The sequence below is a fragment of the Shewanella sp. KX20019 genome, from assembly GCF_016757755.1.
In the GTDB taxonomy this organism is placed as follows: Bacteria; Pseudomonadota; Gammaproteobacteria; order Enterobacterales; family Shewanellaceae; genus Shewanella.
Window position 1 is genome coordinate 1 of record NZ_CP068437.1, and the last position, 115,343, is coordinate 115,343.

A 115,343-nucleotide genomic window follows, 5' to 3' on the forward strand; every position below is an offset into this window, starting at 1 on the left:
GTGGCGGTTTCACTTTGGCAACAATGTATCGCAAGGCTGCAAGATGAGCTTTCTGCTCAGCAATTCAGTATGTGGATAAGACCGTTACAGGCAGAGATGGAAGGCGACACGCTTGTCATATATGCACCTAACCGTTTCGTTTTAGATTGGGTTAGAGATAAATACCTTAATATCATCAATCAATTTTTTACCGAACAGATGGGTGCCGATGCACCTAATTTACGTTTTGACATCGGTAGTCGCCCATCCGCCAAGCCAGTTGTGCAAGCAACAGCATCGATGCGAAGTCGACCAGCAGTGAGAAAAACGGTAGAGCGACCGACATTTAATGCCCCTCAGGCAGAACCTGCCATTACCGCCAATCACCGCAGCAATATTAACCCAACTTATCAGTTTGATAACTTCGTAGAGGGTAAGTCAAACCAGTTAGGTAAAGCGGCAGCACTGCAGGTATCTGAAAATCCTGGTGGCGCTTATAACCCACTGTTTCTTTATGGTGGTACAGGTTTGGGTAAAACCCACCTGTTGCACGCCGTGGGTAATGGCATTATTAAGAACAAGCCGGATGCTAAAGTGGTTTACATGCATTCAGAGCGTTTTGTACAGGACATGGTTAAAGCCCTGCAAAACAATGCAATTGAAGAGTTTAAGCGTTACTACCGCAGTGTTGATGCACTCTTTATTGATGATATTCAATTCTTTGCCAACAAGGATCGTTCGCAAGAAGAGTTCTTCCATACCTTTAATGCACTATTAGAGGGTAACCATCAGATCATTCTAACCTCGGATAAATATCCAAAAGAAATCGACGGTGTTGAAGATCGTCTTAAGTCTCGATTTGGTTGGGGTCTGACCGTCGCGATTGAGCCGCCAGAGTTAGAAACTCGTGTGGCGATCTTGATGCGTAAAGCACAAGAGAGCGGCATTAATCTGCCTGATGAAGTGGCCTTCTTTATTGCTAAGCGTTTACGCTCTAATGTTCGTGAGCTTGAAGGCGCACTTAACCGTGTTATCGCCAATGCGAACTTTACCGGTCGTCCTATTACTATCGACTTCGTCCGCGAAGCATTGCGTGACCTGCTTGCGCTGCAAGAAAAGCTGGTCACTATCGATAATATTCAAAAGACCGTTGCTGAGTACTACAAAATTAAAATGGCTGATATGTTGTCGAAGCGTCGTTCACGTAGTGTGGCGCGTCCAAGACAGATGGCTATGGCGTTATCTAAAGAACTTACTAACCAAAGCTTACCTGAAATTGGTGATGCATTTGGTGGTCGTGACCATACGACAGTTTTGCATGCATGTCGTAAAATAGCGCAATTGCGTGAAGAAAGTCATGACATTAAAGAAGATTATGCTAACTTGATACGAACCTTATCTTCTTAATATCAGGGAATTGAAACCAATGAAATTTTCTATTGATAGGGATGCCCTATTAAAGCCACTTCAGTTAGTTAGTGGAGCGGTGGAGAGACGTCACAACTTGCCTATCCTGGCGAACCTTTTAGTAGAAGTAAGTACTCACTCACTTAAGTTGACCGGTACTGATTTAGAAGTTGAATTAGTCGGCGAAGTGCAACTTGAGGGGGAAGTCCTTGAAGGTCGTACAACGGTTCCCGCAAAGAAATTTTTAGATATCGTTAAATCTCTACCCGATCAGGTAGAGCTTAAGATTGAACAGCAAGAAAATCGCTTATTATTACGTTCAGGTCGCAGTCGTTTCACTTTGGCAACTTTGCCAGCTGAAGAGTACCCCAATGTAGAAGCGTTTGAAGCTGATATTGAATTTACCCTCAAGCAAGGCACTATGAAGTCCTTAATTGATGCGACCCAGTTCTCAATGGCAAACCAAGATGTGCGTTACTACCTTAACGGTTTGTTATTAGAGACCGAGGGCAATGTACTGCGTGCTATCGCAACAGATGGCCACCGTTTGGCAATGAGTCATCGTACGATTGAAGCTTCTTTACCTGAAAAGCAGGTGATTGTGCCGCGTAAAGGTGTGTTAGAGCTTATGCGTTCATTCGAAGGTGATGATCTAGATGTCACCATTGCAATCGGCGATAACGCCATTAGAGCAACTACAGCGACTGCTACGTTTACCAGTAAGCTGGTAGATGGACGTTTCCCTGATTATCGTCGTGTGTTGCCTAAAGGCGGCGATAAGATTGTTATTGCTAGCCGTCTGCAGCTTAAGCAAGCCTTGCTACGTGCGTCTATTCTATCGAATGAGAAGTTCCGTGGTGTGCGAGTACAGTTAGAAAACAATCTACTTAAGATCACCGCCAATAACCCCGAACAGGAAGAAGCGGAAGAGATCTTAGATGTTGAATACGAAAACAGCCCACTAGAGATAGGTTTTAACGTTAGTTATCTACTGGATGTATTAAACAACCTACCGTCTGATGATGTGCGTATTACGCTAATTGATGGTAACTCAAGCGCACTTATCGATAATCACGTAGAGCAGAACTCTATGTATGTTGTTATGCCAATGCGCTTATAGCCGAGCGTTTCATTCTGCCGTTTGATACCAGATAAAGTTTCTAAGACACTCAGTCGGCTTTATCTGGTATAACTAACTATTCCACTATATTTACTCCTCCCGTCGTCTTAAAGGGTACTAATGAGCCTTAACCGTCTTCACATTGAAGCTTTCCGTAATATTGCCTCTGCGCAATTGCAGCCAGGTGAAGGGCTCAATTTAATTTATGGCCAAAACGGTAGCGGCAAGACCAGTATTTTAGAAGCTATCTACTTTTTGGGGATGGGACGCTCTTTTCGCAGCCATCTGTCCCAGCGAGTGATAAAGCATGACCAGGATGCACTGACTTTATTTGCCAATATGCTGACAGCAGAAGATGAGAGTAAAATTGGTCTCAGGCGGTTTAGAAGTGGCGAGATTGAAGTTAAAATAAATGGCGATAAAGTGAAACGTTTATCGACATTAGCAGAATCTTTACCGATTCAGGTGATCACTCCAGAAAGCTTTTCTTTGCTTTTTGAGGGGCCAAAATCCAGACGACAGTTTATTGATTGGGGGGCATTTCATTCTGACCCTCGCTTTTATGCTGCTTGGGTAAATGTACGCCGAATATTAAAGCAACGAAATCAATTGCTCAGGGATGAATCGCCTTATAGTTCGATACAGTTTTGGGATAAAGAATTTATTCGTTATGCTGAACTGGTCACTGATATACGAAAGCAATATGTAGACTCGTTAAATGAGCTACTTAAGGGTATAATCGAAGAGTTTTTACCTCAGGTTGATGTAAAGGTTTCTTTTACCCGAGGATGGGATAGTAAAACAGAGTATGCACAGCTGCTCGAGACGCAGTATCCCAGAGATTTAGCCACAGGCTTTACCGTCAGCGGACCTCATAAAGCGGACTTAAGATTGCGGGTAGGAACACTACCAGCACAAGATGCTTTATCCCGTGGACAGTTGAAATTGTTAGTCTGTGCATTGCGTATTGCACAAGGAAAGTTGCTCAAACAACAAATAGATAAAAAAAGTATTTATCTGGTGGATGACCTTCCATCGGAATTGGATGCACAGCATAGAAAACTATTGCTACAGCAGTTAGCTGATACCGGCGCACAAGTTTTTGTCACGGCAATCGAACCAGCAGCAATAGTCGATTCGTTAATCACGCCACCAAGCAAGGTGTTCCATGTGGAACATGGGCGTGTAACGGTAATTGAATAACCGACGAGAGAATAATATGTCAGAGAATAGTTATGATTCTTCGAGTATTAAGGTACTAAAAGGCCTTGATGCGGTACGTAAAAGACCAGGAATGTACATTGGTGATACCGATGATGGCACCGGTCTACATCACATGGTATTCGAAGTAGTCGATAACTCTATCGATGAAGCCTTAGCCGGCTACTGTAGTGACGTTATCATTACAATCCATACTGATGGATCTGTATCGGTAAAAGATGATGGTCGTGGTATTCCTGTTGAGATCCACCCAGAAGAGGGCATCTCTGCAGCTGAAGTTATTATGACGGTACTTCATGCTGGTGGTAAGTTCGATGATAACTCTTATAAAGTATCAGGCGGTTTACATGGTGTTGGTGTTTCTGTTGTAAACGCACTATCTCACAAGCTACAGCTGACAATTCGTCGTGACGGTAAACTCTATGAGCAGTTTTACACTCATGGTGAGCCAGATGAGCCGATCAAAGCTATTGGCGATGCGACAAATACCGGTACTGAAATTCGTTTCTGGCCAAGTGAAGAGACCTTTAGCGACGTATTGTTCCACTTTGATATTTTAGCTAAGCGTGTCCGTGAGCTTTCGTTCCTAAACTCTGGTGTTGGTGTTCGTCTTGTTGACGAGCGTGATGACCGTGATGAGTTTTTTAAGTACGACGGTGGTATCAGTGCTTTTGTTGATTATTTGAACGTTAACAAAACACCGGTAAACAAAGACGTTTTCCATTTTATTCAAGAGCGTGAAGACGGTATTACCGTTGAAGTCGCGATGCAGTGGAACGATGGCTTCCAAGAGAACATCTTCTGTTTTACCAACAACATTCCTCAGCGCGATGGTGGAACTCACTTAGCGGGTTTCCGTGGCGCATTAACGCGTAACTTAAACAACTACATGGAAAAAGAGGGTTATAACAAGAAGGGCAAGACTGCCGCTACGGGTGATGATGCTCGTGAAGGCCTAACTGCTGTTATCTCTGTTAAAGTACCGGATCCTAAGTTTAGCTCACAGACCAAAGATAAATTGGTGTCTAGTGAAGTTAAAACGGCTGTTGAGCAGACAATGGGCGAACAGTTGGGTGATTACCTAGTTGAGCATCCAAATGAAGCTAAGTTGATTGTTGGTAAGATCATCGATGCATCTCGTGCTCGTGAAGCTGCGCGTAAAGCCCGTGAGCTTACACGTCGTAAAGGTGCACTCGATTTAGGTGGTTTGCCAGGTAAGTTGGCCGATTGCCAAGAGAAGGACCCAGGTCTTTCTGAAATCTACATAGTGGAAGGGGACTCTGCTGGCGGATCAGCCAAGCAGGGACGTAACCGTAAGAATCAAGCCATTCTTCCGCTTAAAGGTAAGATCTTAAACGTTGAAAAAGCACGTTTTGATAAGATGTTATCTTCGCAAGAAGTGGTCACACTGATCACTGCACTCGGTTGCGGTATTGGCCGTGATGAATATGATCCAGAAAAAACGCGTTATCACAATATCGTCATCATGACCGATGCCGACGTCGATGGCTCGCACATTCGTACCTTGCTATTGACCTTCTTCTTCCGTCAAATGCCTGAGCTTATTGAACGTGGTTACATCTACATTGCACAGCCACCTTTGTATAAAGTGAAAAAGGGTAAACAAGAGCAGTATCTAAAAGATGATCCAGCACTAACGGAATATCTAACGACTCAAGCACTCGATAACGCCAATATTTATCCTGCGCAAGGTGCACCTGGTATGTCTGGCCAGCCATTAGAGACGTTGGTTAACCAGTATCGTGAAGTGGAAGCGATTATTCAGCGTCTTGAAAAACGTTACCCAACTAACATTGCTGACTTGATGTTGTACCATCCTGAGTTAACTAGCGAAATGTTGAGTGATGAAGCACAAGTTAAAGCTTGGTCTGATGCATTTATTGCTGACTTAGTAGAGAAAGAGTCTGGCGGTATCTTGTACAGTGCTGAGCCAATACTGGATCCAGAGCGCCAAGTATATCTACCAAAGATAACCATTCGCAAACATGGTATTGATGCTAATTACTTGTTTAGTTATGAGTTTTTCCAGTCTACCGATTATCAGCGTATTGTGAAATTAGGTGCTGAAATTGATGGTTTAGTGGAAGAGGGCGGCTATGTTCAACGTGGTGAGCGGACTAAAGATGTCTCTAGCTTTATAGAAGCACTTGATTGGTTGATGAGTGAAGCTAAGCGTGGTCAGTATATCCAGCGTTATAAGGGATTGGGTGAGATGAACCCTGAGCAGTTGTGGGAAACTACAATGGATCCAGAGTCACGTCGTATGCTGCAAGTGACTATTGAAGATGCGATTGGTGCAGATCAACTATTCACCTGTTTGATGGGTGATCATGTTGAGCCTCGTCGTGACTTTATTGAGTCTAATGCCCTTAACGTGGCCAACTTAGACGTATAGTCTGTACTTACTTTGCAAATAGTGAAATCGGCGCATATAGCGCCGATTTTTTGTTGTATTGCATATGAATATCCACTACGGCATAAACTGTGGTAGATATTATTACTCCCGGTCACAGAAAGTGTTCAAGAAAGCGTTTAAAAAACTGTTTAATATCAGAGATAAGGTGATTATTGATAAGCCTAAAAGTTTCGGCGGCGCGGCAGAGTCTTATCAAATAACTTCATCGCCATTAAGCAGTATTCCTCCCCAAGCATCAGTTGATACACCTATCGATATATCGGCACTGTTCTATAGTTTGTTATTTCCTAGTACCCAGCAAAATGGAGTGGCTAACGAGTTAGAAAAGAGTGTATTTAGACGAGTAGAGGCGGCACTGTCTTCTCCTAAAGCCATTGCGGATAGAGTACTGAAGCTACCCACACAAGTCGCGGCGTTAGATAAGCAGTTAGCAGATGAAAGCAGTGACACTAAAGCGTTGTTAACGTTAATAGAAAAAGACCCAGTGCTGAGTGTTGAGGTTCTAAAACTATGTAATGCACCGCTGTTTCGACGCAGTGAAAAAGAGATCACTAGCTTGCAGCAAGCGATTGTACAGCTTGGCCGAGAACAGATGAGGCGCTTTATTACAACGACACTATTACGTGATTGTATTGAGATAAAGCCGATCTACTTTCGCCGTTTTGGCTCACAGATTTGGCGTCACTCTATGCAAGTTGCTTACCTTGCAGGTGAGTTAACCGATGAAGATGCTGACAGCGCATTTTTGTTGGGGTTAATTCATGATGTAGGCAAAATTGCTATCTTTAAGTTGCTATTAGAAGCCTTTAAGCAGGCGGAACCCGGTGAACAACCTTGCTCAAGCTTGTTTAGGCAGGTGATGACGGCTAAATCATTAAGTTTGAGCGCCCTGCTCGCTAAGCATTGGCAGTTACCCGCCATGTTTGAGGCAGAGCTTAGTCATCTTGCAATTGTTGATTCTACGCCTGCTGGTGGCCTAGCAGAAGCTGTGTGGCGAGCAAACTTGATCAGTGAATGTTCTATGTTGCTTGAAGCCGATAAACTGGATGAGTTACAACTTAATCGATTAATACTCGAAGCGGGTATCGACAGAGCGAGTTTTGATGAGCTACATCAAAAGCTGATCTTGTTTTAATTGATATTAGGTTACCTTTCAAAAAGAAAAAGCCTCTAACATTAGAGGCTTTTATACTGTCATTATCTTAAGTGTTTATACTTCCTAAAGCCGAACATCAGCAGCAGAAAAAGACTGAAGTAGCCTAAACTACCGCCGCCACTCGTTGCTGTTTTGGGCTCCGGTATAACCGCTACCGTTTTTACGGATATTGTCACACTTGCTTCCGTCATCCCATCAAAGGAGTCTGTCGCAGTCACCTTAAATTCAAGAGTGGCATCTTGATTCGGGGCTACAAAGGTCAGTTGATTAGTGTCGATTGTTGATAAAACCACCTCAGTTCCAGATGTTTGGCTCCATAAGAAACTGATGGGATCATTATCGGCATCTGTCGCCGTAGCTACTAGAGTGACGGTTTCACCTGCATTTGCTTCTCTATCTTCGCTCACGACGACAACCGGAGCGGTGTTACTTCTATCATCATCGAGTAGCTTAACCGCTAGAGTTGCGGTACCTAGCTCACTGCCATTAACGCTTTGTAGTTCAACCGTGAACAGCTCTGTACCCTCTACAATATCGTCATTTATAGGACTAATGGTGATTGTTTTTGCCTGAGTATCACCCTCTAGCCATACAAGTTGACCATGAGTATCTTCGACATCGGTCCCTATAGTTGCAGTGTCGTCAGTTAGAGAGAATTCAACTTTCAGTTCGCCCGCACTACCGCCATTACGTTGTACTGATACTTTAATTGAAGCATCCGACTCAGTCGCTGTTTGTTCGCTACTAGCAAAACTTATGACGCCTGATTGAGCTGGGAAGTCACCCATTCTCAATGTGTGGTAACTCGGTGATGCTAGCGTGAGGCCACCTTGTGGGTCAAACAGACGCAGAAATAGCTGTAGCTCTTTATTTTGGCCGTTGTCGATGGTGTTGATGACAATCGTTTTGGGAGTATTATCGTTATTTGCCCACGCTAAACGGCCCGACTTAGCCTCAAAGTCAGTAGCAGTTTGAGCTGAAGCCCCTAAGGTTTCGTAGCCGACGCTGACAGCACCTGCGCCTGTTGGACGCATAACCTTAACGGTAATACTGTCACCTGGGAATAATGTTGATTCCGAGTGTTCAAATGCACTACTACCAAAGGTTGCGCTGTGGGTATTATCTTTTAGGACATACAGACCACCACTGATATCGCTCGCGAGGATCAAGCCTGAGGGAAGGTAAGGGTAAATGCCCCAAACGCCGTTAAAAGAAGCGCCATCCGATGCTGGGTAAGTATCAAAGAAACCAGCTTCTTTGGGGTCGGTAGGGTTGCTGATATCTAGCACAGTAATACCGCGTTGATAGTTAGACATGTAGTAACGACTGCCACGCACATAGCCATTGTGGTCAATCGCTTTACTTGGACCTATCCACTCGTTGACTAGCGAAGGGGATTCGAGGCTATCGACATTAAACACCCTGAGAGTGGTGTTCACTCCTAAGTAGCGCTCGTCCAGCTCATCGTGTAGAAATACATAGCGCTTGTCTTCGCTCCACCAGCCAGAGTGCACATATTGAGGGTTAGCGTAGCTTACGTCAGCTAGCAAACTGGGCTGTGATTGTGTCGAAATATCCCAAAGACGCATAGAATGTTCGTTAAAATCTGCTAGCACGTTACACAAACTATTTTGGCAGCTATTTTGAGCGCGGCTATCATCAATGACCACAGAGCTAACGTCATGGGTGTAATCTTCCCGAACAGCTCCGGTATGCAAGTAAAGCGGAGCCAAGTTTTTGGGGTCGGCTAAGCTGTAGGTCTGAAAGGCGCCACCATTATTGTTTTGCCCTACGATGTGTAGCGCTGGAGTTGCGCCATCCAGAACTGTATTTGTGGTGTAATCAAGATTGCTGATAAATACGTTGTGGACTGAATATGCGGCATTATCCACCACCACGGATACCGATGCGGGTAGCTGGCTTAAGTCGACGATTTGTACTCTATCTGCGCCTTCTGAAACGATGTAAGCATTGGCTTGCCATTTTAAGCTGCTGCTGTCGAACCACTGGTAAACCTTAATATCACGCCAGCCTATTATTGATCCTGCTATAAAAGCGACCTCTTCGGGCGCATCAGGTTTGGAAAGGTCGACTATGGCGGTACCGTTTCTTAGCGCGATTAAGGCATACTCTATGCCTGTATTGAGGTCTATGTGGCCCCAAATATCAGTGGCGGACGATGGCGATGATGAGAAGCTATTGAGTGGCATATGTGACACAAGATCGATATTGTTGCACTTGAAGGAGCCAGACATACCGTCTAAACAAGGCTGGTCACTTTGACTTTGCTGTAATGAACTGTGCGCTTCTAGCATATCATCTAGCTGAGAACCATATTGAGCTATGCCGTCATTGATCACCCGAAAACCGCGCTGCTCCAGAGCGTTAGCAAACTCAATAGGGACGCCTGTGAGTATGGTCTTATTCAGTTGAGGGGCCTGTGACTGGTAATGATCAAAGCGATTATAGCCACCCATTACCGGGACTATGTCACTGTTGAGTAAAAATATCTCTTCTAGGTCGGTGATTTTATATTCACCGTCAGCAACCAATACCCTGTCACCCTTATTCGCTTGTTTTACGGCGTAAGCGATTGTCTTACAAGATCTGAGTACTTTATCGCAACGGCCAATATCTTTTCCTTGAGCGCTAACAAATCGAGTTTTATCGTGCTCTGAATGAGCCATTGCAGATTGGCAGGCTAGTGAGTTAACAATCACTAGCAAGGCTGCCACAATTCCCTGATGTTTAAACAAGTTATCCATATGTTTTTCTCAATTATTTTAGTTTTATTACTCTCGGTATTCTGATTGAGCTCTACAGGTATCGACAGCCCCTAGTTCAATCATTAAATTATCGATTTAGCGGATACAATTACTAATGAATATTGTATTCTAAATAAAGGTTAACATATGGTTAACAATAAGGTAACGCCCACCAAGGAGTTTAGGTTCAGTGGATTTATTCAATTTAGGTCGTATAAAACAACTTTTAGTGTTGTTGACGGTGCTAATCGTAACAGCTTGTTCGCCTAAGCCGACCACCATAGATGTTGAGTTGATGTGGCAACAGCAACCCTTGGGTTGCGATCAGTTATTGCCTGAACTGAGGGCGTGGCGATTAGACCAATTTCAGTTTTACCTGAGTAGCTTTAGTAATAACGGTACTGCTATTAACCTAGACTCGGTGGGACAAGCTTACCAGCAACCGCGCGTCGCGCTGATGGGGGGGGATTGCGGATCGCCAGGCAATTGGCAGTTAGTGTTTGAAGGTCAGTTACAAGAGGGTGAACTGTCTTTTGATCTTGGTGTACCGTTTGAGCTTAATCATCTTAACCCGCTTACCGCAGACAGCCCCCTTAACCAGAGCGACATGTTCTGGACTTGGCAGAATGGTCATAAGTTCTTGAGATTAGACTTAACTAAGAAAGCATCACAAAAAATTGAGACATTTACTGTCCAAAACTTACAAACCGGATGGCAATTTCATCTAGGGTCTACGGCATGCCAGTCTGCAAGTGTAATGAGAGCACCCACCGTGCTTTGCGGGTATCCAAATAGGCCTAGAATAAAGCTCGATTACCAAAAGGGGTCAAGGCTAGTGTTAGATCTCGCCCCATTACTCTCTGGCATTATCGACGATGCTGAGCTTGCTAAACATTCATGTATGTCAGATCCAAATACAAGAGTATGTCAGCAGCTTTTCGCTCGTCTGGGCTTTAATGGTGACAGTAAAGTATGGCGTTTGCAGCAATGAACAAATCTATTCTAATATTACGATTTGCAGTTGTTAGCACTGCTATTTTTATGTTATTTGGTTGTGGGCAAAAGCCCGCTGCGGAATATGACTGGCTGATAGGCAATGGCTTACCGCAACCGCAAGTTCTTACTGATAACCCTATGTCAGTAGCAAAGGTGAGTTTAGGGCGTTATCTTTTTTACGACAAAGCCTTGTCAGCCAATAACAGTCAAAGCTGCAGTAGTTGTCACCTGCAATCAATGGCGTTTGCTGAAGCTAAAACTGTGTCGGTTGGTAGCACTGGTCAGTCACATCGGCGCAACTCTCCTGGTCTAATCAATATTGCTTATAACAAGACGCTGACCTGGGCACACGATGGCTTAACCGATATTGAACGGCAGATCATGCTACCAATGTTTGGTGATGAGCCGATAGAGCTAGGGATCAGTGGCCATGAGCAGTTAGTTCTTTCACGATTACAGAAACCACCCTATCCACGTCTATTTTCCAATGCTTTTTCTGACTATGAAGGTACTGCGGACTTTAACCAAGTGAATCAGGCTTTATCGAGCTTTGTACGTAGTCTAATTTCATTAAACTCACCTTTTGACGCCTATGCATATGAAGCTGATGATGATGCTCTAGATGAATTTGAGTTGGCGGGGATGGACCTATTTTTCTCTGAGAGGTTAGAGTGTCACCACTGCCATGGCGGTTTTAACTTTACTCAGTCAACCACCCATCAGAAGCAGCCTTTAGATCGTCGGCCTTTTCATAACACTGGGCTGTATTACACCGAGCGCTCAGGATTGATAGAGCGAGTGCACAAATTGGGTTATCCCGAGGTCGATCGAGGGCTGGCTGAGGTAACGGGCAACGCAGTTGATGATGGTCGTTTCCGTGCTCCTAGCTTGAGGAATGTCGCATTGACTGCGCCTTATATGCATGATGGTAGCGTGGTAACTCTTGCAGAGGTCATTGATATATATGCTGCTGGTGGCCGCAACGTCACAGAAGGGAAGCACTTAGGTGATGGCCGACTCAATCCGCTTAAGAGTCCTTTTGTAAAGGGGTTTACTCTGTCTGCGCAGGAAAAGGCCCACCTACTTGCATTCCTACATAGCTTAACGGATGAAGCGTTTATTAATAATGCAGACTTTGGTGACCCTTGGGCTGAGTGGGCTAACTCAAATTAGTTTATCGTGCTCGTGCAGATACAAAAAAGCCCCTTAGCTAAGGGGCTTTTTTACGCAATAGAGTCAGATATTACTGCAGTAGCGAGATATCAGCGGCATGTAAGAACTGTTCACGTAGGCTAGAAAGTAGCGCTAGGCGGTTATTCTTAAGGGCTTGATCATCAGCCATCACCATCACATCTTCAAAGAAGGTATCTACGCTTTCACGTAGGTTTGCCAGCAGTGCTAGCGCTTCTTGGTAGTTAGCAGCGGCAAATAGTGGTGCTAATTGTGGTTGTAGCTCTGTTAGCTTAGTAGCCAGTGCTTTTTCTGCTGCTTCAACGAGTAGTGCATCGTCGATCGTCGCAGGAAGTTCACCTTCCACTTTAGCCAAAATGTTTGATACACGCTTGTTAGCTGCTGCGAGTGCAGATGCTTGTTCAAGTGTTCTAAAGTGAGCAACAGCTTTAATGCGGCTGTCAAAATCAGCAGGCGCGGTAGGGCGACGAGCCAATACAGCTAGGATCACGTCTACACTGACTCCTTGATCTTGGTACCAAGCACGGAAGCGGCCCATAAAGAACTCGAGTACCTGCTCAGCAACCTTGTCGTTAGTTAACGTTTCACCGTGTAGTTCTTGTGCTTTGGCAATCAAATCAACAAGATCTAATGGTAAGTTGTTTTCTAAACAGATACGTAGCACACCAATTGCAGCACGGCGCAGTGCAAATGGATCTGCCGCCCCTTTTGGTGCTTGGCCAATACCGAAAATACCGACTAAGGTGTCTAGCTTTTCAGCCAAAGCAACACAGACTGAGATCGGTGCCGTTGGGACCGTATCACCAGAGAACTTAGGCTTGTATTGCTCAGCAAGTGCGACGGCAACCGCTTCAGTTTCACCATTTAGACGCGCGTAATGCATGCCCATGGTGCCTTGAAGATCGGTAAACTCCATCACCATGTTAGTCATCAAATCTGACTTAGACAGTAGACCTGCACGGGCTGCTTCGTCGCTGTTCGCATCGATATTACTAGCGATATAAGCTGCCATAGCTGAGATACGTTCCACACGTTGCTTAATCGAGCCTAACTGCTTTTGGAAAATAACGTTTTCTAAGCTAGTAAGACGAGACTCTAGTGTGTCTTTTTTATCTGTTTCGAAGAAGAACTCAGCATCGGCAAGACGTGGGCGAACCACTTTTTCGTTGCCACTAATAATCTGCTGTGGATCTTTAGATTCGATATTGGTGACGAAGATAAAGTTAGGCATTAACTGGCCTGCTTTATCAAATACTGGGAAGTATTTTTGATCACCTTTCATGGTGTAAACCAAGGCTTCAGCTGGTACGTCGAGGAACTTCTCTTCGAAGCTAGCAGTCAATACTACTGGCCATTCAACCAAGGAAACCACCTCTTCAAGTAGGTCGTCTTCAAGGTCGGCTACGCCACCTAGCTTAGTGGCGGCAGCTTCTGCATCGGCTTTAATAATCGCTTTACGCACCTCGTAATCGGCAAGGACTTTGCCTTGCTCTTTAAGTGCTGAAAGGTAGTTGTCGGCATGGTCTAGCTCAAAGCTTGCTTGACCCATAAAGCGATGGCCACGAATAACGCGGTCTGACTTAACCCCTAACAATTCACCTGCGACAATTTCGCTACCAAGTAGCATAGTCACAGTGTGTACTGGGCGAATAAATTGCGTCGTGTTAGTACCCCAGCGCATTGGCTTTGGGATTGGCAATTTGTCTAGAGAGCGTTGCGCCATAGCGGCGATAAGACTTTTAGTTTCAACACCAACCACTTTAGCTTGATGTAGTAACCATTCGCCTTTATCGGTCTTTAAGCGACCCGCTTCTTCAACGGTAATGCCATTGCCACGAGCCCAGCCCATAGCGGCTTTAGTCGGGTTTCCATCGGCATCAAATGCCTGAGCAATAGCAGGGCCACGCTTTTCGACCACCTTGTCTGCTTGAGCAAGAGCAAGTTGGTTAACGCTGATGGCTAAACGGCGAGGGGCTGCATGCCATACCGCAGTTTCAAAGCTCAACTCAGCTTTTTTTAATTCATCAGTAAAGTTGCTAAGAAAAGACTCAGCTAACTTACGTAGCGATTTTGGTGGCAGTTCTTCAGTGCCTACTTCAATGAGTAAGTTTTCAAAATTCATCAGTTATTCCTCTACTTACCGATTGGGAAGCCAAGAGCTTCACGTGCTTGATAGTAAGCTTCAGCTACACCCTTAGCCATGGTACGAACGCGTAAGATATAACGCTGGCGTTCGGTGACCGAAATAGCATGGCGTGCATCAAGCAAGTTAAATGCATGAGAGGCTTTCATCACTTGCTCATAAGCAGGTAGTGGCAGTGGCTTTTCAAGTGTAAGTAAATGCTGGCAGGCTTTCTCGCAGTCATCAAAATTTCTGAATAACACTTCAACATTTGCATGTTCAAAGTTATAAGCTGACTGCTCAACTTCGTTCTGATGGAAAATATCACCATACATAACTTTGCCCATTGGGCCGTCTGTCCACACTAGGTCATAAACGTTATCGACCTCTTGAATGTACATGGCAAGGCGTTCAAGACCATAGGTGATCTCGCCTGTTACAGGCTTACATTCAAGTCCACCAACTTGCTGGAAGTAAGTAAATTGCGATACTTCCATGCCGTTTAGCCAAACTTCCCAACCTAGACCCCAAGCACCTAGAGTCGGTGACTCCCAGTTGTCTTCAACAAAGCGCACGTCATGAATGTTCATGTCGACACCAGCAGCGGCTAAAGAACCAAGATACAGCTCTTGAATATTATCTGGCGACGGCTTTAATACGACCTGGAATTGATAGAAGTGCTGCAGGCGATTTGGATTATCACCGTAACGACCATCTGTCGGGCGTCGACTCGGTTGAACATAAGCACAGCTCATCGGCTCTGGGCCTAATGCGCGTAAGAAGGTCATAGGGTGGAATGTACCCGCACCTACTTCCATGTCCAATGGTTGAACAATTGCGCAACCTTGCTGCGCCCAGTATTCCTGTAGGGTCATAATAAAACCCTGGAATGTTTTTACGTCGTGTTTCGTCGTCATATCCGCTTGTCTACTGCCTGGAAGCCTAAATAGAAAATGGTGTCGATTATACCTTGTAGATTTACGCTTATATAGGTTATTTTTTATCTTACTAACGATAAATCTAGGAATAGGGCTATGGATGTAATACGTTGCGGCTGGGTTGGTAAAGATCCCATCTATCAAGAGTATCATGACAAAGTGTGGGGCCGACCAGTGTACGACAGCCAAGAACTGTTCGCTAAACTCTGCCTTGATGGACAACAAGCTGGTCTGTCGTGGTTAACTATTTTGAAGAAACAACAGAATTATGAGGCGGCTTTTGCTAATTTTGACCCTGCAATTATTGCTACTTTTGATGATGATAAAATAGAAGAACTGCTGCTCAACCCTGGGATTGTTCGCAATCGTCTAAAGGTTAATTCGATTGTTAAAAATGCCAAAGGCTATATGGCATATGTGGAGCAGGGTAATGATTTTTCTCAGTTTTTATGGGGTTTTGTCGGCGGTGAACCCAAAGTTAATCATTTCACTTCGCTCGCGGAAATGCCGGCACAAAGCATTGAATCAGAAGCTATGTCTAAAGCGTTAAAGAAGTTGGGCTTTAATTTTGTTGGCCCGACAATTTGTTATGCGTTCATGCAAGCTGTGGGCATGTTTAACGACCACACAACAGATTGTTTTTGCTATGATTTAGAGGGTGCTAGGAAGGGCTAAGATAGAACTAGGAAAAGCTTAGGTAGATTCGAGGTAGGTCAAAGAGAAAACTTCAAAAATTTATTTTGTGCTTAACGAGTTGTGAGCATTATTTTGCAGAACCTAGAACCTAGAACCTAGAACCTAGAACCTAGAACCTAGAACCTAGAACCTAGAACCTAGAACAAAAAAAAGGATGTTCCACGTGGAACACCCTTTTTGTATTTACAGTTAAAACTGGAGTTTATTGCATTTTTGAATCAAAAATAAATTCTCCTGAAAATAAAAATGCAGAGCTAAGTTATCCAGATCTAAAAATTAAAAACGAATTTTATTTTTCAAAAAAGAATGGTTTTCTCTCTTTTCCGCGATTTTTATTGCCGCCATTCAACTGGTCCATGGTTTCGGCATTGTACAGTTTGCCGTTTACCATGGTGTAAGTGACGCGGTCGGTTACGCGAATATCTTCTAGAGGGTTACCGTCGATAACAATCAAGTCAGCCAATTTACCCTGCTTGATTGAACCAATTTGATGGTCCATTGCAAAGTGCTTGGCTGGATTAATTGTTGCAGTTTTTAGCACTTCAAGATTACTCATTCCGCCTTGAGCAAACATCCACATCTCCCAATGTGCTGCTAAACCTTCTCGCTGGCCATGAGCACCGATGTTTGCTTTAACTCCAATGTCATTCAGTTCATTGGCAACACGGGCAACATTGAAATGGTTGTAATGTTCATCGGGTGCAGTAGGGCGACGCATTGAACGGGCATCCAAAATATCGGATGGCACATACATTGACAGGCGAGGGTGAGCCCAAACATCTGTTTTATCGTACCAGTAGTTTTCACCGGATATGCCGCCATAAGCAACCACCAATGTTGGCGTGTAGCCTACTTCGGTTTGGCTCCAGAACTGTTTAATATCACTATAGATATTTGCCGCAGGTAGTGAGTGTTCAATTCCTGTATGGCCGTCAGCAATCATGGTGAGGTTATGCTGCAGCAAGCTGCCGCCTTCAGGTACCACCATCATTTCAAGTTCGCGTGCTGCTGCAATGACTTGTTGACGTTGATTTCGCCTAGGCTGGTTGTAACTCTTTACGCTAAAAGCACCTACTTTTTTTAGTCGCTCTAGGTGAAATTTAGCATCATCTAACGAGTCGATATGTGATGTGTAGCCAGGCGCATTGGCACCATATAAAATCGTTCCGGTTGAAAAAATACGCGGGCCTGCGATGTTACCTGCTTTTTGTTGCTCTGATGCAGCAAAAATTTCGGTGGTGTCATTAGATGGATCATGAATCGCCGTCACCCCAAGTGACAGATTCGAGTAAAGCTCCCAGTTTTGCTGCGGGATGATTTCACTTTCACCTTGAGCGCCGTGAGCATGAGCGTCAAATAAGCCGGGCATTAGTGTCTTACCCTTGATGTCGATGACAGTTGCATCACTAGGAATATCGATGACAGAGGCTGAACCGACACTAATAATATGGTTATCTTTTACGATAACAGTGCCATTTTCGATCACCTGATCATTTTCCATGGTGATAATATTACCGCCAACAAATGCAATTGTTCCACGTGGAACATCGGCTTTCTTGCTGAAACCCAGATCGGTAATCGTTGGTTCTACTTTGGTGTCTTCAGCTTGTTCACTGTACTGAGTGTCAACTTTAACCTGATATAGCTCCGGGCCAAGTGTCCAATAAAGCTGGTCGTTGCTGTTGTTCCAACTGATACTCTCACCAGCGCGCACGCTTAGCTGAGATACAGGCAGGTTATTCGCCTTAGGGCCTATCTCTACGGTTTCGCCATGCTTAGCAAAAGGGGTAACAAAAACCTTAAAGCGTTCCGCAAAAGCGAGTTGTTTACCGTCAGGTGAAACTCTAAACTCTGTTGCATGCTTGCTGGTGTAGTGAATTCTCTTCTCGAACCCATTTAAGCCAATAGAGGCAAGTTGTGGCGTTTCGCCACTTTCCATAAAGTAGACGCGTGTGTTATCTGCGCCAAATTGGGGCTGGTAACCAGAGGCTGTTATCTTAGTATTTTTATCGCCATCAACATCGATTTGGTACAGACCTGTTTCCTGTGACCATGTTCGAGGAGTGATATATCCGCCCTTGGCTTTACGATAAACAATGGTTTCACCGTCTGGAGAAAAGGTCGGTTCTACGTATTTACCTGGCTCTTTAGTCAGTACTTTTACGCGTTTATTACGGACTTTTGCTAAGCTGACTGTGCCTTGCTCTTGGTCATCCCAAGTGGTGAATACAATTCGTTTTCCATCGCGAGACCATTGCGGGAACAGTTCTCGAAGATCGCTATCGAGCTTGGTTAAACGCTCCATTTTGCCATCAGCTAGGCTCTTGACCCAAATCTTACCCAGAGCTTCGAACGCCACTTTTTTACCGTCAGGCGAGACTTGCGCCATTCGTAGCATCTTCACATCGAAGACATCTTTATCCAGATCTTGTTGGAAGCGAACTGCGGGTTGCACTGCGCGTTCTGACTTAACCGTGAAGGGGATCTGCGCAACGGTCTTAGAATGAACTTCAAGCTTGTTAATTTTACCGTTAGCCCAGAAGACAATTTCTTGATTATCTGCAGTCCAGCTCATGGTTGGATACACACCGTGAATAGCCCAGGTCTCTTGCATATCACGGTCAAGATCACCGTACAGTTTTTCTGTTTTACCTGATTTCAAATCCAATAGATAAAGAGATGACTGGAAACCATCGCGCTTAATGTAAGCAAGCTTCTCTCCATCAGGGCTTGGCGTTGGACGAATTGCGCCGCCAGTGCCTTGAATAAGGACTTCGATATCGCCAGTTTGTGTATCGTAACGTTTGATTTTATAAATGCCTTTCACTGAGTCTTTCGAATAGTGGAAGGTTTTTCCTGGGGTCGCATCTTGGCTAAAGTAGATGTAACGTCCATCGGGTGAGTATGCGGGTTCGCCTAAGTCTTTTTGTTCATTCGGTCTCTTAGTTAACTTTACCCCTTCACCACCTGCAACGTGGTACATCCAGACCTCGCCAGCGCCTAAACTACGGCTACCGGTATAATGTTTACGTGCAACTAGATATTGTCCATCAGGACTCCATGCAGGGCTGTTCAGGAGGCGGAATGTTTCTGTGGTGACTGGGCGAGGGTTGCTACCGTCGGCTTCCATAATCCAGATGTTATCGCCGCCATCTTCATCAGAGGTAAACGCAATATACTTGCCGTCAGGGCTGTAGACTGGTTGCATCTGCCAAGCGATACCCTTGGCTAATGGTTTGGCGTCGCCGCCGTCGACTGATATCTGGTAGATATCGCCGAGCAGGTCAAACACTATATGCTTACCGTTAGGGCTGACACTGACATTCATCCAAGTGCCTTCATTAACATCAATCTTTACTTGTTGAAGAGGCGCATTTGCCGGGGCGTTGACTTGCCATGCTTTTTTGTCTTCTTCTTCCGCTAAAGTGGGAATACTAAAACTAAGTGCGATGGCTGCGTATAGCGGGGTGAGCTTATTCTTTAACATGCTAATCCTATCGTTTTTTTTCTAATTGTTCAGGAGTGACAATATTGGTAACTAATTGAGTGAACTACGGTAACTGTTATCGCATAAATTCGTTAACAGTAAAACAGAAATACTGTTTCAATTAGTTAAAGCGCTGATGGCGTATATCGGAATTAAGTTCGGTAGAAGTTTACTGGGTAAGTAGATTTAAATTGGATGATTTTATTGAACGGTTGAAGAGGGTAAAAGCCGCCTTGCTTCAGCTAAAGCGGATACCTGAAATATCTGTGGTTATAGCCCTTTCTTTATCAAATATTGATAAGGGGTCGCTTCAGTTTGACTCGCTATAAGAGTGTGATCCATGAATTCACAAAAACTCGGAATATCACGCGTTGTCGCGGGATCATCTGCAATAATCAATAATGTTTCACCATCGTTCATGCGTCTAACTGACTTGCGTACCATCATAACGGGTTCCGGACATCTTAATCCTAAAGCGTCAAGTTGGTGTTGTGCAGCATTAAATTGGTCGCTCATATTACCTCAGCAGAACGATTAAACAGAAGAGGCTAATATTACTCCAGCACTGATGTATATCCAAGCTTGTCGCTAGATTTTGTGAACTTGGCTTTGTTTGCTAAAAGCGCAAGGTTCCACGTGGAACACTAATAAAGGCATTACTCTATACCTGCACTTTGAAGTAGAACAGGTATAATTCATTTGCTAGAATCCATTCCATATTTTTTGGGCAACAATCCTGACATAGGGGGTTGCTGCCACACTCTGTGGTTACAGACTGTTGTGCGCAGAGTATATTCCAGTTTTACTATTTAAAGGCAGGCTATGACCGTTCTTCTAATGACTCCACCTATGACCCAGCTGAATACACCGTATCCGGCAACGGCGTATTTAACGGGTTTTTTGCGCTCTAGAGGTTATGAGGCGGTTCAGCGTGATCCTGCTATTGAGCTTTTCTTAGAAATGATGACAGCGCCGGCATTGGAGATTATTCGTCAGCATGTGGAAGAAAACTTTGAGCACTTTGAAGACGACGAGCTGCCTGATGTTATCAGAACCTTTCTGGCTGAGTTTGACCGTTACCACCTGACTGTTGAGACTGCTATTCGCTTCTTGCAGGGTAAAGATCCAAGTCTGGCACTGCGTATCAACTCCCGTCGTTTTTTGCCTGAAGGTCCTGCATTTGACGCTATTGCTCAGATGGAAGCGGTATCTGGCGATGTGTTGCAAGCCGCTTTTGGTAATCTAGGGGTGCAAGATAAAGCCAAGTATTTAGCAACGCTGTTTATTAATGACCTGTCGAACGTCATTACTCAGGGCGTAGATCCCTATTTTGAAGTGAGTCGTTATGGTGAGCAATTAGCCGCGGCCAACCCAAGTTTTGACAACCTATACGATACCTTGATGGATGAGCCTAGTTTTAGCTCAGAAATTTTGGAACAGTTGGTTGAGCTATATTTGGAAGAAACTCAGCCTAGCGTAGTGGCGTTAACCGTACCTTTTCCCGGCAACATGTTAGGAGCCTTACGTATAGCGCAAACTTGTAAAGCCATCAATCCGGAAATTCCCATCGTAATGGGTGGTGGTTTTATCAATACTGAGCTGCGCGCGCTGAAAGACCCGAGAGTATTTGAGTTTGTCGATTTTATCTGTCTGGATGACGGTGAGCGTCCTTTAATAACGCTGCTGGAATACCTTCAAGGCCAACGTGAGGTTGACTCCCTGATGCGAACCTATTTCCTCGCAGAGGATGAAAATGGTGAGCCACACGTACACTTCAATGAGAATAAACAACTCCACGACATCCCGCAAACCGAAGTTGGTGCACCGATATATGATGGCCTGCCATTGGGGGACTATCTGTCTCTATGTGAAATGCTTAACCCCATGCATCGCATCTGGAGCGATGGACGCTGGAATAAACTGACCATAGCTCATGGCTGTTACTGGCGTAAATGCAGCTTTTGCGATGTCAGTCTAGATTATATCGATCGCTACGATGCTGCCGGAGCCGATATTTTGGTGGATAGAATTGAACAAATTATCGAAGAAACTGGAGAGACTGGCTTCCATTTTGTCGATGAAGCGCTGCCACCAAAGGTATTGTTTTCGCTAGCAAAAAGATTAATTGAACGCAACGTAGTGATCAGTTGGTGGGGCAATATTCGCTTTGAGAGGACATTTAGCCATGCGCGTTGCCAGTTGTTGGCTGATTCCGGTTGTATTGCGGTTAGCGGTGGTCTCGAGGTGGCGTCAGATCGCCTATTGAAGCTGATGAAAAAAGGCGTCAGTGTTGAGCGAGTTGCCCACGTAACTAAAGCCTTCAGTGATGCTGGTATACTGGTTCATGCCTATTTGATGTATGGCTTTCCAACGCAAACCGAACAAGAAACCGTTGATTCACTGGAAATGGTGCGTCAGATGATGGAGCAAGGTTGTTTCCAGTCCGCATACTGGCATCGCTTTGTGGCCACGATTCACAGCCCAATTGGTTTGAACCCTGAGAATTTTGGTATCACGCTTGCTGAGCGTCCTGAGATCTTATTCGCTGAAAACGATGTGGACTTCACTGATCCAACCGGAACAGATCATGAAATGCTTGGTGAAGGGCTGCGTAAGGCTATCTACAATTATATGCACGGTATTGGCTTTGATCAGCCGATGAGCTTTTGGTTTAACCAGCCTGTACACACAGAGATGAAAAAAGACCTGGTATTAAATGCGATTAACAATCTAATCGCCAGCAATGAAGAGTGATCTGCAGTTAAGGGGGAGCACTAGAGCAATATTAGCTTCAGGCAAATCATAACAGGTTTAACCTATCAAAAAGGTCACTCTCTTTTGTCGGGAAAGTGGCCTTATATATTTTAGCGATAACAGGTTTAGCGCCTTCAACGAACAATTTGAGCTGCGTTGACCTGCATCTCTTGCGGCCGCTTTGGTCTAGAGCTGCTTTTCCATGACTAGCACATCGATACCATGATAATTGACCTGTTCCACAGGTTGCCAACCAAGCGAGCTATACAGCCCACCAGACATATCTTCAGTTTGTAAGTTGATGCTGATTACCCCTAGCTGCTTGGCTTTTTCAATAACAGCTTCAACAAGGGCCTTGCCGACGCCAACTCCTCTAAAAGCCGGGGCAACATAAACGCCACCTAACCAATGTTCTCTATTAGGATATATATCCATCTCGTGGAAGCGCAGTTGCGCCGCTCCCATCAGTTTACCTTCAGTTTGTGCCAAGATAATCAGTGGCAATTTACTATGATTGAGGTAATCTCCGAGTTTCAACTCAAGTTCTACGGTGCTGCGACCCTCACCAATATAACCCCACTCATCGCTATACCATTGTGCAATTTGAGGTAACGCATGTGGTTTTTCTGCCAGTAAAAAAAGCTGCATTAGCGCATATTTCCTTTAATCATTTATTTTAACATTAATTTAACGGCTGCTTGTTTAGTATTGAATAAAGCATTGGGGGAATATGGTTAAATGTGTTGCCAGTAAGTCAATATACCCGATACCAATAAAATAAAAAGTCCATTTATGGAGGTTATATCTGTTTTTTTATAAGTTGGAGCTGTTGCACAACTTTTCCTAAGTTGTTGTGGTATTGTATCTTTATTGCAATTGGTTAGTGTTTTTAACCATGGGTATTATTTGAAGGAAGATTAAACCAACATGGATAGTTGTGAGCAGCCAATCAAGGTTAGTTTTTGGAGTAAACTGCAAAGTGTCGCCCTGACAGTTGTTGCGGTAATGTTGTCTCTAGGGCAGTGGAATGACACTAAAGATGCACTCAGTTCTGTTTATGAGGCGTTTGTTGCCAACTGGACTCACGATATTGAATATAAGCAAATATCGACCCTACATGTAGGTCAAACTCAAGCCTATGTCACTAGCGTTTTCGGTAATCCTCACGTATCCAAAAAATCTCAGTCAGATAGCGATATTGTTTATTTCTACTATGGAAATAAAAAGTATCAACTGACGTTAGCGATCAAAGATCAACGTTTATCTGGCTATGCCATTGTTGGCCTTGAGGCGGATTTTCAAGTTTCGGTACCTTATACAGCACAGACATTGTTATCGACTCCGTTAGACAGTTATTTTGCTGAAACAGAAACATATTTTTCTGATGCAAATAACATTGAGTATTACGCTGAATCACATGACTTAGGTAAGAAAGTGATGTTCTACAACCTAATACTGGGTTCGGTAAATTACGGCAACTTTAGTGATAGCGACAGCTCAGCTGTAAATCAATTGAATGCTGATTTGGATCGAGGGATTGAAGATGTCAGTAGTGCTTTAGCTGCCAGCAGAAATTTATATCCCAATTATTTTGCCGTAACTGAGCTTGCGCCTAAGGTGATGGTTGAAGGATTACTAACGCATTTTGAATATAAAACACTTTTAAAAATAGATTAATGTCAAGGATGAAAAATGAATCTAAAACTTAGCGCTATATTTTTGGGGCTAACTCTCGTTGCTGCTTGTCAGTCGACAAGTAAGACGCCCGACTGGTACTTAAACCCTATGGTGACAAATGCTGCTGAGTTGGTTGCTGTTGGTCAGGGCGCTTCCCTTCATCAAGCTAAGCAAAAGGTAATGAGTGCGCTGAATCAACAATTGTGGACTGAAGTTAAGTCTAGCGGGTTGAGCCGTAATATTGCTAATGACATTAATGGTCAGGAGCATTATCAGCAGCTGAACGACTTTAGCGTAAATACCAAAACATCAGCCGTGATCCTAAATGGCGTGATTTTTTCAAAAGCGCTGCAAGCGGGCGATACATTTTATGTTGAAGCAAAGGTAGCCAAGGATAATGTTAAGGCTCAGTTGATTGCAGATATCGAAAACTACAATAGTCAGGCTCAATTTGAATTGGGCACATTAGCGCAAACAGACCCACTCGTTTGGTGGTTAAGAAATGTCGATGTGAGTGAGCTTGAAAGCAGCATGGCTAGCAGGTTATCAATGCTATCTGCCTTATCATCAACAAATATTATACCTAACAATCTCATTCCTAAATTGAAGGCTAGGGTGGCTGAAGTACACTCAGGTATTAAAGTTGTTATTGCAGCTACCGCACAAGATCGATGGATGAAAAAGTCTATAACAGCATATTTCACTGAGTACGAAATCCAGGTTGTTGACAGCGACAAAGACAGTTTCAGCCACAAACTTATTCTCGATAGCGATTGGCGTAAAAATTATATCTCCGATATGTACATCTCTACGGTGCAAGTGAACCTCGTACTAAAGAATAATCATAATTTAGTGGTGGCTAGTAATGAGATCATCGCCAATGCAAATTCTGTGACCAGTTTTGAGCGCGCCGATGAGGGTGCTTCACGCCGTTTTTCTGCCGAATTAGAAGAGCAGGATTTTTGGAAAGCTTTAGGGCTTTAGTTTATTTTTTTAATTTAATTTAATATGGATATAGATATGTTAAAAAAAGCTTTTGTTGCACTGGCCGTGTTAACCACTATTACTGGTTGTAAGTCTACTGGCCCCAATGTTTGTTCCGCTTCGACTCGAGTAGAGTTACCTGTCAGTGGTCATGTTGTTAAAGGTACCGCGAGCACTAAGGTGATAGTGTTTGAGCCTGACCTAAAAGTTGATACTAGTAGCACTGCTGAAAGAATCACGGCTTCATTTCACCAATCGTTAAGCAAGCAGGTCAATATGACAGGCTCAAAAATTGTTGACCGAAGTCTAGCGAAGAAACTTAAGTCAGAGCTACAGATTGCAGAAGCGAGTGGGCGGTACAGTTCTGAAGGAGTACCTATCGCGGATTTCGCCATCTTTACTGATATTGGCATCGCAAATTTTTCTCGCGAGTTTAAAGGTGCTCATGAATCTTACGACCCGATAAAAGATAGACGTGTAATGGTCGCTGCAGCATGTAATTTTGAGGCGAAAATCGAGGCTAGTACTCGAGCTGTATCACTGCCTGATATGTTAACTTTGGATCAAATTGAATTTGTGGGTGATAACACCTACTCATATGATACGACAAACTCTCGCTGCCCTATCCCTCAAGATCAAATCAACAGCATGATTGCTAAAGCGGCAAAGAGTGCAGTGACCCGCAGTGATGAGTTGAAAAACTTACTAGCTCCTCGAGCAAGTGTTGTTGAGATGCGTCAATGCGATGCTGGCACCATGGTTCGTATTGATATGGGTAGTCGTCATGGCGTAGAACCTGAGTGGGATGTTGACTTTATTACTCATGAAAAAGTCACTAACTATGCAGGTGAAATGGAGATCGAAACCAGTGGTTATGGTGAAGGTGTAGTGATCAATAATGCCGAACACGGTATTAAACCAAACCATGCTTGGGTTATTATCGATAAGGATATGGCGGGTAAAGTAAAGCGCGGCGATACCGTTAAAGTTAAGTTTGAAGATGCCTGCAACGGTATGTCTATATTCGCAAGTTTATGCCATAAAACATCAGAAACATTATCAGAAACATTTAGTTTTTAAGGGAATAGAATGAAAAAATTATTGATCACTGCCGCTGTACTGGGAATGTTAGGCGGTTGCCAAAGCAATGATACTGTGCAAAATGTGCAGCAAATTGATTGCACTTATCCGGATGCACCAACTGTAACTGCACCGCGCTGGGTGTGTGATGTTATGCCTGAAGGTATTGAAATGGGTGCTGTTGGTTATGCCAAGAAAAGTGTCGCTGGTCTTAGTATTATGCGTGATGTGGCAACTAACGATGCTCGTGCAAGATTGGCGCAGCAGTTCGAGTCGAACGTAAACACCTTGTTTAAGCAGGCGACAACAGCAAACATAGTGTCGACAACTGAAAGTGTGTCAGAAGAGGTGAATGAATACTTTGAGTCTGTAACTAAAAACGTCACTAGTCGAACATTATCTAACAGCCGCGTGATAGTGACTCAGCGTAGCCCTAATGGCGGACTTTATACGTTAGTGGGCATGGATAAAGCGACCTATGATGACAATATTGCCAAGGTTTTGGCTGCAGCGGGTAAGAAAGAGCCTGAGCTATGGAATAAGTTTAATAACAAGAAAGCAGCTGAAGAGTTAGATGCGGTGTTGTCTTCGTTACAAAAGCTTTAACCAGTAGATAAGAGAGGGAAGCGCTAAGCTTCCCTCTTGTTTTGGGTTGTGCCTCTTACTTTTCATCTGGTGACGAAAGGATTCAATAATGAAAACTCGTTTAACAGGTTTAATGACCTGCTTAATATTAAGTATGCCGTCAGTTTTTGCGGCTGACCGCTTTGCAGAGATTGATGCTGTAATTGATAAAGCGAACTTTACTCAAGAGCAAATGGATAAGGAGTATCAGGATTTTGTTTTTGCATATATGGCTGAATATGAGAATTGGCGCGTCGAGTACTTAAAGGAGTTTGATCAATACCGTGCTGAAATCATAGAAAAATGGGGCGTAGGAGATGTATCTGAACGTCACCGGAATGTTGAGTATTCAGCAGATCAAACCGTAAAATCCATCATTGATTATGATAACAATGAGATATCGGTTTCAATACTCGTTGATAGTGATACCTCTGATGAGGATGCCAAGGCTGAGTTAACAAAGCAGATAGAGGTACTTGTTACTACACCTGCATCGAATGTATCGAAAGTGATTAGGTCCATTGAGCCCGAAGCGATAGCGGCAGTTAAAATTACGCAGGTGGCTTTTTCTGCTGAAAATGAGAAACAAGCTAAACAGGTTATTATTGAACAAACAAAAGCACAATTAAGAGAGATAGATAAAGAGTCCGATAAGGCGCAGCTAACGAAAACGGATAACCTATCTATTGAGATGATTGAGCAAGTCTCTATTCAGAAAAAGAAAAAATTACTCGTGGTAGCCAAGGAACGACTGGTCACGGTTGCGAGCGATTATGATAAACAAAGAGCGCAGAAAACGGCAGAATTAACTGAAAAAAAGATTGTCGAGTATAAGGTTAAGTTGCCTAAAAATGGCCTCAGCTCACGTGCGAGTGCTGTTGTTAATTTTGCTCAAACAGAGGCTGAGAGATGGCATATTTCATCAGCACTGATTATGGCGGTTATTCACTCTGAATCGAGCTTTGATCCAAAAGCCACGTCGCCGATCCCCGCTTATGGCCTAATGCAGATTGTGCCTACAACAGCAGGTTATGATGTAAACCAAATCGTCAGAAAAATAAGCGCTCCTATGAGTTCTGGCGACTTGTATGTTCCTGGTGTTAACGTCGAAACGGGCGCAGCCTATTTAAATATTCTGGATAAACGCTATCTTAAGTCTATTGAAAATGATGAAAGTAGACTGTATTGCATGATTGCGGCGTACAACACCGGTGCGGGTAACGTGGCTAAAGCTTTCAATGCTGATGGTGCACGAAATATTAGAAAGGCTGCCAAAGTGATTAACAAGATGGCGCCAGATGAGGTTTATCAGCACCTGTTACATAATCTACCTTATGATGAGACCAAGCATTATCTTAAAAAGGTAAGTAGTCGAATTGAGCTTTATCAGAATAAGATTTGATATTTACGCAATAAAAAAGCCAGCATAAGCTGGCTTTTTTTTATGAAAAATTAACTGTTAAGGGCGCTCGAAAATAGTCGCAATACCTTGCCCTAAACCAATACACATAGTCGCAAGACCATACTTAGCATCTTTGGCTTCCATCAAGTTGATCAGCGTAGTTGAGATACGCGTACCTGAACAACCCAGTGGGTGACCCAATGCAATTGCGCCGCCGTTAAGGTTAACCTTCTCATCTACCACATCCATCAAACCAAGATCTTTAACACAAGGTAATGATTGTGCAGCAAAGGCTTCATTAAGCTCAATAACGTCTAGGTCATCAACGGTAAGGCCGGCACGCTTAAGCGCTTTCTGCGTCGCTGGTACTGGGCCGTAACCCATGATTGCAGCATCACAGCCAGCAATAGCCATTGAACGAATACGTGCTCTAATTGGCAAGCCTAGTGCTTTTGCTTTCTCCTCTTCCATCACCAACATGGCAGATGCACCATCTGAAAGTGCTGAAGAGGTACCTGCGGTGACGGTTCCGTTTGCAGGGTCAAACGCTGGGCGTAATCCTGATAATGACTCCATTGATGTTTCTGGGCGAATTACTTCATCGTGCTCAACTTTAATCAGTGCACCATCAGCATCATGGCCTTCAATCGCGACGATCTCATTGGCGAAGCGGCCTTCAACTGTAGCTGCTTGTGCACGTTGGTGTGAACGTACCGCAAAAGCATCTTGTTGCTCACGAGTGATGCCATGCATTTTACCGAGCATTTCTGCCGTAAGGCCCATCATGCCCGATGCCTTAGCGACGTTATTAGCAAGACCAGGGTGGAAGTCCACGCCATGGTTCATCGGCACATGGCCCATATGCTCAACACCACCAACGATAAAGGTATCGCCTTGGCCAGTCATAATAGCGCGGGCTGCTTGGTGAAGTGCATCCATTGATGAACCGCACAAACGGTTGACGGTAACGGCACCCACTTGCTTAGGAATACCAGCAAGTAGCGCTGCGTTACGCGCAATATTAAAGCCCTGTTCAAGCGTCTGCTGTACACAACCCCACATCACGTCCTCAATGGTGTTTGGGTCAAGCTTAGGGTTACGCTCAAGTAGAGACTTCATTAGTTCTGCAGAGAGAGTTTCTGCGCGTACATTTCTAAATACTCCAGCCTTTGAGCGGCCCATTGGAGTACGAATGCAATCTACAATTACGGCATTTTTCATTGTTCTAATCCTTGCTGCTTAAGCCTGCTGGTAGTAGCTGCCATTGTTGGCGGCGAGTTCACGCATAGCGTCGGTTACTTGATATAGGCCACCTAGGTGAGCATATTTGTCAGCTAATGCGACAAAATTTGCCACACCCATAGTATCTAGGTAACGGAATACACCGCCTCTAAAGGGTGGGAAACCAAGGCCATAAACTAAGCCCATATCCGCTTCAGCAGGCGAAGCGATAATACCTTCTTCAAGACAGCGTACCGTCTCGATGATCATTGGGATCATTGTACGAGCGATGATCTCATCAGATTCGAATGCTTTCTTCTCACCAAACTCAGCTTGCAGTAATTCATAGCTGGTTGGATCCAAATCTTTCTTTGGCTTGCCACGACGATCAACTGAATATTGGTAAAAGCCTTTGCTGTTCTTCTGGCCGAATCGGTCAGCTTCAAACATGACGTCAATTGCATCTTTAGCTGTTTTCCCCATGCGCTCTGGGAAACCTTCTGCCATAACGGCTTGAGCATGGTGACCTGTATCAAGGCCAACCACATCAAGCAAGTAAGCAGGGCCCATAGGCCAGCCAAACTGCTTTTCCATCACCTTATCGATAGCTGCAAAGTCGGCGCCGTCAGCAAGTAAGCCGCTAAAGCCGGCAAAGTATGGGAACAAGACACGGTTAACGAAGAAGCCTGGACAATCGTTGACGACGATAGGGGTTTTACCCATTTTACTTGCGTAAGCGACAACGGAAGCAATCGTTTCTTCAGAGCTGTTCTCACCACGAATAACTTCTACTAATGGCATCTTATGCACTGGATTAAAGAAGTGCATACCGCAGAAACGTTCAGGCTTCTTAAGGCTCTTAGCAAGTAGGTTGATTGAGATAGTTGAAGTGTTTGAAGTGATAATGGCATCTTCAGTAACATGCTGTTCAACTTCTGCAAGCACCATAGATTTTACTTTTGGATGCTCAACCACAGCCTCAACAATAATATCTACTGCTTTCACTGGTGCGTAATCTAGGGCTGGGGTGATGTTGTTTAGTACTGTCGCCATTTTTGCTGGAGTCGAGCGACCGCGCTTAACTTGCGCCGTTAACAGTTTAGATGCTTCGTTAAGGCCTAGCTCTAGCGCCGGTTGTGCGATATCTTTCATCACAATCGGTGTACCCTTGCTAGCACTCTGGTAGGCGATACCGCCACCCATGATCCCAGCGCCTAATACTGCAGCGGAATTAACTTTCTTGGCCAGTTTACCCGCTTTCTTAGCTTTGCCTTTTACCAGTTGATCATTAAGGAAGATGCCAATTAATGATTGAGCAACTTCGGTCTTTGCTAGTTTAACAAAGGCTTGATGCTCAATCTTAAGTGCTTCTGCGCGGGAGCACTTGGCTGCCTGCTCGATAACACTGATTACCGCCATTGGCGCTGGGTAGTGCTTGCCGGCAACCTTAAAGACCATGCCTTTAGCGGTAGCGAAAGACATCATCGCCTCAAGTTTTGGCAGCGTTAGTGGTGCCAGTTTTTTAGCACGGCGCGTCTGCCAATCAAGTTTTTCTGCTACAGCATCTTTCAACATTTTTAGTGCTGCACTTTGCAACTGCTCAGGTGCGACAAGCGCATCGATAGCGCCAATTTTTAATGCAGCGTCAGGTCGTTGATCTTTACCGGAAGTGATCCATTCAAGGGCATTGTCTGCACCAACTACGCGAGGTAAGCGCACTGTGCCGCCAAAACCTGGGATAATCCCTAACTTAGTTTCAGGTAGCCCGATGCGAGCAGTGGTGTCTGCAATACGGAGATCGGTGGCCAGAATGGTTTCACATCCAGCCCCTAGCGCAAAGCCATTAATCGCTGAAATTGTCGGAAACGGCAGATCTTCCAATTTATTGAAAACAACATTAGCTTCTTGCAACCAAGACAATAGTACTGAATCTTCCTCAGCAAAAAGTCCTAAGAATTCTGTGATATCAGCACCAACAATAAATGTTGATTTCGATGACGTCAGCATTAAACCTTTGATATTGTTATTTTGCTTAATGCTGTCGAGTGCAGCATTTAAAGAGTCGATGGTTTCTCTATCGAACTTATTAACCGAACCTTGTGCGTTAAAACACAAATGAGCGATGTTGTCCTCAAGTAACTCAACCTCAATAGTAGGGCTTTGGTAGATCATTGCTTGCTTCCTTATAGCTTAAGTTAACTATCTACTCGTTTTTTTAATGAGTAAATTTAACTCTCTTCTTCACAGCAGCTTCGGCCATCATTTGACCAGTTGTTGCTCAGTGTGCGATGAATAACATTAAATTACAACACCCAATTTAAACGATCGTTTGGTTTTTTCTGGCCTGTTAAATATAGCGCCTATTAATCAACAGCATACCTTTAAAAATCTGTCAGTTCTCCTTAGGTTTTGCTTAGGAAGCATAGTCGTTATACCTGCTTAAAGTGTTTGAAGAGCTAAATTAGTTAACTTAAGTAAACTAGTGTGAGGTTTTCTAACTTGCAAACCACGCTTGTTAAGGTAGTTTGATTAAGGCAACGACTTTTCGATTGACTGCATATCAATTTCAAGCGGATTTCGGTGAAGGGAATTCATTTATTACAGAGGGTATTTTGAAGCCACACGTCTGGATTCGACATGGAGTGTTGATTACCTATGGAGCTGCACTCGATACAGCATTACATCGCCATCATGCTATACAGCTTGTGTGGGCGAAAGGGGATTCTTCATGCCAATGGTCAGATGGTCACGCGAGTGGCAATTTGATTATCGACTCCCAAGTTGAACATAAACTGCAACTCGATGAGGGCTGGATATTGCTGGTCGAACCGCAGTGTGAGCTTGGTATCAATCTAGGTAAGATGATTGCCGACAAGCAGGTGGTTCCCTTTAACCATCTGCTTGGTGCTTACGTGGCAGAAAAGCCTCAGGATAGCCCGAACGAAGTGCTAGCACCATTGCTGAAAGCATTAAACATCTCTTTTGCTAAAGACCCACAATCAACACCGACATTAGATAAGCGGATTCAAGCCCTATTAACTAGGCTCGACCTGTGTTTACAAGGTGCCTGCCAAAAGCCAGCTAGTTGGCGAGCCAGTGAAGTGGCCAGTGAACTGTCCATGTCTGAGAGTCGTTTTAGGCACCTGTTTAGCACTCAGATGGGGATCGCTTGGCGGCCATATCTAAGATGGCGCCGCTTATCCTGTGCTATCACCGCGATGATGTCTGGCCATACCGCGACCGAATCTGCACATTTAACAGGCTTCGCTGATAGCGCTCACTTAAGTCGAACATTCAGGGCTATGTTCGGTATTTCAATTCAGCAGGCTAAAGCACTTTTCGCATCATCGTAATGACATCATTGATGTCGTTAGTTCGTCTTATCTCCATATGACATCCCCCATTTAACTCCTGAAAACGACTACTTTGTATTAAAACAATTACCTGTGGTGGTACAAAGTTAGCCAGTTTGTTCAAGTTTTCCTCGGCCGACAGACAATATACTTAGCGGCATTATTTTACATCAAATTGGTGTGGCACTAGGCACGATGCTTTAAAACGAGTTGCTCACTGACCGTTTTGTGTTGGAGTCATTTCTCCCTTGTTTGGCTACAACACTTTTTTCTTCCTAACTACGACTTGAACACTGACAGTTAAAAATCAACGGTGCTTTATTCCTGATGGGATTTATTGGTTTTTAAAGTGATAAGTAATTATTAATAAAGGCGATTGCAATTAAATGGAATTATATAGAACGTTAGAGCAAGCAGGGCTAGATCCTATCAAGGTAGCCTTGTCTTCTGTTGGACAACTGTACGCTATGAGTGAAGCTGATCTTTTGTCGTTTAAGCATTCATTAGTTGTTGAGTCGTTTGAATTTCATTATCAAAATAACACTTTCTTTCGCAATGCTTGCGAAGCTCGTGGTATCACGTCTGGGCAAATTCTCTGTGCTGATGACTTAATCAAAATCCCTTTATTACCGATCCACCTCTTTAAAGCTAACGACAGTCATAAGTTACTTTCAAAAGGCCTTAACACGATTGAGTTGGAGATGCGTAGTACGGGGACATCCGGGCTCCCAAGTGTGTCACGTCGTTGCAGTGACACGGTGGATAACGCGATATTAGGTATTTACGCCATGTATCGCGAGTTTCTGAAATTATCAAAAGGTGCGGGACTATATCTTTGCCCTTCGACCGAAGAGATCCCTGAAATGGGGATGATCAAGGCGCTGAACTTATTAGCTGGGCTGCTAGATACCCATAAGTTCATGGTAAAAAATGAAACCTTCGCGCCAGAGGATGCCCTCGAGCAGTTGCAAGAGTGGGGCGGGACATTTGACCGCCATATTATTGGTCCCCCTTTCCTTATTAATCGTTTTATCCGCTATTTAAAAGCTACAAATACTCGCCTCAAGTTGGATAAAAATACCTTGGTTATTACGTTAGGGGGTTGGAAACGCTTCAATGGCGAGATGATGTCTAGAGCTGAGTTTAATCAAGAGTGTATCGATTACCTCGGCGTCAGAGAGGAGCAGATCCGAGATATTTATGCCTTAGTTGAATCGAATGTATTAGCGATTGACGATGAGAATGGCGTGAAGCACGTTTCGCCATTTGTGCACTTCTCAGTGCGTGACCCGAAGAACTTAGATAAAGAAGTAAAGGTTGGTGACATTGGTCAGCTGGCTATATTGGACCCTTTATCGCGCTCGACTCCAGGTTTTATTTTGACTGAAGATCTGATCCGTTTATTGCCTAAAACTGACGAGTCTGGTCGTAGCGGACAACGAATGCAGTATGTGATGCGTTTACCTGAATCGAAAGAGTTTGGCTGCTGTGCGGTAAACCTCGATAAGCGTTTGGATGACGTTGAAGCTGAGCATGGCAATGCTTGTCCGATAGTGTCTTAAGCTGCCAGCCATTACCTAAAGAGATTGAGCTATGTATAACGATATTATCATTGATAATTTTAGTAACCCTGAGTTTGTAGGTGATTTAGCGTCAGCTGAACACAAGTTTGAAATCGGAAATCCAGTGTGTGGCGACCGTATTAAAATACAGGTAAACCTAGATGGCGACTCTATCCGCGACAGCCGATTCAGAGCGTGGGGATGTGCTACATCAGTTGCCACAGCTAACGTATTTTGCCGATCAATTATGGGCAGGTCCTTTGCTGAAATATCAGCGCGGCAAACCGCAGAAATTGCTGCGATGCTGGGAGAGCTGGAGCCTTCGCAGCAACATTGCGTCAATATCCTCATTGAATTGCATAGAGAGTTAAGTCTCGCTGTTTCACTGGAAGAGGCTTAGCAAGTGGACCAACAACATCTGCAAGGATATTTTGACTACAATGCAACCACACCTATTTCAAAGGGGGTTGCGTTGTCTATGCAACCCGTTTTCAATCTGTTTGCAAACCCCTCTAGCCCTAATCGGTACTCGGTAAATAATAGAGCGGTGATTTCGCAAGCAAGAGAGAACCTCGCAGGGCTACTTGGTGCTCGTTCGGAAAATATCTTTTTCACTTCCGGTGGTTCTGAAGCCAACAACTGGGCGATTAAAGGGGTACTGTTTAAACATCTGCGCCACCCTGGCCACATCATTACCACCTCCATGGAGCATGCATCGGTACTCGATACCGTTAAGTACTGTGTTGAACGGTTAGGTTTTAGGGTGACCTACTTACAGCCCAATGTTAATGGTCAAATATCGATTGCCGATTTTGAGTCTGCGATTCGAGCCGATACCCAATTGGCCACCATTATGTTTGCCAATAATGAAACCGGTGCAATTCAACCTATCGAGCATATTTGCAAGATTGCCGCAAAAAAGGCGATTCCTGTTCATGTTGATGCGGTGCAGCTCGTTGGGAAACGGCTAGTTGATGTTCAGCAACTTGGGGTGGATTACCTTTCACTCTCAGCGCACAAATTTTATGGTCCCAAGGGTGTTGGTAGCCTCTATATCAAAGATAGAGACTCCATCGAACCTTTGATCCATGGTGGTGGGCAGGAGTTTTCTATGCGTTCAGGTACCGAGAACTTGACTGCAATGGTGGGGATATCTATTGCCGCGGACGAAGCTAAACGGGATCTGATGTTTTGGGACCATCATTGTTTTAAGTTAAAGCAGATAATGATGACGTTATTGGAAAGTTCTCCAATAGCACTAACGTTTAATGGCGCTACGAACTATGAATCAGCACTTTCCAACACATTAAATATCTCCATTGATGGTATCCGTGGTGAGGCGCTGGCGCTGAGGATGGAAATGCTGCATGGCTTTATTGTTTCTGTCGGATCAGCCTGTAGTAATAACAAAACCAAGCAATTGTCGCATGTGCTGACGGCGATGGGGTTGGCTGAAGAGCAAGTGCTTGCTGCTATTAGAGTGAGTTTTGGCTGTTTTACTGATGAACAGCAAGTTAATCGGTTTGTCGATGCCTTGGTGACTGAAGTGCAGCAGTTGCTGCGGATCAGTGGTTGTGAACTGTCATGAACAGTATCTCTTATACTCCAGTATTGATGGATATCATCGCTCAGAATGCCCAAGATGAAGCCGATAGCATTGCTTGTTCTTTCCAGCCTAGAGGCCCGGAGACCGCCTCACATTTGAGCTATAAAGTCTTGCTGGAAAAAGTTGAAGTGAGGGCTAAGTTGTTGACCTTGCTTGGGTATAGCAATAAGCGTGTGGCACTGCTTTTCCCTTCAGGCTTGGAGTTTATTGTTGATTTCCTGGCTTGTTTACGTGCTGGTGTTATTGCTATTCCACTTAATGTCAGTCGTAACGCTAAGCAATTTGAACGTACCTTAACCATTTTAAAAGATGCCAAAGTAAAGGCGATTCTAACCACTGCCGATACCCAAAAATCCCTTTCCAATCAACTGACCGAAAGCCAAGGCGGCCATGAGTCTGATTTTATCTGGATTGATGAACATTACCGGACGCTGGAAGATATAGATATCCCCGCTGTCACTTCGAATCAAATCGCGTTTATTCAGTACACCTCTGGCTCAACGAGTCGCCCTAAGGGTGTGATGGTTACACAAGGCAATATTGTGCATAACATGCAGGTAATGCAGCAGTCATGTCAGCACCCTAGAGGCGCCGTTGTTGGCGGATGGTTACCACAGTTCCATGATATGGGCTTAGTCGGGCATATGCTGTTGCCGCTCTATCTTGCTGGGCGATATGTTTTTATGCCGCCGATGAGTTTCATTCAGCGACCCAGTCGCTGGCTCAAGCTCATTTCGCAGTATCGAATTTTCTGTTCTGCTGCCCCTAATTTTGGTTATGAACACTGCGTTAATTTGATCCGAGAAACTGAAGACTTGTCCGATTTAGATTTAAGTTGTTGGAAGATTGCCTTGAATGGTTCCGAACCCGTAAGTGCAGCAACAATGCAGCAGTTTTCACAACGATTCTATCATCTAGGTTTTGATAGCAATGCTTTTTTCCCCAGCTATGGCATGGCAGAAACAACGCTTTTTGTCTCTGGTGGCCCACGAGGTACGGGAGTGCAGTCTATCACTTTAGATAAGGCGCTATTTGAGCTTGGCCGTGTAGAGACTAAGGCCGATGGCGTCAAAGTAGTGTGTTGCGGCGCGATCAATAACGATTTTACTGTCCGTATCGTTAACCCCGATACGTTTGAAATATGTCGTTCAAATGAAACGGGAGAGATCTGGATCGCTGGTGACTCTGTTGCCGCGGGTTACCTAAATCAACCCGCTAAAACCGAAGATGAGTTTTACGCCAAGTTATCTAATGGGGATCCGCAGACTTTCCTCCGTACGGGAGATATGGGTTTTATCTTAGAGCAGCAGTTATATATTACCGGCAGAATTAAGGAGTTGCTTATTGTTCGAGGCCGGAATATTTATCCCTATGATATAGAAAGAACCTGCCGTTCTTATCGCTATGCCGCGAAAGGCAATGGTGCCGCAGTATTTTCGTTTCAGCGAAACTCCCAGACCAAACTTGCCGCGGTTGTGGAGGTAAGTCGACAGGCACTAGCTGACAACAAACTCAATCGAATGATCGATGACCTTAAGGCGATGGTGACTGAGGAACATGAGATTACCCTCGACCGTATCTTAGTCGTCCCTGCTGGGACCATCCCTAAAACCACCAGCGGTAAAGTCAAACGTACCGCTTGTAGTGCACTTTTATGAAGCTATACATTGTTAAAGGACTTAACCGTGAAATTTTGTAAACAGACATTAACCAAGGCTATAAGCCAATATCTTAGTGAAGTTATTGAAGAGTTTAGCGCTGAGCTGCATCTTGACACCTCGTTCTCTCGCTTAGGGCTGGACTCCACTGGACATGTACAGCTATCTGCCATTATTGAAGATCACATCCAAGTTGAAATTGAACCAACGATAGCCTTCGATTACCCAACGATTAACTCATTGATTCAATTTTTAGAAAAAAAATCAGTGCAAGCAGTAGAGGTTGCATAGGGTGTCATTAATCGATGTTGTTGTTATTGGTGCCGGCCAAAATGGTTTATATGCCGCTAAAAGATTGCAGGAACAGGGTATTAACTACCTTGTTTTAGAGCGTAATAATATTGGTGAAGTATGGGATCATCGCTTACAGGGTATGAAGTTGTTTACCTCACGCCAGTTCTGCCAACTTCCAGGGCTGGCATTTCCAGGTGAGCGACAAAGTTTTCCTTCGGTCGTAGAGATGGGCCAGTACTTACGCCACTATGCTGATACTTTCAATCTTAATGTTCAGCAGCAATCTGCTGTCATTGCGATGGAGAAAAGGCTGGGGGTGTTTCATATTACAACTCAGAACGGTACAGAGCTGACGGCCAAAGTGGTTATCAATACCACAGGGGCAAACCAATCACCCATAATCCCCAAATTTGCTGAAGAGCTGTCAGAACGAGTAATACAACACTCGGCATTATTACCATCATTAGCTGATATAAAAAGTGACACTCGAGTGCTGGTGGTGGGAGATGGCGCTACTGGACGGCAGATAGCAGGTGGCTTGGCTACTCGTTGTAATGTCACTTTATCTCAAGGCAAAAAGCGAACTTTTCCGCCTAATAGGATTCTGGGTAAGGATATATTTTGGTGGCTAAAAGTCGCGGGCATTTTGTTTGCAGACCGTAGTAGTAAAGTTGCTCAGATCATCAAAAAGCGTAACCCGGTACCTTGTGGTCAGTTCAATAATAAAAATTTGCGCGCCATGGGAGTAACGTTAAAGGGTCGCTTGGTGCGGGTGGCTGATCGTCGTGCTTATTTCAATGATGGTCGTTTAGATGGCGTCGATGTCGTTATCTGGGCTATTGGATATCGTGATCAAACTGACTGGCTTAACATCCCTGAGTGTATTGATGAGCGAGGTTTCGCTCAAGATCGCGGGCTCACCGCTGAGCCTGGGCTCTTTTTGATTGGGCAAAAGTGGCTTAGTTGCCGAGCCTCTGAACTGATTTTAGGTGTAGAGAGGGATGTTAACTTGGTGATTAGCCAAGTTGAATCATTTATTCAAAAAGGAGTCTGCTATGAGTAAGGCCTCTCTATGGCGCGACATATTGAGCTCCAAAGCTGCTTCTTGGCTGCTATTTTTCTGCTTGGTTATTACTGGCCTCAGTATCATCGGCCTGAAAGATATCGGCTTAGCGAGTGACTATAAAATATTTTTTGATGAGCAAGATTCTGATCTATTGGCATTGGAGCAGATGGATGCAACCTATACGGCGACTGATAATGTTTTTATCATGATCAAGCCGAAGCAGGGGCAGATATATAGCATTGAAACCATTTCGCTTGTCTACCAACTGACTGACAAACTGTGGCAAATACCTTTTTCGTCAAGAGTCGATTCTCTGACTAATTTTCCTTTCAGCTGGGCTGCTGGCGATGATATCGAAATTGAAGAGTTACTGTATGAAGCTGAGCAGTTAGACTTAGCCAGGCTCAATTTCATTAAGCAAGCCGCCGAGGGAGAGCGAGATTTACTCGACAGTTTAGTCACTAGAGATGGTTTATATACTGCCATTAATGTCACCACACTAATGCCCGGTGATAATCACAAAGCGGAAATTCTCGCCATTACCCAAGCGGTAGAGATGTATGTCGCTGAGTTTGAAAAAGCCTATCCAGATCATTCATTTTATGTGACTGGGCTTGTCACTATGAACGGGGCATTTTTTAAAGCAGCAAAAAAAGACTTTACTACTCTAATACCGTTAATGATTGTATTTGTGCTAGTGGCTGCCGGAGTGATTCTGGGCTCTGCCCAAGCTGCACTGAGTATTTTAGTGGTGTTAGTGCTGTCATTAATGGGGGCATTAGGCCTCGCTGGCTGGTTAGGGATCAATCTTTCAGCACCTTCAGTATCGGCACCAATCATTATGTTTACCGTTATTGTTGCTTCTAGCATCCATATAATCAGTTACGTAAAGCGACAGCTGATATTAGGAGTCTCGCAATTTGACGCAGTATTGAGTTCATATCAGCATAATGCCAAACCTATTATTGTTAGCCATTTAACGACAGTTATCGGCTTTCTGGCGATGAATGCCAGTGATTCTCCACCGTTTAGAGATTTAGGTAACATCGTCGCATTTGGCGTATTGTTTTCACTATTACTGTCATTCACGTTATTACCACGACTGTTATTGTCGATGCGAATATCGGCCAAGCAGACCATAGTGACTAATATTTTCCAGCGTATGAATGGCTTGGCCACAGTCGTTATTCAATACCGCAACCCAATACTGCTCATCTTCTTGCCTGTTAGTATCCTGTTTGCTTCATTGAGTTTTTTGAACGAAACCGATGATGACTTGATTAAGTACTTTAACGAGAGTGTTCCTTTTAGAGTGCAAGCGGAAGAGATCGATCAACACTTTTCTGGTCTATATAACATTGGCTATTCACTTTCGAGTAATAAAGAGAATGGTATTTTCTTACCATCCTACCTGCAGTTTATAGAGCAGTTTGATATTTGGCTGCTGCAGCAACAAGAGGTGGTGATCACCGATAGTCCATTGCATCGGATTAAACAGCTGAATCGATTAATGCACGGCGATGACAACCAGTACTACCGCATACCTGAAACCGCAAGAGTGGCAGCACAACACTTTTTACTTTATGAGATGTCATTACCCTTTGGTAAGGATGTTGGTAACCAGGTGAGCTTTGATAAGTCATCGCTAAAATTAACGGCTAGGTTAAAAAATATGACCTCGGTTGAGATGTTAGCATTTGAGGCCAGAGTCTCCGCTTGGTTACAGCTTAATAATGTTCAGGGGCTGACGTTTGAACACTCTAGTCCGTCACTTATCTTCTCTCATGTAGGTCAGAGCAATATCTTTAGTCTGTTACAGGGGGCATTAGTCGCTTTTCTGGTTATCTCCCTCGCATTAGCGGCTGTATTCCGTTCTTTCTATATTGGCATCCTCACCCTTATCCCTAACCTTATTCCTGTTGGCGCCGCATTTGGTTTTTGGTATTGCATACAGGGGCATATATCAATGGGGTTGGCAGGTGTTTCGGCAATGGCAATAGGGATTATTGTAGATGATACGGTGCATTTTCTTTATCAATATATTGAAGGGTTAAAGAGAGGGTTGACGCCAGAAAAGAGTGTCACAGTCACCTTTGAACATACCATGAGTGCGATTGTTATCAGCTCCATTTTATTAGTTGTCGGCTTTATGTTGTTATCGAGTTCCTCTTTTGAAAAGAATGCGCAAATGGGGTTATTAACCAGCGGTACTATAGTGTTAGCACTGCTATTTGATCTTATTGTATTGCCCGCCATTGTCTTAAAGTTTATGCGCAAATTGCCCCATCGGGAAGCGGAAACCCAACTGACCCTAGAACAAGCCAAGTGAGCACAATATGACGAAATATAACAAAACAATTGCCGGACTTATTTGTGGCTTTAGCCTGTGTTTTGCTGCTGTAAGTCAAGCCAATACCGATGCTGAGCAAAAAGGCTACGCAATTGCCAGTGTTGTTGATCTGCGAGATCAAGGCTTTACAGATAGTAGAGCCATGTTAACGATGGAGCTGTATAGCAAAAGTGGTGCTAAGACCACGCGCAAGTTAGATATTAGCGTATTGGAAAATAAGGTTGACGGTGATAAGTCACTCATTAAATTTACCTTTCCCGCTGATATCAATGGTACTGCACTACTGACTCACCCAGCTAAATCTGCATCTGACGAACAGTGGTTATACTTGCCAGAAGTTAGACGAGTTAAACGTATTGGCTCTCGTAATAAAGCGGGCGCCTTTGTCGGTAGCGAGTTCTCCTTTGAAGATATGACCAATAAAGATCTCCATGATTACAGTTATAACTATTTGTTTAGTCGTCCTTGCGAGCAGATTGAAGCCAGTGCGGTAGAGTTTGCTGGTCAGCAGTGTGATGTTATTGAACGTTTTCCGGTGGATAAACATTCTGGTTATAGCAAGCAAGAGTTATGGATTGATAATCAAGACAGTAAGATTATCCAGATTAAATACTTCGATAGGAAAAAGTCGTTATTAAAGGTATTTAGCGCCACCGGCTTTAAGCTATATCAAGATAAATACTGGCGACCCGACCTTGTTGAGATGAAGAATGTACAGACGGGAAAGGCGACAAGACTCAGCTATAAAAATATTTTATTCGCCTCTGGTCTATCTGAGCAAGACTTTCATCGCAGTGGCTTAGGAGATTAGGCTTGCTGGAAAAACTGGTCGTTGGAATATTGCTTACCATGAGCTGCACTAGCGTTTTGGCGCAGCCTTTAATCGATACGCTGAATGTTGATCTTGCTGCAACCTCTCGCTATTACTTTGAAGAGACAGCCACTCCTGAGATTGGCATTGACGATATAGCCTATGGTGCGCGTGGAGAGGTTCAAGCTGCTCATCGCTTTGGCGTTATCAAGCTTGATGCTAAGATTTTTGCTAATTGGGACAGTGCCGACGACAACAGGCGATATACAGATATTCGACAAGTAAAGGTATCAGGGCGGTGGGGAAATATCAGTGCTGCTGCTGGGATAGAGACTTTTTTTTGGGGCGTGTCAGAGTCGATTAACCTAGTAAATGTGATTAACCAATCTGACATTAGAGAAAGCCTCGATACTAAGGTAAAGCAAGGGCAGACATTTGCGTCACTAAGCTATCGATTAGCTGCGGGAGAGCTCGCTGTTTATTTCTTACCGACTTTTACCGCCCGCGATTTTCCATTGAGACCCGCTTATGGTTTACCTATATCGGAGAAAAATACCTTCGAGGATAATAAAGAGGATGGCGGTATTGCGGCGAGAGGGCTGTTCTATGTCGATGATCTAGAGTTTGCAGTTGGCTATTTTAGTGGTACTCGACGAGACCCATTGTTGATCCCTAGTCAGCAGACCAAGCAGTTAATACCTTACTATATTCAAACCGATAACCTGCTATTTGACGCGGTATATTTAACGGACTTACTCACTTACAAATGGGAGTTCAAAACGGGTCGTGAGTTTGAGCACGGTTTTGTCGCAAGTAACATAGGCATTGAATATCCGCTATATGTGTTTGAAGACACAATACAAGACTTGGTGGTAATTACTGAGTATGTATTTGATGACCGGGGCAGTCGCGCTGAGTCTCATGGGCAGAATGATCTGTTTATCGGCACTAAGTTTGAATTTGCTGAAAATGCAGCTCAGATCAGGTTGCTATACAGCTATGATTTTGATTATGCCAGCCAATACGCTGAGCTAAGTTGCCAATATCGATTGAGTGATTATTTGCGTATTAAGGCTAAGGTTATGGGGGTACTATCGGCAAGTCAGGATGATCGACGCCTATATGCCTTGAAAAATGAGGAGTTTGCTAAATTTAGCCTGCACTACGCCTTTTAATTCTGCTTGGATATCATCACTTTATACACGCGGCTTTCAGCAATGCTAGTGCTGCGACAAATCTAGAGTTTTCCCCCCCTTGTGATAGACTGAGCCAGCGTCGATATATAACAATAAGGTAACCCTCATGGAACAGTTAGCACATCTTTATCGTGACCATATTAGCGAGTTAAATAGCCGCGTGGCCGATATCACTTCTCGTGAAAACTTGTCAGGTCTGGTGATCCATTCTGGCCAACCGCATAGACAGTTTTTAGATGATATGGACTATCCATTTAAGGTGAACCCTCACTTTAAAGCTTGGTTACCGGTAACCGATAATCCTAACTCTTGGTTAGTGGTTAATGGCCGAGATAAACCGACACTCATTTTTTATCGTCCTGTTGATTTCTGGCATAAGGTTGCCGATGAACCAACCGATTTTTGGGCTGAGTATGTTGATATTAAATACCTTACCAAGGCCGATAAAGTGGCAGAGTTTTTACCAACGGATATTGATAATTGGGCTTATATTGGCGAGCATTTAGATGTTGCTGATGTACTTGGGTTCACAAGGCGCAATCCTGATTCCGTCTTAAGTTACTTAAACTATCATAGAGCCAATAAAACGGCCTATGAGTTGGCCTGTATGAGAAAGGCCAATAGCATTGCAGTCGCCGGCCATCAAGCGGCAAAGACGGCATTTTACAATGGCGCCAGTGAATTTGAAATCTTGCAGGTTTACCTTAGCGCTATTGCGCAAGGTGAAAACCAAGTGCCCTACAGCAGTATTGTGGCACTAAATGAAAATGCGGCGATATTGCATTACACCGCCCTTGAGCAAACAACTCCCGCACATAGACACTCTTTCTTGATTGATGCTGGCGCTAACTTTCATGGCTACGCCTCAGATATCACTCGAAGTTACGCATTTGAAAAAAATATCTTCGATGATCTTATTACCGCGATGGACAATCTGCAGCTGCAGATTATTGCCATGATGAAACCCGGTGTGAACTACGCTGACTTGCATGTTGCAACTCACCATAAACTGGCACAAATACTGATTGATTTTGATGTTGTTTCAGGTGATGCCAACGGCTTGGTTGAGCAAGGGATCACCAGTGTGTTTTTCCCACATGGGTTGGGGCACATGCTTGGTTTACAGGTTCATGATATGGGTGGTTTCCTTGCTGATGAAAAGGGCGCCCATATTGCTGCACCCGAAGCTCATCCATTTTTACGCTGTACCCGCACCTTAGCTGCAAACCAAGTACTAACAATTGAGCCGGGGGTTTATATTATCGACTCCTTATTGGCTGGGTTGAAACAAGATAAGCGTCAGCAACAGATAAACTGGCACACCGTCGATATCTTGCGCCCTTTTGGTGGAATACGTATTGAAGATAACGTGATCGTGCATAGTGACCGAACTGAAAATATGACCCGAAACTTTGGCCTTGATCGATAAAATATGAGCTGTTTAACTACAGTCTTAACCTTGAAAAATTAAATGAGTCACCTATTTTGAGTGAAAGTTATCTTATCCCCGCAGCCGAACTTTTGATTGAAGAAGAGATAAAGAATAGCCGGTTTATCTCTTATGTATTTCACTGTTCATCTGCCTTAGAGTTTAAGTGTGTACTTACTAACTTGAAGGTTGAATACCCTGGTGCTAACCATTATTGTTATGCATTTGTGGCAGGGGCACCGGATGACAGTATCAATATTGGCTCGAGTGATGATGGTGAGCCGTCAGGGAGTGCGGGGAGACCAATGCTCGCTTCACTACAAGGCTCTAATATTGGTGAGATCGGTGCTGTCGTTATCCGTTATTTTGGTGGTACTAAATTAGGTGTCGGTGGATTGGTTCGGGCCTATAGCTCGGGGCTTAAAAAAGGGCTACCTCAACTAGAGACTCAACTAAAACAGATCCGTTACCCTGGGCAGTTGGTGTGTGACTATCATCAATTAAAAGATGTTGAACACCTTTTTTCACTGTTTGATGTCGTTATTGAGGACAAGGTCTTTACCGAGCAAATAACAATTCAATTTGCTATCCCCAAACACTTAAAAAAGGATTTGAACCAAGAATTAGCAACCATTAGCCAAGGACTGTTAATTGCAACCTATGAGTAGAGTGTATAGGTATACGATTACTGTAAGTAAATCGGTTGTGAACATTATAACGAAGTATGCGAAAATGCATTTGAGCAAAAATGCGCTAGCAATGGGATCCAATGCAATATAGAACAATAATAAGAATTACCGGCCTATTGATGGGGTTGTTTTCCTTGTCTTTACTTCCGCCAGCCCTTGTTGCTGTTATCTATAAAGATGGCGGCGGCATGGCGTTTATTCAGGCGTTTGTCTTGTGTCTCATACTTGGGTTTACCCTTTGGTATCCTAACCGTCGTCATCGTAAAGATCTGCGTACCCGAGAGGGGTTTCTGTTAGTTGTGCTCTTCTGGGTAGTGCTTGGCTCCATCGGTGCAGTGCCGTTCATTTTCTCCGGTCAACCCTCGCTTAGTCTTACCGATAGTTTTTTTGAATCCTTCTCTGCACTAACGACCACTGGTGCCACTGTTATTGTTGGGTTAGACACTCTCCCTAAAGCGATACTATTTTATCGACATCTGCTGCAGTGGTTAGGTGGGATGGGGATTATTGTATTAGCCGTCGCCATTTTACCTGTGCTTGGCGTGGGTGGAATGCAGCTATATCGCGCTGAAACGCCAGGGCCGGTTAAAGATAGTAAGATGACGCCGAGAATTGCAGAAACGGCTAAGGCGCTTTGGTATATCTACTTAGCCCTAACTGTAGCGTGTGCTGTCGCTTATTGGGCTGCGGGTATGGATGTCTTTGATGCAGTTTGTCATTCGTTTTCAACTATTGCGATAGGCGGATTCTCCACTCATGATGCCAGCATGGGTTACTTTGACAGCCCCGCGATAAATATGGTTTGTGTGGTATTCTTGCTAATAGCGGCACTGAATTTCAGCCTCCATTTTGCCGCTTTTTCTCGTCGAGGGATCAACCTTAAAGTCTATTTCAAAGATGCTGAATTTAAAGTATTGATCGTTATTCAATTGGCGTTAACTACGATCTGTTTTGTGACTCTTTACCATTCTGGTATTTATGACTCTCCTGAAGAAACGTTAGATTATGCACTTTTTCAGGCTGTATCAGTGTCGACAACAGCTGGGTTTGGTACCGAAAGCTTCCATTCGTGGCCGCTGTTTTTGCCTATTCTGTTGATTTTCTCTAGTTTCATCGGTGGTAGTGGTGGTTCGACGGCTGGTGGTATTAAGGTGATGAGAGTTATCTTACTGTTGTTACAAGGCTCACGCGAGCTTAAGCGCTTAGTGCATCCTCGCGGCATGTTTTCAATTCGAATTAGTGGTAAGGCGCTGCCCGATCGGGTTATCGATGCTGTATGGGGGTTTTTCTCTGCCTACGCTTTAGTATTTGTGGTGTGTATGCTCATTTTAATGGGGATGGGCATGGATGCGATTACGGCATTTAGTGCTACTGCCGCTTGTCTAAATAACCTAGGGCCTGGCTTAGGTGAGGTTGCGAGTAACTACGCCAGCATTGGCGACGGCGAGAAATGGGTGCTGTTATTTGCGATGCTATTTGGTCGTTTAGAGGTCTTTACCTTATTGATCTTGTTTACCCCTACATTTTGGAAAAATTAAAAAATTTACAGCACGACATTGATTGCTAAGCTAGCTTTAATCATTCAGCATTACGTTAAAGTCGTGGGCCCTTGGCCATAATTTGAATCTGAAAATAGCAGGAAGTTAATGAGTAATACACTAGTTATCTATTCAACAGTTGATGGTCAAACCAAAGCGATTTGTGAACAGGTTAAAAATATTAATCAAGAATTTGGGGCGACGGTAACGCTGGCATCGCTAGATGAAGCAGAAAGCATGGGCTTGGCTCAATTCGACAAGGTCTTAGTTGCTGCAAGTATTCGATATGGTAAGCATAGACCAGAGCTGTATCAGTTTATTAATCGTCACCATGCCGTATTGAGTGCGAAGACAAATGCCTTTTTCTCGGTGAATGTGGTGGCGAGAAAACCCGAGAAAAACACTCCTGAAACTAACCCTTATATGAAAAAGTTTCTGGCGCTTTCATTGTGGCAACCACAACAGCTCGGAGTGTTTGCCGGCAAAATTGATTACCCCAAATATCGACTATTCGATAAGACAATGATCCGTTTTATTATGTGGATGACAAAAGGGCCAACGGATACTAGCGGTACATTTGAATTTACGAATTGGACTCAAGTCGATGAGTTTGCCCGTAGCTTTGCAGAGCGGTAATGATTATCAACGCCAGCCTTGGATATTACTGATAAAAAAGCCTGCGATTGAGCAGGCTTTTTTATGTCGCTAAATTAACTTAAGCGCAATACTTGCGATGTAGTATCGAAATAACTTCGGTAACTTGCTCGTTCTTTAGCGTGTAAAACACCACTTGTGAGCTTTTACGGGTAGCGACTAAGTCTTCTGAACGTAACACCGCTAAATGTTGTGATAATGCTGATTGGCTTAGTGGTACCGTTTCATTTAATTCGGTCACGCTTAACTCTTTATCTAGGAGTAAACATAAAATCATTAACCGGTATGGGTTTGCAATTGCTTTTAGCCATTTTGCAGCACACTGGGCATTAGTCACCATTGCACTTACATCGATTTCTTTTTGCATACGGTTACTCACTTGATAGCCTTTAATTAGTTTATTCTAATTGAGTTGGCGGTATAAAACAATATACCTATGCCGTGCAAGGATCTCAATTTTTGATGTTGATAATATGAGCTGTGCCTAATTTGTGATCCATTCTCCTGTTAAATCGTTGGTTTGCTGCAACAATGAAATCAATATGAAATCTTCCGAGTTGGAATAATGAATAAATCAGTATTGGTACTTTACTACTCTCGTGGCGGTCATACCGCTAGGATTAGTCGCGCGATTGCCGACCGTATCGTCAGCGAAGGGCATCAGTGCGATATGATGCATATTAATGAAGCGAAGGCTGAAGGGGTTGATTGGTCTAAATATGATGTTGTCGCGTTGGGCGCTTGCGTGCTTTACGGCTCATATCATAAGTCGGTGTTTGATTTCGTTACTGAGCATCAAGCGGCATTTTCGGCGAAACCAGCCAGTTTCTTCAGCGTTAACGTAGTAGCACGTAACCCAGAGAAACGTGTTCCTGAAAATAATAAGTACCTACAGAAGTTTATTGAGCTTTCGCCTTGGAAGCCACTCGATGTAAAGGTGATTGCAGGCAAAGTTGATTATCCATCATGGCGTTGGTATGACCGTTTAATGATCCAATTCATTATGAAAATCACTAACGGCCCAACCGATCCCAAGGCTGTTATTGATTACACCGATTGGGACGATGTGAACGTTTACGCTAATCATCTGTTGAGCTTGGCGAAGTAGTTTCGCTTGATAAGTTAAATCAAAAAGCCGTATTTGATGCGGCTTTTAATGTGTCCTGTCCAGAGATGCGTTAATACTTCCAGAAGCTAGGGTGGAACAACACCGCGACGGTTAAGATCTCCAGCCGTCCTAGTAACATCCCAATTGAAAGCGCCCATTTTGCCGTATCGGGTAGCGTCGCGAAATTGCCCGCAGGCCCAATTGTCTGCCCCAGCCCAGGTCCAACGTTAGTAACAGCAGTAATCGCACCGGTAAAACTGGTGACCGGATCTAACCCCGTCAGCACTAATACGATAGATAAGCCCACTATGACCATGGTAAAGAGCAGGATAAAAGTGACTAGTGAGCGCACAATATCATCTCTGATAATGCGGTTGTTATAGCGCTCTTTAAACACCCCGTTAGGATGAAATTGTTGTTTGAGCTGCTCACGCATTATCACGCCAGCGATTTGGAAACGGAAAATTTTAATGCCTCCAGATGTCGACCCAGAACAGCTACCAACAAACATTAGAAATAGGAATACGATATTTGCAACTGCGCCCCAAGCGGAGTAATCCGTTAAGCCATACCCCGTGGTCGTTACAACTGAGACAACATTAAAGCTGGCTAGGCGAAGGGCATCAATAGGAGCTATCTCTCGGCTGGTCCATAACCAAAATGCCACTAATGAAGACACTAAAATGATAAATGTTAAAAAGCCTTTTACCTGGGCATCATTCCAAACCTTTAGGGACTTCTGCTGCACCATGTAGACAAACATTAGTAGCGGTAGACCACCTGCAAGCATAAAGGTAATGCCAACCCAGTGTGCTTGATTAGAGAACGCAGCCATTGAATTATCTGAGGTGGAATAGCCACCTGTTGAGAGGGTTGTCATGGCGTGGTTGATGGCTTGAAACCAATTCATACCGCTGTTGTGGTAAGCCAGAAAACATAAAAAAGTCAGTAGGGCGTAAACAATAAATAGGCTCATTGCCATATGTTGGGTACGGGGAGTTGCCTTGTCGCCCCAATCTGAAGATTCTGTTCTAAACAGCCGCATGCCACCGACATTTAGAAATGGCAGCACGGCAACGGCCATCACGATAAATCCAATGCCACCGAGCCATTGTAATAATGAACGCCAAATCAGAATACTATGATCCATACTGTCGAGACCTGACAGTACAGTTGAGCCTGTGGTGGTGATCCCTGACATGGTTTCAAAAAAAGCATCGGTGTAATTAATGCCGTGATACAAGGTAAAGGGTAGTGCGGCAAATAAGCTAACGATAAACCAGGTAAGGCTAGTTAGCAGGAACATGTCTCGTATGTTGAGGTGCAGTTTCTGAGATTGACCTTGGTGCATACAAAAGCTGGCTGCGGTACCAGCAACCAAGGATGAAATCATGAATGCACCGACGGTCTCTTCACCGTAGTAAAGTGCAAATGCACCGGGGATCAACATAAACGCAGTTAGCGTTGACAGAAAAATCCCCAATATAAACAGCAGAGGCCGATAGTTCAGCATGGTGTTGCGTTAAGCTCCGAGGACATGTTTAAAAGAAGAAGGCGCTTGGTTGGAATAGTTTTTCTACTTCACCGATAAACTTCTTATTTACTAAGAATAGAATGACATGGTCACCTTGCTCAATAACGGTTTTGTCATGTGCCATCAAGACTTCTTCATCCCTGACAATTGCACCGATAGTGGTGCCAGGGGGTAATTTAATATCGCTTATTTTCTTACCAACAACTTTGGAGGTGTTTTTATCGCCGTGGGCAATGGCTTCAATGGCTTCAGCGGCGCCACGTCGAAGTGAATATACGTTACAAATGTCGCCTTGGCGGATATGGGTCAATAAAGCTGAGATCGTGGCTTGTTGAGGAGAGATTGCGATATCAATATTGGCCTCTTGCACAATATCTACATAGGCTTCTCGCTGAATAAGCACCATTACTTTTTTGGCGCCCATACGCTTAGCAAGCAGTGCGGCCATAATATTGGCTTCATCGTCATTGGTGACCGCAATAAATACGTCAGTTTGGTCTATGTGCTCTTCAAGTAATAACTCTTGATCTGAGGCATCACCACAAAATACCGTGGTCTTTTCGAGTTTTTCTGACAACTCTTCGGCGCGTTCTTGCTTATGTTCAATCAGTTTCACTGAGTGGTTACGTTGCAGTTGCTTTGCTAAGCCAAGACCAATGTTACCGCCACCGGCGATCATAATATTGCGATATGAGTTATCGAGTTTTTGCATTTCACTCATGACCGCACGGACATGGCGACTATCGGCAACAAAGAATACTTCGTCATCAGCTTCAATAATCGTGGTGCCACGCGGCATGATCGGTCGGCCCTGCCTGAAAATTGCAGCAACCCTGGTATCAATATTGGGCATGTGCTCTCGCAGCGCAGCTAAAGCATTACCGACAAGCGGACCACCATAATAAGCACGAACGGCAACCAGACTTAATCTGCCTTCAGCGAACTCAAGTACCTGCAATGCGCCAGGGTATTCAACTAAGCGGCCAATGTAGGCGGTGACGAGTTGTTCTGGTGCTATGAGTTCATCAATAATAAAACCGCCTCGATGGCGATTTTCTGAATGCTTGGTTTCGCTATCAATAAATAACTTGTCGCGAAGATTCAGGTACTGCTCAGAACGAATTCGGGCAATTTTAGTTGGGGTGCCAAAAAGTGAATAGGCAATTTGGCAAGCGGCCATATTACACTCATCGCTATTGGTGACGGCAATGAGCATATCGGCGTCTTCAGCCCCAGCTTCCTTTAATACATCTGGATGGGCACCGTGGCCTACTATCACGCGCAAATCGTACTTATCTTGCAAGGTACGTAAGCGCGTTTTATCGGTGTCTACAATGGTGATATCGTTATTTTCACCCACTAAGTTCTCGGCCAATGTGCCGCCAACCTGTCCCGCACCCAAAATGATAATTTTCATTGCCGTACTAATCCTTCACTAGGCGAGCGTAATAAAAGCCATCCATGTTTTCTTGTCCTGGAACAATTTGCCAACCCACATCACTTGGATTTGCTTGCTGTTCGATCGGTATCAAGGTCGCGTCTGGTGTTCTTTGTAGGAAGGCGCTAACCTGATCTTTGTTCTCTTGAGGCAAAATAGAACATGTAGCATACAGGAGTGTGCCACCTGGCTTTAACCACTTCCAGCAATGATCAACTATTTGTGACTGCAATGCTGCCAACTCTTCAATATCATTGTTTTTTCTGAGCCATTTGATATCGGGATGGCGACGGATGACACCCGTTGCTGAGCAAGGTGCATCTAATAAGATGCGATCAAACTTGTCACCTTGCCACCAAGAATCAATATCAGCGGCATCACCATGAATTAATTCTGCTTTTAATGACAGTCTGTCTAGGTTTTGTTGCACGCGTTCGAGTCGTTTAGCGTCGTTATCAACCGCAACTAATTGAATCTCAGGCGCAAGCTCTAATAGGTGACATGTTTTACCACCAGGAGCTGCACAGGCATCGAGAATGAGTTCGTTGTCTTGTGGTGCGAGTAATGTCGCTGCCCATTGTGCCGCGCCATCTTGTACTGAGGCTGAACCAGCCTCAAAGCCGGGAAGCTGCATTACATCTCGCGGGCTGGCCAATAAAATAGCGTCATCGCTGCTGCCTGCTGTTGCCTCAACTTCAACCTCGGCTAATGCGCTTAAATAGGCATCACGGGTTTGTGATTGTTGATTGTTACGCAACCACATTGGTGGCCGTTGGTGGCTTTGTTCAATGATCTCTTGCCAGTTTTCAGGATAGGCGTCTTTAAGGCGCTTAATGATCCATGCTGGCGTGTTATACGCTAGCGTATCGTTATCGGTGGACAATGGTTTTTCTTGGCGCTGAATGGTTCGCAATACCCCATTGACGACTTTAACCATCCCCTCGAATTTTAACTGACGACAGGCTTCTGCAGTTTCAGATATCGCGGCATGACTTGGTATTCGGGTGAAGTAAAGCTGATAACAGCCAACGAGCAGCAGTTGATGCACAATACGCTGCTTGCCCTTGAGAGGCTTATTCATACAGTCGCTAACTTGCTTATCAAGCTGTGGTAGATGACGCATTACGCCGTAGCAAAGTTCGGCTAAAAGGCCCTTGTCTTTACCACTTTCAAGGTGTCGCTGCTGATCGGGCAGGGCAACTGAGAGTGATATTCCTTTTTCAAGAACCTGAAATACTACTTTTGCGGCTAGCGCTCGTAAATTCATTGCCATTAGGTTTGGTCGTCCATTGCGTTAGCCAGTAGGGTGCCTGGAGTAAACCAGTCTGCTCGAGAGTTGAGAATATCAGCCACACTTAATGGCTTTTTGCCTGGCAGTTGCATGCTGGTAATGGTTAATACACCATCTCCAGTTGCGATACTAATACCACTTTTATCTGCAGAAATAACGGTGCCAGGTGTTGCGGTGCTATTACTAGTGCTGACATGACTTTGCCAGACTTTAAGGGTGTTGCCTTCATGCTGATAGTGACTCACTGGCCATGGGTTAAAGGCTCTTATTTCACGCCAGAGTGCCAGTGCCGACTTAGACCAATCTAAGCGTGCTTCCTCTTTCGAAAGCTTCTGAGCATAATTTGCTAAGCTTTCATCTTGCTTTTCAGCGGGGAGGCGATCTTCAGCAATGGCTGCCAATGCCTCAATAAGTGCACTTGGACCTTGTTTAGCCAGTTTCTCATAAAGAGTTGCAGAGGTATCTTCATCTTCAATGGTGAGCTTAGTTTTGAGCAGCATATCACCAGTATCCAGGCCGATATCCATCTGCATTACAGTCACACCGGTTTCAGTGTCTCCTGCCCACAAAGCGCGTTGAATCGGAGCCGCGCCGCGCCAGCGAGGTAATATTGAACCATGGACGTTAATACAGCCTAGACGCGGAGTATCAAGCACGACTTTAGGCAAAATCAAGCCGTAGGCAACAACAACCATGATATCGGCGTCGAGGGCCGCAAGTTCTTGCTGCGCCGTTTCATCACGCAAAGATTTGGGTTGTAGCACTGGAATATCATTCTCGAGTGCCAACTCTTTTACTGGGCTCGATTGCAGTTTCTTACCTCGACCAGCAGGGCGGTCGGGTTGAGTATATACCGCGACAATATTATGCTGTGATTCGATTAGTGCTTGGAGATGGCGGGCGGCAAAGTCTGGCGTACCTGCAAAAATGACATTTAGTGGTTTCAAAAATTTATCCTTGTTTCGCGTCTAATCGAGCTTCTTTTTCTAACTTTTTCTTAATACGTTGACGTTTTAAGGGAGATAGATAGTCAACAAATAGCTTTCCAGCTAAATGGTCTAGTTCGTGTTGTAAGCAGATGGCAAATAGACCTTCAGCTTCTAGCGTAAACTCATTGCCATCACGATCAAGTGCTTTGATGGTAACAAACTCGGCTCTATCCACTTTTGCATAAATACCTGGAACAGACAGGCAGCCCTCTTCATTACAAAAATCACCACTTTTGGCAATGATTTCTAAATTAATGAACACTTTTGGTCGCTCTACTTCATCTTGTAAGTCGATAACGATGAGCTGATGATGAAAATTAACTTGGGTTGCCGCTAGGCCAATCCCCTTTTCTTCATACATTGTTTCGAACATATTATCGATTTGTGTCTGCAATGCAGCGCTAAACTCTGTAACTGGCTTTGCAATCGTGCGTAATCTTTCATCTGGAAAACATAAAACTTTTAGTAAACTCATACCTAAACTCTTAACAAGTCTGTCAAATCTAAGTCAGTTGGTTATACTGGCTTTGGCTAATGGCTCAATTTTAGTCCTTAGCGGCATTCAATAACAGCAAAAGCTCTACTTATTAATTTAATAATGAGCAAATAGCATGGATACCCTGATGAAACGGTTACTATTACTTGCTTCACTTTTACTTGGTTGCACGTTCGTTTTCGCTGACACGTTGACACTTAAATCTGGCCATCCAGACTCTTACGTTGTCAAAAAAGGCGATACTCTTTGGGATATTTCAGCTTTTTTCCTAAAAGATCCTTGGCGATGGCCTAAATTGTGGGGTGCAAACCCACAAGTGGCTAACCCGCATCTTATTTATCCTGGTGACAGACTAACCTTGGTATTTATTGATGGTGAGCCTCGCTTGGTGGTAAAACCTCATTTAAGCAAAAGCCCTGCTGGGCGTATATCACCGAAGAACAGCGCAATTCCAGCCATTGATCTATCGCTTATTCAGCCCTATTTACTGCAAAATAGAGTCGTCGATGCGCAGTGGTTTGAAGGGCAGCCGATGATAATGGGTGGCGAAAGCGAATCTCGACATCATGTCGTGTCTGATATTGTCTATGTGCAAGGAGAGCTTACTGTTGGTGATAAGTTTGGCGTATATAGCAGCGGGCGTGAATTTTCTAATGCGGATGGTGTAGATCTCGGATTGGAGGTGGTTTTAACTGCAAGCGCTCGAGTCGTTGAGTCTGGCCCTGTTTCGAAAGTGGAGCTGTTAAGTAGTTTGCGTGAGACAAAAGCTGGTTACCGCGTTCTGCCAATTGAAGATGATTCACTGATGTCAGCCTATTTTCTGCCCAAAGCAGCAGAAATAACTGCAGCAACGACGGTGTTGGCATCTGGTCAAGATATCCGAGAGATGGGTAAGTTTGATGTGGTTTACCTTGATCGTGGCGATATTGACGGTGTTGAAGCGGGTCAGGTGTTCTCTATTTTTAAAGAGGGTGATGTCATCGTTATCGATGGTGATGGCCAACCGGTACAGCCTAATGACCGTAACCGTTATGAGAAAATATTGGCTAATATCTCGACGAATAGTGCGACACAAATGCCCGATCTTTACCGTGGTAAATTAATGGTCTTCAAAGTATTTGAAAAGGTTAGTCTAGGAATTATCCTAGTCAATGAAAGGCCTGTGCGGGTGGCCGATAAACTCGCTATTCCCGATTCGCTGATAGCCAGCGAATAGTCTAGAGTTAATCTCAGTGTAGTGATAATGCTACGCTGAGACTTAAGAGGATAGGCTATTAATGAAAAGCTGGTCGATTGGCTAGTTGTTTCTGCTGTATCTGGGCTAGGACCCGCTCGGATTAAACAATTAATAAACTACATGGATATGGATGAGTTAAGGCAAAGGTTGACCCATGAACCCGATGCATTACCTCTACCTGAGTCGCTACTCAATGCTAATTTAACTCCCGACTACTCCCTAGTTGATATTGCACTTGCATGGCAACAACAAAGCGAGCTTAACCACCTCGTGTGTTTGAGTGATCCTCTCTATCCTCCAATGCTTAAACAGATTAGCGACCCACCAACTGTCCTTTTTATTAAAGGCAATATAAACAGTTTACTACGTCCGGGCATTGCCATTGTGGGCAGTCGTAATGCAACACCTGGTGGGTTGAAGATGGCTTATTCGCTGTCGTCACAATTGGCTGCTCATCACCTTTCGATTGTTAGCGGTATGGCACTAGGGATAGATGGTGCTGCCCACCAGGCTGCTATTGATAATAGAGGTGCAAGCATCGCAGTTCTGGGTACTGGGGTAGAAGTTATTTATCCCAAAAGACATCGAAGTATTTATCATGACATTCAAAATGATGGCTGCGTTTTGAGTGAGTTTTGGCCGCAAGTAAAGCCATTTTCTGGTAATTTCCCGAAACGAAACCGTATTATTAGCGGTCTAACTATAGGTACCCTAGTGGTAGAAGCTAGCTTGAAAAGTGGCTCTTTAATTAGTGCTCGATTAGCGAATGAGCAGGGACGTGAAGTGTTTGCTGTGCCGGGGAGTGTATTGAGTGGTCAAAGCGTAGGCTGTCATCAGCTTTTACGCGATGGAGCCAAATTAGTCGAGTCGGTTGGCGATATTTTGGAAGAAGTTGCGGTTTTATCCGCCTTCCACCTTGAAGAAGTGATGGCCTGCCACCATATAGAGGAGGAGATAGTCTCTGATTTGCCATTTGCTTCGCTGTTAGCTAGTGTAAGTTATGAAACCACAACGATTGATGACGTGGTTGAACATAGTGGAAAAGCCATAGAGCTAGTATTGGAGCAGTTACTTGAGCTTGAATTACAAGGTTGGGTTACTGCTGTCCCCGGTGGTTATGTAAGACTTAAGAGGAGCTAGCCATGTTTGATATCCTCATGTATCTATTTGAAAACTATGTGCATAGTGAAGCTGAGTTTTTAGTCGATGAAGACGAACTCACAAAAGAATTAACGCGAGCTGGATTTCATCAGTCGGAGATAATTAAAGCCCTGACTTGGTTAGAGGGGTTAGCTGAGCTGCAGGAGGCGGGCACACCTTACCTCTGCAATCATGATCAACAGTCTTTCCGTATTTATACTAAAGACGAGATAAATAAAATTGATGTGGAAAGCCGAGGCTTTCTGTTGTTTCTAGAGCAGATTAAAGTGCTTAGTGTCGAAACACGTGAAATGGTTATCGATCGAGTGATGGAGTTAGACGAAACAACGTTAAATTTAGATGACCTAAAATGGGTTATCTTGATGGTGCTATTTAATGCTCCTGGTCACGAGTCGGCCTATGAACAGATGGAAGATCTGATCTTTGAGCAGCCAGATGGACGATTACACTCATAATAACGTTACCAATTAGTGCAGACACACAAAAGGAGGCTGAAGCCTCCTTTTGTGTGTCTGGCGATAAATGTTCCGTACATTTATTCGCATTTCATCTATCCCTAGGCGCAGGGATAGCGTTAGAGGGAAGTTGATAGATGTATGTTCTAAAATGTTAAATGACTTTCACCGTGAGCTAGGTGTTGTGGTTGTAAATAGTCGCGGTAATCATATCGTCCTTGCTTGTGCAGCCTTGGCTTTGTTTCCTCTTCATTATCATCAAACCCAGCGACTTGAGTGTCTAGCCATTTAGCAAATTGAGCTTGATGCTGGGTTAGAGAGACCATGACTTGCTCGTAACCTTCGAAGTAATCGGTTTTCAGATATTTGCTCAGCTGTACAAGATCGGCATGGTGGTTCTCAGCTAGAAAACGAATAGCCATGTAACTCCACTTGTAAGTCCTATTTTGGCCGTCTTTATATTCGGTGGCAAAAATCTCTTCCAAAGTAGGTGCTTCCGCTATATCACGCTTTATTATGCGAAGAGCTGAAGGGTTGTTATCACCTTTTGATATGTACTCTGCCAAACCCTCTGACCACCACACCATCTTGCTTGGAAAATGTCCAAAGCCGCCATACTTTACAAAATGACCATCTAAATAGTGCACATATTCATGGTTCAAATTCCAAATCGAGAACTCAGGTTCTATCCACCATTGGCGATAGGCAAAGAAAGTGGCTTGATTACCGGGCTTTGATGGGGTTCCTTCGATATACATGCCACCGTTATCAGTTTGGATGTCGAATACTAACTGTCCATAGTAGTGGTACTGGCTCCAGTTTTTGAACGCCACGACTCTTAGCGCATCATTGTTATCGTTGGCTGTCGCCTGTTGTTCTGTTTCCAGCAAATGGTGAAACTGTGATTCTTGTGAGGTGAGTTTAGTACAGCTTTCTTTGAGCTCTTGCTGGTTAAGATCTTGCGCCAAGATGAATAGTGAGTCAGAGCAATGATGCTCTATTGGAAGCGCTTCTTTAAGATCTGGTGTGCGGCATATCTCGCTATTTTCCTGGCAGCGTTCTTGTGCTGCAAAGGTATTAACATGGTAGCCCTTGCTATAGGCATCTTTGGCACTATTTCCGCGTATGGCGACATCTTGCCTAGCAATATTTGCCACCGCCTCATCGACAGCAAGTTCAAGAGCTGTTGCTTCGCCATCTTCTGATGATGGTAGTGCGAGGCGGTAGAGTGCTAAAGCCCAGTATGCATTGGTTCTTGGCCAGTCTTTTTTAGCACGAATACTGGCTGAGCTGGCTGCAAATGTAACCAAAGGTTCATTGAGTTGTGCGGATAGCAAAGTGGCATTAAGCTCACCGTCAGTATCCTTGCGACTGACACTAAACAAAAAACCGTAGGCTTTTAATGTTTCAAGCAGGGCGTAGTCATTGGATTGTTGGCTAGCGGTGTTTGCTAGTTGGGCAAGTTGAGTGTTTAACTGCGGTAGTAATGGTGCTAGTTGCGCTGCACGTTCATTACTCGAGAAGTAGCGATAAACAGTCACCGCATACTGCTCTTGTAAACGTGGTTGATTATCTAATCGGTCAGAATTAGCAAGTTGTTCAAGTGCAGCTGATAAGCCTTTGTAGTCGGCTTCTTCTAGCTTATCCGTTGGGCCGTAGTAACTAAATGCACGGAAGTAATACAATAGCTTGTCAATGCTAATCATATCTTCTGAAGTGGCCAAAGCAGCGCTTGCCTGTTGAAAGTGTGCAACGGTTAGCAGTGGGCTCGCAGCATCAAATAATGCATCTTCTGAAGTTGCTGATATTTGTTGTATTAACTCGGGGTTAAGCGGGGCATTGTTGGTAGTTGAACAACCAGATATTGAACCTGATAGGGCAGCGATAATGGTTAACGCTATTTTGGTTTTTGTATTCATCATTCACACCTCTTTATTTTTTGAATACAATATATCACTGCTTTTTGTCAAAACCTATTAGATGAATACAAAAGTCACGCTAATACTTGGTAGAATAGCGTTATATTGATGAACCGAGAGAATCATGGCTAAAATCGATCAGCAACTGTTTACTACACATGAGCATGCATTGGAGAAAGAGTATGAACTCTGCCCTAAATGTGGCTGTGAATTATCAGTAAGGCACAGTAAGCACGGTGGTTTTATAGGGTGTAATAACTACCCTAGCTGTGACTACACTCGACCGCTAGTGCAGCATGAATCTATCGAAACTCAGGTAATTGAAGGCTCATCCTGTCCAGAGTGTGCCAGTGAATTGGCAGTTAAGTCTGGCCGGTTCGGTATTTTTATTGGTTGCACCAATTATCCTCAATGTCGTCATATTGAAAAACATGACCAAGCTGCTGCTGAAGACGAAATCGATTGTCCCAAGTGTAAAACAGGGCATGTTGAGCATCGAACCAGTCGTTTTGGTAAATCCTTCTATGCTTGTAGTGGTTATCCAAAGTGTAAGTTCTTAGTGAATTACCCGCCTGTAGCTGAAGCTTGCCCAGATTGTGGTTTTGGCATTTTAGTAGAACGTAAAGGGGCGGCTGGAATGCGTTTAGAGTGCCCTGAAAAAGCATGCAAATATAAGCGCCCTGTCTAAATTATCATATTGCCTTTCACTAATGTCGGTTTTGAGTGATCATAACGATATAGCAGGTACAGCTTTATATAAGTAAGGGGAAGGGAGATCGATGTTACAAGTATTGCCAGCTGAAATGGCCGAAATTATTGAGCAAGGGGGCGTTATTGCCTATCCAACAGAGGCTGTTTATGGTCTGGGTTGTGATCCTGACAATGACGAAGCTATTAAGCAATTACTGCAAATTAAGCAGCGTCCTTGGCAAAAAGGACTAATACTCGTAGCAGGTGACTATCAGCAACTACTCCCCTATATAGATGAATCTGAGCTTAGCACTGAGCAGCTGGCATTTGTTCACAGTAAATGGCCTGGTCCTTTTACCTTTATCATGCCGATTAAGCCAGGTTTGTCCAAATTATTGAGTGGCACTTTTGACTCTATCGCAGTGAGAGTGACCTCACATGTCGATGTAAAAGCACTATGCGCGGCAATCAATAAACCCATTGTTTCAACCAGTGCAAATTTATCAGGACAGGATCCTGCGTTATCACCTTTAGCTGTTCAACAGCAGTTTGAGGGGATAATTGCTGGATTAATGGTAGGAGGCCTAGGCAGTCAGACGGCTCCCTCTACTATTATCGATGCCAAGAGTGGCAACATTATAAGAAAAGGTTAACCAAGGAAAAGTATGAGCACACCAGATTCAGCAGTAGTAAAAGCTTTCTTACTCGATCTTCAAACTCGAATTTGTAATGGACTTCAAACGCTAGATGGCTCTGCACAATTTGTAGAGGACTCTTGGAAGCGTGAAGAGGGTGGCGGCGGACAAAGTCGTGTATTGACCAATGGTGCGGTATTTGAGCAAGCTGGCGTTAACTTTTCTCACGTTACTGGTGCTTCTATGCCAGCATCGGCAACTGCACATCGACCTGAGCTTGCTGGACGTAGTTTTGAGGCGATGGGAGTATCATTGGTTATCCACCCTAAAAACCCGCATATTCCCACAACTCATGCCAATGTACGTTTCTTTATCGCTCAGAAAGAGGGCGCTGACCCCGTATGGTGGTTTGGTGGTGGGTTTGATTTGACTCCTTATTACCCTTATTTAGAAGATGTTGTAGAGTGGCACCAAAATGCTAAGTCTCTGTGCGAGCCTTTTGGTGATGAGGTTTATCCAAAGTATAAGCAATGGTGTGATGAGTATTTCTGGTTACCACATCGCAATGAGACTCGTGGCGTGGGTGGCTTATTCTTTGATGATCTCAATAAAGAGGGCTTCGATAAGAGCTTTGCCTTTATGCAAGCAGTGGGTAATGGCTTTATAACCGCTTATGCGCCAATTGTTGAGCGCCGCAAAGAGACTGAATACGGCGAACATGAGCGTCAATTCCAACTATACCGCCGTGGCCGATATGTAGAATTTAATCTGGTATATGACCGTGGTACTTTGTTTGGATTACAAACGGGTGGTCGTACTGAGTCGATTTTGATGTCGATGCCACCACTGGTGCGCTGGGAATATGCTTATACCCCGGAGGTAGGTAGCCCCGAAGCTACTTTATATAGCGATTATCTTAAGCCTAGAGATTGGTTGAGCTTATAGTTATAAAGCGAAACCAATATCCAACTAAGGTTATTGGTTTCGCATATGATCCGCTAGTGTCGAAATCGCACTATAAATAGCTTGTTGATGCTGCGTCTCAGATACTTCCAACTCAATTGCCGCTTTCATGCAGATTAACCATTGATCTCGCATCGCTTCATCAACTTTAAAAGGCATATGCCTGGCTTTTAAAGCTGGGTGCCCATGTTTTTGTTGATACAGCTGTGGTCCACCTAACCAGCCGCTGAGAAATTCAAACAACTTTTGTTCGGATTCGCTAATGGGGGCGCGGTGAATATCCAGTAACTCTTTGGTTTCTTGTTTAGATTGCATCTGCAGATAGAACTGCTGAGCAATGGCTCGAATCGTTGTCTCACCACCAATACGATCATATGCATTTGACTGTTGCGGATCTCGTTCTTCAGTCACTTCCTTTTTACCTACTAAATGTTTAAACCAGTTCATCTTTGCTCTCCAACAAAAGTTATGTCGCCATTGTAGCAATAGGTGTACTGAAAATAACTGTGACGGAATAGATTGCTCGTAATGAAATCCGCGGTAAACTCATTTTATATTTAGTTTAGCGAGAAATAGAGTGTTGAGCATGACAGACAGATACGCAGTATTTGGCAACCCAATAAGACACAGTAAATCACCTAAAATTCATGGGATGTTTGCTGCTGAAACAGCACAACTATTATGCTATGAAGCCATTTTAGCGCCTGTGGATGCATTTGAAGCTAGTTTTAGGACATTTGTTGCTAACCAAGGTTTGGGCGCAAATGTTACAGTGCCCTTTAAGGAACAAGCTTTTGCGCTGTGTGATGAATTAAGTGAGCAAGCGCAGTTAGCGGGTGCCGTGAATACATTATCTGTATTGAGTGATGGCAGAGTGCGTGGTGACAATACCGACGGTCTGGGTCTTGTTGCTGACTTGCAACGACAGTTCGGTAGCCTTAAAGGTTTAAATATTCTACTCGTTGGTGCTGGTGGTGCGGCAAGAGGCTGTGTATTGCCATTATTACAAGCAGACATCGCCAAGCTGACGATTGTTAATCGCACCCAATCTAAAGCTGAAGCATTAGTAGATATATTCAGTCAATTCGGCAATATAAGCACATTACCTATTGAGCATACAGCGCAAAGCTATGACGTGATCATTAACTCAACGTCTTCAAGCTTAAGCGGTGATGTACCTAATATCAGTTCTCAAACGATAGCCGAAGACACCGTTTGCTACGATATGATGTATGGCAAGGAGCAAACAAGCTTTAACAGCTGGGCATTAGCTCATGGCGCTAAGCAAGCAGTTGATGGTTTAGGTATGTTGGTTGGGCAGGCAGCGCAAAGCTTTTTGATATGGCGTAACGTTAAGCCAGGCGTTGAAACTGTATTATCGCAGTTACGATCAGAGCTTTAATCGAGAGCGAAATGAATCAAAGTATATTGTTTCCAGATTTACAAGATTGGGATCCGAAATCCCGGAGCGTCGTTTTCCCCGTCCAAGTGCAAGGTAGCAATATAGAGTGCCGTATTGGGATCGCCAAATTGGCTCAACTATCTCAGACTCCGATTAATACCGAGCAACCAGATAATGCGAGTTGGGCGTTGGCTCTGTTTGATGAGTATCGTTTTGATATAGAAGATGAGGTAGAGCAACTCATCGAACAGGAGTCATTCGATGAGCTTGGTAGGCTGATACTTATATAAAGCTATCTAGCAAATACGCTTTACTCGCCTTCTTGCAAATATTCATTCTTAAGTCTGACATAGTTGTCAGCAGACTGAGGTAAGAAGGCGAGCTCTGCTTCAGTAAGAGGCCTAGCTGGTTTTGCTGGACTGCCCACATATAGATAACCACTCTTTAATACTTTATTGGGTGGAACCAAAGAGCCCGCACCCAAGATCACGTCATCTTCCAACACTGCCCCATCAAGAATAATAGCGCCCATGCCTACCAATATACGGTTACCGACTCTGCAGCCGTGCAGCATCGCTTTATGACCAACGGTTACGTCATCACCGATAATTAATGGCTGCCCTTCAGGTAATGAAGGAGATTTGCGAGTGACGTGTAATACGCTGCCGTCTTGAATGTTGGTTCTCTTACCAATATAGATATGATTAACATCACCACGAGCAGCGACCAAAGGCCAAACGCTAGAATCATCGTCTAAAGTGATATCACCCACTAAAACACATGCTTCATCGATATAAACATCGTTTTTAAGCTGTGGCACAATTCCTTTATATGAACGTAGTGACTTCTTGTTTTGCGAGTTAGTCATCTCAAAATCCTTAAAGTGGCTGTTTTGGGCATTATAAAGCGTAAAAAGTAGCTAGTCAGGGTGTTTTGTGGTCAAACAGTAACAAAGCAACACTTTTATTAGCAAACCCTCTTGTGCTCTTGCTGGATTTCCCTATAATGCGCATCCACTGACACGGCACAGCAGGCCAATCGCTCTTAGTAAAAGCTAGGTAGCACGGGACTTGCAGCAGTGTTAGAGAGATTAACTTCTTCGGAAATTAGCCTCAGGTGACAAGCGCTTTAAGGGCTTCGGGTTATGACTTCTGATTAAGAAATCATCGCTTGAAAAACTTCTTAAAATAAGCCCTTGACGCCGACACTGGAGAGTGTAAAATACGCCTCCTCAAGCCAACGACCTAGCGTCTTCGGCGACATCTGAAAGATTGATGTCACGCTCTTTAACAATATGACAAGCAAATCTGTGTGGGCACTCACAGGTGTTGAGTTATTCGAAATTGCCTTCTGTTCTTCGGAATGTCGGCAATCAAAAATATTAACTCAATGAACCACTGAGTGACCATAGCAATATGTAAACTTCGAATATCTTCGGATATTTGAAAAACAGTATAATTCATTGAGCCGCTTTGCTCTTAACCGAGTAAAGCAAAAAACTTTAATTGAAGAGTTTGATCATGGCTCAGATTGAACGCTGGCGGCAGGCCTAACACATGCAAGTCGAGCGGAAACACAAGGGAGCTTGCTCCTGAGGTGTCGAGCGGCGGACGGGTGAGTAATACCTAGGTATCTGCCCAATCGAGGGGGATAACAGTTGGAAACGACTGCTAATACCGCATACGCCCTACGGGGGAAAGGAGGGGACCTTCGGGCCTTCCGCGATTGGATGAACCTAGGCGGGATTAGCTAGTTGGTGAGGTAATGGCTCACCAAGGCGACGATCCCTAGCTGGTCTGAGAGGATGATCAGCCACACTGGAACTGAGACACGGTCCAGACTCCTACGGGAGGCAGCAGTGGGGAATATTGCACAATGGGCGAAAGCCTGATGCAGCCATGCCGCGTGTATGAAGAAGGCCTTCGGGTTGTAAAGTACTTTCAGCGAGGAGGAAAGGTTGTTGGTTAATAACCAACAGCTGTGACGTTACTCGCAGAAGAAGCACCGGCTAACTTCGTGCCAGCAGCCGCGGTAATACGAGGGGTGCAAGCGTTAATCGGAATTACTGGGCGTAAAGCGTACGCAGGCGGTTTGTTAAGCGAGATGTGAAAGCCCCGGGCTCAACCTGGGAACTGCATTTCGAACTGGCAAACTAGAGTCTTGTAGAGGGGGGTAGAATTTCAGGTGTAGCGGTGAAATGCGTAGAGATCTGAAGGAATACCGGTGGCGAAGGCGGCCCCCTGGACAAAGACTGACGCTCATGTACGAAAGCGTGGGGAGCAAACAGGATTAGATACCCTGGTAGTCCACGCCGTAAACGATGTCTACTCGGAATTTGGTGTCTTGAACACTGGGTTCTCAAGCTAACGCATTAAGTAGACCGCCTGGGGAGTACGGCCGCAAGGTTAAAACTCAAATGAATTGACGGGGGCCCGCACAAGCGGTGGAGCATGTGGTTTAATTCGATGCAACGCGAAGAACCTTACCTACTCTTGACATCCATAGAAGCCGAAAGAGATTTTGGTGTGCCTTCGGGAACTATGAGACAGGTGCTGCATGGCTGTCGTCAGCTCGTGTTGTGAAATGTTGGGTTAAGTCCCGCAACGAGCGCAACCCTTATCCTTATTTGCCAGCACGTAATGGTGGGAACTTTAGGGAGACTGCCGGTGATAAACCGGAGGAAGGTGGGGACGACGTCAAGTCATCATGGCCCTTACGAGTAGGGCTACACACGTGCTACAATGGCCGGTACAGAGGGTTGCAAAGCCGCGAGGTGGAGCTAATCTCACAAAGCCGGTCGTAGTCCGGATCGGAGTCTGCAACTCGACTCCGTGAAGTCGGAATCGCTAGTAATCGTAGATCAGAATGCTACGGTGAATACGTTCCCGGGCCTTGTACACACCGCCCGTCACACCATGGGAGTGGGCTGCACCAGAAGTAGATAGCTTAACCTTCGGGAGGGCGTTTACCACGGTGTGGTTCATGACTGGGGTGAAGTCGTAACAAGGTAGCCCTAGGGGAACCTGGGGCTGGATCACCTCCTTACCTATACGACTAACTCGCATCTGAAGTATGCAAATACGTTTGAGTGTCCACACAGATTGCTTGTTCTCCTTATCTCTTAATTGAGTTGAGGCGAGCGACAAAATATCCTGCCTTGTTGCAGTGATATCGTTCTTTAAAAATTTGGAAAGCTGATAGTGTTAATCTGAAAGGGATAGCAGCTACGATTTATCGTATTGTTATTTATAGGATTAGCGCGAAATTAAAAAATTGAGTTCTAAACACTTAAACATTAAGTGTCTTGGCTTGTGACTTAACGGTTACGAGTTAAAAATTCTAATTTTGGCGAAAGTAGAAACCATTAGTTACGATACGACTGTTTTGAGCTTACCCGCTTGAAACAACGATTATTTCTCATAGAGACTTATTTGGGTTGTATGGTTAAGTGACTAAGCGTATATGGTGGATGCCTTGGCAGTCAGAGGCGATGAAGGACGTAGTAACTTGCGAAAAGCGTTGGCGAGCTAGTAACAAGCATTTGAGCTAACGATGTCCGAATGGGGAAACCCACTCACATAAGTGAGTATCACAACATGAATACATAGTGTTGTGAGGCAAACCCGGGGAACTGAAACATCTAAGTACCCGGAGGAAAAGAAATCAACCGAGATTCCCCTAGTAGCGGCGAGCGAACGGGGATTAGCCCTTAAGCGTAGAGGGTGTTAGTGGAATGTGTTGGAAAGCACAGCGGCACAGGGTGATAGCCCCGTACATGAAAACTAACTTTACGTGAAAACGAGTAGGACGGGACACGTGACATCTTGTCTGAACATGGGGGGACCATCCTCCAAGGCTAAATACTCCTGACTGACCGATAGTGAACCAGTACCGTGAGGGAAAGGCGAAAAGAACCCCTGTGAGGGGAGTGAAATAGAACCTGAAACCGTATACGTACAAGCAGTGGGAGCGGTTCTTGAGACCGTGACTGCGTACCTTTTGTATAATGGGTCAGCGACTTACATTTTGTAGCGAGGTTAAGCGAATAGCGGAGCCGTAGGGAAACCGAGTGTTAACTGCGCGTTTAGTTGCAAGGTGTAGACCCGAAACCCGGTGATCTAGCCATGGGCAGGTTGAAGGTTGAGTAACATCAACTGGAGGACCGAACCGACTTATGTTGAAAAATGAGCGGATGACTTGTGGCTGGGGGTGAAAGGCCAATCAAACCGGGAGATATCTGGTTCTCCTCGAAAGCTATTTAGGTAGCGCCTCGTACGAATACCATTGGGGGTAGAGCACTGTTAAGGCTAGGGGGTCATCCCGACTTACCAACCCTTTGCAAACTCCGAATACCAATGAGTACTATACGGGAGACACACGGCGGGTGCTAACGTCCGTCGTGAAAAGGGAAACAACCCAGACCATCAGCTAAGGTCCCAAAGTTATTGCTAAGTGGGAAACGATGTGGGAAGGCTTAGACAGCTAGGATGTTGGCTTAGAAGCAGCCATCATTTAAAGAAAGCGTAATAGCTCACTAGTCGAGTCGGCCTGCGCGGAAGATTTAACGGGGCTAAGCAATACACCGAAGCTATGGGTTTGCTAGTTTACTAGCAAGCGGTAGAGGAGCGTTCTGTAAGCGGTTGAAGGTGAAGGGGTAACCCACACTGGACGTATCAGAAGTGCGAATGCTGACATGAGTAACGATAAAGGGAGTGAAAAACTCCCTCGCCGAAAGACCAAGGGTTCCTGTCCAATGTTAATCAGGGCAGGGTGAGTCGACCCCTAAGGCGAGGCCGAAAGGCGTAGTCGATGGGAAACAGGTTAATATTCCTGTACTTCTGCTAACTGCGATGGAGAGACGGAGAAGGCTAGGCTAGCGCGGCGTTGGTTGTCCGCGTTTAAGGCTGTAGGCAGTATTCTTAGGCAAATCCGGGAATACGCATTAAATTGCAATGCTGAGAGTTGATGACGAGGTCCTAAGGGACTGAAGTAGTTGATGCCATGCTTCCAGGAAAATCTTCTAAGCTTCAGGTTAGTAGGAATCGTACCCCAAACCGACACAGGTGGTTGGGTAGAGAATACCAAGGCGCTTGAGAGAACTCGGCTGAAGGAACTAGGCAAAATGGTACCGTAACTTCGGGAGAAGGTACGCTGCCGACGGTGATGGGACTTGCTCCCTAAGCTGTTGGCAGTCGCAGATACCAGGTGGCTGCAACTGTTTATCAAAAACACAGTACTGTGCAAACTCGCAAGAGGAAGTATACGGTATGACGCCTGCCCGGTGCCGGAAGGTTAATTGATTGGGTTATCTTCGGAGAAGCTCATGATCGAAGCCCCGGTAAACGGCGGCCGTAACTATAACGGTCCTAAGGTAGCGAAATTCCTTGTCGGGTAAGTTCCGACCTGCACGAATGGCGTAATGATGGCCACGCTGTCTCCAGCCGAGACTCAGTGAAGTTGAAATTGCGGTGAAGATGCCGTATACCCGCGGCTAGACGGAAAGACCCCGTGCACCTTTACTATAGCTTGGCACTGAACATTGAACCTACATGTGTAGGATAGGTGGGAGACTTTGAAGCTTTGTCGCTAGATGAAGTGGAGTCAACCTTGAAATACCACCCTTGTAGTTTTGATGTTCTAACCGCGGCCCCTGAATCGGGGTTCGGGACAGTGCCTGGTGGGTAGTTTGACTGGGGCGGTCTCCTCCCAAAGAGTAACGGAGGAGCACGAAGGTTGGCTAAGTACGGTCGGACATCGTACGGTTAGTGCAATGGCATAAGCCAGCTTAACTGCGAGACATACACGTCGAGCAGGTACGAAAGTAGGTCATAGTGATCCGGTGGTTCTGTATGGAAGGGCCATCGCTCAACGGATAAAAGGTACGCCGGGGATAACAGGCTGATACCGCCCAAGAGTTCATATCGACGGCGGTGTTTGGCACCTCGATGTCGGCTCATCACATCCTGGGGCTGAAGTCGGTCCCAAGGGTATGGCTGTTCGCCATTTAAAGTGGTACGCGAGCTGGGTTCAGAACGTCGTGAGACAGTTCGGTCCCTATCTGCCGTGGGCGTTGGATGATTGAAGGAAGCTGCTCCTAGTACGAGAGGACCGGAGTGGACGAACCGCTGGTGTTCGGGTTGTTATGCCAATAGCATTGCCCGGTAGCTACGTTCGGAATCGATAACCGCTGAAAGCATCTAAGCGGGAAGCGAGTCCTAAGATGAGTCATCCCTAGGAATTTAATTCCTCTAAAGAGCCGTTCGAGACTAGGACGTTGATAGGCAGGGTGTGTAAGCGTTGTGAGGCGTTGAGCTAACCTGTACTAATGACTCGTGAGGCTTAACCATACAACCCTGATGGGTTTTGTATGAGACTGATGTTTCGACAGAAACCAGAATTAGAAGCACTTAATGTGTGTGTAAGACTCAATAATTTAATATTACTTGCGGTAGCGAGTATCAGCTTTCTAAACTTTTTACCTTTAGCTTTTTAAAAGCTGAAAGTAATAACCAAATTTGTCTGGAAACCATAGAGCTGTGGTCCCACCTGATCCCATTCCGAACTCAGAAGTGAAACACAGTATCGCCGATGGTAGTGTGGGGTTTCCCCATGTGAGAGTAGGTCATTTCCAGGCGCCTAATTTCTCGAAAGAGAGTATTGAGCCCGTTGCTAACGCAACGGGCTTTTTTACGTCTGCGATTTGTGGTTTTGTGTCGTTATGAGTATGGATTAACGGCATTTTTCCCCACTCTAAAACGAGAGTAGCTGCGTGGTCAATATGCCCATGTGTCCACTTTGAGGAGGATAATAAGGAGTAGCTCATTTCCAGACGCGACTCTTTCTAATATCAGCCTCGTAAGAGAGTATTAAGCCCGTTGCTAACGCAATGGGCTTTTATAGCTAGTAACTGATAACGCAGCTTTAAGCTTTTATAAAGTTAAGCAAAGCCGTTAGCGCCGTGTTTCTAGCTTTATCACGTTCCATAAAAATTTCATGTCGTGAGTAGGGGATCTTTAATAGCTTACTCATACCTCTGCTTGCCTGTTTCTGCGCTGCATTACAGACAATGGTATCTTCTTCTGCTTGAAGTATTAGTAAAGGGATATTGATGTTTTGTGCTGCCTTAATTGCATCTTCTCCAGCATCAATAGACTCCACCAACCAATGATTTGTTGGCGAACCCAACTGTAGCTTAGGTTGCAGTTGATAGAGGTCTCTATAATCGTCATAACGCAGTTTACTATTGGTTAGATCATTCTTTTCAAATGCTGCAGCATGGTAATCTTTGCCGCCTAATACATAGTTCGGATACTGGTTACTATGGTTATCTAATAGTGACGCTAATTTACGAATGAAGCGTTTCGGTAGGGGTAACTTTATACCGTACATTGGGGCTGAAAAAACTGCAGATTTAAACACGCCAGGGTGCTGTGAAAGGTACAAGGTGCCTATGGCTCCACCCATTGAATGGCCGACAAGGAAATAGTCTCTCTCTTGAACCGGCTTGACAATAGTGTTTATAAATTCGTCGAAATCGTCGACATAGCGCTGGAACTTGTCGATATGTCCTTGATGGGGGTTTAACGTTGTTCTGCAGGACAGACCCTGTCCACGATGATCGATTGCAAACAAATCGTAGCCTTGACGGTAAAGATCGAACATTAGCTCTTTATACTTTAAATAGGATTCAACTCGTCCACTACTCAGTACTATGGTGCCTTTGCTATTCTGTTGTGTAACGGATGCATAAGCGAGTGATAGGCCGTCATTTGCCTTGAACGTTGCTTGTGTTACTTGTTGCCAAAATGCAGTTTGCTCTGGACTGTTTAGGTGGTGCTCAGATGAAAAGACACAGACAGAGTTTGATGATAAAGCGGGTTCTGCAGCATTCGGCATGGTGGTAATCTTTTGGACTAGAATGGTTTCAGTGTAACAAACTCCCTTGGTAATATGATGTTCTAATTAATAATAAAATGGCCGCAACTAGCGACCATTTTACTCGGTAAGGCTAAAGTGCTGCTTGCTGTTGTTTTATAAAGTCGTTAATTTGCTGCTCTAAAATGGTCATAGGCACAGAACCATTTGCTAATACTGCATCATGAAAGGCCCTAATATCGAAGTTCTCGCCTAGTTCTTGTTCTGCTTGGGCGCGTAAACGTTTAATGGTTAATTCCCCGATCTTGTACGACAGAGCTTGTCCAGGCCATGAGATGTAGCGGTCAATCTCGGTTGTCACATTATGCAGTGATAGGGCTGTGTTATTTGCCATAAAGTCCATCGCTTGCTGACGACTCCAGCCTTTTGCATGCATGCCTGTATCGACAACGAGTCTTGCTGCGCGCCACATTTCATAGGTCAGTCGACCAAAGTTGCTGTAAGGGTCTTGATAGAATCCAGCTTCAAGACCTAGATATTCAGAATATAAACCCCAACCTTCACCAAATGCTGAAATGTAACTATAACGTCGAAAACTCGGTAGTTCAGTTAGCTCGCGGTTTAATGATATCTGTAGATGATGCCCCGGAACAGCTTCATGTAATGTTAAGGCTTCCATCTCATATAGTGGTCGTTTATCAAGTGCGTAAGTGTTGACCCAGTAAAACCCTGCTTCATCATCTCGATTAGAGCCAGAGTATCTGCCAGTGGTGTATTTTGGGGCAATCTCAGCTGGCACTGGTGCTATACCATAGGGTTGGCGCGGTAGTTTACCAAAGTATTTAGGTAACATAGCATCTGCTTTTTTGGCGATAAAAGCAGCTTCTTTCAGTAGTTCTTCTGCCGTTTTAGGGTAAAACTGTGGATCTGTTCTTAGGAAGTGAAGGAAATCAGCGAAGCTACCGTCAAATGCAACCTCCTCAATAATCTGCTCCATCTCAGCTCGAATACGCTTAACTTCGCTTAAGCCTAACTGGTGTACTTCATCAGATGTCATGTTTAATGTTGTGTAGTAACGCACTCTGTTTTCATAGAACTCTACACCGTCAGGTAATTCAGATGCAGCAATTTCAGTTCGTGTATTTGGAATGTACTCGTTGACCATAAAATCAAAAAAAGCCTGATACTCAGGTAGTACTGTATTTTCGACTAACTCTAAGCCTTGATTGGTTAGTTCGATTTTCTCTGCATCACTGAAATGGTCTGGGTACTCAGTAAACGGCTTAAAGTAGCCGCTGTCTTCAACAGATACGATAAAGGCACTGATACTGGTTTCAAAACCATTTAGGGTGACTTTAGCAGGCGTAATACCCGTTGCCAGTCCTTGCTTTAACCAATAGTTTTGCTGTGCAAAGTATGTTGGTAAGCCTTTAAGCTGATTTATATAGTTTTGATAGTCTTCAATTTTTGAAAAACGAGCATTAGCGATTGAGGCTATATATGCGTGAAAACCACTTTCAGCAGACAAGGGGATGTAGTGGTCTTTATAGCGAAATTGATCAACGCTGTTTTGTAGTTGATCTTGTAGTATTTTGCCGTTGATAACATCGTCTGCGGTGAGTTTTGATCTATTTATTGCCTTTATCTCGCTTAACAAAGCAACACGACGTTGATGTAGTGAGTTTAAAGCCGTTGGGGATAGATCTTGTAGTTTTCCCGCTGCTGATTGATCTCCCAATGAATAGGCTAACTCCGGGCTAGCATCTAACGATATCTGCCAAGCATTGTCGATTGCAGTTTGAAGTTGCGTATTTACTGGTTGTTTCGCTGAAGCTGTAACTGGAGCGGTAGTCGCTGTCGGAACAGTTTGGCAGCCACTAAGGCCGATGAGCAAAATAGAGGGGAGCAGGTATCTAAGCATGTTATATCCGTTTTTGTTATGGATCTGTTTTTATTCTGTTTTCGATTATGCCGATAGTCATGCAAAAGGTCACGTAGGTAAGTTAAAGCAAATGTGATTAACAGGATTAGATATTGCTTACCTGTTTGTAAGGTAATTTTATTGGGAGGGTATCTATCTTAAATAATGAGTGCATAGCCCTATAAGATTGAAAGAGAAACTGTTTTTCGAGATATAAAAAAACCGGCTAATGCCGGTTTTTTTATATCTATCTTTATTAGATAACGCGTGAGAACTGCTGTTGTCTTGCTTTCTCACGGTAGTAAACATCAAAACAGATACAGATATTACGGATCAACAAGCGGCCAGTTGGGCTGATGGTGATCTTTCTATCGGTGATGTCCACTAGCTTATCATCGATAAAAGTTTGCAGTAGTTTTAAGTCTTCTACAAAGTACTCTTCGAAGTTGATATTTAGCTTCTCTTCGATCTGCGCCATATCTAAGTCAAAATGGCAGATAAGCTGCTTAATCACTACGCGACGAATTTCATCATCACGATTTAAGCCACAACCTTTCCAAAGTGCATGGCCATTAGCATCGATAGACTCGAAGTAAGGGCGAACATCTTTTTGGTTCTGTGCATAACAATCACCAATTTGGCTAATAGATGAAACACCTAAGCCAAGTAGGTCGCACTCTTCTTGAGTGGTATAACCTTGGAAATTGCGGTGTAAGCGACCTTCATTTTGTAAAATTGAAAGTTCATCATCAGGCTTTGCAAAGTGGTCCATACCGATATACTGGTAACCGGCACCCGTTAAGGTTTCGATTGTTTGATGTAGCATATCTAGCTTTTGTTGCGGTGATGCTAGGTCTTCATCTTTAATCTTACGCTGGGCTGCAAAACGCGATGGCAGGTGAGCGTAGTTAAAGACAGACAAGCGGTCCGGATCAAGATCAAGAACTCGCTGCATAGTTTCAGCAAATGTCTCTGGAGTTTGATGCGGCAAGCCGTAGATAAGGTCAATGTTGGTAGAAACAAAGCCAAGCTCTTTAGCGCGCGCCATTAGGTCGAAAATAAACTGCTCATCTTGTTCACGATTAACAGCGATTTGAACCTTTTTATTGAAATCTTGAACACCGATTGAGATGCGGTTGAAACCCGCCTCTTTTAGCGTATCGAGCATAGATAGCTCAATTTCGCGTGGGTCAACTTCAATCGAGTATTCTCCGACCTCTGCAACGTTAAAGTTTGCTTTAACGAGTGCTGATAGCTTAAGAATTTGATCTGGACTAAGGAATGTCGGTGTACCGCCACCCCAATGGATCTGTGTGACTAAGTAGTCTTTAAATAACGGCGCACGTTTAACAATCTCAGTGGCTAGATATTCAATATACTGATCGGCTTTATGCTGATGACGAGTGATGACCTTATTGCAGCCACAGTAGTAACAAAGCTTGGCACAAAAAGGGATATGGATATAAAGAGAAAGCTTATCACTCTTGCTGTTTTTGATGGAGGTCAGCAACTTATCTTCGGTAAACGAATCATCGAACTCTAGCGCCGTCGGGTAAGAGGTATAACGTGGGCCGCTATAATTGTACTTTTCGATCATTGACTGATCCCAACTAATTTGGGTGGGCTGCTTCAAGGCGTATCCTCCAACGTATAGTAATTTAGCAACATGTGAAGTATGCATCGTTATTTGTGCAATAACTTTGATCCATGTTGTAAATTTGAAATGTGGGTAACAAAGAGCGACAGAATATCGCTGAATTTCGACTTTATGTCTGCGCTGTTAAGTAGATTTTGTGCACAGACTCACCCTATATTAATAAAATCTTCTATAACTGAGATCTGGATAGGGATTCAATATAGTCATGTGCAAACTATAACCTTAGCTGTTAGTTGTGATTAATGTAGTGCGGCGGCGTCAAATACACTCAGTTGTTTAGCTTCTTTAAGGATCTCTGCTTCTAGCTCACCCTCAGACTTTATTCGAGCAAAATCCAGCTTCATACGCTGTTTTTTGGACAGGGCTGTACGGCTTTCCTTAATGGGGTGCTCCTTGATAACTTCAAAATGTTTAAATGTTGCTGGATATTTTTCGCTGACTAACTCAGACATACCAACTAAGTTAAACAGTTTAGCGATACGCATAACTCCTTCTGATAACTCACAACGCTCCTCGAGCATCGCTGTTGCGATATAGCGAATACTATCGAGTAATTCCTCTGACTTTGCTCTTGCAGCAGCAGCGAGTTCTTGTTGCTTCAATATTTTAGCTTGGCTTTGCTTTCGAACCCGGATCAGCAGGTAAGTAGCATAGGTGGTCAGCATAACGATGATAAAAAAAGCTATAACAATAAGAGCTGTGGTCATGCGTAATCCTGTTGTATTGGTACAGAGCGTTGACATTCTAGTATCAGATAAAAATATGGCATCAATTAAGATGCCATATTAGGAGCTTTGCCACTAGGGACTAGTCTTTCTGTTGGAAATCTTTAAGAAGATCTGCACCAGATTCAAACTTGTCGAAGAGATCGTCATCGCTGACGGTTTTCTTTGCTTGAGGCTGCTCTACTTCGTCGATTAGACCGAGCTTATCTAGAAGAGTTTCAATTTGGGTTAATTGCTTATTTAACCACTTTTGATCATCTTGAGCTAGGTTTTTACCCTCTTCAAGCATATCTAGCAGGCTGTTTAGACGCGGATCTTCCTCTAGCTTTAATAGTTTTTGCTCATCAGATAGCTTTGGCCCTTTCGGCTTACTCTCAACCTTCTTCTCTTTTACGATATTAAGCTGAACAGGTTTTTTACTACCGTGACGAGGGTCGCTGTTTTTAGCACCGCCACCGTTGGCTTGGCTTTCAATCATCGAAGCGTTATGACGACTGCCCGCTTTATTACCAGCAACTTGTTTTTTACCAGCGAGAACGCGTTCTTGTTTCTTTGTTCTCGGGGCTAATTTGGGAGCATTCTCGTTGCTCTTACGTGATTTCTTACTACGGGACATGATTCACTTATCTCGATAACTTAAATGACTCTGCTGCTGACAAAATTAAAAATCTCTATCAACAATTGAAGTTTGGTCGCGTGTTATACCAGATCCTGATGGTTTTTGCACCAGAATGAGATCGTTTGCTGCAAATAATAGCTTAAAACCGACTTTATCGGCCAAATATTCGAAGCTTTTCTGCTTGTAGAAGCTAACGTGGGTTAAATTATTTTTGTGGTGCCACTTATCAAATCCGGTGTGGTCGGTCAGTAATGGCGTGTTAATCGCAATCCAGCCACCAGGTTTGATTAATTCACACAGCAGTCCCCACTCTTTTTTGGGAAACCTAAAATGCTCAAAAACGCGATAGCAGCAAATGAAATCGTATTGCTGCTTTAACTCTCTATTCCAAGGTGCAATGCTAGGATCATATTGGTTAATTTGATGGCCACGCTTTGTCACTCTTTGCAAACTCTTGGGATCTAATGTTCTACCAAAATTGAGACCGAGCAGTGCTTGCTCTCCGGTTTCACATTGAGATACTAGATCAAACATGAACTGTGATAATAATTTACTTTTGTTGTTCGCAAGGCGGTACTTCTGGGTTTCGGCATTCGGTGGTAAGTGTGAGCTAGCATCAGCAAATACCAGTTCACATTGATTGCAGTGGTATAAACAACGCTTTCTATTTTCAAAGAACAGTTGGCAGTGGTCATTAAAGCACAGTGGGCATCGGCGCATATAACAACTCCCTCTTAAATCAATGTATTAAAGGTAGGGAAAGCAATTGATAAATATATGGGGTTATGGGAAATCGCCAACAAGGAGTTTGAATCGATATCGACATATAAACCAATTGTTTAAAGGGACTTTTGTGAGTATATACCCATCCTACCTGAAGATGCAGGATTCAGTGGGAATTTAATGGGATTGGTATTAAACAAGAATAGAATACTGTGGGTAGGCTTTTTTGAGCAATAAAAAAGGCGACAGATAAACTGTCGCCTATAAAGTGCAATTAGCACCAATTCTTATTTCAAGTATCCATACTTGCTAGTGACTATCCCGGTCAATATCCATCTTATTTTTTTGATTGCTTTCCGTGCAATTATTTTTTAGTTTTTGGTCTTCCTGACACTTTATTTTAATCCTGTTGTCTTCCTGACCACAGTTTCCGTAGATGGTCTTTATGACACATCTCAATTCTTCGTCCATCAATGACGCCTAAGTAACCATCCATGTTAGTTGTATCTAAGTATCTTCCAGTGATAAACAAGCTTCCAGCGAGTGCATCCAAAGCTATTAGCTTCCTCTGCCAATGTTTGTATCCTACAAACATTCTCCTATTGGTGCGCGTTTCTCTGAATGTAAGGTAAATGCTAAATAGCGTATTGGCCTTCCTAACCAAAATCCTTACTAAAATTCTTACGACCTGGACTTCAAACAGAAATCTCTACTCTTATTATTTTTAGTGAGTGGTCTCAATCATATTATTATTATTTGTTAATTTATTCTTATATCTTAAATGTATAAATACCGAAATCTGAAAGTTATTATTCAATAATTTTTGTACTAACAGTTGGGTTCATCTCGGTACGGGGCTCATTAAACCGAAATCTGTGATCGCTGTCAAGTAAGTTTTTGCTTGCAGTTTACGTAAACGTTAACAATATGAAATAAAAAAGGACAGTAAACCTGTCCTTTTAGTATTAACTAATATTTACTTAAGGCTTGATATATATTTAGATAATGCGTCCATATCGTCAGCATTTAGCTTTTTAGCGATGTCTTGCATCATGCCATTTAAGTCGTTGTTACGATTTGTATCGTGAAACTTATTTAGCTGGATCTTGATGTAATTAGCGTGTTGTCCGCTAACATCTGGGAAACCGGCAGCTTCAGAACCTTTACCTTCAGGTCCATGACAAGCGATACATGCGGTGATGCCGCGAGCTGAGTCACCACCCTTGTATAGCTCTTCACCTAATGCTGGAACGTCTTTAACGTCGATAACTTGCTTTATTTGACTAGAATAGAATGCAGCGATATCAGAGATGTCTTCATCGCTAAGCATCATTGCCATGCCGCCCATGATTGGGTCTGCACGGCCTTCTTTACCACCTGATTTGGCCGCACTGCGGAAATCATGTAGTTGCTTTTCGAGATAGGTCGTTTGTTGACCTGCAAGTTTAGGGTACATGTCTATCATGCTGTTGCCGTCAACACCGTGACAAGCAGAACAAACAATGGCTTTAGTTTTTCCGGCTTCAGCATTACCTTCGGCCATTACAGGTGAAGACATTGTGACTAAAACAGACAGCGCAAGAGCTAACTTTTTCATGGCGTTCCAACTTCTTATTAAAATATTTGTCATGGGCTTACTAGGGAGACCCGCAAGCGTGATAAAATGTATTTTATGTGATCGGGGTAATATTTTACACGAAATTGTGAAAATGTAAGCAACTCTTCGATATTTAGCAAAGTTAGTTGATAAAATTTTGGAGTTAATTGTGAGTGAATCTCGTATCGATTTCCGTAAAGCTGAGTTTTTAATTAGTGCGCCGGACATCGCACACTTAAATGAATACCTTCCAGGTGATGTTGGGGTAGAGATAGCGTTTGCGGGTCGTTCGAACGCGGGCAAGTCTAGTGCACTTAATTTACTGACGGAGCAAAAGATTGCCCGTACCAGTAAAACGCCGGGCCGTACCCAGCTTATTAACGTTTTTAAACTCGATAAGCATCGCCGTTTAGTGGATTTGCCAGGTTATGGTTTCGCTCAAGTTCCTTTGGCGCTTAAGAAAAAATGGCAGCAAGCTTTAGGTGAATATTTATTAAAGCGCGACTGCTTAAGTGGCGTAGTTGTATTGATGGACATCCGCCATCCGCTTAAAGATCTTGATATGCAGATGATTGAGTGGGCTGTAGAAAGCCACATTCCTGTATTAGCACTGTTAACCAAGGCCGATAAGTTAGGCCAAAGTGACAGAATGAAGATGGTAAATGAGGTGCGTAAGAAGCTAAGCCATTTTGATAGGGATGCGGTAAAGGTTGAGCCATTCTCATCGCTTAAGGGGATAGGCAAAAATAAAGCGCTTAGTATTTTAGATGCGTGGTGTAAGCCAGAGTGGTTGCTGCAACAGATAGAGGCTGAAGCCGCTGACGACGAGTAAGCTACTGCCGCTTGTTGATAAAGACGCTCCTATTTAGGGGCGTTTTTTTTGGGCTTGAATTGGCGGGAGGGCTATTACAGGCAAAAAAAAACCGACGGAATAAACCATCGGCGTAAATTAGCTCTTTTGGGGAGAAGCTAAATTCAACAAGACTCAAGACCTACCAAACGATATTGGTAGTACTTAATAACCACATGATAACTCTTTTTTTAAACGAATTAAAGTAATTGCTCTAAATTGAATTTTGGGCGAAAAAAAGCCCCAGCAAATTAGATTTGCTGGGGCGCCATAATTTGGCAATTCACTTCAAATCAGCGAATTTAAAAAAGGTCTGAAAGATAGAACATCTTAACCTCTGTACCCTACGCAGATAATATTACCCTATTAACCGTATTATGAAAAACAGTTTCTGTAAAAAAGACACAATAATGTGATGGTGATCTCACGATTTGTTCAATAAAAAAGCAGTAAATGATCTATATATTTCATATTACTGATTTAAAACCATAGATTTATACAGCTTTAAAATTGAGCCGTTATGTTGTGGCTGATGTTGAAGTATTAATAGCGGTTAAGGGGATTGTTGGAAGGTCACGAAAACAGGATTTCAGTTGGTCGGCGAGGCGACCAACTGAATGTAGCTTAAGCTGAGTTTAGGTCATTTCAAGTTATTCTAGTGTGCTTGTTCCCAGTTATCGCCTATGCCTGCTTCTGCAAGTAACTCTACATCGAGCTTGGCTGCAGCTGCCATCAACTGACATACCTTGACTTGTAATGTCTCTGCTTGTGCTTCATCGACCTCAAACACCAATTCATCGTGCACCTGCATGATCATGGTTATCTCACCTTGAGTCTCTGTTTCAATCCACTTCGAGACATCTATCATTGCTTTCTTAATGATATCGGCAGCAGTACCTTGCATGGGGGCATTAATCGCAGCTCGCTCTGCTGCTTGTCGGCGCATGGCGTTGCGATCTTTAATTGCAGGCAAATATAGACGACGGCCATACAGGGTCGACACATAACCAAGATCAGCCGCTATGGCGCGCGTTTCTTCCATATACTTCAATACACCTGGATAACGCTTAAAGTAAGTGTCAATGTATTGCTGTGCTTCAGCACGTGGAATGTCGAGTTGCTTAGCTAAACCAAACGCTGACATGCCGTAGATTAAGCCAAAGTTGACCGCTTTTGCACGGCGACGTTGATCGGTGGTGACTTCACTGAAATCAACATCGAATACTTCAGCCGCTGTAGCTTTATGAATATCTTTGCCTTCAGCAAAAGCGGTCAGTAGCCCTTTATCTTGAGAGAGGTGCGCCATGATACGTAGTTCGATTTGCGAGTAATCGGCAGCGAGGATTTTCTTCCCCTCTGGTGCGATGAAGGCATGACGAATACGGCGACCCTCTTCGGTTCTAATCGGAATGTTTTGTAGGTTAGGTTCACTAGATGATAAACGGCCTGTTGCTGCATTCGCTTGATGATAACTGGTGTGAACGCGTCCTGTTTTGGCATTCACCATTAGCGGTAGTTTGTCAGTATAGGTGCTCTTCAATTTGGCTAGGCTACGGTGTTCTAGAATGATCTTTGGCAGCGGATAGTCTAGTGCAAGCTCAACGAGCACCTCTTCAGCTGTTGAAGGTGCACCTTTAGGTGTTTTCTTTAACACTGGGTAGCCAAGCTTCTCGAAAAATAGCTCTTGTAGCTGTTTAGGTGAGGCAAGGTTAAATGGCTGGCCTGCAATCTCATGCGCTTTGCTTTGTAGTTCATCAATCTTACGTGCCAACTCTTCGCTTTGTTGCCCTAAAAGCATGCTATCAATGAGCACACCTTGTCGTTCAATTGTCGACAGAGTATTAATTAACGGCAGTTCAATATCGCTGAAAACACTGGCTAACTCAGGCTGCTTCTCCAATCTAGGCCACAAATGCTGATGCAGCCTTAGGGTTATGTCAGCATCTTCCGCGGCATACGGCGCTGCGATATCAAGTGGAATTTGGTTAAAGGTGATCTGTTTGGCACCTTTGCCGGCAATCTCTTCAAAGCTAATATTTTTATGGCCAAGGTACTTAAGCGCTAAGTCGTCCATATTGTGCTTTGAGGCTACAGAGTTAAACACGTACGACTCAAGCATTGTATCGAACTTTACGCCGCGTAAGGCAATGCCGGCATTCGCAAAAATACTGATGTCATACTTTAAGTTTTGACCCACCTTCTTAATGGCTTCATTTTCCAGCAGTGGCGTTAGCTTTTCAAAAACTAATGTTTTATCGAGTTGTTCCGGCGCATCAAGGTAGTCATGTGATAGCGGTAAGTAGGCAGCTTTGCCTGCTTCTATCGCAAATGAGATACCGACCAGTTCAGCTTCCATATAGTTGAGGCTGGTTGTTTCAGTATCTATGGCGATAAGTTCTGCTTTGTTTAGCTTTTCTAACCAGCTATCCAGCTGCTCGACCGTAAGGATAGTCTCGTATTCGGCAGTGATATCCTGCTTTACCACAGCTTCATCAGTGTCATCGCCTGCCACTGCTGCTCCTGATTTATTATCCAACACTTCAGCTAACCAGCGTTTAAATTCCATTTTGCCATAGCACTTAATCAATTCATCTTTGTTTGCTGGCTCAATGTTCATGGTGCGCCAGTCTTGCTCAAGCTCTACATCGAGTTTAATGGTTGCGAGCTCATAACTTAATTTGAGCATATCGCCATGTTCAATAATCTTAGCTGGCATTGTTTTTGAGCCGCGAAAGCCAAGCTCAGGCATTTTTTCCGGTGTTGCTAAAATATTAGCGACCGAACCCACGCCAGTAAGCATTGCCAATGCGGTTTTCTCACCAACACCAGGTAGGCCTGGAATATTGTCGGCTTTATCGCCCTGGAGCGCGAGCAGGTCAATAATCAGTTCAGGGCCAACACCGAATTTTTCGATGACCTCAGCAGGGCCCATTATGGTATTGGTCATGGTATTTATGAGCGTGACATTTTCGTCAACCAGCTGCGCCATATCTTTATCGCCAGTACTGATTAGTACCGCTCGCCCCTCTTTACTGGCTTGGGTTGCAATCGTACCGATAACATCATCGGCTTCAACACCAGAGATACATACCAGCGGTAAACCGAGCGCTTTAATAAGCTCATGTAAAGGCGCAATTTGGCTACGGAGATCGTCTGGCATTGGCGGGCGCTGGGCTTTATATTCCGAATACATATCGTTACGGAATGTTTTACCCTTGGCATCAAATACAACTGCCATTTGGCTAGGTTTGTATTGATTTAAAAGGCTGCGTAGCATGTTGATCACGCCGTAGACTGCACCTGTGGCTTCACCTTTAGAGTTAGTCAAATGTGGTGGAGAATAATAGGCGCGGTAAAGGTAAGAGGAACCATCCACAAGGACTAAAGGGTTGTCGGCAATTTTAGGCATAATAGGTATTCGTTTATCGCATTTCGATGATGGCGCTAGCATGCCATATCAGGGCTGTTTCAGCCACGGATAAATATAGACAAGCCTGTGGATAACTCTGTGCATGAAACAGGCGAACCTAAATATGCTGATTTTTATCAGTAAAAATGGCAAAGCGTAAGTGTATGAAAATTAGTGGTTTAATCTAATAGTGTGAAGTGGGTGCTATTTTGGATAATTAAACTATAAATGTGGACTTTTTATTTTTACTTGCATTAGAAACCTATTCCCTGGTCAAATAAACAGCGTTTGATAAAGTGCAGTGATAACTTAGCACGATAATTAATCTGATCAAGTGGTTTATTGCAATTTTGTTAAAACAATATGATATATAAATGGAGATTTTAATGAAAAAAGTCGCAGTTCTTTTAAGTGGTAGTGGTGTCTTCGATGGTGCGGAGCTACATGAGTCTGTTTTAACCTTATTAGAGATCGCTCGCTCTGGGGCTCACTACCAATGTTTTGCGCCTGATATTGCTCAATTACACGTGGTAAATCACCTTACGGGTGAAGTTGATGAAACCGATAATCGCAATGTTTTGGTTGAGTCGGCAAGAGTTGCTCGCGGTGATGTGAAGCCTGTTGCGGACCTTAATATTAACGAATTTGCTGCGTTAATTGTTCCTGGTGGATTTGGTGCGGCGAAAAACTTATGTAATTTTGCCTTAGCGGGAGCCAAACATATTATCGATCCCAGTGTAAAACATTTTATTAGCCAGTTTACCCAAGCTAACAAGCCTGTGGGCTTTATGTGTATCTCGCCAGTCATGATCCCGCAGTGTTATGAGGCTGGCGTGCTGGCTACCATTGGCTCTGATGCCGACACTGCAACCGCGTTTGAAAAGCAAGGCGGAGTCCATCAAGTGGCTAAGGTTGACGCTATTGTGGTTGATGAAGTTAATAAAGTCGTGAGCACTCCAGCTTACATGCTAGCGGATAATATCGTTGACGCACATAAGGGTATTACTAAGCTGGTGGCACGAGTGCTAAGTATGACTTAATCGTTATATTGGGCTTATACCCATCCCTCTGAATCCTGCATTCTCAGGTCGTATCAAAGAGGCATGGGATAAGCATTAATCGGCTGGTTTATCTGGCTATGCCTGTCGTTTTTGGCTATCGATAAAACCCTGTAATACGCCGACGAGCAAACCACCAAGATGGGCACCATTAGCAATAGAAAGGCCGAACATATCGGTAAAACCAAATACTAGCCATAACAGCATAAAGCCAATGTAGGCGGGCGGTAGTCCGATCCCTGATTCAGGACGTTTAACACCCATAATCCAGGTGTAACCGACCACTGCATATACAACGCCCGATAGGCCACCAAAATTAGGCCCCGCCATGAAATACTGCAGTATGTTAGGTAGGGTGCCACCAACCAGTAACAGAATAAATAGCGGCTTAAAGCCTATTTTGTTTTCAATTTTGCCGCCTAAGTACCACCACCATAGTAAATTAAAGATGATGTGCATTGCAGAAAAGTGGATAAGACTTGGGGTAAATAGTCGCCAAAATTCACTGAGTGCTGCGGGTGATGTGGCGCCAAAAAACGATAAGCTTTCAAAGATAGGGTTAGCGAAGCCGAAGTTCATTGCAGCATAAATCATGACGCAGCTAAAAAACACCGCCAAAGTGAGTGGCCCAGCCCCGGTTAAAAATTGGCTCAGTAGCAATAACTTTGGGTTGCCGTAATCTAATTTTGTATGGGTGTCACCATAGTCCCATGATGCGGCTAAATACTTATCATCATAAGGGTTACTGAGAAAATCTTGATACTCTTGCTGTACTTGAGCTAGGTGAGATTCATCATGCAATACCAGCAAAACGCCCCGCTCGGCAGGTATCACCGCACAATTTATGTTTTGACCTTTAAGGTAATCGATGAGTGCTTGCGCTGCTCTGCCGTTGGGTAAGCTGCCTATCTCTATCATCGATCTTTCCTTTTATTACGCGTTAGTATTATGCATTAGCCTGATGCCAGGCACTATAGCCGCCATCTAAGCTATAAACATCGTCAAACCCCTGCTCATTTAAATAGCTGGCTGCACTTTGGCTACTAATTCCATGATAACAGACAACGATAACAGGCCGATCCATGTCTGCGTCGGCAATATAGTGAGCGAGATTTTCGTTATTGAGATTAAAAGAGGCATCTATGTGGCCAGCTTCGAAACTGGCAGCGTCTCTAATATCCACAATTTGCAGATCAGCCGTGGCTTGCTGCAGTTGAATAAGTTGGTTTACACTCAAATGTTGAAAATCTGACATAGAAAACCTGCAGTAATAGCGGAATAAAAAGGGGCTGGCACAGCTGCCTGCCCCATAGGACTAATTAGTCCCAGTTTAAGATCACTTTTCCTGACTGGCCAGAGCGCATAGCGTCAAAACCCTGCTGGAAATCATCAATCTTGAAGTGATGAGTGATAATCGGGGAAATATCTAAGCCTGATTGGATCAAACTCGCCATCTTGTACCAGGTCTCAAACATCTCACGGCCATAAATACCCTTGATGATCAGCCCTTTAAAGATCACTTTGCTCCAATCAATCGCCATTTCGCCGCCGGGAATACCTAGCATGGCAACTTTACCGCCATGGTTCATGGTGTCGAGCATTGAGTGGAATGCCGCAGGTACCCCAGACATTTCAAGGCCGACATCGAAGCCTTCAGTCATGCCAAGTTCGCTCATAACGTCATCTAAGCTTTCTTTAGCAACATTAACAGCGCGAGTAGCACCCATTTTTTCGGCAAGTTCCAGACGATAGTCGTTAACGTCGGTGATCACCACGTGGCGTGCACCTACATGGCGACATACCGCTGCAGCCATAATGCCAATTGGACCAGCACCGGTAATTAATACATCTTCCCCCACCAGATCGAATGACAGTGCGGTATGAACGGCATTACCAAACGGATCAAAGATAGAGGCTAAATCGTCAGAGATATCATCAGGGATCTTAAAAGCATTAAAGGCTGGGATCACTAAATACTCAGCAAAAGCCCCTTCGCGGTTTACACCTACACCTGACGTGTTACGGCATAAGTGAGTACGGCCGCCACGACAGTTGCGGCAGTGACCACAGGTAATATGACCTTCACCTGAGACGCGGTCGCCAATGGTAAAGCCACGAACTTCTTGGCCAATATCGACAACTTCACCGACATATTCATGGCCAACAACCATAGGCACAGGAATGGTATTTTGCGACCATTCGTCCCAGTTGTAGATATGAACGTCAGTACCACAAATAGCCGTTTTACGGATCTTAATCAGTAGATCGTTGTGACCCATTTCAGGCTTAGGGGCGTCAACCATCCAGATGCCTTCTTCAGGCTTTAATTTACTCAGCGCTTTCATCTTTTGACCTATGACAGACTGCTAACGAGTAGTCTGCAAAATTGATTCAATTAGGGCTACAACATTGTGTCGCCCTATTGGTTTAATTCTAGCTGATAATAGCCATCTCTTTCGCGATACGGGTAAAGGCTTCAATCGCTTTGTCGATTTGCGCTTTGGTGTGCGCTGCAGACATTTGAGTACGAATACGTGCTTGGCCTTTTGGTACCACAGGGAATGAGAAGCCGATAACGTAGATGTTTTCTGCCAGTAGACGATTAGCGAAGTCACCTGCAATTTTGGCGTCACCAATCATAACTGGGATGATTGCATGGTCGGCACCACCAAGGGTAAAGCCTGCTGCTGACATCTTCTCACGGAAGTAACGGCTATTTTCCCAAACAGCTTCACGTAGTTCTTGACCCGTTTTGAGCATCTCAAGCACATGAATTGATGCGGTAACGATTGAAGGCGCTAGCGAGTTAGAGAAAAGGTATGGGCGCGAACGCTGACGCAACCATTCAACTACCTCTTTCTTGGCTGAAGTGAATCCACCTGAGGCGCCACCTAAAGCTTTACCTAACGTACCGGTAATGATGTCAACACGGTCCATCACATCACAGAATTCGTGGGTACCACGACCCTCTTGGCCAACAAAGCCGACAGCGTGTGAATCATCAACCATCACTAGTGCATCGTACTTATCAGCAAGGTCGCAAACGCCTTTAAGGTTGGCGATGACGCCGTCCATTGAGAATACGCCGTCAGTTGCAATCAAGATATTACGTGCACCTGCTTCTTTAGCGGCTTTTAGCTGTGTCTCAAGATCGGCCATATCATTGTTTGCATAACGGAAACGTTTTGCCTTACATAAACGCACGCCATCAATAATTGATGCATGGTTAAGTGCGTCAGAGACAATAGCATCTTCTGCGCTTAATAGTGTTTCGAACAATCCGGCATTAGCATCAAAGCATGAAGAGTAAAGGATGGTGTCTTCCATACCAAGGAAGCTGCTTAAACTTGCTTCCAACTGCTTATGGATATCTTGTGTGCCACAGATAAATCGCACAGAGGCCATGCCAAACCCGTGGGCGTCGAGTCCGCCTTTGGCTGCTTTAACAAGTTCAGGATGATTGGCTAAACCTAAGTAGTTATTAGCGCAAAAATTAATAACTTGGTCACCATTAACTTCAATTGCTGTTTGTTGAGGAGAAACAATTACGCGCTCGCTCTTATAAAGGCCTTCCGCTTTTACATCGGCAATCTGTTGATTTATTTGGTCGTAGAATGAGGTATTTGCCACCCGAATTCTCCTTAATTTAGTATTGTTTTGTCTATTGGAGTGGCGGCATTTTAACCTTAAATAGCCCAGCCCTACAGCCTTTTTTTTAGCGCAGCGGCGAGATAAGTTAGATTAGGGCTACAGCATGTTTCAGATTAGTTAAACTAACGGTTGCTATTGTATTCTAGAGTTTGAAGTTTGGAGACCACCGCGTTAACACGTGCGCTTCATTGCCTGTTTATGCTGTTTTATACCCGGTCTTGAAAGCCACGCTGAGTGGCTGGCGAAACTTACAATTACCACTATTTCTAATGGTGGCTTTGATACGTTGATTGCTGAATGATAACGATATCTACCCGAAAGTGATATTGATAAGGTGCTGGTTCACACCTTACTGTTGTCATCAATAAACTAAGAAGGAGTGCTAGAACTTATCGCCATTGAGCGATAGTACTCTTCAAGCCTTTCAAACGTGGCGGAGGAGTTTGGGGTGGAATAGGCTCTAAATATCATGATGACTCGCAATAGGCCTTCATATAATGACTCTTTAGTGATTGAACCGATACAAGATTGCGTTTGGGTTAATTTATAGCTTATCCAGAAACTCACCAGCATTTTAATGGTGTCTGCCAGTGGTGCGATATCCTCTTCACTTATTGCTAGGAAGCCATCTTGAGTGAGCTTAGTCAGTACATTGCTAGAGCGTGCTAAAACATCTTGTTGTGCCTGCAAATAGCGGTTTTTTAACGCTTCATCGCGGCTGAGAATATCGGCAAGGTTGGCATACATAAAGCGGAACTGCCATAAAGTGTAGAACATGGCATCAAAGTAGCCAATCAGCAGATCGACATCGACCTCCTTGTCTACATAGGGCTGAAAGCCGGACTCTAAATGTTGTTCGTAGAGACTGAAAATTGAGCGAATAATGTCTTCTTTATTACGGAAGTGATAGTAGAGGTTGCCAGGACTAATATTTAGGTGTGCAGCAATATGATTAGTAGTGATTGCTCTTTCGCCATGCTGATTGAACAACTCTAAGCTGGCTTGGACAATTTTGTCTCGGGTCTTCATATTCATCCTAAATGATTTATATCCACGAAATCACCAACCTTGGTGTTGACGGTGTTTGGTTTAGCTATTTGAAAATGCGCGAGCAACTCGACATATTCGCAGCTTGGCATCTACGTTAAGTTGTGACTATCATGTTAGCATTGGTGCAATTCTTCAAGTAAAACTCACTAAAGTAAAAAAATTAATGAATCGTAGCCTTTATACTGCTTTGCTTTACCTTCTTTTACCGCTGTTAGTGGTCTATTTAGCAGTTCGTGCCTTTAAAAGCCCCGGTTACCGTGGCCGCTGGGACGAACGATTTAGCCTAAAAGGCTTACAACAAACCGACCTGTTACTGCATTGTGTTTCAATGGGAGAAACAATAGCGGCGATCCCTCTTATAAAACAGATCCAAGCGAGCCACCCCAACTTAACGATTACGGTGACCACGACTAGCCCTACGGGCTCTGCTGAAGTGGTACGTGCGTTTGCAGGTACAGTACAGCATTGTTATTTACCCTTTGATTTAGCATGGTGCAGCAGACGCTTTGTAAAACAAGTGGCACCGAAGACCTGCATCATTATGGAAACAGAGCTTTGGCCTAATTTGGTTCATTACCTAAAGGCCAATGACAGCAAAGTGTTATTGGCGAATGCTCGCTTATCGCAAAAGTCTGCTGATGCTTATCAAAAGCGTCCTAGGCTGAATCTACCGATGCTACAAAGCTTAGATGCGATAGCTGCTCAATCAGAGCAAGCCGCAGCGCGTTTTATTGAGCTTGGAGCCAGCCACGAAAAGGTGACGGTTTGCGGTAGCCTAAAGTTTGATTTAACCATTGATGATACGTTTATTGAGGCAGCTAAAGCTCTTCGTGAAAGCTGGCAAGCGCAGCATCGGCCAGTTTGGGTGGCGGGTTCGGTACACCCCGGAGAGTTTGAGCTAATGTTGCAAGCTCATAAAAGAGTCATGCAACAATATCCAACAGCCTTGATGATAATGGTGCCAAGGCATCCGGAGCAGTTTGATGCCGCGGTAACAGCCGTTAAACAGGCCAATATGCGGGTGACTCGACGCAGTCTTCACCATGGTGTGACTGCACAAACTCAGGTTGTTGTTGGCGATACTATGGGAGAGTTACTGACATTTTATGCTGCGGCGGATCAAGCTTTTGTTGGGGGTACGCTAATTGAAAGTGGTGGCCACAATCCTCTAGAGCCAGCCGCAGTTGGCTTACCCGTTTGCGTGGGCCCGCATCACTGGGACTTCAAAGAAATCACGCAGCTGCTAGCAGTAAAAGGCGCATTGCAGATCGTTGATTCAAGTGAGCAGCTTGCTCAGACGTTAGTTGAATTGCTCGTCAATAGAGAGGCTTATACCCAGGCTAGCGATGCTGCCAAGCAAGTGGTTGCAGAAAACCGAGGCGCGCTAAAAAAGCAATTTTCGCTGGTGGAATCACTGCTTAGTAAAGTTTAACCTGTAAGTGAGCCGCTTAAAGCACGGTTTACTTTTTGGCCAATGCGCCGTGGTAAGCATGATACAGGTGCTGCCAATCAGCCTCTGTAAAGGCAAGTTGCGGCAGTTTGGCTAACTCCTTTCTAAATGAACGCAGTAAGCGGTCTATATTGGATTGTTGCCAATCTGCTTTTGGCGCGCGTATTTCACCACGGTCAAAATCGATTAAATAGAATTGCTCTGAGGTAATGAGTATATTCTTGGCATTCAGATCGGCATGATATACACCGTGGTTATGGAAACGAGCGATACATCGGCCTAGGGATTGCCATTGCTCTGCAGTCATCGCGCTTTTGCTTAGCCGGGCGACTAAATCTTCAGCGCCTTCGACTCGTTCAATAATTAAATCTGCGCGATAGCAAATACCTTTCCGCTCTACGTTGGCTGCAATGGGCTTTGGCACTGGAAAGCCTTGCTGATACAGGTTTTCTAGTAAAGCTAATTCAGCTACGGCGCGAGTACGATCTAAGCCAGTAAACAAATATTGGTCACGGCTAAGTTTTTCTATCAAGCCGCCACGATAATAATGCCGTAACACCCACTGTTGTTGGGTTGCGGCTAATTGACTCGCATCCACAAACCAGGTGGTATAGCGGCCTTTAGATGAACCTGTTATCGCTGAACGGGCACGCCAAAAATCCACCCCAAACCAAGTGACTTCAATCTCTTGCGGTGTTTGTTCGCTATAGGCAATACTGCCGCTGGCTGTTTTTTTAAACTTCATAGATAGAATTGTACGCTAAAGCGTGGAACCTGCGGCCATTCTACATTAAGATCGGTAGATTACGCCAAACAACCTTCGAGCATTATGAGCTTAACCACCCCTGATAGTCGCATTACACCTCAAGCAGACGCGTTAGATTTAACGCATGCTAAGTCCTTGTGCTTGCTTAGACTGTCGGCGATTGGCGATGTATGCCATGCGGTGGCTATGGTGCAGGCGATTCAGCGACGTTACCCAGATCTTAAAATCACCTGGATTTTGGGGAAAATTGAATACCAGTTGCTAAAACACCTTCCTGGGGTGGAGTTTGTCATTTTTGATAAATCCCAAGGTTGGCGTAGTTACCTTAATCTAAAGCGGGCGCTTAAGGGGCAAAAGTTTGATGTGCTATTGCACATGCAAATTGCACTGAGGGCGACGATTGCCTCCTTGGCTATATCGGCAAAGTTGCGTATCGGCTTCGATCGTTTTCGAGCAAAAGAGGGTCAGTGGCTGGTCACTAATCACCGCATAGAGCCACAAGTCACTCCGCATGTACTTGATGGTTTTATGGGTTTTGCGCAAGCGGTTGGAGTCACCGAACTCACCCCTAGCTGGAATATCCCTGTCTTAACTGCAGATACCGAGTTTGCCAAGGCGCTTATTCCGAACGGAAGTCCCGTGCTGGTCATTTGTGCGGCCGCGAGTAAAGCGGAGCGTAATTGGCTACCAGAGCGCTATGCAGCGGTGGCAGATCACGCCGTCAAAAAGGGCTATCGTGTTATCTTATGTGGTGGACCAACAGCGCTTGAGCGGGTACTTGCCGATAACATTCAAGGTGCGGCTCAGTCTGAACTTGAAAACCAAGTAGGTAAAACCACTTTATTGCAACTTTTAGCAGTATTGAAACAAGCGACTATTGTACTTGCACCTGATACTGGCCCGGCTCATATGGCTGTTACACAAGGCACTCCTGTTATAGGTTTATACGCCCATTCGAATCCGGGTCGTACTGGGCCTTACACATGTTTAAGCTCTGCTGTCAGTGTTTATCAGCAGGTTATTACCGAGCAAAAGCAAGGCGATATTCCATGGGGAGTGAGGGCAAAAGGTGAACATTTAATGGAATTAATTAGTGTTAATAGCGTTATTTGCGCACTGGACTTGTTGTTGGATAAACAGGCTTCGTGAATTTTTGTTAGAATAATGCGTTAGCATTTTGCTTTTGTCGTCTGATGAGTAAATCAATGACCCTATCTGCTCCGAAGTTTTTGTTTGTGCCAGTGTCTTCAGCGGAAGGCGTTGGTGAGTATATGCGATCCTTGATTGTCGCTAATGAGGTGAAGCTACGTTGGCCTGAGGCCGATATTCAATTCATCTTGAGCCGTCACGCGCCTTATTCCTCGACTTGCCCCTATCCAGTGGCGTTGTTAGATGATACCCCCACCAAAAATATTAAAGCGGTGAATGATTTCATCTCTTTCTATCAACCTGATTTTGTTATTTTTGATGCCTCCGGTCGCCGTTCTCAGTTGGTCCATGCCAATAATTTTGGCGCTAAAGTTATATTTATCAGCCAGCATAAGCGTAAGCGTAGCCGGGGGATGAAAGTACTTCGTGCGCGGGTGACTGACAGCCACTGGGTAGTACAACCTGAATTTGTTATTGGTGATATTAGTTGGCTCGATAAGCTAAAACTGAAATTTATTGCTAAGTCAGAACCGATCATCATTGGCCCAATTTTCGTTAACCCGAGTGTAAATCGACAAGCAGAGCAGTTGGTGCATTATGGTTTAACCAAAGGGGGCTTTATTTTGCTCAATGCGGGCTCTGGTGGCCATCAAAATGGCAATGGTTATGTGGTAGAGGAGTTTGCCAGAGCCGCCGTCAGTATTTACCAAGCCACGCAGATCCCTTGCGTGATGGTGTATGGACCGAGTTACCCTGGTGATATTCCCTTGGTTGAAGGGGTTACCACAATAAAAATGCTCAATCATGAAGCGCTAATTGACCTACTGGATGCTGCAAAAGTGGCAATCTTAAGTGGTGGTGACACACTACTGCAGGCTATTGCACTGAAAAAAATGACCCTGTCGGTTGCTGTAGCAAAAGATCAGAATCATCGCGTTAGGGTGTGCAAAGAGAGTGGTTTAACGATAAGTTCAGAGCTCGATGCCCAACTAATGACTGACAACTTGATAAAATTAATCAACACAGATAGCCAGCTTGCATTGCAGTCTGCGCTGGCAAAATGTGACTGTGAAAATGGATTAGATATAGGCATGACAATAATAAGTGATTTATTTGATTATAAATTTGGAGCTCAGCAATGAGAGTTGCAATAGCAATTGATAGTTTGGCGGGTGGTGGGGCAGAAAAAGTGATGCTAACCCTCGCGAAAGAGTTTACTGAGGTGGGGCATGAGCCACACTTCATCGTCATGACAGATGATGTGGCCTTCGATATTCCCGACAGTTTACCTGTACACGTCTGTTTTGATAAAAAGGACAAAGACTTCAATCGTTTTTGGAATCTAGCCCCAGCAGTTGCAAAGCTAACGAGTAAAATTAAGCAAATTGAAGCGAGTGTGGGAAAGTTTGATCTATTTTTGTCTAATTTAGACAAGACCAATCGACTAATGACAAAGACCCAAGTGTCTCCTTTGTTTGTTGTGGTACATGCTTCTGTCGAAGAGGAACTAAGTCGGCATGCTAAGTTAGGACCATTTGCGTTTTTAAAGAAACTTTGGGCTAAAAAGTCACTAGATGGCCACCATTTAGTGACGGTCTCCCAAGGTATTGCAGATGAAATAAAGCAAACTAAGCGGATCGAACCAGCCTCGATTCGGTGTATCTATAATCCATTTGGATTTGACGATATCACTGCGCTTTCTCAACAGAAAGCAGACGGCATTCCTGATAGTGATTACCTGATCCATATTGGTCGTTATGTGAAGCAGAAGCGCCATGATGTGTTGTTCCAGGCCATCGCACAAATGGAAAGCCAAATACCGGTGGTACTGCTATGTCATAACCCCAAAAAAGCCATAAAAGCCGCCAAGAAATATGGGGTTGAACAGCGGGTGATTATTCCGGGGTTTCAGTCAAACCCCTTTCCGTGGATAACCAATGCTAAAGCTTTGGTACTGAGTTCTGATTTTGAAGGTTTACCGACGGTATTAATTGAGTCGCTAGCGTGCGGGACGCCAGTCGTCAGTACTAATTGTCCCCATGGCCCAAGCGAAATTTTGACGGGAGAGCTTGCAAGGTTCTTAGTCCCGCGTCGTGATCCAAAGGCATTAGCAGCGAAGTTGGATGAAGTGTTGCTGTCACCGCCGTCATTGGTTGAGGTTGATATTTTAGTAAAAGTAAAAGCAGCACGTATTGCTCAAGAATATTTGGCCTTGGTTAAATAAGTATTGAAACGTTTTCGGGGGAAATGGTTGTGAGTTCAAGCAGCAAGCGTTATCTATTATATATTGCACAGAATTATTCTTATGCCATCTTAAGGCCGTTGCAGACGGCAATACGGGCTAGAGGGGATGAGGTGCGCTGGTTTTTTGAAGGCGATGAAGTCAACCCCTCGTTTCTTAAGCCCAACGAAAAGCGCTTATCCACTATTGCAGAGGTAAAAGCTTGGCTGCCTGATGCGGTGTTGGTTCCTGGTAATGTGGTTCCCAACTTCATTCCAGGAGTCAAGGTTGGGGTTTTTCATGGATTCAATGCTGGAAAAATGAACCACAAAGGCCGTGAAGATCATTTTGAAATACGTGACTGTTTTGATCTGTACTGCACTCAAGGTCCCGCAACTACCCTGCCATTCATCCGCTTGGCTGAAAAGTTTGCCACCTTTAAAATTGCCGAAACTGGCTGGCCAACATTGGATCCAATGTTTAAAGGTGATATGCCGAAGCCTTATGAGGTCGAAGGTGATGATCGTCCGGTGATACTTTTTTGCTCAACGTTTTCACGCAGCTTATCCTGTGCGCCAGTGGTTTATGAGCAGATTAAAGCGATGTCGATGCAGGGCAACTGGCGTTGGCTGGTACAGTTTCATCCTAAAATGAGTCCGCAGATTGTTGAGAAATATAAAGCGCTTGAGAATGAGAACTTAACCTTTGTGGAAACAGATGATGTATTACCACTGCTGAAAGCTGCCGATGTGATGTTGTGTGATACTTCGTCAATATTGATTATGTTTTTACTGCAAGGCAAACCTGTGGTGACTTTTAACAATCAAACTAAACGTTCACACTTGGTGAACGTGGACAGCATTGAAGATATTCAACCTGCATTAGAGCGTGTTTTAACTAAACCTGCTGAGTTGATGGAAGAAATAGAAAAATATTGTGACGATATTCATCCGTACCGTGATGGTCTATCTAGTGAACGAGTCTTAACCGCAGTAGATGAATTGATTGCGCAGGGTACAGATGATCTTAAACCTAAACCTGCTAATTTGCTGCGCCATTTTAAGATGCGTAAAAAGCTGGGTTATTGGAAGTTGTAGGGCTTGAATATATACGAGGCGGTGTAAATCATCGTTTTATGCTGGCTCGTGCCTAAAAAACTAAAAGGTTCACCGACATAAATTGATATATTTTTGAGCTATATGTTGGCTTTCAACTTTGTTGATGATCTCAATATTATTTAAGTTTGGAGGATTTTTGAGGCATGCTAAAGCAGCTTCAGCTAATGCTTGCGGATTTCTGCGGGGTACTAAATAATTAGCTAGCTCACCGGTCAATATTTCATTAGGACCATGAGGGCAGCGAGTGCTCACGACAGGTGTTTGGCAGATAAGTGATTCGATCAACACGGTCGGCAGTCCTTCAAAGTCTGAACTGAGCAACATCAATTCAGCTCGGGCTATCCAAGCATAAGGGTTACTTTGGAATCCTGGTGTAATAATACGATTTTCAACGTCATATTTTTTGGCTAGTTTACGGGCTTTCTCTGGACGGTTGGTTAACAGTACCAATCGAGGAGCTGTTGGCATCAACTTTAATGTTTGGAAGAGAATATCTAGGCGTTTCTGTCGGGTGACTCGGCCTATATGGATCATAAACGGCTCACTCGGTAGCCCATCGACTTCCTTTGTGGCTTTTTCTCTTATCTCATCTATTCGAAATGGATTGTATATGGCCTGCACGCTTTTAGGCTTCAGCCAACGAGTCGCCTTAAGTTCATCTGCGATCCCTTCTGAAACTGTAATAATGCGTTTGCCTATGAGAGCCTTTGCTTTTCGCCAGCGGCGCAAGAAATGGATTGGTCCGCGTTTTAACTCCATAATGAGCTCTTGCTGGAGTGCGCAGTGGCAAAAATAGTAACAAGGATCAAAGTTACAACCATTGATGACGATATCGCAATCGGTGGAGTTACTCAGAAATAGATCAAATTTCCCCGACACTTTTTCAGCTGAGCGCACACACTGTTGTAACTGTGCTTGTTGCTCGCTAAGTGAAAGAGATTTTTGAGACTGAAAAACAGTATGGATCTTCACGTTCTCAGGTGGGGTGAAGTCACCCTCATGACTAAATATGAACAGATGCACTTCTTGTCCTGCTTCCTGCAATATTTGGGCTTGAGTGATCGCGACTTTAACCGTCCCATTTACATAAAAGTTATGACAAAAAACAGCAATTTTCTTCATTTATAAATCCATACCCAGTTTAAAGTCAACATTGTAACAGATGTTTCCCTGGTGGTCGCAAGTGGCGAGGTGTGTTTATGGATTGCTCTTGATTTGTTGTGCGCGTTTAGGTTTGTGTTAACGCGCAGCCTGCGAGGCTGATGTTACTTACAGTTTCTTTGATTTTCCGATATAGAATAATAAGTCGCTATAATATAATATTTAGGCGCATTAACTCGTTTTCATTATGAGATGTTTTGTTATTAGCTTAGTTAGAGAGAAAAAGCAGCGCCTTCATATCAATAGGGAGTTTTATTCTCAAACGATACCTTTTGATTTTTATGAAAATTGGCTACTTGGAAGTCATAAAATGAATGTAATAGAAAGCGTGGGTCTAAACGGTGATAGTGACAGCATGTTGGTATTTGAGAATACTTACTACAGCTTATTTCTATATTTACTGTGTGATGAATATTGGCAGAAAAGAGACTTTTTAATTTTTGGTGACCGTATCTCTTTCGACATGTTAACTCGCTTGAAAAAGCACGCTAATGTTTTGGATGAAAGTTATCGTTTTATGCCCCGTCCTATGCCGAAATTCCAGAATGGTCCGTTTGAATACATGGCTCGTAAACGAATGCAAAAACAGTTGTTTGCCAAATATGATGCTTGTATTGGGAATGTAAGAGAGATCAATAACTGGTTAATTGAAATCAAAAGGATTCAATTAGAAGATGGTACCTTAACACGTAATGAGCTCACTTTTGGTGGTAAGAAAAGAGGTGTTTTTGAGGCTTTTTTCGAATATATATTTCTCAAAGAGCCTCACAAAATAAACAGAATCGATAAATTTATCATCGCCGCTGAAGTAAAGCCTTTACCGCAGTTTGCTGGGAAAGTAGCCATTATTGACTTTTTTGCTTTGTGGCAAAATAAATCTGCTCAAGAGCGAGTGGTTATTTTAGATGTATTCGATGTCGAATTATCGCAGTTTAGCGCTATAACCAGTGAGTGTAGTATCCTGTTTACTCAGCCTTGGAGTGAGTCGGCGAATTTTGATTATGCAGAGAGTAAAAAAGTTAATGGCTATAAGAGATTGATTGAAGAGTTATCAATAGATGAGTCTGAGTTGGTGATTAAGCCCCACCCTAGAGAGGTCACTGACTACCAACATTACTTTCCTGAAGCTATTGTTTTGAAAGCAAGTTTCCCTAGTGAGTTAATGCCTTTGTTAAATGTGAGTGTTAATAAGGTCGTATCGCTAAGTTCCACCGCGGGTAGTTGTTTCAAGGGGCGCAGCAATGAAATTATTTATGCCAGAGCTCCTGAGTATTTTGATATGCCTCAAAAAATGAAAGATTCTATTAATAGATTAGACTTATAGCGATATATTGACGATGCAAGTCCCTTGATAGGGTCACTTACTACTAAGTTTTTAGTTCTATTAACTAAGCTAGTTCATATAATTTGTAGACGTATTTAAAGAAATGAATATTGCATTAATTACAGCTAGAGGTGGCTCTAAAGGGTTGCCGAGAAAGAATATCCTTCCTTTAAGCGGCAAACCGCTTATTGCTTGGACAATTGAGGCAGCATTGAACTCCGACGCTATTGATAGAGTGTTTGTGTCGACGGAAGATGCTGAAATTGCCGATGTTAGTCGTCGTTTTGGAGCCGAAGTTATCCCTAGGCCTGTATCACTGGCCCAGGACACCTCCAGTAGTGAAGTGGTAATAGAGCATGCAATAAACTATCTTTTCACTCATGAGCCGGGTTTTCAGTTTGATAGAGTGATGTTATTGCAACCTACATCACCATTAAGAACGTCTTCACATATAGATAGTGCATTTGAACTGTATGAAAACAATAGTGCTAACCTTGTATTGGGAGTTTTTGAACCATCTCATACACCTTTGAAAGCGTACCTAGAGCGAGACGACGGCAGTATTACAGGTTTATTTAGTCCTAGCGCACCGTATACTCGACGTCAGGATTTACCTCGCGCATTCCAGCCTAACGGGTCGCTTTATCTATTTGGTACTCAGAGTTTTTTAAAAGAAAATCAAATACCAAGAGAAAATGTTTTCCCCTTTGTGATGTCAGAACAAGAATCGGCAGATATCGACACAAAAGATGATTTGCTTACTGTTGAACGTATTTTAAGAGAAAACCGCATATGAATAACCCAGTATTTGAAATTTCAGGCCGTAAAGTCGGTTTGGATTATGATCCTTTAGTCATTGCTGAAATTGGTATCAATCATGAAGGTTCACTGAAAGTTGCTTTTGAAATGGTTGATGCGGCAGTAGAGGCTGGTGCGGAAATAATTAAGCATCAGACTCATGTAGTTGAAGATGAAATGAGTAGTGAAGCTAAGAAGGTTATTCCTGGGAATGCTGACGTTTCTATTTATGAAATTATGGCTAGATGTGCATTAAATGAAGAAGATGAAACCGAGCTAAAAGACTACGTTGAATCTAAAGGTGCTATTTTTATTAGTACGCCTTTTTCTCGAGCTGCCGTACTTCGTTTAGAGCGAATGGGGGTTCAAGCTTATAAAATTGGTTCAGGAGAGTGTAATAACTATCCATTGCTAGAGCTTGTTGCTAGTTTAGGTAAGCCTATTATTCTAAGCACCGGGATGAATGATATTCCTTCTATTGCGAAATCAGTGAACATTTTTAGAAAGCACAAAACGGCTTTTTGTTTGCTACATACCACTAATTTATATCCTACTCCAGATCATCTTATTCGTATTGGTGCTATGGAAGAGTTGCAGCGTGAATTTCCTGATTCAGTGGTTGGCTTATCAGATCATAGTATTGATAACTTGGCCTGTTTGGGGGCTGTAGCCTCTGGAGCTTCAGTTTTAGAGCGGCACTTTACTGATACAAAGGAGCGTTCTGGCCCTGATATCTGTTGTTCAATGGATGTTGAGGAGTGTAGAGACTTGATTGCACAATCTAGCCGTATGAAGACTATGCGAGGTGGCCGTAAAGAGCCAGCTAAAGAGGAACAGGTAACTATCGATTTTGCCTATGCTAGTGTTGTTTCTATTGCAAATATTAAGGCTGGCGAAGCGCTTACAATTGATAATATTTGGGTTAAGAGACCTGGTACGGGAGATTTCTTAGCTGATGATTATGAGTCGTTATTGGGAAAAATAGCATCTCAAGATATCCAGTCAGATATTCAATTGAAAAGAGAGTCAGTAAAATAATGCCGAATAAATCTATACTTTATTTAACAGGTACTCGAGCCGATTTTGGAAAGTTAAAAAGCTTGATACAAAAAACTGAGTCTACTGAAAGGTTGGAAACTCATTTATTTGTTACGGGCATGCACATGCTTGCAAAGTATGGAATGACAGCAAAAGAGGTTGAAAAGTCAGGTTTTAAATCGATTTATAAGTATATAAACCAGAATGATGAGGATTCGATGGATGTTATTTTATCGAAAACAATCCAAGGTTTATCCGATTACGTAAAAGAACTCAAGCCTGACATGATAGTTGTTCATGGTGACAGGGTTGAAGCCCTAGCAGGTGCTATTGTAGGTGCTCTGAATAACATTCTCGTTGCTCATATTGAGGGGGGGGAGGTTTCAGGCACTATTGATGAGCTCATTCGTCATTCTGTTAGCAAGATGGCGCATTTACATTTTGTATCAAATGCAAACGCTAAAGCTCGATTACTTCAACTAGGGGAGAAATCAGAGTCTATTTATGTGATTGGTTCTCCAGACTTAGATATCATGAAATCTAAGTCTCTACCATCGTTAGCGGAGGTGAAAAGCTATTATGAAATACCTTTTCAAGATTACGGAATTGTTATGTATCATCCTGTCACAACAGAAGTGGACAAGCTCAAAGAAGATATAGCATCCGTAAGAGAAGCACTAGAGAAGTCAGGGAAGCAGTATGTGGTGATCTATCCAAATAATGACCATGGATCTAGCATCATTATAGATGAGTTGGTGCCACTCCAAAGTAATCCCAAATTTAGAGTTTTTCCGAGTGTTCGATTTGAGAGTTTCCTGACATTGTTAAAATACTCTCAGTGTATTGTTGGGAATTCAAGCGCTGGGGTTAGAGAGGCACCTTTCTACGGCTTACCCTCAATTAATGTGGGCTCTCGTCAAAATGGTCGTGCTGCTGCGAAATCTATTTTTAATGTACCAGCTGAGGTTGATGAGATCTGTCAGGCAATTAGTCTCGCTCACACAAGCCAGTTCGATCCAGAGAAAGAGTTTGGTGGTGGTGATAGTGATGAGCATTTTATCAAGGCGCTTGTATCAGAAGATCTTTGGCAAACGAGTAAGCAAAAACTATTTGTGGATATTTAGTGCTCGATTAAATAGGGGACACTCTCGATGCTAATAGGCTCGAGGGTGTTCTATTATTATTGGGATATACACCTACGAGTTAATAGCAATGAACCGCACTAAAAAAATCACCAAAAAATTCATGGGTAAGGCTAAAAAAGCCAATGCCAAAAAGAACACAAGTAACAAGCCAAAGTACATATCTAAAGCCGAAAGAGAGCATTTAGAGGCATTAGCTGCAAGCGATAACGTTGCTCAAGAACCAGAATAGTTTAAATATTGCTCGAATATGTTGTTTTATTACATCAATATTCATAATTCGGACATGGCTAATATTATTTACCCTAATGAATATGCCAGAATAGCCGGCTAATTTTTGCTTTAGCGGTGCTAACTGCAAAGCCGATGTAACGGATAGGAGTTTTATGGATACCGTATATTCAATCGGAGAGCTAGAATCATTTTTGGTTGCGATACTAGTACTATTTATCGGGCATACAGTTAATCGCCATGTCGGTTTCTTCAAAAAATACAATATTCCCGAGCCCATTATTGGCGGTTTGGTGGTTGCGGCAATTACGACCTTTTTACATTTTCAGAATATTACCCTTAAGTTTTCTTTGCCGATGCAGAACATCTTAATGCTAATGTTTTTTAGTACAGTGGGCTTGGCAGCAAGCTATAAACTGCTAGTAAAAGGGGGCAAGAAAGTGTTTATCTTTCTTGGTATCGCCTCTGTCTATATTGTGATTCAGAATGCGGTGGGTGTGAGCTTAGCAACCGCATTGGGTTTAGAGCCGCTAATGGGCTTAGTAGCAGGCTCTATTACCTTGTCTGGTGGTCATGGTACTGGGGCTGCTTGGGCGCAAACTTTTTCCGAAAATTACGGCATGAGCACGTTAGAGTTTGCCATGGCTGCAGCCACGTTTGGACTAGTGATGGGCGGAATAATAGGTGGCCCAGTAGCGCAAAGATTGATTAACAAGAACAAACTGGTGTCCTCCTATGGTATAGGGGGTAACCACCATAAAGATCACCCAGATCTTGTCACTTATGATCAGTTAGAAGAGGATAGAGTCACCGCTAAAAGCGTAATGGAAACCCTATTTATCTTGCTGCTTTGCGTTGCGGGTGCGCGGTGGATCGAACACTTGGTATCGGTGTTTGAGATAAGCTGGTTAAAAATGCCTGATTTTGTCTATGCGTTGTTTCTTGGGGTGGTCATTACCAACCTTACCGAGCTGACGAGAGGCTATAAGACCAATAGTGAATGTGTGGACATATTGGGCACCGTCTCTTTGTCATTGTTCTTAGCGATGGCGTTGATGAGTTTAAAGTTGTGGGAAATTTTCGACTTAGCGATTCCACTGTTGATTATCTTGCTTGTACAAACCTTGGTGCTCGGATTTTTTGCTTATTTCGTGACATTTAGATTGATGGGATCGAACTACGATGCTGCCGTTATTGCGGGAGGGCATTGCGGCTTTGGTATGGGGGCGACCCCAACAGCGGTGATGAATATGGGCGCGTTAGTTTCTCGAAATGGTCCCTCTCCGCAGGCATTTATGGTGGTACCAATCGTAGGTGCATTCTTTATCGATATCGTTAACCTTATTGTGCTACAGGGTTACATTAGCTTTATTTTGTAATACCAATTCCATTAAATAGTTGCTCATTCAGCGGAAAATTAAACCCGCACGCAGTGAGCTTCTCAGGACATTCACTACTGCGTTGCATTGTCTTAAAAGGGAATAACCATTTCTTCCACAATGCGCCTTGAATTGAAAGCCCTGAGAACGCTCTGAATTGATCACATCTTTAGTGGAGTTGGTATAATTTAACGGATCAATAAAATGGCGGCGAGAGTAATAAATACTCCGCCGCTAGTGCGATCAAACCAATGTAGTTTGTTGCTGGATTTCAGTGTTGGCGCCAGTACATTTGCCAGGCAGGCATAGAGCATAACGAAGCTAAAATCGACGACAGCCCAGCTTATCGCTAAAATAGCTAGCTGCGGACCTTGCGGCGCTGTGATATCAATAAATTGTGGGAACAAAGCGGCAAAAAAAAGTAGATCTTTTGGATTACTAATGCCGACTAAAAAGGCTTGTTTAAATAGCTGCAGAGGTTTTCCGCTTCCTTTTGCTTGCGCTAATTCAAGGCCTCGACCGTCTGCTTTGGTGAGTAGCAGTTTTATGCCTAAAAAGAGTAAGTAAGCCCCACCACACCATTTCAAAACTGTGAAGCCGTATTCTGTTGTATTTAATAATGCCCCCAAACCAGCGGCTGATGCCATCATCAATATAAGTGCGGAAGTTACACTACCAAAAGCGGTCGCTAAGCTGCGGCTCTTACCATAATGGATACCGTGTCCCATAGATAACACGGCCATCATGCCGGGGGCGATGGCAATAAGCACAATAGCGAAAAGGTACAGCAGCCAGGTATCGAAACTCATAATATTTTATACAATGTCTAGGTTCTGGCTGCACTATAGCGGGCTAACTATCTTTAGGCAATGATGCTTAGCGCTCAAAATCAGGGATCACTTTTGGATGGCGGCCCTTAATGGAACGATAGAACGCAATGATGTTATCCATATCTTGTTGAATGTCACCGGTCGTGTCTTTGCCTACAGGTATGATGATGGTCTTACTGCCGAAATCTAACCCGACTGTGACTATTGGTACCTGAGCTTTACTGGCGATATGATAAAACCCTGTTTTCCACCTTGTTACTGGGCTACGCGTGCCTTCTGGAGCGAGTGCTAAGCTGAAGTTAGCATTAGTATTAAAGAGTTCAACAACGGCATCGACTAAGTTATTGCTCTTGCTTCTATCCACAGGGGTACCGCCCATAGCGCGGAAGAACCAGCCCCAAGGCGGCATAAAAAGCTGATGCTTGCCAAGAAAGTTAACCTTGGCTCCCATAGCGCCACGTGCGAGGAGGCCAATGATAAAATCCCAGTTACTGGTGTGTGGACCAACGATAGCGATATATTGATGGGAAGTTGGTAGCTCGCCTGATATTTTCCAGCCGATTCCTTTGAGAAATATTTTGCAAAATGATTGAAACATATAATGAAAACCGCCCTAGCTTTATTGTGAGTATTCTTGCTCTCTGTGACTTATTACCAATGAACAGCCATAATAGGTAACGAGACGTCAGATGGGTATAGTACACTTAATTACCTTAGGAGCCGTTGATCTTTCGAGCTTAGTAGTTCTTCAACAATTAATCATCACGAGTAATGATTCTAGTACAAGGTTTTAGCAATGATGCTAGCTGGATAAGTGAAAGCACATAACGCGCAGTTGTAATAAAAAGTGGAATCATTGCAATGCAGCCGAAGGGCCGCACTTATTTGGCTATTTACCGTGTGGAGAAAGTCATGTTTAAAAAAGGATTTAGCGCCTTACTGCTATGTTTAGCATTTAATGTTAATGCCGTACCGACAGATGACATTGCAAATATTTTGGCTGGACAAGAAGCAGCCTGGAATCGCGGTGATTTAGATGGCTATATGCAAGGTTATTGGAATAGCGAAAAAATGCGTTTCGTTTCTAATGGCAAGTTTCGTTATGGCTGGGAAGAAACACTAGCTGCTTATAAAAAGCATTATCCAGATAAAGCGACATTAGGCCAGCTGACTTTCACTATTAAAGAAACCAAAATGCTGAGCAATTATGCGGCGATTGTTGTTGGTCGTTGGGCTCTAGAACGGGCTAAGGATAACCCAAGTGGTGTATTTACACTGCTAGTTGAGAAGATAGACGACCGCTGGGTGATAACCCATGATCATACCTCGGATTAGCATGATAAAAAATCGTCGTTGATGTTATCACCTAAGCCGTAGTGCATTAAAAGGTAAAATCATCCCGACCTAGATTCCTGCCTTTTCCATCATAACGTACTTCAGAAAACTGCACCTTGCCTCGCTTATCTTTCAAAATAATACTGGTGGAACGGGTACCGTATTCTTGGTGTTGGATGTAGATCGATGAAAGGTGGCGCTCCCACTCCAAACTCACCCCGGTTTGTGGCAAGTCAGCGTCAGGAGCCTGTGTCCCGTCCTTCATAATTGCCAGCAGTGAATCGATGCAAGGACTGCTGTTATTGGATATATGCGCCTGAATAGCTTGCGTACCACGGGACATTTTTGGCCAGATATCATCAAGTGCGCCGTTACTAATGGAATGAAACCCTGCGGTTAGTTGGTTGAGCTGTTTAGCGCGACTGTCAAAACAAAATAACGCCTTTTCATCGCCATATAGCAGATTAAATGGATTATAGAATGGGCTATAACGTGTTAACCATGACTCATCGATACCATTGTTTATGAGTGCTTTTAAGACTAACTCACCGCGGCTTTTCATGTCTGACTGAATCAACTCAGGATCACGAATGTTGGTTAATCCTGCGACCAACCCATTTTGATTAACACCTAGCCAAGTCCCGCCTGCTTCAAGATCTTTGCCTGCAAGTAGTCGATTTTGCTGAGGCCAAAAGTGAGCGGATTCGGTTGGGCGATGGTGGAACTCATCACGATTGGCGCAAATGATCAGCGGGTATTCAGAGTGCGCCTCGAGGGCGACAAATAGAATGCACATAAGCCAACATAAAATGGAGTGATGAGTACAGACTAATACTCATCTCCAAGAAAAGCTATTCTACTTAGTGTTTGTGGTCGTGCTCATGAGAGTGGGGCTTAGCTTTATGCAACATGAGTCGGCTCATAAACTTACGTGGACCTAAACGCAGTAGGCTAGCAGCAAACAAGGCCGCCACTATCCAAAGGCTAATACTGTTGAGAAGGACGGGCAAATGTCCCAATGCCTGCCATTGTGGTTGGATCCATTCGATAGCGACGAGCAAGGTAAAGAGCATGGCAAACAATGCCAGCCTTTGCGGCCACTCCATCAGCTTAAGTTGTGCGAAGTTAATAATCGGAGCAGCAATTAATGGCAACATCACCGCGGTTGTCGTCCAGCCACTATAAGCCAATGACAGAGATAGTACTGCAGCGCCGAGGTTGCAAAAACGCATGGGTAAAAACACCAGTAGTAATACAGCAACTTGCACCAATGGACTGGATAAAGGTACGGCTGGATGACCAATCAAGTTGGCTAAAATAAGGCTAAGAACAATCCATGGTGCACTGCGGTCAATTAAATGAGCAAAGCCAAAACGCATAGCAGAACTTGGTAATGAGTCATGAGGGTCAGTTGGTTCAATCTTGCAGTAAGTTAACATTCCGCCTATGAATAGTACCGAAATAGCTTGGATCAGAGCGAAAATAGGCCCGAGTAACAGACCGGTAATGATGATCGCTTCAGGGCCCAGCAATCGTTGTAACCAACGTCGCCCGAGCCCGTGGTTCTGTGGTGATAGCCCAAAGTGAAAACGAATACTGGCAACGGCATAGCTAAGTAACAAGATCGGCGCGATGGTGAGCATCCAATCTAATAGGTATTCAGTCGAATGGCTGTGGCTATGCTGGTGATCTTGGCCACCAGAGTCCATCATTAATAACAAGAAGAGTAGTCCTATACCGAGCAAGCTGCCGATCCCTGCTTGATACTCGAATTTACCTTGCTTGTCTGTATTTGGCTGTCCGTGAGGTTGATGCAGCACCACATGCAATATTGAACCTGTGACAAACGCCTGTAAATAAACTGTATTTTCAAGACTTAGATGTGACAACAGTTGTTCGCCAGCAAAGTAGCCAACACCGGTTAGTAGCATCATGCCTGCCAAAACTAACATAGCCCAACGGCTACCAACTTGGGGTTTTAACAGCCACCATATGGCGACGCCGACAGGCAATCTGTGCAAGATAATTCCTAGGGCTAGCAGCGGTGAGTTACCGTCTTGCTGGGCCAAAATCATCGCACCGCCATCGGTAATGGTATGCAGCAATAGCCCACCAATACCTAAAATAAGAGTTAGATTATGGGTGACTTCGGAATACCGATGGAATAAGCGCTCGCTTAAAGTGGGGCCCCAAATGCCAATAATGACAAACACGATAGCGAGAAAGCCGCCGTGCTCTAACAGTTCGGGTAAAATGTGGATCAGCACTAAGCCGCCCAAAGAAACGAATATAAATCCGTCTAGGCCTTTTTGTAACCCATTTCCCGAAGAAAAAAATCGGTAAAACAAGGGCCCTAATAATAGTGCGATACAGCTAGATAAGAGATATAGCATGGGGATCCAATTCTAAACCGCGAGAGCGAAAAAACGCCATAGTATACCAGTGTTAATGCTAATTAGCAGAGCGATAAGTTGAATTTACATTGATAGCTACCCTCCGCTAAATTTATGTTAATTGTGAATGTATTCGTGATGAGTGCAAATATTTTATAACTTTTTGTTAGCTTTACTGTAAAACATATTAGAATAATCATCTATTCAAGTAATTAGGCGCCACCCAAGCAATGGATACAATGGACACTTTCTCTGCAGCAGTCATGCTCTTTTTAATTATGGATCCGTTAGGCAACTTACCCATATTTGCCTCCATCTTACGGCACATAGAGCCTAAAAAGCGTCGACGTGTGTTGATCCGTGAGTTGTTATTCGCCTTAGCCATTATGTTGTTATTTCTATTTGCGGGCGAAGCGATCCTTAATTTCCTTAATCTACGTTCTGAATCAGTGAGTATTGCGGGTGGGATCATTCTGTTTTTGATCGCAATTAGGATGATCTTCCCACAGCCGGGCGGAGTCGTCGGACTTGCTGCAGGTGAAGAGCCCTTCATTGTGCCAATGGCGATTCCACTGATGGCAGGGCCTTCTGTGTTAGCGGCGCTTATTTTGCTCGCCCATACAGATGGCAGCAGAATGATGGACTGGACCGTTGCATTGCTGGCAGCTTGGGGAGTCAGTGCCGTCATTCTATTGTTTTATAAAGTCTTTACCAAGGTACTTGGAGAGAAAGGCTTAACTGCGGTAGAGCGCCTTATGGGAATGGTATTGGTGATGATCTCGGTGCAGATGTTTCTCGATGGTATTGCGAGTTACATGAAGGCCCTCTAGCCAATCAATATAGTCTTGGCTGGTGTAACGGCTGGTGTAACGGCTGGTTACGCCAAGTAAGATTTTAGGGGTTAGGTTGTAACACAAGTGTTGCAGAACAAATACTAGCCTGTAATACTCTGAATACAATATTCAAAAGCAATAAAAATTATGATTACCTGTCTACTGCTCTGTGCTGCAAGTCTTACCTCAATAGATTCTGTCGATTATCAAAATTTATTGCCCTATCAAGGTGTGCCCACTTCAATGGAGCAGCGAGATAGCAAACGGAATTTAACTATCGGCTCTGTCTATGTCGACCAAGGGGCGTGGCATGGTTTTCATCTACCTAACTCTGCCGAATATTATGGCAGCTTTACCGGTCCTCTATTTATTGCACAAGAGTATAGCCTGCACCTCAGCGACAGCTTGCAGCGGTTACAATTAATCAACGTCACCACAGACGAATTTTTATCATTTGATAGTGCGGCGCAAATTGATATTCATAGTCAACCTGATGGACTCGTGCAAACCTATACTTGGTCGGATATTAAAGTCAGTATGAAACTGAGTTATAGCGACAACCGTACAGCAACAGTAATGACAGAACTGACGAATCTTTCAAATCGTGATCAGCAATGGCAACTAGTATGGCGCGGCCAACCCTTTGCCAGTCATCCCGAACAGCCTCAACATTCGTTAATTGCTGAGACCGAATCGAGTTCAAAACACATTAGTTGGCACTTCAAGCCTGTGATGCAAACATGGCGTATGCAACTCGCTGATGCTCAATATCAGCTTTGGTTTGACCGTGACATGGCGATTAGAATTAATGCCCAATCAGGCTATTTAGCCATTGCTGAACCTGTCACCGTTGCTGCTAAGCAATCGTACCTTTTTCAAAGCGCACAGCGTTATTTTCATGACAAGCAAGAGGCGCAAGCGCACGCTGATCCTGATTGGAAACAGATAGATCAGCAGCTTGCAAACAACCGAGTACGCTGGCAAAGCAGAATGGACAGGCTACTCGTGGGTGGTGATAAAACTGCACGCCAGCTTGCCGTCAAGAGCATGCAAACCATCATACATAACTGGCGTAGCCCTGCAGGTGCACTGCTGCATGACGGGATTACCCCATCAATCACCTATAAGTGGTTTAATGGCGTGTGGGCTTGGGATACTTGGAAGCAAGCGGTAGCGGTAGCGCGCTTTGACTCTGAGCTGGCTAAATCAAATGTACTGGCGATGTTTGACTATCAATACACGGATCAAGACAAGGTACGCCCACAAGACGCGGGTAACTTACCCGACGCCATTTTCTATAACCAAGGCTCGGAACGTGGTGGTGAGGGGGGGAACTGGAATGAACGCAATGGTAAACCGCCGCTAGCGGCATGGGCGGTATGGCAGATCTATCAGCAAGATGGTGACAGGGAGTTCGTTAAAACCATGTACCCCAAACTTGTAGCCTATCATCAATGGTGGTATCGCAATCGTGATAATAACGATAATGGTCTGGCGGAGTATGGTGCCAATCTTCATCCTGCGCATATTAATGATGATGGCGATCTCAATGTTGAGGCCATTATTGAGGCCGCAGCATGGGAGTCCGGTATGGATAATGCCCCAAGATTTGATGCCGATGCGAGTTTGCAAGTGTGGCAAAACAGTCAAGGTGGCGAGGTGGTGGGCTATTCAGTGGCGCAAGAGTCTGTCGATCTTAATGCCTATCTCTATGCCGAAAAGCGTTTGCTGCAAGAGATGGCAAAAATGCTTGAGTTAGATGCAGATATTCAAAAATGGGATGTTGAAGCTGAACGGTTAGCCAAGCAGATCCAGATGCAGATGTATGATCCTGAGTCGGGGTTCTTCTATGATATTCGCTATACCGCCACCGGGAACGAATTGATGATTGATAAAGGTAAGGGAGTAGAAGGGTGGTTGCCATTATGGGCGGGTGCAGCATCGAATGCACAAGCAAAAATCATCGTCGAGCGTCATTTAGGCAAGGGCCAGTTTGGCACTAAAATTCCATTTCCTACCGTTAGTGCTGATAGCCCTAACTTTGCTGCGGCGCAGTACTGGCGTGGTCCCGTTTGGCTAGACCAAGCCTTGTTCGGTTTACAAGGAATTGCTCGTTACGGCTTTGATGAGCAAGCACAATTGCTGGCAACGCAACTGGTGACTCAAGGTGAGGGGATAATTGGTCAAAGTCCTATTCGCGAGAATTATAACCCCATTACTGGAGAGGGACTACATTGCACCAACTTCAGCTGGTCAGCATCAGTGTTATTGCTTATCTATGATACTTGGTTAAGTAAACCAGAGTTAAAGCCTGTAGCCAGTCACTAAGGTACAGATTGGCCGTAGGTTATTTCAACTGCGGCATGCTCTCTTTTATAAAAAATATATAAAATTGACAACTAATTGGCAACAACGCAGTCTGATTGTTAACAGGGTGGAAGTGTTCGAAGCGGGATAAGTCGTATCAAGATGCGAATAAAGGAGCAACTAACATGAAAGTTTTTTTCCGAAAGAGTGCCATTATTAGCTTTCTAATTAGTGTCTTTCTAACCATGAATGCCGCATTGGCGCAGCCTATAAATGGCACCACTTCAGATGCCAATATTGTCGATAAAGAGCGTGTACTTTATTGGCTGATTAAGCGAGGTGAAGTCGCCAGTAGTGCATCTGATGCGGAAAAGAATCAGGCTGTGGAAGCATTTATCGGCCATGCAAAAAGGCCGCAAAAAATATCCTTACGTGAAGCCCGCTATGAGGCTGCTCGACTGCAACAGAATAAGCAAAAAGGTAAGTTGGTCAGCTTTGCTGCGCCACAAACACAAGGTATCAGCAATAAAACCGTAAAGGTGTTGGCGATACTGATAGATTTCCCCGATCTGCCTCATGACAATAATGGTCTAAGCAGTAGCGATACCGACATGTATTACAGCTCATATACAGCTGAACATTATAATAATTTACTGTTTTCGACCAATGGCTATGCGGGTCCAAATGGGCAAACATTGATGACCGGCTATGAATACTATCAGGCCGAATCAGGTGGCAGTTTCTTTTTTACCGGAGGCATTAAAGGTTGGTATCGGGCGGTTAACAACGCAGCTGTTTATGGTGCTAACGATAGTTCAGATAATGATATTGGTGCAATCGATCTGGTAAAAGAAGCTGTTAGTGCCGCATTAGCGACAATGAGTAGTGATGAATTAGCGAGCTATGATATCGAAGACCCGTTCGATGTTAACCAAAATGGTAACCTAAATGAGCCTGATGGTGAGTTAGACCATGTGATGATTTTTCATTCCAGCATAGGTGAAGAGACTGGGGGAGGGATGTTAGGGGCTGATGCCATTTGGTCACATCGCTCGTCAACTAACCCATACACTATTCCTGGCACCAGCATGAAACTGGCGAGTTATACGATTCAACCGATTGATGCTGCACTTGGTGTATGCGTACATGAGTTCGGTCATGATCTTGGTTTACCTGATGAATATGATATCAGCAATGAGGGCAAAGGTTCTCCTGTCGGTTTTTGGTCTGTGATGGCCTCAGGTAGTTGGGCTGGTGCAATTCGAGGTACTGAGCCGACTGGGTTTAGCCCTTATGCCCGTTCATATTTGCAAGGTAAATACCAAGGGAATTGGCTTTCTGAGCAAAAATTACAACTAAGCACCTTGGATGCATCTGGACTGGACGTCGCTATTGTCGCGGCGGTGAATCATGATCAAGTCAACCAGATTTCGCTGGCTATTCCGGCGGAAGAGATCAGCTTTAAGACCCCGTACACTGGTGAGTATCAGTTTTACTCCGATCAAGGTGACATGATCAATCATGCTATGTCATTTGATGTCGAACTGCCCATTGCGACTCCGTTATCGTTATCGATGAAGGCGCATTGGAGCATTGAGGTAGATTATGACTATGCGCAACTTATGGTTGATGGTACCGCGTTGCAAGGTAATTACACTAAAGCCAGCAATAGCATCAACTCAGCTCGCAATATTCTAACGGGAAAATCGACTGATTTGGCTGCTGCTGAAGGCGAAAATGGCTGGGTCGATCTTGAGTACGACCTGAGTCCTTATGCTGGACGCAATGTACGCTTATCTATTAATTACGTTACTGATCAGGCTGTTGGCGATTATGGTGTAGTGATTGATGATATCACCATTAAGCAAGCCGACACTCAGGTGTTGTTTAACGGTGCGGAAACTTTATCTGACATTGCTTACGCGGGCTTTTTACGGCTAACAGACAAGCGTCCAGGTAAAGAACGCCGCTACATTGTCCAACTGCGCAGCCAAGAGGGCGTTGACAAAGGCTTACTAAGTCAGCGTTATGATCCAGGGGTGGTACTTTGGTTAGAGAGCAATGATTATGGATCAAATGAAGTTAGCAAGCATGCGGGATACAGTTTAATCGGTGTCGTCGATGCCGATCAAAATTTAATTGGTAATTTAGATAGCGAGTTCCAGATCCGTGATGCAGCGTTTAGCTTATATAACCAGTCCTTTTTTAGTTATGGCGGCGTGGATGATGAACATTTATCAGCTAATAAACTGTTTGATGACGTTAACGATTATGCAGCACCACTACAGCCTGAATCAGGTATGGTTTTACCTGAGCTAGGTTTGTCGATAGAGGTGATGACACAAGCTGAGAATAGCAGTAGTGCTACCGTACAGTTTAGCTATCGCGGAGCTGTAGAACCGTCGACAGAGCTGAGCGCTGTTATTTCTCAAAGCCAACAAGGTGGTCAAGTTACTTTTGTGGCCGAAGTCAGTGGTGGTGATGGAAATTACCAGTATGCATGGGACTTTGGGGTAGATAATGCGATGAGTAATGAAGCTGCACCTAGCTATACCTATAACGATGCCGGTAGTTATTTAGTCACGCTGACTATTACTGACGGTAAGGGTGTTGAGTTTACCAATAACACCACGGTCAATGTTAACGCTGCACTCGATGTTGGTTTTACATTAACCATAAATGGTTTGTCGGTGACATTTAACAATCAGTCATCAGGGGGCAGCGGTGACCTAAATTATATATGGCAATTTGGTGATGGTGATACCAGTACCGAAACATCACCAACACATAGCTATGGGGCCGCTGGTAATTATACCGCGACTCTAACAGTCACTGATAGTGTCGGAAAAATGGGTGTTATGACAGGGGTTATCAACGTTGGCATACCTGTGACAACAACGACCGAGAAGAGTAGTTCAGGCTCTAGCGGTGGTGGTTTAGGGGGGGGATCGATAGGACTATTGTGTTTGCTGCTGGGTTATCGGCGCAAAACGACGCTGGCAGGACGTATATAAGTCCAAGCATACTTTATTGAGGCAAGCGCTATTATGGCTATTAGTTACGCTTGCCTTATGACTCAAAAATTAGCGCGTTAATATGTCTCAGTTACTCAGTGCTGAAATGGCTTTTTGAGCGGCAGGCAGAAATATTTCGCTGACAATGAGCTGCTCTTGTTCATGTTGGAAATAACGGCGACGCCCCCATAGTGCACTGCTGGTATCTTGGTTTAGCGATTCGGCCAGCTTGGCTATTTTGCTGCAAGGTTCAAAGTGAGCAACTTCAATTTTTCCTGGGGTGAATTCATCTTTTGAATAGAGCAATTCACCGAGCGGTCTAACACCCAAACCAAGAAAGTCCTGCTGTTTTTTTTCTAGCAAACGTCCCGGAATTAATGTGCGGGCAAAAACCCAAGGCACACCATCGAGTACCAATAATACCTCTCTAATCCATACTTGTTGATAGTCAGGGTACTCATTTATCAGCGGCGACAAGGTATCTTCACCGAGCACTTTCACTTCAAAATGTTGGCATTGCGCTTTGAGCTTTTCAGTCAAACTGCAGGTGCTTAGCAGCCAATCTTTAAAAGGCGGCGGTGGAAAATTAGTTATTTTGTCTGGTGAAATCCACTTAATTGATTCACCATAGGGAAAGCTTAACCTAGTCACACTCATCTAATTCTCGGTACAATGTTAGCAACCGAAGCAGTCTAGCATGCCGGTGTCGTCCCAGATAGCCGTTGTCGGCTTTGAACGGCTAGGTTGGCGTGATAAAAAATAGCATGAGATTTTGTCTCATCACATATCGACCAGGGAATCATTTTCACCATGAAAAAAATTATCGCGATATTACTCTTAGGCTTAAGTTGCAGCTTTAGTCTGTTGGCTGCGGATGAAAAGCCGCTTGAGGAGTACGCTTATTACGGTTTTGAGCCAGAAATCGTCACTAACTACATTTCAAATCGAAACAAGTTGGGTTATGTCAGACTCAGTGTTGAGTTGATGGTTAAAGATCCTGAAGATCTCGTTAGTTTAGAAAGGCACGATCCCTTGCTACGAGCCGCAATCGTTGAGATCTTGGGTAACCAAACAGAAGACAAGGTGAAGTCTTTAACTGGAAAAGAGGAAATTAGGCGTGAGTGTTATGAGGTGGTCAATCGCCTTCTAGAGCAAGAAACGGGTGAAGATTTGGTGGTTAATCTACTCTTTACTAAATATTTGTACGATTAAAATTGCCCTAACCAATATTTAATTTTTATGCCGCCATAACCAACAGATGCTGCTGAGTGAATATGAATAAACCGAAGAACAGTCCCACTATGCAAGCATCTGTGACGGCGGGTAAATCTGCCCCGGCGCTAGATAAAGGGATGCATCCGCGTAACCTGCACAATGGTGGCTATGACTTTCCTGCATTGATTAGCAGCTATAGCAAGCTTAAGCCGTTTGTGAGTATCAATGCATTTGGCAATTTATCGATAGACTTCTCTTTGCCCAAAGCGGTTAAGGCGCTCAATGCTGCTTTACTTAAGCACCATTATGCTGTGGATGCTTGGGATATTCCTTCAGGATTTTTATGTCCTCCGATCCCTGGGCGGGCTGACTACATCCATCATGTGGCCGATCTACTTGCGGTTAAAAAATCGAACAAGAAGCGGGTACCTAAAGGTAAAAAAATTCGGGCGCTGGATATTGGCACCGGAGCGAATGTTATTTATCCGTTGCTTGGGATCCAATCTTATGGCTGGCAGTTTGTAGGTAGCGATGTTGACCCCATTTCAATCAGTAATGGCCAACAAATTTTTGCTAATAATCCTGAGTTGAGTAGCAAGTTTTCTTCTCGTTTACAATGCAATGCACAACAGGTGTTTCAGGGAATTATTGGCAAGGGTGACCGTTTTGACATCACGCTGTGTAACCCTCCATTTCATGCATCGCTTGCCGAAGCTAACGCCGGTACAACACGTAAGCTGACTAATCTTGCTGCTAACCGCGCGGCTAAATCTGGGCAGAAAAATACAGCCGCAGTGGCAACAAATGATGCTAGCGTGCTTAATTTTGGTGGCCAGAAAGCGGAACTTTGGTGTGACGGCGGTGAGAAGCAGTTTTTGAATAACATGATTACCGAAAGCCAACTCTTTGCTGAACAATGCTTGTGGTTCACGACCTTAGTCTCTAAGAAAGAGAACCTAAAGCCTGCCCAGGCATTGCTGCAAAAGGTCAAAGCCCGCGATGTTAAAGTGATTGATATGCACCAGGGTAACAAAATCACCCGTATCCTAGCTTGGACGTTTTTAACGCTCGAGCAGCAACAGTTATGGCTGCAATATCGTGAGCAGATTTAAGTGGCTAATGTGCTTTGTTATTCATATTACAATTAAACTGGCTGAGCGATTTCAATTTCTTCACAACTTGGCCTAGACTCATAGCAATGTGGTTGAGTTGATTGGACTTAGTTGTGAATTTTCAGTTAGAGCATCTGCTCATAGAGTTGGAATTATATCTGCAAAAACCTGAGGTAAGAGCATCTCGGGGGGAGCTAGAACGCCTTATTAGCGATGACTTTATGGAGTTTGCCGCCACGGGCTGCTGCTTTGGAAAAGCTGAAGTGCTCGCTCGATTACCGGATGAACGTGCACCGTACATTGAAACCAGCCATTTTGAGGTCCGCGAGTTAACTGATGGGCTTTGCCAGGTCCTCTATCGTGCTAAATTTAAAAAAGCCAATGACAACATCATCAGCTTTTCCATCCGAAGTTCATTTTGGCGTGGCCACCAAGAAGTATGGCAAATGGTGTTTCACCAAGGCACACCTTGTAAACCATTTTAACCTCAGATTGATAAACTTACTGTCCGTTCCAGAGTAATTTGCCACAATCGGTCAAGTCATAGCCACCTAAGGTTGCTGCTAATTGCTGTGTTTGTGGCTCGGCAAGTAGATTAAATAAACGTTGCA

The 115,343-nt window shown here is 44.0% G+C and carries 95 protein-coding genes and 3 rRNA genes (1 of these 98 running past the window's edge); 60 read left to right on the forward strand and 38 right to left on the reverse strand.

The features are described from left to right. The 5 genes from dnaA (at position 1) to JK628_RS00025 (ending at position 7,299) form a co-directional block, all read left to right on the forward strand. Entirely contained in the window at positions 1-1,386 is a 1,386-nt protein-coding gene (dnaA, locus tag JK628_RS00005) for a chromosomal replication initiator protein DnaA (protein ID WP_202287252.1), read from the forward strand. Between the two features lie 19 nt (positions 1,387-1,405). Then, positions 1,406-2,506: a DNA polymerase III subunit beta gene (gene dnaN, locus JK628_RS00010; RefSeq protein ID WP_202287253.1), complete on the forward strand. Its 1,101-nt coding sequence runs from the start codon at positions 1,406-1,408 to the stop codon at positions 2,504-2,506. A gap of 120 nt (positions 2,507-2,626) precedes the next feature. Next, positions 2,627-3,709 carry a DNA replication/repair protein RecF gene (recF, locus tag JK628_RS00015; RefSeq protein WP_202287254.1) on the forward strand — a complete coding sequence of 361 codons (1,083 nt, stop codon included), beginning with the start codon at positions 2,627-2,629 and terminating at the stop codon, positions 3,707-3,709. A 16-nt stretch (positions 3,710-3,725) separates the two neighbouring features. Further along, on the forward strand, positions 3,726-6,143 hold the full coding sequence (gene gyrB, locus JK628_RS00020; RefSeq protein ID WP_202287255.1) for a DNA topoisomerase (ATP-hydrolyzing) subunit B: 2,418 nt from the start codon (positions 3,726-3,728) through the stop codon (positions 6,141-6,143). Between the two features lie 121 nt (positions 6,144-6,264). Further along, a complete protein-coding gene (locus JK628_RS00025; RefSeq protein WP_202287256.1) occupies positions 6,265-7,299 on the forward strand; it encodes an HDOD domain-containing protein in 1,035 nt (344 codons plus the stop codon). A gap of 62 nt (positions 7,300-7,361) precedes the next feature. On the opposite strand, the gene JK628_RS00030 is transcribed toward JK628_RS00025, so the two are convergent. Continuing rightward, positions 7,362-10,085, reverse strand: coding sequence for a choice-of-anchor B family protein (locus JK628_RS00030; RefSeq protein WP_202287257.1), 2,724 nt, complete (start codon positions 10,083-10,085; stop codon positions 7,362-7,364). A gap of 190 nt (positions 10,086-10,275) precedes the next feature. Here JK628_RS00030 and JK628_RS00035 point away from each other — a divergent pair, with 190 nt between their 5' ends. Together JK628_RS00035 and JK628_RS00040 are read left to right on the forward strand one after the other, a co-directional pair. After that, positions 10,276-11,076, forward strand: coding sequence for an MbnP family copper-binding protein (locus tag JK628_RS00035; RefSeq protein ID WP_202287258.1), 801 nt, complete (start codon positions 10,276-10,278; stop codon positions 11,074-11,076). Then, positions 11,073-12,254: an MbnH family di-heme enzyme gene (locus JK628_RS00040; RefSeq protein WP_202287259.1), complete on the forward strand. Its 1,182-nt coding sequence runs from the start codon at positions 11,073-11,075 to the stop codon at positions 12,252-12,254. The genes JK628_RS00035 and JK628_RS00040 overlap by 4 nt, the downstream gene beginning before the upstream one ends. Before the next feature lie 70 nt (positions 12,255-12,324). Here the strand turns inward: JK628_RS00040 and glyS are convergent, their stop codons facing one another. Together glyS and glyQ are read right to left on the reverse strand one after the other, a co-directional pair. Further along, a complete protein-coding gene (gene glyS, locus JK628_RS00045; RefSeq protein WP_202287260.1) occupies positions 12,325-14,394 on the reverse strand; it encodes a glycine--tRNA ligase subunit beta in 2,070 nt (689 codons plus the stop codon). Between the two features lie 11 nt (positions 14,395-14,405). Further along, positions 14,406-15,311, reverse strand: a complete 906-nt coding sequence (gene glyQ, locus JK628_RS00050; protein WP_202287261.1) for a glycine--tRNA ligase subunit alpha — start codon at positions 15,309-15,311, stop codon at positions 14,406-14,408. Positions 15,312-15,428: 117 nt separating this feature from the next. On the opposite strand from glyQ, the gene JK628_RS00055 reads away from it, so the two are divergent. Then, on the forward strand, positions 15,429-16,007 hold the full coding sequence (locus JK628_RS00055) for a DNA-3-methyladenine glycosylase I (protein WP_202287262.1): 579 nt from the start codon (positions 15,429-15,431) through the stop codon (positions 16,005-16,007). A 310-nt stretch (positions 16,008-16,317) separates the two neighbouring features. Here JK628_RS00055 and JK628_RS00060 read toward each other — a convergent pair whose 3' ends face one another. After that, the gene (locus tag JK628_RS00060; RefSeq protein ID WP_202287263.1) at positions 16,318-19,515 is read right to left on the reverse strand and encodes an amidohydrolase family protein; all 3,198 of its coding nucleotides are present in this window, start codon (positions 19,513-19,515) and stop codon (positions 16,318-16,320) included. A 270-nt stretch (positions 19,516-19,785) separates the two neighbouring features. Then, positions 19,786-20,031: a sulfurtransferase TusA gene (tusA, locus tag JK628_RS00065; RefSeq protein ID WP_202287264.1), complete on the reverse strand. Its 246-nt coding sequence runs from the start codon at positions 20,029-20,031 to the stop codon at positions 19,786-19,788. A gap of 306 nt (positions 20,032-20,337) precedes the next feature. Here tusA and JK628_RS00070 point away from each other — a divergent pair, with 306 nt between their 5' ends. Further along, positions 20,338-22,269 carry a B12-binding domain-containing radical SAM protein gene (locus JK628_RS00070; protein ID WP_202287265.1) on the forward strand — a complete coding sequence of 644 codons (1,932 nt, stop codon included), beginning with the start codon at positions 20,338-20,340 and terminating at the stop codon, positions 22,267-22,269. A 186-nt stretch (positions 22,270-22,455) separates the two neighbouring features. Here JK628_RS00070 and JK628_RS00075 read toward each other — a convergent pair whose 3' ends face one another. Then, positions 22,456-22,917, reverse strand: coding sequence for a GNAT family N-acetyltransferase (locus tag JK628_RS00075; RefSeq protein ID WP_202287266.1), 462 nt, complete (start codon positions 22,915-22,917; stop codon positions 22,456-22,458). 279 nt (positions 22,918-23,196) lie between these two features. On the opposite strand from JK628_RS00075, the gene JK628_RS00080 reads away from it, so the two are divergent. The 5 genes from JK628_RS00080 (at position 23,197) to JK628_RS00100 (ending at position 28,036) form a co-directional block, all read left to right on the forward strand. After that, entirely contained in the window at positions 23,197-23,946 is a 750-nt protein-coding gene (locus tag JK628_RS00080) for an ETEC_3214 domain-containing protein (RefSeq protein WP_202287267.1), read from the forward strand. Between the two features lie 15 nt (positions 23,947-23,961). Then, positions 23,962-24,930: an LPP20 family lipoprotein gene (locus JK628_RS00085; RefSeq protein WP_202287268.1), complete on the forward strand. Its 969-nt coding sequence runs from the start codon at positions 23,962-23,964 to the stop codon at positions 24,928-24,930. Positions 24,931-24,966: 36 nt separating this feature from the next. Beyond that, the gene (locus tag JK628_RS00090) at positions 24,967-26,010 is read left to right on the forward strand and encodes a hypothetical protein (RefSeq protein WP_202287269.1); all 1,044 of its coding nucleotides are present in this window, start codon (positions 24,967-24,969) and stop codon (positions 26,008-26,010) included. A gap of 9 nt (positions 26,011-26,019) precedes the next feature. Next, a complete protein-coding gene (locus JK628_RS00095) occupies positions 26,020-26,616 on the forward strand; it encodes an LPP20 family lipoprotein (protein ID WP_202287270.1) in 597 nt (198 codons plus the stop codon). Positions 26,617-26,704: 88 nt separating this feature from the next. Beyond that, positions 26,705-28,036: a transglycosylase SLT domain-containing protein gene (locus JK628_RS00100; RefSeq protein WP_202287271.1), complete on the forward strand. Its 1,332-nt coding sequence runs from the start codon at positions 26,705-26,707 to the stop codon at positions 28,034-28,036. A gap of 57 nt (positions 28,037-28,093) precedes the next feature. Here the strand turns inward: JK628_RS00100 and fadA are convergent, their stop codons facing one another. Together fadA and fadB are read right to left on the reverse strand one after the other, a co-directional pair. Then, entirely contained in the window at positions 28,094-29,257 is a 1,164-nt protein-coding gene (gene fadA, locus JK628_RS00105; protein WP_202287272.1) for an acetyl-CoA C-acyltransferase FadA, read from the reverse strand. A gap of 18 nt (positions 29,258-29,275) precedes the next feature. After that, positions 29,276-31,429: a fatty acid oxidation complex subunit alpha FadB gene (fadB, locus tag JK628_RS00110; protein ID WP_202287273.1), complete on the reverse strand. Its 2,154-nt coding sequence runs from the start codon at positions 31,427-31,429 to the stop codon at positions 29,276-29,278. A gap of 470 nt (positions 31,430-31,899) precedes the next feature. Here fadB and JK628_RS00115 point away from each other — a divergent pair, with 470 nt between their 5' ends. The 14 genes from JK628_RS00115 (at position 31,900) to hemG (JK628_RS00180) (ending at position 47,445) form a co-directional block, all read left to right on the forward strand. Beyond that, on the forward strand, positions 31,900-32,610 hold the full coding sequence (locus JK628_RS00115; protein WP_202287274.1) for a helix-turn-helix transcriptional regulator: 711 nt from the start codon (positions 31,900-31,902) through the stop codon (positions 32,608-32,610). 386 nt (positions 32,611-32,996) lie between these two features. Further along, positions 32,997-34,172, forward strand: a complete 1,176-nt coding sequence (locus tag JK628_RS00120; protein ID WP_202287275.1) for a LuxE/PaaK family acyltransferase — start codon at positions 32,997-32,999, stop codon at positions 34,170-34,172. A 31-nt stretch (positions 34,173-34,203) separates the two neighbouring features. Beyond that, positions 34,204-34,572: an iron-sulfur cluster assembly scaffold protein gene (locus JK628_RS00125; RefSeq protein WP_202287276.1), complete on the forward strand. Its 369-nt coding sequence runs from the start codon at positions 34,204-34,206 to the stop codon at positions 34,570-34,572. A gap of 3 nt (positions 34,573-34,575) precedes the next feature. Beyond that, positions 34,576-35,760 (forward strand): cysteine desulfurase family protein, encoded by a 1,185-nt coding sequence (locus JK628_RS00130; protein WP_202287277.1) that lies wholly within the window; start codon positions 34,576-34,578, stop codon positions 35,758-35,760. Continuing rightward, positions 35,757-37,436 carry a fatty acyl-AMP ligase gene (locus tag JK628_RS00135; protein ID WP_202287278.1) on the forward strand — a complete coding sequence of 560 codons (1,680 nt, stop codon included), beginning with the start codon at positions 35,757-35,759 and terminating at the stop codon, positions 37,434-37,436. Before JK628_RS00130 ends, JK628_RS00135 begins: the two co-directional genes overlap by 4 nt. 27 nt (positions 37,437-37,463) lie before the next feature. Then, positions 37,464-37,727 carry an acyl carrier protein gene (locus JK628_RS00140; RefSeq protein WP_202287279.1) on the forward strand — a complete coding sequence of 88 codons (264 nt, stop codon included), beginning with the start codon at positions 37,464-37,466 and terminating at the stop codon, positions 37,725-37,727. A 1-nt stretch (position 37,728) separates the two neighbouring features. Beyond that, the gene (locus JK628_RS00145; RefSeq protein ID WP_202287280.1) at positions 37,729-38,793 is read left to right on the forward strand and encodes a flavin-containing monooxygenase; all 1,065 of its coding nucleotides are present in this window, start codon (positions 37,729-37,731) and stop codon (positions 38,791-38,793) included. Next, a complete protein-coding gene (locus JK628_RS00150) occupies positions 38,786-41,125 on the forward strand; it encodes an efflux RND transporter permease subunit (protein WP_202287281.1) in 2,340 nt (779 codons plus the stop codon). The genes JK628_RS00145 and JK628_RS00150 overlap by 8 nt, the downstream gene beginning before the upstream one ends. A 7-nt stretch (positions 41,126-41,132) precedes the next feature. Next, positions 41,133-41,957: an outer membrane lipoprotein-sorting protein gene (locus tag JK628_RS00155; protein ID WP_202287282.1), complete on the forward strand. Its 825-nt coding sequence runs from the start codon at positions 41,133-41,135 to the stop codon at positions 41,955-41,957. A gap of 2 nt (positions 41,958-41,959) precedes the next feature. Then, on the forward strand, positions 41,960-43,132 hold the full coding sequence (locus JK628_RS00160; RefSeq protein ID WP_202287283.1) for a hypothetical protein: 1,173 nt from the start codon (positions 41,960-41,962) through the stop codon (positions 43,130-43,132). A 127-nt stretch (positions 43,133-43,259) separates the two neighbouring features. Further along, entirely contained in the window at positions 43,260-44,582 is a 1,323-nt protein-coding gene (pepQ, locus tag JK628_RS00165; RefSeq protein ID WP_202287284.1) for a Xaa-Pro dipeptidase, read from the forward strand. 56 nt (positions 44,583-44,638) lie between these two features. Continuing rightward, positions 44,639-45,250: a YigZ family protein gene (locus JK628_RS00170; RefSeq protein ID WP_202287285.1), complete on the forward strand. Its 612-nt coding sequence runs from the start codon at positions 44,639-44,641 to the stop codon at positions 45,248-45,250. Positions 45,251-45,351: 101 nt separating this feature from the next. Next, complete coding sequence (locus JK628_RS00175) at positions 45,352-46,809, forward strand: TrkH family potassium uptake protein (RefSeq protein ID WP_202287286.1); 1,458 nt, start codon at positions 45,352-45,354, stop codon at positions 46,807-46,809. 108 nt (positions 46,810-46,917) lie between these two features. Next, positions 46,918-47,445 (forward strand): menaquinone-dependent protoporphyrinogen IX dehydrogenase, encoded by a 528-nt coding sequence (gene hemG / locus JK628_RS00180; RefSeq protein WP_202287287.1) that lies wholly within the window; start codon positions 46,918-46,920, stop codon positions 47,443-47,445. A gap of 79 nt (positions 47,446-47,524) precedes the next feature. Here the strand turns inward: hemG (JK628_RS00180) and JK628_RS00185 are convergent, their stop codons facing one another. Next, positions 47,525-47,830: an ArsR/SmtB family transcription factor gene (locus JK628_RS00185; RefSeq protein WP_202287288.1), complete on the reverse strand. Its 306-nt coding sequence runs from the start codon at positions 47,828-47,830 to the stop codon at positions 47,525-47,527. A gap of 198 nt (positions 47,831-48,028) precedes the next feature. On the opposite strand from JK628_RS00185, the gene hemG (JK628_RS00190) reads away from it, so the two are divergent. Further along, positions 48,029-48,571: a menaquinone-dependent protoporphyrinogen IX dehydrogenase gene (gene hemG, locus JK628_RS00190; RefSeq protein ID WP_202287289.1), complete on the forward strand. Its 543-nt coding sequence runs from the start codon at positions 48,029-48,031 to the stop codon at positions 48,569-48,571. A 70-nt stretch (positions 48,572-48,641) separates the two neighbouring features. On the opposite strand, the gene JK628_RS00195 is transcribed toward hemG (JK628_RS00190), so the two are convergent. From JK628_RS00195 to def, 5 genes are read right to left on the reverse strand one after another with little or no spacing between them, the layout of a single operon-like run. After that, positions 48,642-50,084, reverse strand: coding sequence for a TrkH family potassium uptake protein (locus tag JK628_RS00195; protein WP_202287290.1), 1,443 nt, complete (start codon positions 50,082-50,084; stop codon positions 48,642-48,644). A 28-nt stretch (positions 50,085-50,112) separates the two neighbouring features. Then, positions 50,113-51,522, reverse strand: a complete 1,410-nt coding sequence (gene trkA, locus JK628_RS00200; RefSeq protein ID WP_202287291.1) for a Trk system potassium transporter TrkA — start codon at positions 51,520-51,522, stop codon at positions 50,113-50,115. Between the two features lie 7 nt (positions 51,523-51,529). Further along, the gene (rsmB, locus tag JK628_RS00205) at positions 51,530-52,810 is read right to left on the reverse strand and encodes a 16S rRNA (cytosine(967)-C(5))-methyltransferase RsmB (RefSeq protein ID WP_202289626.1); all 1,281 of its coding nucleotides are present in this window, start codon (positions 52,808-52,810) and stop codon (positions 51,530-51,532) included. A gap of 5 nt (positions 52,811-52,815) precedes the next feature. Continuing rightward, positions 52,816-53,781: a methionyl-tRNA formyltransferase gene (fmt, locus tag JK628_RS00210; RefSeq protein ID WP_202287292.1), complete on the reverse strand. Its 966-nt coding sequence runs from the start codon at positions 53,779-53,781 to the stop codon at positions 52,816-52,818. Between the two features lie 4 nt (positions 53,782-53,785). After that, complete coding sequence (def, locus tag JK628_RS00215) at positions 53,786-54,298, reverse strand: peptide deformylase (protein ID WP_202287293.1); 513 nt, start codon at positions 54,296-54,298, stop codon at positions 53,786-53,788. Positions 54,299-54,434: 136 nt separating this feature from the next. Between def and JK628_RS00220 the strand changes: the two genes are divergently transcribed. The 3 genes from JK628_RS00220 to JK628_RS00230 all read left to right on the forward strand — a co-directional run bounded on the left by JK628_RS00220 (position 54,435) and on the right by JK628_RS00230 (position 57,172). Then, positions 54,435-55,535 (forward strand): LysM peptidoglycan-binding domain-containing protein, encoded by a 1,101-nt coding sequence (locus JK628_RS00220; protein WP_202287294.1) that lies wholly within the window; start codon positions 54,435-54,437, stop codon positions 55,533-55,535. 141 nt (positions 55,536-55,676) lie between these two features. Continuing rightward, entirely contained in the window at positions 55,677-56,696 is a 1,020-nt protein-coding gene (dprA, locus tag JK628_RS00225; protein WP_202287295.1) for a DNA-processing protein DprA, read from the forward strand. Positions 56,697-56,698: 2 nt separating this feature from the next. After that, positions 56,699-57,172, forward strand: coding sequence for a DUF494 family protein (locus JK628_RS00230; RefSeq protein ID WP_202287296.1), 474 nt, complete (start codon positions 56,699-56,701; stop codon positions 57,170-57,172). Between the two features lie 146 nt (positions 57,173-57,318). Here the strand turns inward: JK628_RS00230 and JK628_RS00235 are convergent, their stop codons facing one another. Continuing rightward, on the reverse strand, positions 57,319-59,094 hold the full coding sequence (locus JK628_RS00235) for a collagenase (protein ID WP_237524098.1): 1,776 nt from the start codon (positions 59,092-59,094) through the stop codon (positions 57,319-57,321). A 121-nt stretch (positions 59,095-59,215) separates the two neighbouring features. On the opposite strand from JK628_RS00235, the gene JK628_RS00240 reads away from it, so the two are divergent. From JK628_RS00240 to hemF, 3 genes are all read left to right on the forward strand, one after another. Further along, on the forward strand, positions 59,216-59,779 hold the full coding sequence (locus JK628_RS00240; protein ID WP_202287297.1) for a DNA topoisomerase family protein: 564 nt from the start codon (positions 59,216-59,218) through the stop codon (positions 59,777-59,779). Between the two features lie 91 nt (positions 59,780-59,870). Further along, entirely contained in the window at positions 59,871-60,434 is a 564-nt protein-coding gene (locus tag JK628_RS00245; RefSeq protein ID WP_202287298.1) for an L-threonylcarbamoyladenylate synthase, read from the forward strand. Between the two features lie 12 nt (positions 60,435-60,446). After that, positions 60,447-61,361: an oxygen-dependent coproporphyrinogen oxidase gene (hemF, locus tag JK628_RS00250; RefSeq protein WP_202287299.1), complete on the forward strand. Its 915-nt coding sequence runs from the start codon at positions 60,447-60,449 to the stop codon at positions 61,359-61,361. A 30-nt stretch (positions 61,362-61,391) separates the two neighbouring features. Here hemF and JK628_RS00255 read toward each other — a convergent pair whose 3' ends face one another. Further along, positions 61,392-61,826, reverse strand: a complete 435-nt coding sequence (locus JK628_RS00255; protein ID WP_202287300.1) for a group II truncated hemoglobin — start codon at positions 61,824-61,826, stop codon at positions 61,392-61,394. A gap of 139 nt (positions 61,827-61,965) precedes the next feature. Between JK628_RS00255 and aroE the strand changes: the two genes are divergently transcribed. Together aroE and JK628_RS00265 are read left to right on the forward strand one after the other, a co-directional pair. Further along, positions 61,966-62,781 carry a shikimate dehydrogenase gene (gene aroE / locus JK628_RS00260; protein WP_202287301.1) on the forward strand — a complete coding sequence of 272 codons (816 nt, stop codon included), beginning with the start codon at positions 61,966-61,968 and terminating at the stop codon, positions 62,779-62,781. 11 nt (positions 62,782-62,792) lie between these two features. Beyond that, positions 62,793-63,071 carry a DUF1488 domain-containing protein gene (locus JK628_RS00265; RefSeq protein WP_202287302.1) on the forward strand — a complete coding sequence of 93 codons (279 nt, stop codon included), beginning with the start codon at positions 62,793-62,795 and terminating at the stop codon, positions 63,069-63,071. 20 nt (positions 63,072-63,091) lie between these two features. Here JK628_RS00265 and JK628_RS00270 read toward each other — a convergent pair whose 3' ends face one another. Then, positions 63,092-63,649: a gamma carbonic anhydrase family protein gene (locus JK628_RS00270; protein ID WP_202287303.1), complete on the reverse strand. Its 558-nt coding sequence runs from the start codon at positions 63,647-63,649 to the stop codon at positions 63,092-63,094. Positions 63,650-64,283: 634 nt separating this feature from the next. Between JK628_RS00270 and JK628_RS00275 the strand changes: the two genes are divergently transcribed. The 3 genes from JK628_RS00275 (at position 64,284) to rrf (ending at position 69,415) form a co-directional block, all read left to right on the forward strand. Next, positions 64,284-65,826: ribosomal RNA gene (locus JK628_RS00275) — 16S ribosomal RNA — on the forward strand. A gap of 397 nt (positions 65,827-66,223) precedes the next feature. Next, positions 66,224-69,128, forward strand: a 23S ribosomal RNA gene (locus tag JK628_RS00280). A 171-nt stretch (positions 69,129-69,299) separates the two neighbouring features. Then, positions 69,300-69,415, forward strand: a 5S ribosomal RNA gene (gene rrf / locus JK628_RS00285). The 16S, 23S and 5S rRNA genes sit together here, the layout of an rRNA operon. Before the next feature lie 287 nt (positions 69,416-69,702). On the opposite strand, the gene JK628_RS00290 is transcribed toward rrf, so the two are convergent. From JK628_RS00290 to JK628_RS00320, 7 genes are all read right to left on the reverse strand, one after another. Further along, positions 69,703-70,677 carry an alpha/beta fold hydrolase gene (locus JK628_RS00290; protein WP_202287304.1) on the reverse strand — a complete coding sequence of 325 codons (975 nt, stop codon included), beginning with the start codon at positions 70,675-70,677 and terminating at the stop codon, positions 69,703-69,705. A gap of 112 nt (positions 70,678-70,789) precedes the next feature. Beyond that, the gene (locus JK628_RS00295; RefSeq protein ID WP_202287305.1) at positions 70,790-72,577 is read right to left on the reverse strand and encodes a DUF885 domain-containing protein; all 1,788 of its coding nucleotides are present in this window, start codon (positions 72,575-72,577) and stop codon (positions 70,790-70,792) included. A 256-nt stretch (positions 72,578-72,833) separates the two neighbouring features. Continuing rightward, entirely contained in the window at positions 72,834-74,210 is a 1,377-nt protein-coding gene (hemN, locus tag JK628_RS00300; RefSeq protein ID WP_202287306.1) for an oxygen-independent coproporphyrinogen III oxidase, read from the reverse strand. 263 nt (positions 74,211-74,473) lie between these two features. Further along, positions 74,474-74,941: a DUF2489 domain-containing protein gene (locus JK628_RS00305; RefSeq protein ID WP_202287307.1), complete on the reverse strand. Its 468-nt coding sequence runs from the start codon at positions 74,939-74,941 to the stop codon at positions 74,474-74,476. Positions 74,942-75,041: 100 nt separating this feature from the next. Further along, entirely contained in the window at positions 75,042-75,575 is a 534-nt protein-coding gene (gene yihI, locus JK628_RS00310) for a Der GTPase-activating protein YihI (RefSeq protein ID WP_202287308.1), read from the reverse strand. Between the two features lie 45 nt (positions 75,576-75,620). Continuing rightward, complete coding sequence (locus JK628_RS00315; protein ID WP_202287309.1) at positions 75,621-76,298, reverse strand: methyltransferase domain-containing protein; 678 nt, start codon at positions 76,296-76,298, stop codon at positions 75,621-75,623. Positions 76,299-77,277: 979 nt separating this feature from the next. Beyond that, a complete protein-coding gene (locus JK628_RS00320; RefSeq protein ID WP_202287310.1) occupies positions 77,278-77,898 on the reverse strand; it encodes a c-type cytochrome in 621 nt (206 codons plus the stop codon). A 169-nt stretch (positions 77,899-78,067) separates the two neighbouring features. On the opposite strand from JK628_RS00320, the gene yihA reads away from it, so the two are divergent. After that, a complete protein-coding gene (gene yihA, locus JK628_RS00325; protein ID WP_202287311.1) occupies positions 78,068-78,730 on the forward strand; it encodes a ribosome biogenesis GTP-binding protein YihA/YsxC in 663 nt (220 codons plus the stop codon). A 673-nt stretch (positions 78,731-79,403) separates the two neighbouring features. On the opposite strand, the gene polA is transcribed toward yihA, so the two are convergent. Further along, positions 79,404-82,157 (reverse strand): DNA polymerase I, encoded by a 2,754-nt coding sequence (gene polA, locus JK628_RS00330; RefSeq protein WP_202287312.1) that lies wholly within the window; start codon positions 82,155-82,157, stop codon positions 79,404-79,406. Positions 82,158-82,543: 386 nt separating this feature from the next. On the opposite strand from polA, the gene elbB reads away from it, so the two are divergent. Beyond that, positions 82,544-83,197 carry an isoprenoid biosynthesis glyoxalase ElbB gene (gene elbB, locus JK628_RS00335; protein WP_202287313.1) on the forward strand — a complete coding sequence of 218 codons (654 nt, stop codon included), beginning with the start codon at positions 82,544-82,546 and terminating at the stop codon, positions 83,195-83,197. A 96-nt stretch (positions 83,198-83,293) separates the two neighbouring features. On the opposite strand, the gene glpG is transcribed toward elbB, so the two are convergent. The 5 genes from glpG to JK628_RS00360 form a co-directional block, all read right to left on the reverse strand. Next, entirely contained in the window at positions 83,294-84,133 is an 840-nt protein-coding gene (gene glpG, locus JK628_RS00340) for a rhomboid family intramembrane serine protease GlpG (protein WP_202287314.1), read from the reverse strand. A gap of 28 nt (positions 84,134-84,161) precedes the next feature. Continuing rightward, positions 84,162-84,470 (reverse strand): thiosulfate sulfurtransferase GlpE, encoded by a 309-nt coding sequence (glpE, locus tag JK628_RS00345; RefSeq protein ID WP_202287315.1) that lies wholly within the window; start codon positions 84,468-84,470, stop codon positions 84,162-84,164. 64 nt (positions 84,471-84,534) lie between these two features. Further along, a complete protein-coding gene (gene tdh, locus JK628_RS00350; RefSeq protein ID WP_202287316.1) occupies positions 84,535-85,560 on the reverse strand; it encodes an L-threonine 3-dehydrogenase in 1,026 nt (341 codons plus the stop codon). 88 nt (positions 85,561-85,648) lie between these two features. Continuing rightward, positions 85,649-86,845 (reverse strand): glycine C-acetyltransferase, encoded by a 1,197-nt coding sequence (locus JK628_RS00355; protein ID WP_202287317.1) that lies wholly within the window; start codon positions 86,843-86,845, stop codon positions 85,649-85,651. A 390-nt stretch (positions 86,846-87,235) separates the two neighbouring features. Further along, positions 87,236-87,895, reverse strand: coding sequence for a TetR/AcrR family transcriptional regulator (locus JK628_RS00360; RefSeq protein WP_202287318.1), 660 nt, complete (start codon positions 87,893-87,895; stop codon positions 87,236-87,238). A gap of 184 nt (positions 87,896-88,079) precedes the next feature. Between JK628_RS00360 and waaA the strand changes: the two genes are divergently transcribed. Next, positions 88,080-89,348, forward strand: a complete 1,269-nt coding sequence (gene waaA, locus JK628_RS00365) for a lipid IV(A) 3-deoxy-D-manno-octulosonic acid transferase (protein ID WP_202287319.1) — start codon at positions 88,080-88,082, stop codon at positions 89,346-89,348. 28 nt (positions 89,349-89,376) lie between these two features. Here the strand turns inward: waaA and JK628_RS00370 are convergent, their stop codons facing one another. After that, a complete protein-coding gene (locus tag JK628_RS00370) occupies positions 89,377-90,111 on the reverse strand; it encodes a 3-deoxy-D-manno-octulosonic acid kinase (protein ID WP_202287320.1) in 735 nt (244 codons plus the stop codon). Positions 90,112-90,195: 84 nt separating this feature from the next. Here JK628_RS00370 and JK628_RS00375 point away from each other — a divergent pair, with 84 nt between their 5' ends. Genes JK628_RS00375 through JK628_RS00390 form a run of 4 tightly spaced genes read left to right on the forward strand, consistent with a single transcriptional unit; the run spans position 90,196 to position 94,599 of the window. After that, entirely contained in the window at positions 90,196-91,281 is a 1,086-nt protein-coding gene (locus tag JK628_RS00375; RefSeq protein WP_202287321.1) for a glycosyltransferase family 9 protein, read from the forward strand. 56 nt (positions 91,282-91,337) lie between these two features. Further along, positions 91,338-92,423, forward strand: coding sequence for a hypothetical protein (locus JK628_RS00380; RefSeq protein WP_202287322.1), 1,086 nt, complete (start codon positions 91,338-91,340; stop codon positions 92,421-92,423). Next, positions 92,420-93,505 (forward strand): glycosyltransferase, encoded by a 1,086-nt coding sequence (locus JK628_RS00385; RefSeq protein ID WP_202287323.1) that lies wholly within the window; start codon positions 92,420-92,422, stop codon positions 93,503-93,505. The genes JK628_RS00380 and JK628_RS00385 overlap by 4 nt, the downstream gene beginning before the upstream one ends. Positions 93,506-93,528: 23 nt before the next feature. Further along, on the forward strand, positions 93,529-94,599 hold the full coding sequence (locus JK628_RS00390; protein ID WP_202287324.1) for a CDP-glycerol glycerophosphotransferase family protein: 1,071 nt from the start codon (positions 93,529-93,531) through the stop codon (positions 94,597-94,599). A 69-nt stretch (positions 94,600-94,668) separates the two neighbouring features. On the opposite strand, the gene JK628_RS00395 is transcribed toward JK628_RS00390, so the two are convergent. After that, positions 94,669-95,742 carry a glycosyltransferase gene (locus JK628_RS00395; protein WP_202287325.1) on the reverse strand — a complete coding sequence of 358 codons (1,074 nt, stop codon included), beginning with the start codon at positions 95,740-95,742 and terminating at the stop codon, positions 94,669-94,671. 226 nt (positions 95,743-95,968) lie between these two features. Here JK628_RS00395 and JK628_RS00400 point away from each other — a divergent pair, with 226 nt between their 5' ends. From JK628_RS00400 to gltS, 6 genes are all read left to right on the forward strand, one after another. Then, complete coding sequence (locus JK628_RS00400; protein WP_202287326.1) at positions 95,969-97,105, forward strand: glycosyltransferase family 52; 1,137 nt, start codon at positions 95,969-95,971, stop codon at positions 97,103-97,105. A gap of 103 nt (positions 97,106-97,208) precedes the next feature. Continuing rightward, positions 97,209-97,901: an acylneuraminate cytidylyltransferase family protein gene (locus JK628_RS00405; RefSeq protein WP_202287327.1), complete on the forward strand. Its 693-nt coding sequence runs from the start codon at positions 97,209-97,211 to the stop codon at positions 97,899-97,901. Beyond that, positions 97,898-98,941: an N-acetylneuraminate synthase family protein gene (locus JK628_RS00410; protein WP_202287328.1), complete on the forward strand. Its 1,044-nt coding sequence runs from the start codon at positions 97,898-97,900 to the stop codon at positions 98,939-98,941. Before JK628_RS00405 ends, JK628_RS00410 begins: the two co-directional genes overlap by 4 nt. Next, positions 98,941-100,065: a UDP-N-acetylglucosamine 2-epimerase gene (neuC, locus tag JK628_RS00415; protein WP_202287329.1), complete on the forward strand. Its 1,125-nt coding sequence runs from the start codon at positions 98,941-98,943 to the stop codon at positions 100,063-100,065. Before JK628_RS00410 ends, neuC begins: the two co-directional genes overlap by 1 nt. 88 nt (positions 100,066-100,153) lie before the next feature. Continuing rightward, the gene (locus JK628_RS00420) at positions 100,154-100,315 is read left to right on the forward strand and encodes a DUF2986 domain-containing protein (protein ID WP_202287330.1); all 162 of its coding nucleotides are present in this window, start codon (positions 100,154-100,156) and stop codon (positions 100,313-100,315) included. Positions 100,316-100,469: 154 nt separating this feature from the next. Then, complete coding sequence (gltS, locus tag JK628_RS00425) at positions 100,470-101,693, forward strand: sodium/glutamate symporter (RefSeq protein ID WP_202287331.1); 1,224 nt, start codon at positions 100,470-100,472, stop codon at positions 101,691-101,693. A 188-nt stretch (positions 101,694-101,881) separates the two neighbouring features. On the opposite strand, the gene JK628_RS00430 is transcribed toward gltS, so the two are convergent. Next, positions 101,882-102,502: a LysE family translocator gene (locus JK628_RS00430; protein WP_202287332.1), complete on the reverse strand. Its 621-nt coding sequence runs from the start codon at positions 102,500-102,502 to the stop codon at positions 101,882-101,884. Between the two features lie 67 nt (positions 102,503-102,569). After that, entirely contained in the window at positions 102,570-103,121 is a 552-nt protein-coding gene (locus tag JK628_RS00435; protein ID WP_202287333.1) for a lysophospholipid acyltransferase family protein, read from the reverse strand. A 314-nt stretch (positions 103,122-103,435) separates the two neighbouring features. On the opposite strand from JK628_RS00435, the gene JK628_RS00440 reads away from it, so the two are divergent. Continuing rightward, complete coding sequence (locus tag JK628_RS00440) at positions 103,436-103,858, forward strand: YybH family protein (protein WP_202287334.1); 423 nt, start codon at positions 103,436-103,438, stop codon at positions 103,856-103,858. A 46-nt stretch (positions 103,859-103,904) separates the two neighbouring features. Here JK628_RS00440 and JK628_RS00445 read toward each other — a convergent pair whose 3' ends face one another. Then, positions 103,905-104,654 carry an NRDE family protein gene (locus JK628_RS00445; RefSeq protein ID WP_202287335.1) on the reverse strand — a complete coding sequence of 250 codons (750 nt, stop codon included), beginning with the start codon at positions 104,652-104,654 and terminating at the stop codon, positions 103,905-103,907. A gap of 64 nt (positions 104,655-104,718) precedes the next feature. Then, on the reverse strand, positions 104,719-106,251 hold the full coding sequence (locus JK628_RS00450; protein ID WP_202287336.1) for a metal transporter: 1,533 nt from the start codon (positions 106,249-106,251) through the stop codon (positions 104,719-104,721). A gap of 239 nt (positions 106,252-106,490) precedes the next feature. Here JK628_RS00450 and JK628_RS00455 point away from each other — a divergent pair, with 239 nt between their 5' ends. The 3 genes from JK628_RS00455 (at position 106,491) to JK628_RS00465 (ending at position 112,405) form a co-directional block, all read left to right on the forward strand. Further along, complete coding sequence (locus tag JK628_RS00455) at positions 106,491-107,081, forward strand: YhgN family NAAT transporter (RefSeq protein WP_202289631.1); 591 nt, start codon at positions 106,491-106,493, stop codon at positions 107,079-107,081. A 150-nt stretch (positions 107,082-107,231) separates the two neighbouring features. Beyond that, positions 107,232-109,412, forward strand: a complete 2,181-nt coding sequence (locus tag JK628_RS00460) for an MGH1-like glycoside hydrolase domain-containing protein (RefSeq protein ID WP_202287337.1) — start codon at positions 107,232-107,234, stop codon at positions 109,410-109,412. A gap of 164 nt (positions 109,413-109,576) precedes the next feature. Further along, complete coding sequence (locus tag JK628_RS00465) at positions 109,577-112,405, forward strand: immune inhibitor A domain-containing protein (RefSeq protein ID WP_272931636.1); 2,829 nt, start codon at positions 109,577-109,579, stop codon at positions 112,403-112,405. Positions 112,406-112,492: 87 nt separating this feature from the next. Here the strand turns inward: JK628_RS00465 and JK628_RS00470 are convergent, their stop codons facing one another. Next, complete coding sequence (locus JK628_RS00470; RefSeq protein WP_202287338.1) at positions 112,493-113,062, reverse strand: chorismate--pyruvate lyase family protein; 570 nt, start codon at positions 113,060-113,062, stop codon at positions 112,493-112,495. A gap of 153 nt (positions 113,063-113,215) precedes the next feature. On the opposite strand from JK628_RS00470, the gene JK628_RS00475 reads away from it, so the two are divergent. The 3 genes from JK628_RS00475 to JK628_RS00485 all read left to right on the forward strand — a co-directional run bounded on the left by JK628_RS00475 (position 113,216) and on the right by JK628_RS00485 (position 115,217). After that, positions 113,216-113,617: a flagellar basal body-associated protein FliL gene (locus JK628_RS00475; RefSeq protein ID WP_202287339.1), complete on the forward strand. Its 402-nt coding sequence runs from the start codon at positions 113,216-113,218 to the stop codon at positions 113,615-113,617. A 62-nt stretch (positions 113,618-113,679) separates the two neighbouring features. Beyond that, on the forward strand, positions 113,680-114,732 hold the full coding sequence (rlmF, locus tag JK628_RS00480) for a 23S rRNA (adenine(1618)-N(6))-methyltransferase RlmF (protein ID WP_202287340.1): 1,053 nt from the start codon (positions 113,680-113,682) through the stop codon (positions 114,730-114,732). Between the two features lie 113 nt (positions 114,733-114,845). Next, complete coding sequence (locus tag JK628_RS00485; RefSeq protein ID WP_202287341.1) at positions 114,846-115,217, forward strand: nuclear transport factor 2 family protein; 372 nt, start codon at positions 114,846-114,848, stop codon at positions 115,215-115,217. A gap of 16 nt (positions 115,218-115,233) precedes the next feature. On the opposite strand, the gene JK628_RS00490 is transcribed toward JK628_RS00485, so the two are convergent. Continuing rightward, positions 115,234-115,343, reverse strand: partial view of a helix-turn-helix transcriptional regulator gene (locus JK628_RS00490; RefSeq protein WP_202287342.1) — the end only. It continues 796 nt past the right edge of the window; 110 of the gene's 906 nt are visible here — the last part of the coding sequence; its start codon lies beyond the right edge, outside the window; it ends in the stop codon at positions 115,234-115,236.

Bases quoted from the DNA above. Each gene is read 5' to 3' on its own strand.
- dnaN (WP_202287253.1), top strand. From the start codon at position 1,406: ATGAAATTTTCTATTGATAGGGATGCCCTATTAAAGCCACTTCAGTTA.
- recF (WP_202287254.1), top strand. From the start codon at position 2,627: ATGAGCCTTAACCGTCTTCACATTGAAGCTTTCCGTAATATTGCCTCT.
- gyrB (WP_202287255.1), top strand. From the start codon at position 3,726: ATGTCAGAGAATAGTTATGATTCTTCGAGTATTAAGGTACTAAAAGGC.
- JK628_RS00030 (WP_202287257.1), bottom strand. From the start codon at position 10,085: ATGGATAACTTGTTTAAACATCAGGGAATTGTGGCAGCCTTGCTAGTG.
- JK628_RS00040 (WP_202287259.1), top strand. From the start codon at position 11,073: ATGAACAAATCTATTCTAATATTACGATTTGCAGTTGTTAGCACTGCT.
- glyS (WP_202287260.1), bottom strand. From the start codon at position 14,394: ATGAATTTTGAAAACTTACTCATTGAAGTAGGCACTGAAGAACTGCCA.
- glyQ (WP_202287261.1), bottom strand. From the start codon at position 15,311: ATGACGACGAAACACGACGTAAAAACATTCCAGGGTTTTATTATGACC.
- JK628_RS00055 (WP_202287262.1), top strand. From the start codon at position 15,429: ATGGATGTAATACGTTGCGGCTGGGTTGGTAAAGATCCCATCTATCAA.
- JK628_RS00060 (WP_202287263.1), bottom strand. From the start codon at position 19,515: ATGTTAAAGAATAAGCTCACCCCGCTATACGCAGCCATCGCACTTAGT.
- tusA (WP_202287264.1), bottom strand. From the start codon at position 20,031: ATGAGCGACCAATTTAATGCTGCACAACACCAACTTGACGCTTTAGGA.
- JK628_RS00070 (WP_202287265.1), top strand. From the start codon at position 20,338: ATGACCGTTCTTCTAATGACTCCACCTATGACCCAGCTGAATACACCG.
- JK628_RS00075 (WP_202287266.1), bottom strand. From the start codon at position 22,917: ATGCAGCTTTTTTTACTGGCAGAAAAACCACATGCGTTACCTCAAATT.
- JK628_RS00080 (WP_202287267.1), top strand. From the start codon at position 23,197: ATGGATAGTTGTGAGCAGCCAATCAAGGTTAGTTTTTGGAGTAAACTG.
- JK628_RS00085 (WP_202287268.1), top strand. From the start codon at position 23,962: ATGAATCTAAAACTTAGCGCTATATTTTTGGGGCTAACTCTCGTTGCT.
- JK628_RS00090 (WP_202287269.1), top strand. From the start codon at position 24,967: ATGTTAAAAAAAGCTTTTGTTGCACTGGCCGTGTTAACCACTATTACT.
- JK628_RS00095 (WP_202287270.1), top strand. From the start codon at position 26,020: ATGAAAAAATTATTGATCACTGCCGCTGTACTGGGAATGTTAGGCGGT.
- JK628_RS00100 (WP_202287271.1), top strand. From the start codon at position 26,705: ATGAAAACTCGTTTAACAGGTTTAATGACCTGCTTAATATTAAGTATG.
- fadA (WP_202287272.1), bottom strand. From the start codon at position 29,257: ATGAAAAATGCCGTAATTGTAGATTGCATTCGTACTCCAATGGGCCGC.
- fadB (WP_202287273.1), bottom strand. From the start codon at position 31,429: ATGATCTACCAAAGCCCTACTATTGAGGTTGAGTTACTTGAGGACAAC.
- JK628_RS00120 (WP_202287275.1), top strand. From the start codon at position 32,997: ATGGAATTATATAGAACGTTAGAGCAAGCAGGGCTAGATCCTATCAAG.
- JK628_RS00125 (WP_202287276.1), top strand. From the start codon at position 34,204: ATGTATAACGATATTATCATTGATAATTTTAGTAACCCTGAGTTTGTA.
- JK628_RS00135 (WP_202287278.1), top strand. From the start codon at position 35,757: ATGAACAGTATCTCTTATACTCCAGTATTGATGGATATCATCGCTCAG.
- JK628_RS00150 (WP_202287281.1), top strand. From the start codon at position 38,786: ATGAGTAAGGCCTCTCTATGGCGCGACATATTGAGCTCCAAAGCTGCT.
- JK628_RS00155 (WP_202287282.1), top strand. From the start codon at position 41,133: ATGACGAAATATAACAAAACAATTGCCGGACTTATTTGTGGCTTTAGC.
- pepQ (WP_202287284.1), top strand. From the start codon at position 43,260: ATGGAACAGTTAGCACATCTTTATCGTGACCATATTAGCGAGTTAAAT.
- JK628_RS00175 (WP_202287286.1), top strand. From the start codon at position 45,352: ATGCAATATAGAACAATAATAAGAATTACCGGCCTATTGATGGGGTTG.
- hemG (WP_202287287.1), top strand. From the start codon at position 46,918: ATGAGTAATACACTAGTTATCTATTCAACAGTTGATGGTCAAACCAAA.
- JK628_RS00185 (WP_202287288.1), bottom strand. From the start codon at position 47,830: ATGCAAAAAGAAATCGATGTAAGTGCAATGGTGACTAATGCCCAGTGT.
- hemG (WP_202287289.1), top strand. From the start codon at position 48,029: ATGAATAAATCAGTATTGGTACTTTACTACTCTCGTGGCGGTCATACC.
- JK628_RS00195 (WP_202287290.1), bottom strand. From the start codon at position 50,084: ATGCTGAACTATCGGCCTCTGCTGTTTATATTGGGGATTTTTCTGTCA.
- trkA (WP_202287291.1), bottom strand. From the start codon at position 51,522: ATGAAAATTATCATTTTGGGTGCGGGACAGGTTGGCGGCACATTGGCC.
- rsmB (WP_202289626.1), bottom strand. From the start codon at position 52,810: ATGAATTTACGAGCGCTAGCCGCAAAAGTAGTATTTCAGGTTCTTGAA.
- def (WP_202287293.1), bottom strand. From the start codon at position 54,298: ATGAGTTTACTAAAAGTTTTATGTTTTCCAGATGAAAGATTACGCACG.
- JK628_RS00220 (WP_202287294.1), top strand. From the start codon at position 54,435: ATGGATACCCTGATGAAACGGTTACTATTACTTGCTTCACTTTTACTT.
- dprA (WP_202287295.1), top strand. From the start codon at position 55,677: ATGGATATGGATGAGTTAAGGCAAAGGTTGACCCATGAACCCGATGCA.
- JK628_RS00230 (WP_202287296.1), top strand. From the start codon at position 56,699: ATGTTTGATATCCTCATGTATCTATTTGAAAACTATGTGCATAGTGAA.
- JK628_RS00235 (WP_237524098.1), bottom strand. From the start codon at position 59,094: ATGATGAATACAAAAACCAAAATAGCGTTAACCATTATCGCTGCCCTA.
- JK628_RS00240 (WP_202287297.1), top strand. From the start codon at position 59,216: ATGGCTAAAATCGATCAGCAACTGTTTACTACACATGAGCATGCATTG.
- JK628_RS00245 (WP_202287298.1), top strand. From the start codon at position 59,871: ATGTTACAAGTATTGCCAGCTGAAATGGCCGAAATTATTGAGCAAGGG.
- hemF (WP_202287299.1), top strand. From the start codon at position 60,447: ATGAGCACACCAGATTCAGCAGTAGTAAAAGCTTTCTTACTCGATCTT.
- JK628_RS00255 (WP_202287300.1), bottom strand. From the start codon at position 61,826: ATGAACTGGTTTAAACATTTAGTAGGTAAAAAGGAAGTGACTGAAGAA.
- aroE (WP_202287301.1), top strand. From the start codon at position 61,966: ATGACAGACAGATACGCAGTATTTGGCAACCCAATAAGACACAGTAAA.
- JK628_RS00265 (WP_202287302.1), top strand. From the start codon at position 62,793: ATGAATCAAAGTATATTGTTTCCAGATTTACAAGATTGGGATCCGAAA.
- JK628_RS00270 (WP_202287303.1), bottom strand. From the start codon at position 63,649: ATGACTAACTCGCAAAACAAGAAGTCACTACGTTCATATAAAGGAATT.
- JK628_RS00290 (WP_202287304.1), bottom strand. From the start codon at position 70,677: ATGCCGAATGCTGCAGAACCCGCTTTATCATCAAACTCTGTCTGTGTC.
- JK628_RS00295 (WP_202287305.1), bottom strand. From the start codon at position 72,577: ATGCTTAGATACCTGCTCCCCTCTATTTTGCTCATCGGCCTTAGTGGC.
- JK628_RS00305 (WP_202287307.1), bottom strand. From the start codon at position 74,941: ATGACCACAGCTCTTATTGTTATAGCTTTTTTTATCATCGTTATGCTG.
- yihI (WP_202287308.1), bottom strand. From the start codon at position 75,575: ATGTCCCGTAGTAAGAAATCACGTAAGAGCAACGAGAATGCTCCCAAA.
- JK628_RS00315 (WP_202287309.1), bottom strand. From the start codon at position 76,298: ATGCGCCGATGCCCACTGTGCTTTAATGACCACTGCCAACTGTTCTTT.
- JK628_RS00320 (WP_202287310.1), bottom strand. From the start codon at position 77,898: ATGAAAAAGTTAGCTCTTGCGCTGTCTGTTTTAGTCACAATGTCTTCA.
- polA (WP_202287312.1), bottom strand. From the start codon at position 82,157: ATGCCTAAAATTGCCGACAACCCTTTAGTCCTTGTGGATGGTTCCTCT.
- elbB (WP_202287313.1), top strand. From the start codon at position 82,544: ATGAAAAAAGTCGCAGTTCTTTTAAGTGGTAGTGGTGTCTTCGATGGT.
- glpG (WP_202287314.1), bottom strand. From the start codon at position 84,133: ATGATAGAGATAGGCAGCTTACCCAACGGCAGAGCAGCGCAAGCACTC.
- glpE (WP_202287315.1), bottom strand. From the start codon at position 84,470: ATGTCAGATTTTCAACATTTGAGTGTAAACCAACTTATTCAACTGCAG.
- tdh (WP_202287316.1), bottom strand. From the start codon at position 85,560: ATGAAAGCGCTGAGTAAATTAAAGCCTGAAGAAGGCATCTGGATGGTT.
- JK628_RS00360 (WP_202287318.1), bottom strand. From the start codon at position 87,895: ATGAAGACCCGAGACAAAATTGTCCAAGCCAGCTTAGAGTTGTTCAAT.
- waaA (WP_202287319.1), top strand. From the start codon at position 88,080: ATGAATCGTAGCCTTTATACTGCTTTGCTTTACCTTCTTTTACCGCTG.
- JK628_RS00370 (WP_202287320.1), bottom strand. From the start codon at position 90,111: ATGAAGTTTAAAAAAACAGCCAGCGGCAGTATTGCCTATAGCGAACAA.
- JK628_RS00375 (WP_202287321.1), top strand. From the start codon at position 90,196: ATGAGCTTAACCACCCCTGATAGTCGCATTACACCTCAAGCAGACGCG.
- JK628_RS00380 (WP_202287322.1), top strand. From the start codon at position 91,338: ATGACCCTATCTGCTCCGAAGTTTTTGTTTGTGCCAGTGTCTTCAGCG.
- JK628_RS00385 (WP_202287323.1), top strand. From the start codon at position 92,420: ATGAGAGTTGCAATAGCAATTGATAGTTTGGCGGGTGGTGGGGCAGAA.
- JK628_RS00390 (WP_202287324.1), top strand. From the start codon at position 93,529: ATGGTTGTGAGTTCAAGCAGCAAGCGTTATCTATTATATATTGCACAG.
- JK628_RS00395 (WP_202287325.1), bottom strand. From the start codon at position 95,742: ATGAAGAAAATTGCTGTTTTTTGTCATAACTTTTATGTAAATGGGACG.
- JK628_RS00400 (WP_202287326.1), top strand. From the start codon at position 95,969: ATGAGATGTTTTGTTATTAGCTTAGTTAGAGAGAAAAAGCAGCGCCTT.
- JK628_RS00405 (WP_202287327.1), top strand. From the start codon at position 97,209: ATGAATATTGCATTAATTACAGCTAGAGGTGGCTCTAAAGGGTTGCCG.
- JK628_RS00410 (WP_202287328.1), top strand. From the start codon at position 97,898: ATGAATAACCCAGTATTTGAAATTTCAGGCCGTAAAGTCGGTTTGGAT.
- neuC (WP_202287329.1), top strand. From the start codon at position 98,941: ATGCCGAATAAATCTATACTTTATTTAACAGGTACTCGAGCCGATTTT.
- JK628_RS00420 (WP_202287330.1), top strand. From the start codon at position 100,154: ATGAACCGCACTAAAAAAATCACCAAAAAATTCATGGGTAAGGCTAAA.
- gltS (WP_202287331.1), top strand. From the start codon at position 100,470: ATGGATACCGTATATTCAATCGGAGAGCTAGAATCATTTTTGGTTGCG.
- JK628_RS00430 (WP_202287332.1), bottom strand. From the start codon at position 102,502: ATGAGTTTCGATACCTGGCTGCTGTACCTTTTCGCTATTGTGCTTATT.
- JK628_RS00435 (WP_202287333.1), bottom strand. From the start codon at position 103,121: ATGTTTCAATCATTTTGCAAAATATTTCTCAAAGGAATCGGCTGGAAA.
- JK628_RS00440 (WP_202287334.1), top strand. From the start codon at position 103,436: ATGTTTAAAAAAGGATTTAGCGCCTTACTGCTATGTTTAGCATTTAAT.
- JK628_RS00445 (WP_202287335.1), bottom strand. From the start codon at position 104,654: ATGTGCATTCTATTTGTCGCCCTCGAGGCGCACTCTGAATACCCGCTG.
- JK628_RS00450 (WP_202287336.1), bottom strand. From the start codon at position 106,251: ATGCTATATCTCTTATCTAGCTGTATCGCACTATTATTAGGGCCCTTG.
- JK628_RS00455 (WP_202289631.1), top strand. From the start codon at position 106,491: ATGGACACTTTCTCTGCAGCAGTCATGCTCTTTTTAATTATGGATCCG.
- JK628_RS00460 (WP_202287337.1), top strand. From the start codon at position 107,232: ATGATTACCTGTCTACTGCTCTGTGCTGCAAGTCTTACCTCAATAGAT.
- JK628_RS00465 (WP_272931636.1), top strand. From the start codon at position 109,577: ATGAAAGTTTTTTTCCGAAAGAGTGCCATTATTAGCTTTCTAATTAGT.
- JK628_RS00470 (WP_202287338.1), bottom strand. From the start codon at position 113,062: ATGAGTGTGACTAGGTTAAGCTTTCCCTATGGTGAATCAATTAAGTGG.
- JK628_RS00475 (WP_202287339.1), top strand. From the start codon at position 113,216: ATGAAAAAAATTATCGCGATATTACTCTTAGGCTTAAGTTGCAGCTTT.
- rlmF (WP_202287340.1), top strand. From the start codon at position 113,680: ATGAATAAACCGAAGAACAGTCCCACTATGCAAGCATCTGTGACGGCG.